The organism is Acetobacter sp. KSO5, assembly GCF_044094635.1.
Taxonomy (GTDB): domain Bacteria; phylum Pseudomonadota; class Alphaproteobacteria; order Acetobacterales; family Acetobacteraceae; genus Acetobacter; species Acetobacter cerevisiae.
The window spans coordinates 2,997,438-3,111,910 of record NZ_CP172014.1; the positions used below are offsets into that span (position 1 = coordinate 2,997,438).

Annotated in this window: 107 protein-coding genes and 3 tRNA genes (1 of these 110 only partly in view); 64 read left to right on the forward strand and 46 right to left on the reverse strand. The window is 57.4% G+C overall.

The window, feature by feature from the left end; all coding sequences use genetic code 11:
• Positions 1 to 144: 144 nt before the first annotated feature.
• The 8 genes from ACHQGU_RS13540 to ACHQGU_RS13575 form a co-directional block, all read right to left on the reverse strand.
• On the reverse strand, positions 145 to 3,081 hold the full coding sequence (locus ACHQGU_RS13540) for a glycosyltransferase (protein WP_395495357.1): 2,937 nt from the start codon (positions 3,079 to 3,081) through the stop codon (positions 145 to 147).
• A 183-nt stretch (positions 3,082 to 3,264) separates the two neighbouring features.
• Positions 3,265 to 3,753, reverse strand: coding sequence for a disulfide bond formation protein B (locus tag ACHQGU_RS13545; RefSeq protein WP_395495358.1), 489 nt, complete (start codon positions 3,751 to 3,753; stop codon positions 3,265 to 3,267).
• A gap of 23 nt (positions 3,754 to 3,776) precedes the next feature.
• Complete coding sequence (locus tag ACHQGU_RS13550; RefSeq protein ID WP_062144274.1) at positions 3,777 to 5,123, reverse strand: trehalose-6-phosphate synthase; 1,347 nt, start codon at positions 5,121 to 5,123, stop codon at positions 3,777 to 3,779.
• A gap of 3 nt (positions 5,124 to 5,126) precedes the next feature.
• Positions 5,127 to 5,870 (reverse strand): trehalose-phosphatase, encoded by a 744-nt coding sequence (gene otsB / locus ACHQGU_RS13555; RefSeq protein ID WP_062273541.1) that lies wholly within the window; start codon positions 5,868 to 5,870, stop codon positions 5,127 to 5,129.
• A 155-nt stretch (positions 5,871 to 6,025) separates the two neighbouring features.
• The gene (locus tag ACHQGU_RS13560; RefSeq protein ID WP_395495359.1) at positions 6,026 to 6,649 is read right to left on the reverse strand and encodes a DUF2155 domain-containing protein; all 624 of its coding nucleotides are present in this window, start codon (positions 6,647 to 6,649) and stop codon (positions 6,026 to 6,028) included.
• Positions 6,646 to 6,864, reverse strand: coding sequence for a hypothetical protein (locus ACHQGU_RS13565; RefSeq protein ID WP_395495360.1), 219 nt, complete (start codon positions 6,862 to 6,864; stop codon positions 6,646 to 6,648). Before ACHQGU_RS13565 ends, ACHQGU_RS13560 begins: the two co-directional genes overlap by 4 nt.
• 44 nt (positions 6,865 to 6,908) lie before the next feature.
• A complete protein-coding gene (gene mlaD, locus ACHQGU_RS13570) occupies positions 6,909 to 7,457 on the reverse strand; it encodes an outer membrane lipid asymmetry maintenance protein MlaD (protein WP_253557819.1) in 549 nt (182 codons plus the stop codon).
• Positions 7,458 to 7,512: 55 nt separating this feature from the next.
• On the reverse strand, positions 7,513 to 7,881 hold the full coding sequence (locus ACHQGU_RS13575) for an NADH-ubiquinone oxidoreductase subunit NDUFA12 family protein (protein WP_062248897.1): 369 nt from the start codon (positions 7,879 to 7,881) through the stop codon (positions 7,513 to 7,515).
• 211 nt (positions 7,882 to 8,092) lie between these two features.
• Between ACHQGU_RS13575 and ACHQGU_RS13580 the strand changes: the two genes are divergently transcribed.
• The 5 genes from ACHQGU_RS13580 (at position 8,093) to ACHQGU_RS13600 (ending at position 13,180) form a co-directional block, all read left to right on the forward strand.
• Positions 8,093 to 9,658: a vitamin B12-dependent ribonucleotide reductase gene (locus ACHQGU_RS13580; protein WP_062273620.1), complete on the forward strand. Its 1,566-nt coding sequence runs from the start codon at positions 8,093 to 8,095 to the stop codon at positions 9,656 to 9,658.
• A 42-nt stretch (positions 9,659 to 9,700) separates the two neighbouring features.
• Positions 9,701 to 10,165, forward strand: coding sequence for a RidA family protein (locus ACHQGU_RS13585; RefSeq protein WP_062248913.1), 465 nt, complete (start codon positions 9,701 to 9,703; stop codon positions 10,163 to 10,165).
• Between the two features lie 16 nt (positions 10,166 to 10,181).
• Complete coding sequence (locus tag ACHQGU_RS13590) at positions 10,182 to 11,339, forward strand: GNAT family N-acetyltransferase (RefSeq protein ID WP_395495361.1); 1,158 nt, start codon at positions 10,182 to 10,184, stop codon at positions 11,337 to 11,339.
• A gap of 183 nt (positions 11,340 to 11,522) precedes the next feature.
• Positions 11,523 to 12,431, forward strand: coding sequence for a bifunctional methylenetetrahydrofolate dehydrogenase/methenyltetrahydrofolate cyclohydrolase (locus ACHQGU_RS13595; RefSeq protein ID WP_156102551.1), 909 nt, complete (start codon positions 11,523 to 11,525; stop codon positions 12,429 to 12,431).
• On the forward strand, positions 12,428 to 13,180 hold the full coding sequence (locus ACHQGU_RS13600; RefSeq protein ID WP_395495362.1) for a methylenetetrahydrofolate reductase: 753 nt from the start codon (positions 12,428 to 12,430) through the stop codon (positions 13,178 to 13,180). Before ACHQGU_RS13595 ends, ACHQGU_RS13600 begins: the two co-directional genes overlap by 4 nt.
• 139 nt (positions 13,181 to 13,319) lie before the next feature.
• Here ACHQGU_RS13600 and ACHQGU_RS13605 read toward each other — a convergent pair whose 3' ends face one another.
• The gene (locus ACHQGU_RS13605) at positions 13,320 to 13,814 is read right to left on the reverse strand and encodes a kinase inhibitor (protein ID WP_395495363.1); all 495 of its coding nucleotides are present in this window, start codon (positions 13,812 to 13,814) and stop codon (positions 13,320 to 13,322) included.
• Positions 13,815 to 13,827: 13 nt separating this feature from the next.
• Positions 13,828 to 14,046 carry a hypothetical protein gene (locus ACHQGU_RS13610; protein ID WP_043551339.1) on the reverse strand — a complete coding sequence of 73 codons (219 nt, stop codon included), beginning with the start codon at positions 14,044 to 14,046 and terminating at the stop codon, positions 13,828 to 13,830.
• Positions 14,047 to 14,287: 241 nt separating this feature from the next.
• Here ACHQGU_RS13610 and queA point away from each other — a divergent pair, with 241 nt between their 5' ends.
• Genes queA through ACHQGU_RS13630 form a run of 4 tightly spaced genes read left to right on the forward strand, consistent with a single transcriptional unit; the run spans position 14,288 to position 17,944 of the window.
• Complete coding sequence (gene queA / locus ACHQGU_RS13615; protein WP_395495364.1) at positions 14,288 to 15,367, forward strand: tRNA preQ1(34) S-adenosylmethionine ribosyltransferase-isomerase QueA; 1,080 nt, start codon at positions 14,288 to 14,290, stop codon at positions 15,365 to 15,367.
• Positions 15,364 to 16,524 (forward strand): tRNA guanosine(34) transglycosylase Tgt, encoded by a 1,161-nt coding sequence (gene tgt / locus ACHQGU_RS13620; protein WP_215754627.1) that lies wholly within the window; start codon positions 15,364 to 15,366, stop codon positions 16,522 to 16,524. The genes queA and tgt overlap by 4 nt, the downstream gene beginning before the upstream one ends.
• A gap of 11 nt (positions 16,525 to 16,535) precedes the next feature.
• Positions 16,536 to 17,699: a tRNA epoxyqueuosine(34) reductase QueG gene (queG, locus tag ACHQGU_RS13625; protein ID WP_395495365.1), complete on the forward strand. Its 1,164-nt coding sequence runs from the start codon at positions 16,536 to 16,538 to the stop codon at positions 17,697 to 17,699.
• A complete protein-coding gene (locus ACHQGU_RS13630) occupies positions 17,696 to 17,944 on the forward strand; it encodes a ribbon-helix-helix domain-containing protein (RefSeq protein WP_395495366.1) in 249 nt (82 codons plus the stop codon). The genes queG and ACHQGU_RS13630 overlap by 4 nt, the downstream gene beginning before the upstream one ends.
• Here ACHQGU_RS13630 and ACHQGU_RS13635 read toward each other — a convergent pair.
• Positions 17,920 to 18,054 carry a hypothetical protein gene (locus ACHQGU_RS13635; protein ID WP_256441401.1) on the reverse strand — a complete coding sequence of 45 codons (135 nt, stop codon included), beginning with the start codon at positions 18,052 to 18,054 and terminating at the stop codon, positions 17,920 to 17,922. The two genes, ACHQGU_RS13630 and ACHQGU_RS13635, sit on opposite strands and share 25 nt — an antisense overlap.
• Positions 18,055 to 18,148: 94 nt before the next feature.
• Between ACHQGU_RS13635 and ACHQGU_RS13640 the strand changes: the two genes are divergently transcribed.
• From ACHQGU_RS13640 to ACHQGU_RS13650, 3 genes are all read left to right on the forward strand, one after another.
• Positions 18,149 to 18,976 (forward strand): TerB family tellurite resistance protein, encoded by an 828-nt coding sequence (locus ACHQGU_RS13640; protein ID WP_395495367.1) that lies wholly within the window; start codon positions 18,149 to 18,151, stop codon positions 18,974 to 18,976.
• Positions 18,977 to 19,193: 217 nt separating this feature from the next.
• Positions 19,194 to 20,042: a VacJ family lipoprotein gene (locus ACHQGU_RS13645; RefSeq protein WP_395495368.1), complete on the forward strand. Its 849-nt coding sequence runs from the start codon at positions 19,194 to 19,196 to the stop codon at positions 20,040 to 20,042.
• A gap of 23 nt (positions 20,043 to 20,065) precedes the next feature.
• Positions 20,066 to 20,692, forward strand: coding sequence for a phospholipid-binding protein MlaC (locus ACHQGU_RS13650; protein ID WP_395495369.1), 627 nt, complete (start codon positions 20,066 to 20,068; stop codon positions 20,690 to 20,692).
• Between the two features lie 95 nt (positions 20,693 to 20,787).
• On the opposite strand, the gene ACHQGU_RS13655 is transcribed toward ACHQGU_RS13650, so the two are convergent.
• From ACHQGU_RS13655 to ACHQGU_RS13665, 3 genes are all read right to left on the reverse strand, one after another.
• Positions 20,788 to 21,285, reverse strand: a complete 498-nt coding sequence (locus tag ACHQGU_RS13655; protein ID WP_062142032.1) for a GNAT family N-acetyltransferase — start codon at positions 21,283 to 21,285, stop codon at positions 20,788 to 20,790.
• 124 nt (positions 21,286 to 21,409) lie between these two features.
• Complete coding sequence (ettA, locus tag ACHQGU_RS13660; protein WP_062142004.1) at positions 21,410 to 23,089, reverse strand: energy-dependent translational throttle protein EttA; 1,680 nt, start codon at positions 23,087 to 23,089, stop codon at positions 21,410 to 21,412.
• 67 nt (positions 23,090 to 23,156) lie between these two features.
• Positions 23,157 to 23,230 (reverse strand) — tRNA-Ile (locus ACHQGU_RS13665).
• Between the two features lie 155 nt (positions 23,231 to 23,385).
• Here ACHQGU_RS13665 and ppa point away from each other — a divergent pair.
• From ppa to ACHQGU_RS13685, 4 genes are all read left to right on the forward strand, one after another.
• Positions 23,386 to 23,910, forward strand: coding sequence for an inorganic diphosphatase (gene ppa / locus ACHQGU_RS13670; protein WP_395495370.1), 525 nt, complete (start codon positions 23,386 to 23,388; stop codon positions 23,908 to 23,910).
• Positions 23,911 to 24,133: 223 nt separating this feature from the next.
• Positions 24,134 to 24,964, forward strand: coding sequence for a DODA-type extradiol aromatic ring-opening family dioxygenase (locus tag ACHQGU_RS13675; protein ID WP_395495371.1), 831 nt, complete (start codon positions 24,134 to 24,136; stop codon positions 24,962 to 24,964).
• An 86-nt stretch (positions 24,965 to 25,050) separates the two neighbouring features.
• Positions 25,051 to 25,659, forward strand: coding sequence for a YceI family protein (locus ACHQGU_RS13680; protein ID WP_395495372.1), 609 nt, complete (start codon positions 25,051 to 25,053; stop codon positions 25,657 to 25,659).
• 257 nt (positions 25,660 to 25,916) lie between these two features.
• Positions 25,917 to 25,993, forward strand: a tRNA-Asp gene (locus tag ACHQGU_RS13685).
• Between the two features lie 160 nt (positions 25,994 to 26,153).
• Here the strand turns inward: ACHQGU_RS13685 and ACHQGU_RS13690 are convergent.
• Positions 26,154 to 26,681, reverse strand: a complete 528-nt coding sequence (locus ACHQGU_RS13690; RefSeq protein WP_395495373.1) for a carboxymuconolactone decarboxylase family protein — start codon at positions 26,679 to 26,681, stop codon at positions 26,154 to 26,156.
• 114 nt (positions 26,682 to 26,795) lie between these two features.
• Entirely contained in the window at positions 26,796 to 27,338 is a 543-nt protein-coding gene (locus ACHQGU_RS13695; RefSeq protein WP_062142008.1) for a peroxiredoxin, read from the reverse strand.
• Between the two features lie 208 nt (positions 27,339 to 27,546).
• Between ACHQGU_RS13695 and ACHQGU_RS13700 the strand changes: the two genes are divergently transcribed.
• From ACHQGU_RS13700 to ACHQGU_RS13710, 3 genes are all read left to right on the forward strand, one after another.
• Positions 27,547 to 28,500: a hydrogen peroxide-inducible genes activator gene (locus tag ACHQGU_RS13700; protein WP_395495374.1), complete on the forward strand. Its 954-nt coding sequence runs from the start codon at positions 27,547 to 27,549 to the stop codon at positions 28,498 to 28,500.
• Positions 28,501 to 28,647: 147 nt separating this feature from the next.
• Positions 28,648 to 28,773, forward strand: coding sequence for a type B 50S ribosomal protein L36 (gene ykgO / locus ACHQGU_RS13705; RefSeq protein ID WP_003625637.1), 126 nt, complete (start codon positions 28,648 to 28,650; stop codon positions 28,771 to 28,773).
• Between the two features lie 3 nt (positions 28,774 to 28,776).
• Entirely contained in the window at positions 28,777 to 29,667 is an 891-nt protein-coding gene (locus tag ACHQGU_RS13710) for a tetratricopeptide repeat protein (RefSeq protein ID WP_395495375.1), read from the forward strand.
• Positions 29,668 to 29,677: 10 nt separating this feature from the next.
• Here the strand turns inward: ACHQGU_RS13710 and ACHQGU_RS13715 are convergent, their stop codons facing one another.
• Complete coding sequence (locus tag ACHQGU_RS13715) at positions 29,678 to 30,583, reverse strand: prephenate/arogenate dehydrogenase family protein (protein WP_062273622.1); 906 nt, start codon at positions 30,581 to 30,583, stop codon at positions 29,678 to 29,680.
• Between the two features lie 44 nt (positions 30,584 to 30,627).
• Positions 30,628 to 31,683, reverse strand: coding sequence for a lysylphosphatidylglycerol synthase domain-containing protein (locus ACHQGU_RS13720; RefSeq protein WP_062142011.1), 1,056 nt, complete (start codon positions 31,681 to 31,683; stop codon positions 30,628 to 30,630).
• A 213-nt stretch (positions 31,684 to 31,896) separates the two neighbouring features.
• On the opposite strand from ACHQGU_RS13720, the gene hpnA reads away from it, so the two are divergent.
• The 7 genes from hpnA (at position 31,897) to ACHQGU_RS13755 (ending at position 40,121) form a co-directional block, all read left to right on the forward strand.
• The gene (hpnA, locus tag ACHQGU_RS13725) at positions 31,897 to 32,892 is read left to right on the forward strand and encodes a hopanoid-associated sugar epimerase (RefSeq protein WP_061501495.1); all 996 of its coding nucleotides are present in this window, start codon (positions 31,897 to 31,899) and stop codon (positions 32,890 to 32,892) included.
• An 11-nt stretch (positions 32,893 to 32,903) separates the two neighbouring features.
• On the forward strand, positions 32,904 to 34,142 hold the full coding sequence (locus tag ACHQGU_RS13730) for a glycosyltransferase (RefSeq protein ID WP_395496444.1): 1,239 nt from the start codon (positions 32,904 to 32,906) through the stop codon (positions 34,140 to 34,142).
• A 123-nt stretch (positions 34,143 to 34,265) separates the two neighbouring features.
• The gene (gene hpnC, locus ACHQGU_RS13735; protein ID WP_062142013.1) at positions 34,266 to 35,126 is read left to right on the forward strand and encodes a squalene synthase HpnC; all 861 of its coding nucleotides are present in this window, start codon (positions 34,266 to 34,268) and stop codon (positions 35,124 to 35,126) included.
• Between the two features lie 73 nt (positions 35,127 to 35,199).
• On the forward strand, positions 35,200 to 36,093 hold the full coding sequence (hpnD, locus tag ACHQGU_RS13740; protein ID WP_062142014.1) for a presqualene diphosphate synthase HpnD: 894 nt from the start codon (positions 35,200 to 35,202) through the stop codon (positions 36,091 to 36,093).
• A gap of 20 nt (positions 36,094 to 36,113) precedes the next feature.
• The gene (gene hpnE, locus ACHQGU_RS13745; protein WP_395495376.1) at positions 36,114 to 37,409 is read left to right on the forward strand and encodes a hydroxysqualene dehydroxylase HpnE; all 1,296 of its coding nucleotides are present in this window, start codon (positions 36,114 to 36,116) and stop codon (positions 37,407 to 37,409) included.
• 33 nt (positions 37,410 to 37,442) lie between these two features.
• The gene (gene shc, locus ACHQGU_RS13750; RefSeq protein WP_395495377.1) at positions 37,443 to 39,413 is read left to right on the forward strand and encodes a squalene--hopene cyclase; all 1,971 of its coding nucleotides are present in this window, start codon (positions 37,443 to 37,445) and stop codon (positions 39,411 to 39,413) included.
• A gap of 3 nt (positions 39,414 to 39,416) precedes the next feature.
• Positions 39,417 to 40,121, forward strand: a complete 705-nt coding sequence (locus tag ACHQGU_RS13755; protein WP_395495378.1) for a hypothetical protein — start codon at positions 39,417 to 39,419, stop codon at positions 40,119 to 40,121.
• 43 nt (positions 40,122 to 40,164) lie between these two features.
• Here the strand turns inward: ACHQGU_RS13755 and ACHQGU_RS13760 are convergent, their stop codons facing one another.
• The 3 genes from ACHQGU_RS13760 to ACHQGU_RS13770 form a co-directional block, all read right to left on the reverse strand.
• Positions 40,165 to 40,584: a c-type cytochrome gene (locus ACHQGU_RS13760; protein ID WP_395496445.1), complete on the reverse strand. Its 420-nt coding sequence runs from the start codon at positions 40,582 to 40,584 to the stop codon at positions 40,165 to 40,167.
• A complete protein-coding gene (locus ACHQGU_RS13765) occupies positions 40,584 to 42,188 on the reverse strand; it encodes an FAD-dependent oxidoreductase (RefSeq protein WP_395495379.1) in 1,605 nt (534 codons plus the stop codon). The genes ACHQGU_RS13760 and ACHQGU_RS13765 overlap by 1 nt, the downstream gene beginning before the upstream one ends.
• A gap of 67 nt (positions 42,189 to 42,255) precedes the next feature.
• Positions 42,256 to 44,898, reverse strand: a complete 2,643-nt coding sequence (locus ACHQGU_RS13770; protein ID WP_395495380.1) for a TonB-dependent receptor plug domain-containing protein — start codon at positions 44,896 to 44,898, stop codon at positions 42,256 to 42,258.
• A gap of 348 nt (positions 44,899 to 45,246) precedes the next feature.
• Between ACHQGU_RS13770 and ACHQGU_RS13775 the strand changes: the two genes are divergently transcribed.
• The 5 genes from ACHQGU_RS13775 to ACHQGU_RS13795 all read left to right on the forward strand — a co-directional run bounded on the left by ACHQGU_RS13775 (position 45,247) and on the right by ACHQGU_RS13795 (position 51,339).
• Positions 45,247 to 47,625 (forward strand): phosphoketolase, encoded by a 2,379-nt coding sequence (locus ACHQGU_RS13775; RefSeq protein ID WP_395495381.1) that lies wholly within the window; start codon positions 45,247 to 45,249, stop codon positions 47,623 to 47,625.
• Between the two features lie 174 nt (positions 47,626 to 47,799).
• Complete coding sequence (locus tag ACHQGU_RS13780) at positions 47,800 to 49,401, forward strand: flavin monoamine oxidase family protein (protein ID WP_395495382.1); 1,602 nt, start codon at positions 47,800 to 47,802, stop codon at positions 49,399 to 49,401.
• A complete protein-coding gene (locus tag ACHQGU_RS13785) occupies positions 49,401 to 49,835 on the forward strand; it encodes a c-type cytochrome (protein WP_395495383.1) in 435 nt (144 codons plus the stop codon). The genes ACHQGU_RS13780 and ACHQGU_RS13785 overlap by 1 nt, the downstream gene beginning before the upstream one ends.
• 1 nt (position 49,836) lies before the next feature.
• The gene (locus ACHQGU_RS13790; RefSeq protein WP_082779549.1) at positions 49,837 to 50,346 is read left to right on the forward strand and encodes a RidA family protein; all 510 of its coding nucleotides are present in this window, start codon (positions 49,837 to 49,839) and stop codon (positions 50,344 to 50,346) included.
• 183 nt (positions 50,347 to 50,529) lie between these two features.
• Positions 50,530 to 51,339, forward strand: coding sequence for an alpha/beta fold hydrolase (locus ACHQGU_RS13795; RefSeq protein ID WP_395495384.1), 810 nt, complete (start codon positions 50,530 to 50,532; stop codon positions 51,337 to 51,339).
• Between the two features lie 48 nt (positions 51,340 to 51,387).
• Here ACHQGU_RS13795 and ACHQGU_RS13800 read toward each other — a convergent pair whose 3' ends face one another.
• The 7 genes from ACHQGU_RS13800 to ACHQGU_RS13830 all read right to left on the reverse strand — a co-directional run bounded on the left by ACHQGU_RS13800 (position 51,388) and on the right by ACHQGU_RS13830 (position 55,776).
• The gene (locus ACHQGU_RS13800) at positions 51,388 to 51,672 is read right to left on the reverse strand and encodes a hypothetical protein (RefSeq protein ID WP_043551373.1); all 285 of its coding nucleotides are present in this window, start codon (positions 51,670 to 51,672) and stop codon (positions 51,388 to 51,390) included.
• A gap of 16 nt (positions 51,673 to 51,688) precedes the next feature.
• On the reverse strand, positions 51,689 to 53,203 hold the full coding sequence (locus tag ACHQGU_RS13805; protein WP_062249131.1) for an efflux transporter outer membrane subunit: 1,515 nt from the start codon (positions 53,201 to 53,203) through the stop codon (positions 51,689 to 51,691).
• Between the two features lie 19 nt (positions 53,204 to 53,222).
• Positions 53,223 to 54,134: an HlyD family secretion protein gene (locus tag ACHQGU_RS13810; RefSeq protein ID WP_025826370.1), complete on the reverse strand. Its 912-nt coding sequence runs from the start codon at positions 54,132 to 54,134 to the stop codon at positions 53,223 to 53,225.
• A 28-nt stretch (positions 54,135 to 54,162) separates the two neighbouring features.
• Positions 54,163 to 54,357 carry a DUF1656 domain-containing protein gene (locus ACHQGU_RS13815; RefSeq protein ID WP_025826372.1) on the reverse strand — a complete coding sequence of 65 codons (195 nt, stop codon included), beginning with the start codon at positions 54,355 to 54,357 and terminating at the stop codon, positions 54,163 to 54,165.
• 22 nt (positions 54,358 to 54,379) lie between these two features.
• The gene (locus ACHQGU_RS13820) at positions 54,380 to 54,874 is read right to left on the reverse strand and encodes a MarR family winged helix-turn-helix transcriptional regulator (RefSeq protein WP_061507925.1); all 495 of its coding nucleotides are present in this window, start codon (positions 54,872 to 54,874) and stop codon (positions 54,380 to 54,382) included.
• Between the two features lie 135 nt (positions 54,875 to 55,009).
• Complete coding sequence (locus tag ACHQGU_RS13825) at positions 55,010 to 55,435, reverse strand: phage holin family protein (RefSeq protein WP_395495385.1); 426 nt, start codon at positions 55,433 to 55,435, stop codon at positions 55,010 to 55,012.
• Positions 55,436 to 55,473: 38 nt separating this feature from the next.
• Entirely contained in the window at positions 55,474 to 55,776 is a 303-nt protein-coding gene (locus tag ACHQGU_RS13830; RefSeq protein WP_043551376.1) for a hypothetical protein, read from the reverse strand.
• Positions 55,777 to 55,843: 67 nt separating this feature from the next.
• Here ACHQGU_RS13830 and ACHQGU_RS13835 point away from each other — a divergent pair, with 67 nt between their 5' ends.
• From ACHQGU_RS13835 to bfr, 12 genes are all read left to right on the forward strand, one after another.
• Complete coding sequence (locus ACHQGU_RS13835; RefSeq protein WP_395495386.1) at positions 55,844 to 56,965, forward strand: ABC transporter ATP-binding protein; 1,122 nt, start codon at positions 55,844 to 55,846, stop codon at positions 56,963 to 56,965.
• Between the two features lie 160 nt (positions 56,966 to 57,125).
• Positions 57,126 to 58,106 (forward strand): extracellular solute-binding protein, encoded by a 981-nt coding sequence (locus ACHQGU_RS13840; RefSeq protein ID WP_062249086.1) that lies wholly within the window; start codon positions 57,126 to 57,128, stop codon positions 58,104 to 58,106.
• Positions 58,103 to 58,561: a hypothetical protein gene (locus ACHQGU_RS13845; RefSeq protein ID WP_395495387.1), complete on the forward strand. Its 459-nt coding sequence runs from the start codon at positions 58,103 to 58,105 to the stop codon at positions 58,559 to 58,561. Before ACHQGU_RS13840 ends, ACHQGU_RS13845 begins: the two co-directional genes overlap by 4 nt.
• A 28-nt stretch (positions 58,562 to 58,589) precedes the next feature.
• Positions 58,590 to 59,114 (forward strand): YcgN family cysteine cluster protein, encoded by a 525-nt coding sequence (locus tag ACHQGU_RS13850; protein WP_395495388.1) that lies wholly within the window; start codon positions 58,590 to 58,592, stop codon positions 59,112 to 59,114.
• A gap of 82 nt (positions 59,115 to 59,196) precedes the next feature.
• Positions 59,197 to 59,877: a M48 family metallopeptidase gene (locus tag ACHQGU_RS13855; RefSeq protein ID WP_281702037.1), complete on the forward strand. Its 681-nt coding sequence runs from the start codon at positions 59,197 to 59,199 to the stop codon at positions 59,875 to 59,877.
• Between the two features lie 107 nt (positions 59,878 to 59,984).
• A tRNA-Leu gene (locus ACHQGU_RS13860) sits at positions 59,985 to 60,070 on the forward strand.
• Between the two features lie 192 nt (positions 60,071 to 60,262).
• Complete coding sequence (locus ACHQGU_RS13865) at positions 60,263 to 61,738, forward strand: DUF3375 domain-containing protein (protein WP_395495389.1); 1,476 nt, start codon at positions 60,263 to 60,265, stop codon at positions 61,736 to 61,738.
• On the forward strand, positions 61,735 to 62,493 hold the full coding sequence (locus ACHQGU_RS13870) for a DUF4194 domain-containing protein (RefSeq protein ID WP_395495390.1): 759 nt from the start codon (positions 61,735 to 61,737) through the stop codon (positions 62,491 to 62,493). Before ACHQGU_RS13865 ends, ACHQGU_RS13870 begins: the two co-directional genes overlap by 4 nt.
• Positions 62,486 to 65,893 carry an ATP-binding protein gene (locus tag ACHQGU_RS13875; RefSeq protein WP_395495391.1) on the forward strand — a complete coding sequence of 1,136 codons (3,408 nt, stop codon included), beginning with the start codon at positions 62,486 to 62,488 and terminating at the stop codon, positions 65,891 to 65,893. The genes ACHQGU_RS13870 and ACHQGU_RS13875 overlap by 8 nt, the downstream gene beginning before the upstream one ends.
• On the forward strand, positions 65,890 to 67,071 hold the full coding sequence (locus ACHQGU_RS13880; protein ID WP_395495392.1) for a Wadjet anti-phage system protein JetD domain-containing protein: 1,182 nt from the start codon (positions 65,890 to 65,892) through the stop codon (positions 67,069 to 67,071). Before ACHQGU_RS13875 ends, ACHQGU_RS13880 begins: the two co-directional genes overlap by 4 nt.
• A 109-nt stretch (positions 67,072 to 67,180) precedes the next feature.
• Complete coding sequence (locus ACHQGU_RS13885; protein ID WP_395495393.1) at positions 67,181 to 67,963, forward strand: tetratricopeptide repeat protein; 783 nt, start codon at positions 67,181 to 67,183, stop codon at positions 67,961 to 67,963.
• Positions 67,964 to 68,192: 229 nt separating this feature from the next.
• The gene (gene bfr, locus ACHQGU_RS13890) at positions 68,193 to 68,678 is read left to right on the forward strand and encodes a bacterioferritin (protein WP_179193820.1); all 486 of its coding nucleotides are present in this window, start codon (positions 68,193 to 68,195) and stop codon (positions 68,676 to 68,678) included.
• Positions 68,679 to 68,728: 50 nt separating this feature from the next.
• On the opposite strand, the gene ACHQGU_RS13895 is transcribed toward bfr, so the two are convergent.
• Positions 68,729 to 69,085, reverse strand: a complete 357-nt coding sequence (locus tag ACHQGU_RS13895; protein WP_395495394.1) for an ArsC family reductase — start codon at positions 69,083 to 69,085, stop codon at positions 68,729 to 68,731.
• 61 nt (positions 69,086 to 69,146) lie between these two features.
• Between ACHQGU_RS13895 and ACHQGU_RS13900 the strand changes: the two genes are divergently transcribed.
• From ACHQGU_RS13900 to ACHQGU_RS13925, 6 genes are all read left to right on the forward strand, one after another.
• Positions 69,147 to 69,446, forward strand: coding sequence for a YtcA family lipoprotein (locus ACHQGU_RS13900; protein ID WP_252354015.1), 300 nt, complete (start codon positions 69,147 to 69,149; stop codon positions 69,444 to 69,446).
• 6 nt (positions 69,447 to 69,452) lie between these two features.
• A complete protein-coding gene (mdtN, locus tag ACHQGU_RS13905; RefSeq protein ID WP_062142955.1) occupies positions 69,453 to 70,502 on the forward strand; it encodes a multidrug transporter subunit MdtN in 1,050 nt (349 codons plus the stop codon).
• Positions 70,483 to 72,300: an FUSC family protein gene (locus ACHQGU_RS13910; protein WP_395495395.1), complete on the forward strand. Its 1,818-nt coding sequence runs from the start codon at positions 70,483 to 70,485 to the stop codon at positions 72,298 to 72,300. The genes mdtN and ACHQGU_RS13910 overlap by 20 nt, the downstream gene beginning before the upstream one ends.
• Positions 72,297 to 73,907, forward strand: coding sequence for a TolC family protein (locus tag ACHQGU_RS13915; protein WP_395495396.1), 1,611 nt, complete (start codon positions 72,297 to 72,299; stop codon positions 73,905 to 73,907). The genes ACHQGU_RS13910 and ACHQGU_RS13915 overlap by 4 nt, the downstream gene beginning before the upstream one ends.
• 150 nt (positions 73,908 to 74,057) lie before the next feature.
• Positions 74,058 to 75,668, forward strand: a complete 1,611-nt coding sequence (locus ACHQGU_RS13920; RefSeq protein WP_395495397.1) for a carbohydrate porin — start codon at positions 74,058 to 74,060, stop codon at positions 75,666 to 75,668.
• Between the two features lie 376 nt (positions 75,669 to 76,044).
• Complete coding sequence (locus ACHQGU_RS13925) at positions 76,045 to 78,084, forward strand: FUSC family protein (protein WP_395495398.1); 2,040 nt, start codon at positions 76,045 to 76,047, stop codon at positions 78,082 to 78,084.
• Between the two features lie 13 nt (positions 78,085 to 78,097).
• On the opposite strand, the gene ACHQGU_RS13930 is transcribed toward ACHQGU_RS13925, so the two are convergent.
• From ACHQGU_RS13930 to ACHQGU_RS13945, 4 genes are all read right to left on the reverse strand, one after another.
• Positions 78,098 to 78,304, reverse strand: a complete 207-nt coding sequence (locus ACHQGU_RS13930) for a hypothetical protein (RefSeq protein WP_062249110.1) — start codon at positions 78,302 to 78,304, stop codon at positions 78,098 to 78,100.
• Between the two features lie 459 nt (positions 78,305 to 78,763).
• On the reverse strand, positions 78,764 to 79,351 hold the full coding sequence (locus ACHQGU_RS13935) for a DNA-3-methyladenine glycosylase I (RefSeq protein ID WP_395495399.1): 588 nt from the start codon (positions 79,349 to 79,351) through the stop codon (positions 78,764 to 78,766).
• A 39-nt stretch (positions 79,352 to 79,390) separates the two neighbouring features.
• On the reverse strand, positions 79,391 to 79,825 hold the full coding sequence (locus tag ACHQGU_RS13940) for a cupin domain-containing protein (RefSeq protein WP_395495400.1): 435 nt from the start codon (positions 79,823 to 79,825) through the stop codon (positions 79,391 to 79,393).
• Positions 79,826 to 79,878: 53 nt separating this feature from the next.
• Positions 79,879 to 80,898, reverse strand: coding sequence for a zinc-binding alcohol dehydrogenase family protein (locus ACHQGU_RS13945; RefSeq protein ID WP_395495401.1), 1,020 nt, complete (start codon positions 80,896 to 80,898; stop codon positions 79,879 to 79,881).
• 100 nt (positions 80,899 to 80,998) lie between these two features.
• Between ACHQGU_RS13945 and ACHQGU_RS13950 the strand changes: the two genes are divergently transcribed.
• The 9 genes from ACHQGU_RS13950 (at position 80,999) to ACHQGU_RS13990 (ending at position 91,776) form a co-directional block, all read left to right on the forward strand.
• On the forward strand, positions 80,999 to 81,352 hold the full coding sequence (locus tag ACHQGU_RS13950; RefSeq protein WP_395496446.1) for a winged helix-turn-helix transcriptional regulator: 354 nt from the start codon (positions 80,999 to 81,001) through the stop codon (positions 81,350 to 81,352).
• Between the two features lie 93 nt (positions 81,353 to 81,445).
• Positions 81,446 to 83,479 carry a lipase family alpha/beta hydrolase gene (locus ACHQGU_RS13955; RefSeq protein WP_395495402.1) on the forward strand — a complete coding sequence of 678 codons (2,034 nt, stop codon included), beginning with the start codon at positions 81,446 to 81,448 and terminating at the stop codon, positions 83,477 to 83,479.
• On the forward strand, positions 83,479 to 84,501 hold the full coding sequence (locus ACHQGU_RS13960) for a DUF4105 domain-containing protein (RefSeq protein WP_395495403.1): 1,023 nt from the start codon (positions 83,479 to 83,481) through the stop codon (positions 84,499 to 84,501). The genes ACHQGU_RS13955 and ACHQGU_RS13960 overlap by 1 nt, the downstream gene beginning before the upstream one ends.
• A gap of 159 nt (positions 84,502 to 84,660) precedes the next feature.
• The gene (locus tag ACHQGU_RS13965; protein ID WP_395495404.1) at positions 84,661 to 85,902 is read left to right on the forward strand and encodes a cytochrome bc complex cytochrome b subunit; all 1,242 of its coding nucleotides are present in this window, start codon (positions 84,661 to 84,663) and stop codon (positions 85,900 to 85,902) included.
• Positions 85,902 to 86,714, forward strand: a complete 813-nt coding sequence (locus ACHQGU_RS13970) for a cytochrome c1 (protein ID WP_395495405.1) — start codon at positions 85,902 to 85,904, stop codon at positions 86,712 to 86,714. The genes ACHQGU_RS13965 and ACHQGU_RS13970 overlap by 1 nt, the downstream gene beginning before the upstream one ends.
• Positions 86,714 to 87,361 carry a ubiquinol-cytochrome c reductase iron-sulfur subunit gene (petA, locus tag ACHQGU_RS13975; protein ID WP_395495406.1) on the forward strand — a complete coding sequence of 216 codons (648 nt, stop codon included), beginning with the start codon at positions 86,714 to 86,716 and terminating at the stop codon, positions 87,359 to 87,361. The genes ACHQGU_RS13970 and petA overlap by 1 nt, the downstream gene beginning before the upstream one ends.
• Positions 87,362 to 87,441: 80 nt before the next feature.
• Positions 87,442 to 87,654 carry a heavy-metal-associated domain-containing protein gene (locus tag ACHQGU_RS13980; protein ID WP_062142991.1) on the forward strand — a complete coding sequence of 71 codons (213 nt, stop codon included), beginning with the start codon at positions 87,442 to 87,444 and terminating at the stop codon, positions 87,652 to 87,654.
• A gap of 332 nt (positions 87,655 to 87,986) precedes the next feature.
• Positions 87,987 to 90,035, forward strand: a complete 2,049-nt coding sequence (locus ACHQGU_RS13985; protein WP_395495407.1) for a TonB-dependent siderophore receptor — start codon at positions 87,987 to 87,989, stop codon at positions 90,033 to 90,035.
• Positions 89,953 to 91,776, forward strand: coding sequence for an ABC transporter ATP-binding protein/permease (locus ACHQGU_RS13990; protein ID WP_395495408.1), 1,824 nt, complete (start codon positions 89,953 to 89,955; stop codon positions 91,774 to 91,776). Before ACHQGU_RS13985 ends, ACHQGU_RS13990 begins: the two co-directional genes overlap by 83 nt.
• Here the strand turns inward: ACHQGU_RS13990 and ACHQGU_RS13995 are convergent.
• The gene (locus ACHQGU_RS13995; protein ID WP_395495409.1) at positions 91,727 to 94,099 is read right to left on the reverse strand and encodes a heavy metal translocating P-type ATPase; all 2,373 of its coding nucleotides are present in this window, start codon (positions 94,097 to 94,099) and stop codon (positions 91,727 to 91,729) included. The two genes, ACHQGU_RS13990 and ACHQGU_RS13995, sit on opposite strands and share 50 nt — an antisense overlap.
• Before the next feature lie 262 nt (positions 94,100 to 94,361).
• Here ACHQGU_RS13995 and ACHQGU_RS14000 point away from each other — a divergent pair, with 262 nt between their 5' ends.
• Both ACHQGU_RS14000 and ACHQGU_RS14005 read left to right on the forward strand, forming a co-directional pair.
• Entirely contained in the window at positions 94,362 to 97,049 is a 2,688-nt protein-coding gene (locus tag ACHQGU_RS14000; RefSeq protein ID WP_395495410.1) for a hypothetical protein, read from the forward strand.
• A gap of 97 nt (positions 97,050 to 97,146) precedes the next feature.
• Positions 97,147 to 97,491 (forward strand): metal-sensitive transcriptional regulator, encoded by a 345-nt coding sequence (locus ACHQGU_RS14005; protein WP_062142657.1) that lies wholly within the window; start codon positions 97,147 to 97,149, stop codon positions 97,489 to 97,491.
• Between the two features lie 22 nt (positions 97,492 to 97,513).
• On the opposite strand, the gene ACHQGU_RS14010 is transcribed toward ACHQGU_RS14005, so the two are convergent.
• The 11 genes from ACHQGU_RS14010 to pxpB all read right to left on the reverse strand — a co-directional run bounded on the left by ACHQGU_RS14010 (position 97,514) and on the right by pxpB (position 110,245).
• A complete protein-coding gene (locus ACHQGU_RS14010) occupies positions 97,514 to 97,825 on the reverse strand; it encodes a hypothetical protein (protein ID WP_395495411.1) in 312 nt (103 codons plus the stop codon).
• A gap of 31 nt (positions 97,826 to 97,856) precedes the next feature.
• Positions 97,857 to 98,672 carry a copper resistance protein B gene (locus tag ACHQGU_RS14015; protein ID WP_395495412.1) on the reverse strand — a complete coding sequence of 272 codons (816 nt, stop codon included), beginning with the start codon at positions 98,670 to 98,672 and terminating at the stop codon, positions 97,857 to 97,859.
• Positions 98,669 to 100,492 carry a copper resistance system multicopper oxidase gene (locus ACHQGU_RS14020; RefSeq protein WP_395495413.1) on the reverse strand — a complete coding sequence of 608 codons (1,824 nt, stop codon included), beginning with the start codon at positions 100,490 to 100,492 and terminating at the stop codon, positions 98,669 to 98,671. Before ACHQGU_RS14020 ends, ACHQGU_RS14015 begins: the two co-directional genes overlap by 4 nt.
• Positions 100,493 to 100,567: 75 nt before the next feature.
• On the reverse strand, positions 100,568 to 100,960 hold the full coding sequence (locus ACHQGU_RS14025; RefSeq protein WP_062273226.1) for a DUF2946 family protein: 393 nt from the start codon (positions 100,958 to 100,960) through the stop codon (positions 100,568 to 100,570).
• 153 nt (positions 100,961 to 101,113) lie between these two features.
• Positions 101,114 to 102,574: an aspartate ammonia-lyase gene (locus ACHQGU_RS14030; protein WP_395495414.1), complete on the reverse strand. Its 1,461-nt coding sequence runs from the start codon at positions 102,572 to 102,574 to the stop codon at positions 101,114 to 101,116.
• Positions 102,575 to 102,714: 140 nt separating this feature from the next.
• Positions 102,715 to 105,189 carry a TonB-dependent receptor plug domain-containing protein gene (locus ACHQGU_RS14035; protein WP_395495415.1) on the reverse strand — a complete coding sequence of 825 codons (2,475 nt, stop codon included), beginning with the start codon at positions 105,187 to 105,189 and terminating at the stop codon, positions 102,715 to 102,717.
• A 303-nt stretch (positions 105,190 to 105,492) separates the two neighbouring features.
• Positions 105,493 to 106,713 carry an MFS transporter gene (locus ACHQGU_RS14040; RefSeq protein ID WP_395495416.1) on the reverse strand — a complete coding sequence of 407 codons (1,221 nt, stop codon included), beginning with the start codon at positions 106,711 to 106,713 and terminating at the stop codon, positions 105,493 to 105,495.
• 125 nt (positions 106,714 to 106,838) lie between these two features.
• The gene (locus ACHQGU_RS14045; protein ID WP_395495417.1) at positions 106,839 to 107,753 is read right to left on the reverse strand and encodes a DMT family transporter; all 915 of its coding nucleotides are present in this window, start codon (positions 107,751 to 107,753) and stop codon (positions 106,839 to 106,841) included.
• 43 nt (positions 107,754 to 107,796) lie between these two features.
• Entirely contained in the window at positions 107,797 to 108,555 is a 759-nt protein-coding gene (locus ACHQGU_RS14050; protein ID WP_395495418.1) for a LamB/YcsF family protein, read from the reverse strand.
• Positions 108,552 to 109,559 carry a biotin-dependent carboxyltransferase family protein gene (locus ACHQGU_RS14055; protein ID WP_395495419.1) on the reverse strand — a complete coding sequence of 336 codons (1,008 nt, stop codon included), beginning with the start codon at positions 109,557 to 109,559 and terminating at the stop codon, positions 108,552 to 108,554. Before ACHQGU_RS14055 ends, ACHQGU_RS14050 begins: the two co-directional genes overlap by 4 nt.
• Positions 109,556 to 110,245: a 5-oxoprolinase subunit PxpB gene (gene pxpB / locus ACHQGU_RS14060; protein ID WP_395495420.1), complete on the reverse strand. Its 690-nt coding sequence runs from the start codon at positions 110,243 to 110,245 to the stop codon at positions 109,556 to 109,558. Before pxpB ends, ACHQGU_RS14055 begins: the two co-directional genes overlap by 4 nt.
• A 310-nt stretch (positions 110,246 to 110,555) precedes the next feature.
• Here pxpB and ACHQGU_RS14065 point away from each other — a divergent pair, with 310 nt between their 5' ends.
• The 4 genes from ACHQGU_RS14065 to ACHQGU_RS14080 are packed head-to-tail and all read left to right on the forward strand — an operon-like array spanning position 110,556 to position 113,612.
• Positions 110,556 to 111,308 carry an SDR family oxidoreductase gene (locus ACHQGU_RS14065; protein ID WP_395495421.1) on the forward strand — a complete coding sequence of 251 codons (753 nt, stop codon included), beginning with the start codon at positions 110,556 to 110,558 and terminating at the stop codon, positions 111,306 to 111,308.
• Positions 111,309 to 111,313: 5 nt separating this feature from the next.
• The gene (gene accB, locus ACHQGU_RS14070) at positions 111,314 to 111,781 is read left to right on the forward strand and encodes an acetyl-CoA carboxylase biotin carboxyl carrier protein (RefSeq protein WP_395495422.1); all 468 of its coding nucleotides are present in this window, start codon (positions 111,314 to 111,316) and stop codon (positions 111,779 to 111,781) included.
• Positions 111,778 to 113,145 carry an acetyl-CoA carboxylase biotin carboxylase subunit gene (gene accC / locus ACHQGU_RS14075; RefSeq protein ID WP_395495423.1) on the forward strand — a complete coding sequence of 456 codons (1,368 nt, stop codon included), beginning with the start codon at positions 111,778 to 111,780 and terminating at the stop codon, positions 113,143 to 113,145. Before accB ends, accC begins: the two co-directional genes overlap by 4 nt.
• Entirely contained in the window at positions 113,145 to 113,612 is a 468-nt protein-coding gene (locus ACHQGU_RS14080; protein WP_395495424.1) for an acetyl-CoA carboxylase biotin carboxyl carrier protein, read from the forward strand. The genes accC and ACHQGU_RS14080 overlap by 1 nt, the downstream gene beginning before the upstream one ends.
• Before the next feature lie 108 nt (positions 113,613 to 113,720).
• On the opposite strand, the gene ACHQGU_RS14085 is transcribed toward ACHQGU_RS14080, so the two are convergent.
• A protein-coding gene (locus ACHQGU_RS14085) for a pyridoxal phosphate-dependent aminotransferase (RefSeq protein ID WP_395495425.1) crosses the window boundary here: on the reverse strand, positions 113,721 to 114,473 show its 3' portion. It continues 450 nt past the right edge of the window; only the last 753 of its 1,203 coding nucleotides appear in the window; its start codon lies beyond the right edge, outside the window — the gene reads right to left on this strand; the stop codon is at positions 113,721 to 113,723.

Here is a 114,473-nt window from a genome sequence, read left to right on the forward strand (position 1 = left end):
TATAGAAATAATAAAGATTTTTTCTTCTGAGAAATCTGAGAAAAAAACTCTAACCAGAGCAGATGCGGGTTTTGTGGGATGCCATACCAAGACACCCCACAAACCCTCGCCTGTTTTTAGTCTCGCAACACAAACAGGATTTTATCAAAAACTGAGAAGAGCCTTGAGCTGTTCCAGATATTTCTGATGCGAATGATCATCCCGCACGCGGGCAAGTTCATGCTCACGAATGCTTTCCCAGAGCGCCTTATCTTCATAAAGCCGCACAATGGCATCCGCAAACGCCTGCGGGTCTGTTGTGCTCACACTCAGCATATCCTCACCCGGCGTCCAGCCAACCTGCTCACACAGAATGGACGACGCTACAATGGGAAGACCATGTGCTGCGGCTTCATGAATTTTATACGGAATACCAGCCGCAAAGCGCGTGGGTGCCACAAAAATCCGGTGCCTGCCATAAATAGGGCCAACATCAGGCACGCGCCCCAGAAGATTGACACGGGGATTTTTCGTCAGCGGCTTAAGATCAACCTTTGGATTGATGTAACCACAGACCGTGAATTTTACATCATCCGGCAGACGTCCATCCAGAAGCGGCAGAACCTGACTACTAAACCATGCCAGAGAGTCGACATTGGGAGAATCAATGTCATGCATCGCGCCAAGGAATAGGATATCACGTCGCGCATCCCATCCCGGAGAATGCGGAAGCGCCTTTTGCATATGCCCCAGAACACCGACGTTCGGGAAGCCATTCTCTTTGAGGATTTCCGCGTCCTTTTTGTTCACGGCAACAATTTTCTCAGCCATGAACAGGTGACGGAATTCATGCGTGAGCATCTCTTCAACAGATTGCTCAAGATCCCCCTCGCCACGCAGAACACGCTTCTGATGCTCACGCGGGGCCGCCACGGCCTCGGTGTCAATAATCACCGCACGGGACGAAATGGCGTCCGCACACTGCATCAGCACCGGAGCCAGACGGTCCGCATTATGGGTGCGGGCAATCCAGACAAGATCGTAATAGCCAGCACGGGATTTGATGAAGTCTTCCAGTTCCGGCAATTCCCGATCCCAGATGACTTCCGCACGATCCGGGAAGGAGCTGCAAATCTCTTCCATTGGTTCAGTCGGCCGATAAACGGGATACACCGTGACATGATATCCCAGATCAATCATGCTCCGGATGACATCATTGGACCGCGTAAACCCTGACCCAAGGAAGCGATACGGCAGGCGATCTTCAATGAACAGAATCCGCTTCTGCCGCGTGGCGGACGAGCGCGCCCGCACCAGCAGACGCTCATGGAACAGGTTTTTCTGCCGCAGATACGCCCCGTGCTTTTTGCGAAAGATTTCCTGATTACGCGCAATCATGGACGCACCGCTGATAAAACCGGAGGTGCCATATTCATAGTGAATGACCACAATGGAGGGGTCATACACCACATCAAATCCGGCTTCATGAATCCGGATACACAGATCCGTTTCCTCAAAGTATGCCGGGGCATAATCCGTATCGAACCCTCCCAGCTTTTTCAGCAGATCGGAGCGGACCAGCAGGAACGCACCGGAGCAGAAATCAACCGAGCGCACAAAATTGGCTTCGGGCACATCCGGGCGCTTGTCACGCAGATAGCCGCACACGGAGCCATCCCGCCACACAATACTTCCGGCTTCCTGCAACATGCCGTTGGTCCGCACCAGCTTGGCCCCGACCGCTCCCGTTTTGGGCTCACTCCGCAGGCGCGCCAGTGCGTTGCCCATGGCGCCGGGCATCAGCTCGAGATCATTATTCAGATACAGCGTGAAAGGACCGCGGACTTTCTCAAGCGCTGCATTACAGCCAAGCAGGAACCCGATATTCCCCGGAAAGCGGATAACTTCCAGCCCACGCACATGCTGCTCAATAGTACGCATCCCGTCTGTTGAGCCGGAATCCACCACAATAACCTGCATCGGGCCATTATAATTGGCCCGCAGAGACGCCAAGGCGCTCAGCGTCATGGCAAAATGGTTATGCGCAATAATAATAACGGTAAAATCAGGATATTCGTACGTAAAGTCCAGCTCCTGATTTAGCAGCAGCGGCATCCGGATCCGGCACATTTCGTGATAGATTTTCTTGGAGACGTGCTCGCTTTCCTTCTGGAAAGCAGCGTCATCCTCGACCTTCCCACCATGCGCGATGTAATGAGCAAAGGCATCCGGATAATCTCCCCGGCTGACTTCCTGCTGCACGGCCGGGTTCCGGAAATAGCCTTCCAGATCTACCGTGGAGAGCGGCTTACGCAGTTCATGCACGCCATATTTCAGGAAATGCTCGAAGAAATTGCGAAAATGTTTGCTTTCGACCGCACCGGACACATCGTTATTCACACTGCCGTAAAATTCTTCTGAAAAATACGGATCAGGATTGAACAATGTTGGTGTTTTATTAGCCAGATAATGATGCAGGGCGGATGTCCACTCTTTGGCATCCAGCTCCTTACGCACTTCCGGATAAGTTTCCAGATACCATTCCGGGTCAAAATACCAGGACAGTCTATGGCCATAACCAGCAACAGGTACCGTCGCCCGCACACACTGAGAATACGGTCCCAATTCGGTTGTGGTCGCCTGACCGCCTTTCAGATAGGCATTGGGGTCAAAGAACCATGATCCGCTGCTATACTGGAAATCCCCAATATTCAGGTAATGGTCATACCCGTTTCTAAACCCCTGCTCGGCAAGACTGACATCAGAAATATCGGGGTGACGCTTGAGATAAAACTCTTCGTCAAACAGCCAGTGGGGATTATGAGACGCAAAGCCTTTCTGGCAATAATGCTCAAACCCAGACCGAAACTCCCCCCGGCTGATCTGCTCAGCAACGGCGGGATATTTGCTCAGATACCAGTCTTCATCAAAATAGGGATTGGGGGAGTGCTTAAGGCTGGCACCATCATTTTTATAAAATTCCTGAACAGCCTCATCAGTCTCAATCTGTAAGAAGCTCAGGACATCTTTGTATTTCTCTTTATACCAGACACAATCAAATACACTCCAGTCTAGCTTCTTATTCTTATCGTATGCCGTCATTGAAATTTCCCAGGGCTGCCTATTTGAGTGTGGCTATATATCTAGACGAAACGGGCCAACAAACCCGCATTGCTTACGGAAATATTAGCACAGGATGACGACAGGGAACAGAATACCCTGCACGGTACGTGCCGAAAGCCGCCTGCATGTTATGTACAGGCGGCTTCCAGCTTTTTTTCTCTTTTAGTAAAATATTCTACGGGCAGTCCGGCTAAGCCGATAGCGCCAGACACCAAACACGCCCAGCACAGCCGCCGCATACAGCCCACCCATGACAGACATGGACAAGGGCAGATCCGGAATCAGATAAGTCGGGGCGTCACATGGTTTGGAAGGCAGCAGCGGCATGGAAGCCAGCCGCTCCGCCATGGTGGTGCCGGTAATATGGGGAGCATGGCACCCCGGCAATGGGCTGGGCCACCACCCCCACTCCACCCCGGCATGACAGAACGCCAGACCAATAGAAGCCAGCAGAGTCGGCACACAGAGCCACAGCACAGGTCCCCCTGCGGCACCCGGCAGCAGAACATCAATCACGCCAATAACGATCAGAATGCGCCAGGGCCAGCGCTCAACCAGACACAACTCACAGGGCATGATGTGCAGAACATGTTCCACCCACCACACAACACCCAGCGCCAAAGCGCCAGCCAGCGCCAGAAAGAGACCCATTTTTCTGGTAGAAAATGCTGATCTCACGCTAAACGCGCCTTCCCAAGAGCCTGAATGAAATCACGTGCCCACGTCACCGCCGTAACGCGCCAGACGTCCGGCTCCAGATGATCCCACCGCGCACGCCGCTCCCCATCAGGCATGGTCAGAGCTTTGTGCAGGGCATCCGCAATATCATCTGCATCATGCGGATTAACCATCAGAGCTGCCTCCATGTCCGGCGCGGCCCCTGCAAAATGCGAGAGAATCAACACACCGGGGTTCGCCTTATCCTGTGCCGCCACATATTCCTTGGCGACCAGATTCATACCATCCCGCAAAGGGGTAACAAGCGCTGCATCTGCCAGTCGGTAGAAACTGGCCAGCAGGGCACGTGGCACAGGATGCGTCAGATACCGGATGGGCGTCCAGTCAAAGTCACCATAGGTGCCATTAATACGTCCGGCAGCTTCATCCAGCTCCCGCCGCAGGGCGCGATACTCCGGCACATTCCCGCGGGAGACGGGTGTTACCTGAAGATAGACGACCTTCCCCCTATGCTCAGGGTAACGCTCCAGAAAGATTTCATACCCTTTGAAGCGCTCCGGCAGGCCTTTGGAATAATCCAGCCGGTCCACCCCAATAATGAATGGTTTACCGTGCAGACTTTCCTTCAGGCGCTGTACGTCCGGATTGCTCAACCCGTCTTCAGCCTGTTTGGCAAAACTGTCCGGATCAATCCCGATGGGGAAGACCTCAGCCTTGGCCTTAACGCCGACGATGGAGAACCCGTCATTCATGTTCCGGGCATCGTCCTCCGTCTGCAGACCGATCACATCGTACGCCTGCATGGCGCGCAGCAGAGCATCAGCTTCCGGTAAAGCCCGCATCAGGCTCCATGGCGGGAACGGAATATGCAGGAAGAACCCGATGGGGGCTGTCACACCCAGATCACGCAGCGCCTGCCCCAGCGGGAACAGATGATAGTCATGAATCCAGATCTGATCACCCGGCTGCAAAAGCGGCAGCAATTTGCGGGCAAACAGCTCATTGACGTTCTGGTAAATAACCTGATCTTTCCGGTCATAATCCATAAGGCCAGCGCGGTAATGGCAGAGCGGCCATAAGATGCCGTTGGAATATTTCTGGTAAAACCCGTCATATTCCGAATGTGTCAGGTCGATCGTAGCGTAGGTGACGTTCTCCACCTTATCGAGACTGACTTCCGGGTCATGTCCCTCTTTTTCAGAAACCTGCTGGCCGGACCAGCCGAACCACAGGCAACTGCCTTCTTTTAACGCCGCACGCAGGGCAACGGCCAACCCGCCAGCGGGCTGCAATCGGTCCCGCGGCGCAGGAACACGATTGGAAACAACAACCAGACGCCCCATAGCTTAATCCTTCCCTTCAACCAGAGAAGCAAGCCACGCACGAAATGCCGTCGGGTTTGGAAAATCAATGGGAATACGCAGACCAACACCGCCAAGACGCTTTGCTGCGGCCATGCCGTCTTCATCCGTCACATCGTCGCCCACAAAAACTGGCTTCCGGCCAGCAAAGGGGAGAGATTTCATCAGCATGCTGACGGCATAGCCTTTATCGACACCTGCAGGCCGGACTTCCCACGCCATTTTTGCCGTCTGGACTTCAAAGGTGCCATTGGTGCCCTTCACCCAGTTTTCAGCCGCCTCACGCAGGGCTGCTCCGGCTTCCGGCACAGCACGATAATGCAGAACGAACCCACCCGGCTTATGCTCCAGCCGTGCACCGGGCCAGGCGGCAATAAGATCCCGCGCTTCGGCAAACCATGATTGCGGAACTGACGGAAGTGCTGCCCGCTCAATCGGGCCTCCGGGGCGATGCCTTACGGCAATGCCATGCTCACCGGCCACGGCAAACGGGATATCCCCCAGAAAATGATCAATCTGATCAATCGACCGGCCAGACACAATGGCCAGCGCATCCCCACAGGCCGCACGCAGGCGGCGCAGAGTTTCCGGCAGCCCTTCCGGCACCACCACAGCGTCTGGCGTGGGGGCGATATCAACCAGAGTGCCGTCAAAATCTAGGAGGAACGCCGCCTGATCCAGAGAGGGAACCTGAAAGCGAAATTCCTGACTGGAAGAAGAACCGATCACGTACACCTCGTCTTGTTTTGCCACAGATCGGATCAGCCAGCCCCTGTGCTGACGCCCGATTGCTTCATGAAACGATGCCTGAGCCTGTCCGGCCCGACAACTCCCCTGAAAAGCAAGACAGACCGCACCGTTATGAACGGTCAGGCCCGTCCGGCTTAATATTCCCCGCCGAATTCAGGAGATGCGGGAGGAGCATCTCCCGCAGGTGGCGTGCCAGAACCAGACGGTGCATGGCTCCCGCCGTTGCCAGCCCCATCACCCGTGGGTGCAGACTGGTCCCCCGCAGACGGCGTGAGCACGGGCACAGCGGGCGTTGGAAGCGGAGGCGTCATGGGGGCAACATCCGCCCCCTCACACCGCACCATCCGCACGTCATACACAGCGCTTTCAAACACACCCAGACCCGGCTCTGCGGCCAGCATCCAGCCCTTGAAGGTTGCCCCATCAGGATGCGTGTCATGCAACTCCAGCCACCCGGCCGCATCGGGGGAGAGTGTCTTAGGCCGTTCCAGACACCGGCCCGCGCTAATATCCAAACTCTTGTAGTGCGCTGTGGTTCCCGTCGGGACCGAAATCATCTCTACATGCGCGTCCAGCCGGTCGAGCACCCGCACCACCGCGGTTCCCTTGCCCTGCCATACACCCTGCCCATAGACGGCGGGGGGAGCCAGAGGTGTGCCCACGGCCTGCGCATGAGGCGTTGCAACGCCCCAGGCGCCACCCGCTGCAACCATCATGCCGCCCAGAAGGGCCAGACGGGAAAAATGCTTCATGCTCATGCTTTGTTTCCCTGATGCGGAGACTGAAGAGAGGCGACAAGGTCGGTCAGATGCGCACGCATCCCCTGCTCACTCACACCCATCAACACGGCATCCTCAAACGCATCCTGTAGAATCTCCTGCACTTCATGCCAGTTTTCATCCAGCACACGCAATTTTTCCTGACAGGAGAGAGGCTGCCCATCATCCTGCAGCCAGAGTTTGGGGCTTTCCATGCGGGGTCGTCCTCTTCAGGCAGTCAGCGTCAGATCAGAACGGCTCATGGAAGATCGGCCTTGCCTGCATCCCCGGCGGCGGGCGCTTTACTCCCGGCGGCATCTTTGTTCGCGCGGGTCAGCGTATCAGTCACCGAGAAGATGAATTTGCTGAGGAGCTGTTCCAGACTGATAGCGCCCTGCGTCTCGCTGATGGTCGCATCAGCCGCCATCATGTGGTCGTCACCACCGGGAGAAAGGGCGATGTATTTGCCGCCCAGAAGACTATCACTGGTAATAATGGCAGCACTGTCCGTCGGCAGCTTGATGTCTGGCCGTACGGTAAAGGTGACTTCTGCCTTGAAGGTCTGCGGGTTCACACGCGCGGAAACCACCTGCCCTACGGTCACACCGGCGAGCCGCACGTCCGAGCCAACACCCAGTCCGTCAATATGGGAAAAACCGGCATGCAGCCGGTATCCGGTGGTGTCGGTCTTGCGCCCTTCCCCCACCACAGCGGCAACGAGCATCAGCCCGAGCAGGCCGAGAACCAGAACGCCGGTCAGCAATTCCATAGAAGTGCGCCGGGGTTTTACTGCCGTTACTGAAGCCATGCGTCCTGTCTACTCCCTGTCTGGACACGCACCTTAGCAGGGAATGCGTTTCAGATCACGCCTCAGGAGACCAGGACTCGTAATCTCCTGTCGCGGGAGGATGCTGGCCGGTTTTATAGGGGCTGCCCGCTGGCCGGTAGGCCTGCGCGGTGCCGGTCATGTTGGGCTGATGCGGCAACTGCCAGGGCTTGCGCTCCTCCTGCGGGATGGGCGCATCCAGAGTGTGATGCAGCCAGCCCCACCATTCCGGCGGCACGGCGGAAGGGTCTTCCCCCTTCAGATAAATCACCCAGCGTTCGGGCCGGTCCACGCCGCCGCCACGCCGGGCGGCCCCTGTGGATTCGTAATAGCATCGACCGTCACCATCCTTGCCAATCAGGCGACCTTTGCGACGGGTATGCAGCCATGTTCCGAAGTTTGCCATGGGTCTGAGGATAAGACTCCACAGCCCCGCTGGTCCATGTTTTTTGGGGGATAAGCGATCAACTCCACTCGATCAGATCTGCCGGAGTGCCAGCAAAACCGGGCGTGTGAAAAGTTATCCCCCATATCCTCGTTATACCGGGCATTGTATACCGCAAATGGCGCTTGGCACGGGTTCCACCGGGGTTTGGGACACGCGTAAACTCTCTCCCATGACAAGAGCCAGACGCCATTGGAACGGCGTGCTTATGAGCACGCTACAGGCCGCAGCTGACCCGGATGCGCCCCTTCGCTCCGTGACACTGCCCGCTGAGTGGGATGCAGACGCAGCTTCCGCTCTGGCCCAGCTTGTGCCCGGCACACATGCCGTGGACCTTGCTACCGTCGCCTCCCGCTGGGTGGATGCACTGACGCAGGATGATGCAACGGCCCGCTCTCTGGTGTGGCTGCTGCTGTTGCGGCAGGCTGCCCCCACGGAACCCGTCTGGTCCTGCGAGTTTGATCGCCCCCCCGGCTTTCTGGTGAATCTGGCCGCCTTTATCTCTCCCGGCGAGGGCTTTGCGGCTGAGACCTTTGTGGCCGCCATCCGCCTGCTCTCCTCCGTTCTGCGCAGTGCGGCCCGTACCACGGCTGACCAGCGGAATGGTGAACTGCCACTGCCCGACTTGTTTGCCCCGGCACCGGAAGCGGAAGCCCCGGCCAAACCGGCTGCAAAAGACAGTGACGAACAGCCCGCCCCGCTCGTCATCGCCGGTGACATTATGCTCACCAACCTCGATGCCTGCCTGGCCGGAGTCGGTCTGGATTATGACAGTGAAGATGGCCGCGCCGCCGCCTGCGCCATTGCCACACTGGCGACCCTGACCGCCCATTCCGGCACAGGCCCCGAGTCCCTGCCGCTGCCGCCCGTACGCACTGTACTGCCTGGCCTGAGCGAGACACTGCGGGCCGTGTGGCGGGAAGCCGCCGTGGCAACCGAGACGCCTCTGGCTACGGTGGAAACCGGCTTTTCTACATGCAGCGCGGTAGATGGACTTCTGGGTGTGGAAGCCTGCGGGATGGCCCCGGTCTTCTCCCTGCTCCGACCCGATGGCCGACTGTCCCCCAGCACGCGCAACCGACTGGACGCCCGCGGCTTTACGACAGAAACAGCACTCGCCGGCGCACTGGCTGGAGAACCTGTGCTGCCTCTCCCCGGCCCGAATGCCCATATGGCCATGTATCGCGCTCTGACCGGCTTTATTGACCGGATGCCCGCCCGGCCTGACCCGACTGCGCAGACGCTGGTCCGCAAGCTGGAGCGTGGCATGCGCCGCGCCCTGCCTCCGCGGCACGGCGGCTTTACCCAGAAAACCAGCATTGGCGGCCACAGGCTGTTCCTGCGCACAGGTGAGTATGAAGACGGCACATTGGGTGAACTGGCGCTGAACCCCACGCGGGAAAGCTCCATGGTCAAAGGCCTGATGGAAAGCTTTGGGGAAGCTGTCAGTATCGGTCTGCAATATGGCGCGCCGCTGGAAGCGTATGTCAGCAGCTTTGCCTATTCCTGCTTCGGCCCGTCCGGCACGGTGGAGGGAGACCCTGTGGCCTCTTACGCCACCTCCATGCTGGACTACACATTCCGCGCCTTGTCTGATGCGTATCTGGATAAAAAGCTGCCCGATGGCCCGCATCAGGACAGCCAGATGGACCCGGACCCGCTTCTGCCGCTTGATTTCCCCGCGCAGGAGAGCGACCCTGCTCCCCGCAAACGTGGCAGCCTGCGGCTGGTCAGCTAGCCCGGGCCTGCCAGAACCCTTTGAATTAAGGACTCGCATCTCATGAGCACCACGCCTGAAGCCCGCCTGAAAGACCTCGGCATCACCCTGCCCACACCGGCAGCCCCTGTAGCCAACTACGTGGCCTGCGTGCAGACCGGCAATCTGCTTGTTGTTTCCGGTCAGCTTCCGCTGGCTGATGGCAAGCTGTTTGCAACTGGCAAGCTCGGTGGCGCTGTTGCTGTGGATACTGCCGTGGAAGCAGCGCGCTACAGCATGATCAACGTGATCGCACAGGTAAAAGCCGCTGTAGGTGACCTCAGCCGCGTGAAGCGCGTCGTGCGTCTGGGTGGCTTTATTGCCTGCACGCCGGACTTCACGGCACACGCTTCCGTCATGAACGGCGCGTCCGATCTGGCGGTTGACGTGTTTGGTGATGCCGGTCGCCATGCCCGCTCCACCGTGGGCGTGCCCTCCCTGCCGCTGGATGCCCCGGTTGAAGTTGAAGGCCTGTTTGAAATCGGGTGAATGAAGAGGCATCGTCATGTCTGACTGGTCTGTCTCTCTGCATGACGGCCTTCATGCCATAGATGCCGCCGCGTGGGATTCCTGCGCGGGGGCTGACAATCCGTTTGTCAGCCACGCCTTTCTCTCTGCGCTGGAGGACAGCGGGTCTGTCTGCCAGCGCACAGGGTGGCTGCCCCGGCATGTCACCCTGCACGCTCCGGACGGCACTCTGGCCGCCGTCTGCCCGGCCTATCTGAAAGGCCATTCCTGGGGCGAATATGTGTTCGACCAGGGCTGGGCCCGTGCTTTTGAGGCCGCAGGTGGCCAGTATTACCCAAAATTGCAGGTGGCTGTCCCCTTCACACCAGCCCCCGGCCCGCGCCTGCTGTGCGCTCCTTCTGCTCCGCCAGAAACAGCCGCCGTTTTAGCGGATGCCCTGCGCCAGATTTGCGGAGAAACCGGTCTTTCCTCCGCGCATGTTACCTTTTGTCAGGAACAGGAAAGCGACCTGCTCAGCCAGCGCGGCTGGTTACCCCGCCTTGGGGTGCAGTATCACTGGCATAATCACGGCTACAGCAGCTTTGACGATTTTCTGGCCACCCTCGCCTCCCGCAAACGCAAGGTGCTGAAGCGCGAACGGCGCGACGCCAACGCTGCCGGACTGACCTTCCATACCCTCCGGGGCGATGAGATTACCCCGGCAGACTGGCAGGCCTTCTATACGTTCTATCGCAACACGGTGGACCGCAAATGGGGCAGCGCCTACCTCACACCAGCCTTCTTCCCCCTGCTCTCCGAACGGCTGGGCGACAAGATTGTGCTGATGATGGCCCGGCACGGCGACACACCCGTCGCAGCCGCTCTTAATCTGCTCGGGGGCGATACGCTCTATGGCCGTAACTGGGGCTGTACCGGAGACTGGCCGTTCCTGCATTTTGAGCTGTGCTATTACCGGGCGATTGATTTTGCCATTGCTCACGGGCTGAAGCGCGTAGAAGCCGGAGCACAGGGTGAGCATAAAATTCAGCGGGGCTATGTGCCCAGCCTGACGCATTCTGCCCACTGGCTGGAAAACACGTCGCTCCGTTCCGCCGTTTCCGCTTTTCTGGCGGAAGAACGCCCAGCCATACGGGCAGAAGCAGAAGCCCTGAGCACTTTCTCGCCTTACAAGAAGGATGAGCCGGGGCAGCCCTGAGGCTCGGCCCTATACGTTAGTTCTCTCCCGGCCTCTCCGTCATTCACCCTGTTCATATTCGGCAGCTTTCCGCCTCTTCCGCACGCCCTCCATGCAGGCCCTGCCATTGTCGGCGCCCGTTTTTTTGCGTATGGCAGACAGGTCTTCCAACCGCCTTTTTCCGGATTGACCGCAGCAGTGACGATGAGCACATCCCCCTCCCTTCCGTCTGACCATCAGGCGTCCCTCATCGACGGCAAAGGCTTTGCCGCCACCCTCCGGCAGCAGATCCGCGAAGATGTGCGCACGTTTCATGACGAGCATGGCGTCACCCCCGGTCTGGCCGTCATTCTGGTAGGCAATGACCCGGCGAGTGAAGTCTATGTACGCAACAAAGCCATTCAGACGCACCACGCCGGTATGCGCTCCTTCATGCACATGCTGCCGGAAACAACGTCGGAAGAAGAACTGCTCGCGCTGATTGAGCGGCTTAACCATGACCCGGAAATTCACGGTATTCTGGTGCAGCTCCCCCTGCCGAACGGGCTGGACGCGCGCCGGGTGACCAATGCCATTCAGCCGGAAAAGGATGTGGATGGTCTGGGGGAAATCAATGCCGGACGTCTGGCCATTGGCCTGCCGAGCCTGATCCCCTGCACACCGCTGGGCTGCCTGCTGCTGCTGCGGGACCAGCTGGGCGATATGCGCGGCAAGCACGCGGTGGTGATTGGCTGCTCCAATCTGGTGGGCAAACCGCTTGCTCTGCTGCTGCTGGCAGAAGGCTGCACGGTCTCTATTGCACATATCCACACGCGGGACACGGCGGCTCTGGCCCGTCAGGGTGATATTCTGGTTGTCGCCACCGGCTGCCGGGAGCTGGTGCATGGTGACTGGATCAAACCCGGTGCCACCGTGATTGACGTGGGCATTACGCGCGTCACCACCGAGACCGGCAAGACCCGTCTGGTCGGCGATGTAGTGTTTGATGAAGCCGTGAAAGTCGCTGGTCGCATCACACCTGTTCCGGGCGGTGTTGGTCCCATGACCATTGCCTGCCTGCTGAAAAACACCCTGATGGCCGCCCGCCTGCTGGTAACGGGGAAATCCGAATGAGTCTGTCCCGCCTTTCCGTTGAACTGATCCCGCGCAGCGAGGACGCGCTTGCGCAGGACGTCACCAGTGTCAAAACACTGTTCCCGGCAGCAGACACGCTGAATATCCCGGATCTGATGCGTTTCCCGCTGCGGAGCTGGGACGCTGCGGCTCTGACCATGCCGCAGTTTGGCACAGTTGTTCCGCACGTGCGGGCCATTGATATCGCCCCCGGCGCTCCCCTCCCCGGCAGCACCCTGCCGGGGCTGAAGGAAGTGCTGGTGGTGCATGGTGACCCTCCGGCTGACCTTGCCCACCGCACTTATCCCAACAGCACGGAAAGCATTATCCGTCGCTACCGGAAGGAAGCGCCGCATCTGCGCATTTACGCAGCCTTCGACCCGTATCGCCGCGCCCCCTGGCGGGAACTGGAAGATATTGCCCGCAAGAAAGACGCTGGCGCAGAAGGGTTTTTCACCCAGCCGGTGTTTGACCTGAAGCTGTTCGACCTCTGCCGCGAATGGTTGCAGGATGAGCAGGTTTTCTGGGGGCTTTCCCCCGTTATCGGTCCGCGCTCCCGCTCATACTGGGAAACCACCAACCATGTGGTCTTCCCCAAGGATTTTGAGCCAACACTGGACGCCAACATCCAGTTTGCCCAGTCCGTGCTGCGCCAGCTCTCGCAGGATCAGGGATGTGCTTACCTCATGCCGCTACGGGTCAAACTGGACCAGTATCTGCCGCCGCTCATGGAGGCCTTAACGGCCTGACAGCCTTTAAGAATCCGACATGTTATTTGGCTGCTGGCCATAAGTTTCCATCAAACAAAAAACCGGCTGTGCCTCTGCAAAAGCAGGCACAGCCGGTTTTTTATGCCGTAACAGAACGCTAAGCCATCACGCGCAGGCGTCAGGGTTTCTTGCCGCTGTAAAGAGCCGTCAGGCTGGCTGAGGCCAGTTTATGGTGGTACACCATAAAGCCCACCATGGCCGGGCTGGCATCAGGAGCAATATCCAGTTTGGGCACGTCCAGCGCATAGACACTGAAAATATAGCGATGCGCCGGACCCGGAGGAGGTGCAGCCCCGCCATAGCCGGGAGCGCCAAAATCGGTGCGCACCTGCACGGCTCCTTCCGGCAAGCCGCCTTTCCCAGACCCGGCCCCTTCGGGCAGCGCCGTCACACTGGCGGGAATATTGGTCACAACCCAATGCCACCAGCCGGACCCGGTGGGGGCATCAGGGTCATACGTCGTCACCACAAAGCTTTTGGTGCCCTCAGGAGCATTTTTCCACTCCAGAGCCGGAGACAAATTCTGCCCCCTCTGCCCCATGCCGTTATAAACCTGAGCCTGCGGCAGAGTGGCCCCGTCTGTAAACGCGGGACTTGTCAAAACAAAAGCCATGGGTGCGCCTTTCTTACCAGTTGCGGCTGATCAGCCAGAATTCTTCAGATGTCAGCGTGACAGCCTTGCCTGCGTCAGAATCCGCAGCCGCAGCAGCCAGCGCTTCAATCCGTTCAATCATGATCACTTTACGCTGGTGGGCTTCCGTAGTTTCCGGGTTTGTCTTCAGAACATCCAGAGAAACCTTGGCCGCTTTGGCAACACGGGCAGCATCCAGCAGGGCATAAGACATAATGGGTCTCCATATGGGTTTGTTTGCAAAGCGAAATCTGGCCCCGCAGAGCGCCTTCTTCAACCCCGCGAGAGAACGCAGCACCCATGTCTGGCCGTTTCGGAGGACAGTAAGCGTCCGGCCAGACACCGCCCCCAAGCCTTCTTATCCTGAAAAAACGTGCGTTATCCGGCCTTCCGCCCCCTCCAGACGCCACTCCCCTCTGGCGTCGCTGCACCCTATTGCGTAAACCCGTTTCAACATGAGCGACCGCACCGAAGATTTTGATTTCCACCTGCCCGAAACCCTGATCGCGCAGGAGCCAGCCCGACCGCGTGAAGCCGCGCGTCTGCTGGATGTCCCCCCACACGGCCCCTTTATGGACCGCCATGTGAGCGATCTGCCCAGCCTGCTGAAAGCGGGCGATCTGCTGGTAGCGAACGATACCGCCGTCATCCGCGCCCAGCTGCATGGCCTGCGCGGTGAAGCGCATATCGGGATTACGCTGGACCGGATTCTGCCCGATACCTCATGGCATGTGCTGGTGCGCAATGCCCGCCGCCTGAAGGTGGGGGATACCCTGACCTTTACCGGCAGCGCCCACACCGCCACCGTTCTGGCACGGGAAGAAGGCGGCGGCGCAGTGCTGCGTTTTTCCGCCGAAGGCTCTGCGTTTGATACGTTCCTGCAGGATGTCGGCGCACTGGCGTTGCCCCCGTATATCCATCGCCCGCACGGCCCCACCGCGCAGGACGCGAAGGATTACGCGACCATTTTTGCCGAGCATAAAGGGGCTGTCGCGGCTCCCACCGCAGGACTGCACTTCACCCCCACGTTGCTGGAAGCCGTAGACGCCACCGGCGCGGAACGCTGCACCCTGACGCTGCATGTCGGCGCAGGCACCTTCCTGCCTGTGCGTGAAAATGATATTTCCAAACACCATATGCATGCCGAACGCGGTATCATCACGCCGGAAACAGCGGATCGCATCAATGCCGTGCGCAAGGCCGGAGGCCGCATTATTGCTGTCGGCACCACCAGCCTGCGCCTGCTGGAAAGTGCTGCGGATGAAAACGGCATTGTGCATCCGTTTGATGATGTCACCTCCATTTTCATCCGGCCCGGCTACCGCTTCCGCGCTGTCGATATGCTGATGACCAACTTCCACCTGCCGCGCTCGACCCTGTTCATGCTGGTCTGCGCCTTTGCGGGGGAAGAGCGGATGCGTGCGGCCTACGCCCATGCCATCCAGACGGGTTACCGCTTTTATTCCTACGGGGACGCCTGCCTGCTGCGCTGCGCCAACCCTATTGAGGCCCACCGCACCGGAGAGTCCGCATGAGCCGTTTCCACTGGACCTGTGAAAGCACGGACGGCGCTGCCCGCGCAGGGACGCTGCATACCGCCCACGGCCCCGTCGCCACCCCCACCTTCATGCCGGTGGGCACCGTCGGCACCGTCAAGGCCATGACGATGGATGCCGTGCGATCCACCGGAGCCGGCATTGTGCTGGGCAACACTTACCACCTCATGCTGCGGCCGGGTGCGGAACGTATCCGTGCGCTGGGTGGCCTCCATCGTTTTATGGACTGGTCCGGCCCGATCCTGACTGATTCCGGCGGGTTTCAGGTGATGTCCCTCGGCGCACTGCGCAAGCTGGATCAGGATGGCGTCACCTTCCGTTCCCACATTGATGGCTCTTACCATCGGCTGACACCGGAAATCTCGACCGACATTCAGCACGCGCTGGATGCCACTATCACCATGTGTTTTGACGAATGCCCGGCTCTCCCCGCACCGCCGGAAACCATTGCCGCCTCCATGCGGATGTCCATGCGCTGGGCCGCCCGCTCCCGCGAGGCCTTTGTGCAGCGCACCGGCTATGGCCAGTTTGGGATTGTGCAGGGTGGCACAGAGCAGGACCTGCGGGCGGAAAGCGTTAAAGCCCTGACGGATATCGGGTTTGAAGGCTACGCCATTGGCGGTCTGGCGGTGGGCGAAGGGCAGGAACTGATGTTCGCCACGCTGGACACCACGGTGCCCGTCATGCCGCAAAATGCCCCGCGCTATCTGATGGGCGTTGGCACGCCGGATGACCTGCTGGGCAGCGTGCAGCGCGGCGTGGACATGTTTGACTGCGTGATGCCCACCCGCGCCGGACGCACCGCCCGCGCCTATACGGAGCGCGGCACGCTCAACCTACGCAACGCCCGCCACGCAACAGATGCCCGCCCTATTTCTCCTGACTGCGACTGTCTGGCCTGTTCCCGGCACAGCCGCGCCTATCTGCACCACCTGTTCCGTGCCAATGAAATTCTCGGCCCGATGCTGCTGACATGGCATAACATTGCCTACTACCAGCGCCTGATGCGCCAGATCCGCGAGGCGATTGTGGAAGGCCGTCTGGACGAACTCGCCACTACGCTACGCGCCAACTGGGCCGCGGAAGACTGGACGGAAGATGAAATGCCCCAGCCCGCCATTCCTCCGGTCCCCTGAAAGCAGTCCCTATGTCCTCCCTGAGCGGAGCAGAAAAACTGTCGGCCCGGATCAGGGAAAAAGCTCTGGCTCTGGGGTTTGACGCCATCGGCTTCTGCCCCGCCCATCTTGGCCCGGAAGTGCGCGAACGGCTGACGGACTTTCTGGCCAATGGCTATCATGGCGAGATGGGCTGGCTGGCCGACAGAGCCGACCAGCGCACCCAACCCACCACACTCTGGCCGGAAGCCCGCACCGTGATTGCCCTAGGCCTGTCCTACGCGCCGGAGGGCGATCCGCTCGCCACTCTCAGCCAGCCTGACCGGGGCAATATTTCCGTTTACGCGCGCCACCGCGATTATCATGACCTGATCAAAGGCATGCTGAAGCATCTGGCGCAGTTTGTTGTCCGGGAGGGCACTCTGGAGGCCGAGCGGGCGTTTACCGCTGCACAACGCCAGAATAGCAAGAGCAGCCAGCATAACCCACCCGACCAGCACCGCGCCGAAGAACTGCGTCCCCAGCCTCCCGGCGTTAAAGTCTTTGTGGATACCGCCCCGGTTGCGGAAAAGCCGCTGGCTGCGCAGGCCGGACTCGGCTGGCAGGGCAAGCACACCAATCTGGTGTCCCGCAGTCATGGAAGCTGGCTGTTTTTAGGGGAAATCTACACCACACTGGCTCTGCCCACCTCGCCCCCTTCGGGCGGAGGGTGCGGCAGTTGCACGCGTTGCCTGACGGCCTGCCCCACACAGGCCTTCCCGGCTCCCTACAGCATGGATGCCCGGCGCTGTATTTCCTATCTGACCATTGAATATGCCGGCCCCATTCCTCTGGACCTGCGCCCTGCCATTGGTACACATATTTATGGGTGTGATGATTGTCTGGCTGTCTGCCCATGGAATCGCTTTGCGCAGGCATCGCGCCAAATCAAACTGCAACCGCGGCCTGACCTGATAGCCCCGGATCTGGCCAGCCTGAGCCAGCTGGATGATGCCGCCTTCCGTCAGAAATTTTCCGGCTCTCCCATCAAGCGCATCGGGCGCAACCGCTTTGTGCGAAATGTACTGATCGCCATGGGTAATTCCGGACTCGCAGAATTACGCCCGCACGCCCATCGTTTGACACAGGACCCGGACAGCGTGGTGGCCGAGGCCGCCCGCTGGGCCGTCGCCCGTCTGGAAGGCATTCCCGCATGAGCGCTCATCTGCGCAAACGCAGCCTGATTCTCTCCGGTCATGATACCAGCGTGGCACTGGAACCGGAGTTCTGGCAGGTGCTGGAAGACATGGCCCGCGCCCATAACCAGCCTCTCCCCGTGCTGGTCACGCAACTGGATACGGAACGCCGCCCCGTTCAGTCTCTGGCCTCTTTCCTGCGGGTGCAGGCGTTGCTGTGGTTGCAAAAACAGAGCGCCGCTCAGGGCTCGGACGCCGCAACCTGAGAGTTTTGCAGATTGATCTGGCACCAGGATTTACGCCAGCCTGCCTTGGTGTTCCCCGCGTCTGTTTCCGCCTCTTCAAAGGCCTCACGGCTGAATTGCCCAGCCTTCATCTTCTCGCATCCTGTCCCCGCCTGCTATGCTGACCAGACGGAGCACAGGCGGGTCCAATTTGGGCCGCAGCCCAGACAATGCTAAGCAGGCAACATGGCGATATGGGGTAAGATTTTTGGTGGTGTCGCGGGTTTTGCCATGGGCGGACCTGTTGGCGCAGCTTTGGGCACAGCACTGGGGCATGCCGCAGATAAAGGCACGCTGCTTCAGCCTCCCACAGGGGGATGGAGTGACCGCTGGGCCGCCCGTGCAAATCCCGATCCAAATGGCGCGGCGACGTTCATGGCCGCCAAGCTGGCTGCAGCTCTGGGTAAGAAAGAGCAGCTCTACGGCCTGACAAGCATCATTCTTTGCGCCAAGCTCGCTAAGTGCGATGCGCCGGTGAACCGTCGGGAAATCGACGCCTTCAAAATGCGCTTCCGGGTGCCGGATGAAAACATGAGCGAAGTTGGCCGCCTGTTTGACCTCGCCCGCCAGAGAACGGACGACTACGAATCCTTCGCCCGGGAACTCGGCACGGCCTACGCGCAGGATAAGCAGCCGCTGGAAGACCTCATGGGCGTGCTCTTCGGCATTGCCCGCGCGGATCTGGCTGCTGATGAACCTCTCACCAAAGAAGAAACCCAGTTCCTGCAGCGCGTGCATGCACTTTTCGGCCTCAGCCGGGGCGCGTGGGAACGGGCAGAGCAGGGCCGGTCCCGCCCCGCCATGGCGGAAGAAGACGCCTACGTGGTGATGGGCGTGGATGCCTCCCTCTCCAACGAGGAACTGCGCGCCCGCTGGAGGGTGCTGGTGCGGCAATATCACCCGGATGTGATGGCGTCTCGCAAGGCCTCGCCGGCTGAAATTGCCGAAGCATCGGCCAAAATTTCCCGCATCAACGCCGCATGGGATATGATCAAACGGGATCGTGGCCTGTAAGGGCCAGCGGTGCGGCATTCGCGCAACAATATTGGAAAAATTGACACATCCGTTAAACCAAAAGGCCTAAGCAGCGCTTCTTTTCTGCTCCCCTGCCTCTCATGCAGGGATGACCTGCATTGCGCAGAACGTTTCTCGTGGTAGAGAGGGCAGCAGAAGACTCCTGCCTTTAGGTCAGGTTTTACTGGTGCGTCACAGGGTGAAGGTAAACGCGGCAATGAATTCAGGACGGAACGGTGCACGGCTCCGCCCTCGCGGTCAGACACAAGCGGGTCAGACTCGGGAAGGCTCTTCGGCCCAGCGCCGTTTTTCCTCACGCAGCTCTTTACTGGTCGCAACTCTTGTCGCCCTGACGGGGTGCAGCGCCATCAAGGCCCCCGTCCCCAAAGACCCGGACGCCCTTGAGGAATACAAACAGGCAAACGACCCCTACGAGCCGTTGAACCGCAAGGTCTATAACCTGACCATGACGTTCGACCACTGGGCGCTGCGCCCGGTCGCCAAAGCCTATGTGTGGGCCGTGCCGCGCCCTGTCCGGAATTCTCTGGGCAACATGATCACCACCATGAATGAACCCTCCGTGTTCTTTAACGACGTGGGCGCAGGTAAGCCCCGCCGTGCGGGTGATTCCTTCGTACGCTGGTGCATCAACATGTCTGTGGGTATTGGCGGGCTGATCGATGTCGCCAAAATGGCCGGGTATCCGCATCATGATAATGATGCCGGCATGACACTGGCCAACTGGGGCATTCCCTCCGGCCCGTATCTGTTCCTGCCTATGGGCCCCTCCTCCATCCGTGATGGGATCGGCTACGGGATTGATCAGGGCCTCTCCCCCTGGAACTACGTCCCGCGTGGCTATGGGCTTATCAGCTTCAACTGGGCCTATAACATGATGGGCGTTGTGCATGGTCGCTCCACGCATCTGGATGAGCTGGATGCCCTGCAGCGTGATGCACTGGACCCTTACGCAACAATCCGCAGCGCCTATCAGCAGCAGCGGAAGGCACAGGCTGAGGCGATCAAGAATGATAACCGCGCCACCGTGCCGGCCTGGTACCACTAAAAAGCAACAAGGATAGCGCCGACATGAAATTTCTTTCCAGCCGTCGCCTTGTGACAGGCGCCCTTGCGCTCCTTTGTGCTGGCAGTCTTTCTGTTCTGCCTGCCCGTGCCGCTGAAGGCACCCGTCAGTTTATCGAATCCTTCGGCTCCAAGCTGGTTGCGATCGTGAACAGCCAGGTTTCCCTGTCGGAAAAAAAGGCCCGTGTTCTGCCGCTGATCCAGCAGGATGTGGATATTGATGCCATTGGCCGCTACTGCCTGGGCCGTTACTGGAAGCTGGCGACGCCGGAACAGCAGAAGCAGTATCTCGGCCTGTTCCATGAGGTTCTGGTCAACGCCATTACCGACAAGCTGGGCGATTATCGCGGTGTGAGCTTCACCATTGGCACCATCACCAAATCTGGTGACGATGACTCTGTGGAAGCCACGCTGATCCGCCCGCAGCAGCCCCCGGCTTCCATGCAGTGGATTGTCGGCCATGCCGGCGGCAGCCCGAAGGTGGTGGATGTGGTTGGGGAAGGTGCCAGCCTGCGTCTGACGCAGCGGCAGGATTACTCCTCCTACATCGCCCGCAACGGCGGCAACATTGATGCCCTGCTGAGCGCCCTGAAGCGCCAGATTGAGCATCATTCCGCGCCTGCTGCCAACTAAGCAGCAGGAACAGGAATGACTAAAAAGGGCACCTCTCGGGGTGCCCTTTTTTATGGCTCACAGCCTGTCATCAACTTCCTGCACAGTCCGCGCCTTTAGCCGCGCACGCTCTCATAAACCAGCATGGTCTGGCCATCCCGCGGGAAGGTCTCATACACATGCATGCCAATCCCGCCGAGAATAGTGCGGGAGGCCAGATTGCTTTCCTTGGCAACAGCAATCACCCGTTTTACCCCGGCATCATGCGTAAAGTTCAGGGCCGCATTGGCCGCTTCTCGCGCAATGCCACGTCCGCTGGCCCACGGATACAGAGCAAAGCGCAGCCCGAAGCCACGCCCGTCTGGCCGATCATGAATGCCGGTCATGCCGACAAACCGATCCTTTTCCCGAATGGTGAAAATCCCAACCCTGTGGCAGGCCCAGAAGGCGATATCATCGGCCATTTCCCGCTCGGCCTGCTGGCGGGTGCATACCCCCCCCAGCATCTGGCCAAACGCCCCGCCATCAGCTTTCAGAGACGCCATGTCATCCATATCGCGCCATGTGACAGGTTGCAGCATGAGCCGCCCTGTTCTGACTGAGCGCGCCGTCAGCATGACGAGACCTTCGCCAGAACGCAGAAACGCCACCGGATTACTCTCCGGCAGCGTGGCCTGTTTTTCTGTTTTGAAAGCGCTTCAGATGATGGATGCCGCATCAGACATCCACCCAGCCTGATCAGCGCGAGATTGGCCGGTAACGAATGCGGCCAGGTTCCGTGGCATCCGGGCCAAGACGACGGCGCTTGTCTTCCTCATAAGCCTGGAAGTTCCCTTCAAACCACTCGACGTGAGAATCCCCTTCAAACGCCAGAATATGGGTTGCCAGACGGTCAAGGAACCAGCGGTCATGGGTAATGACCACGGCGCAGCCCGGGAATTCGCCCAGAGCCTCTTCCAGCGCACGCAGGGTATCGACGTCCAGATCGTTGGTCGGTTCATCCAGCAGCAGCACGTTGCTCTCCTGCCGCAGCATTTTAGCCAGATGCACGCGGTTACGCTCACCGCCGGAGAGGATGCCGACTTTTTTCTGCTGGTCAGACCCTTTGAAGTTGAACGCCCCGACATAAGCGCGGGACGGCACGGCACGCTTGCCCAGATAGATGACATCCGTGCCGCCGGAAATTTCTTCCCACACGGTCTTGTTGGGGTCCAGATCATCACGGGACTGGTCAACATAGCCGAGCTTCACGGTATCACCGATTTTCAACTCACCGGCATCCGGCTTTTCCTGCCCGACAATCATCTTGAACAGGGTGGATTTACCCGCGCCGTTCGGACCGATAACGCCCACAATGCCACCCGGCGGCAGCTTGAAGCTCAGATCATCAATCAGCAGGCGATCACCAAAGCCTTTGCTGAGGTGATCGGCCTCAATCACCGTGCCACCCAGACGCGGGCCGGGGGCAATAACAATGTCCGCCACGCCGTTCTGCTTTTCAGCACTCTGGGCCAGCATTTCTTCATACCGTGCAATACGGGATTTGCTTTTGGCCTGACGCGCCTTCGGGCTGGAGCCAATCCACTCCTGCTCGGCAGCCAGCGCACGCTGGCGGGCACTTTCTTCCTTTTCTTCCTGAGCCAGACGCTTGCGCTTCTGTTCCAGCCAGGAGGAATAGTTGCCTTCAAACGGAATGCCGCGGCCGCGCTCGATTTCCAGAATCCAGTTGGTCACGTTATCCAGGAAGTAACGGTCATGGGTAATGACCATCACGGTGCCCTGATAATCGTGCAGCGTCTTTTCCAGCCATGCCACGCTTTCCGCGTCCAGATGGTTGGTCGGTTCATCCAGCAGCAGGATTTCAGGCTTTTCAATCAGCAGGCGGCACAGGGCCACACGACGGCGTTCACCACCCGAGAGCTTGTCCACCGGGCTGTCAGCAGGCGGGCAGCGCAGGGCGTCCAGCGCGATTTCCAGCTTGCGGTCCAGTTCCCAGCCATCGCCCGCATCAATTTTTTCCTGCAGTTCGGCCTGTTCGGCCAGCAGGGTGTTCATTTCCTCATCGGTCATGGGCTCGGCAAAGCGCATGGAAATCTCGTTGAAACGATCCACGGCTTTTTTGAGGTCACCAAAACCCAGAGCCACGTTCTCGCCAACCGTCAGCTTGGGGTCCAGCTGGGGCTCCTGCTCCAGGTAACCAACGCGCACACCTTCAGCGGCCCAGGCTTCCCCGCCATATTCCTTGTCGATCCCGGCCATGATCTTGAGCAGCGTGGATTTACCCGCGCCGTTCACACCGAGCACGCCGATTTTCACACCCGGCAGGAAGGACAGCGTAATGCCTTTGAAGACTTCACGCCCACCCGGATAGGACTTGGTAAGGTCCTTCATCACATAGACGTATTGATAAGATGCCATGAGATGACCTCCGTGAAGTGAAATGGATAGGAACCGTCGGATGGACGCGACTGAGGCGAAAAGCGCCTGCGCCCGGCAGGACTTGAACCCGCAACCAAGCCGTTATGAGCGGCCCGCTCTAACCAATTGAGCTACGGGCGCGCAGGCGGCTTCCTGATTACGCAATCAGACACATTTGGCAAGGGTACAGAGCCCGAAAAACCACCCGAACAGTCCTTATCCTGTTACGACTTGGCAAGTTGCAGTGTGACAGATAGGGTCTGCCCATCCATATTTTTAGTGCTGGAGCAACCCTTATGGACGTCTCAAAACTTTCCCCCGGCAAAGACGTGCCGTTCGACATCAACGTTGTGATTGAAATTCCGCAGGGATCTTCCGTTAAATACGAGATCGACAAAGAAAGCGGTGCCCTGTTTGTGGACCGTTTCCTGTTCACGCCCATGGCGTACCCCACGGCATACGGCTTCATTCCCGGCACGCTGGCTGCGGATGGTGACCCGACCGACGCTCTGGTGCTGACACCGAGCAATGTGGTCCCCGGCTCCGTGATCCGCGCCCGTCCCATCGGTGTGCTGAAAATGGAAGATGAGTCCGGTCAGGACGAAAAGATCATCTGCGTCCCGCATGACAAGATTCACCCGCAGTATAGCAAGGTGCAGACGGTGGAAGACCTGCCGGAAATCACCGTGAAGGCCATTGAGCACTTCTTCACCCGCTACAAGGATCTGGAACCCGGCAAATGGGTGAAGGTGACAGGCTGGGGCACGAAGGAAGAAGCTGGCGATTTCATTCGCAGCGCTCTGATATCTGGCAGCAAATAATCCGGCTTCTCCCTGAACGGGCCCCACGGCCCGATGCAGAAGAACACAGGATGTTTCAGGCCGGAGGCAGCAGAAATGCGGCCTCCGGTTTTTTTATGCGTATCGCGTAAGCCGGATTTCATACTCAGAGTATGAAATCTCTTCCCAAAATACGGGCTTATCAAACCGCGATTATGAAGCGACTCTTCAGGCAACCTACCCCTGAAGAGACACGGTTCACAGCATGGTTTCCCTCCCGCCACAGACATCACACACGTCCCTGCCCCGGCAGCCTGTGCTGTTTCTGCCGCATGGCGGTGGCCCGTGCTTTTTCATGGACTGGCCAGACACGTGGGACCGTATGGCGGCCTTCCTGCGCGGTGTCAGTCAGACGTTGCCGCAAAAGCCTGATGCTATTCTGGTTGTCTCCGGCCATTGGGAAACTGCCATCCCCACCGTGACAGCCTCAGCACAGCCGCCACTGATTTATGATTATTACGGCTTCCCGCCACACACCTATCACCTGCGCTATCCGGTTCCGGGTTCTCCGGCACTGGCCGGACAGGTGCAGGCCTTGCTGAGCAAAGCTGGCATCCCCAACGCCGCAGACCCGGAACGAGGCCTGGACCACGGTGTTTTCATCCCCTTCATGCTGGCGTTTGAAGAGGCTGGGATTCCGGTCGTGGAACTCTCACTCCAGCAGGATCTGAACCCCGCAGCGCATCTGCGCATCGGGCAGGCACTGGCCCCGCTGCGGGACCAGAATGTGCTGATTGTGGGCACAGGCCTGACCTACCACAATCTCCGGCACTTCATGGGCGAAAACCCGGCCTCCAATGCCATCTCCCATGACTTTGACGTCTGGCTTACGGCCGCCACGTGTGCGCCCGAAGCCGAGCGAAATGCGGCTCTGCAACACTGGGACACAGCCCCCGGTGCGCGCATCTGCCACCCCAGAGAAGAGCATCTGCTGCCCCTTATGGTCGCCGCCGGAGCCGCAGGGGCAGATCAGGGCGAGCAGATCTATCAGGATACGGTGATGGGTAAGGCACTCTCCGGCTTTCGGTTCGGCTAGCCGGACAGCCTTCAGGGCACCGCCATCCCCTCACCCGCGTTTGCTTTCAGAGTTTTTCTTCCCTTTCAAAAACAGGACTATCCCTCATGACCTCTCTGTCTTTCACACCCGCTCTTGCGGCACTCGGCCTTGTGGCCACACTCTCCACCGCGCAGGCTGCCACAGCACCGCAGGATGTGCAGACTGGCACCTATCAGGTGGAAACCACCCACACGCAGGTTACTTTTTCTCTGCTTCACTTCGGCTTTACCGAATATTCCGGCCTCTTTTCCGGCGCGACAGGCTCTCTGACCTATGACGCAGCCCACCCGGCGGCCTCAAAACTGAGCGTCTCCATTCCGGTTGCAAGCGTACAGACCACCAGCGCGAAACTGACGGATGAACTGCACGGTGCGGACTGGTTTGACGCAACCCGCTACCCGACAGCTACCTTCGTCTCCACCAAAGTCGTCCCGACCGGCGCTGGCACGGCCAATGTCACCGGGAATTTCACGCTGCATGGCATCACAAAGCCTCTCACGTTGCAGGTGCGTTACGTGGGCGCTGGCATCAATCCGATGGATAAAGCCTACACACTTGGATTTCAGGCCACCGGCACCCTCAAACGGAGCGATTTTGGCGTAAAAACCTACGTGCCGATGGTGGGGGATGACGTCACCCTCTCTATTGCCGGAGCTTTCGAAAAGCAGAACTAAGCGCCACTCTCCGGCATGTCTGCTCCCGCATCATAAGGAGGCTGCCCGGAAGGGCGCCTCCGTCCAGCGTGGCTCTATAAAGTGCAGAGCCTCCAATGCGTTAAGAGGTGACCGACCCTTTCTCATCAGGCCCAAGCGGACGCTACGAAAAAAATTTCATAATGCGTTATTTTTTTCGCGAACCCCGGTTGTCAAAGCTGAAAACATCGCTATAAGACGCGACATACCGACGCACACCACTGGTGAGCGTCTGGACTGCGGGTGTAGCTCAGTTGGTTAGAGCGCCGGCCTGTCACGCCGGAGGTCGCGGGTTCGAGCCCCGTCACTCGCGCCACTTTTCTTCAAAAAATATCAATTGCAAGAAAGTGGCGCGTGTTGCCCTCGGGGCCACTAGCGATTTTCCTCCCATAAAAAAAGCCCGGACCCTGCTGATGTGCAGACGCCGGACCTGAAGCGCCGCATTCAAGGCATGCGGCCAGCCTGATCTGTCAGCGTCAGTCGCCCAGAGCCGCAGCGGCTTCCAGCGTGACGGCGACAGCATGCACTGTGGACGCAATCCGCACAGCAGTCTGCACAGCTTCTGCTCCCAGCTCTTCCCGCACAATCTTCTCATGGCTGGTCACACACAGACCACAGCCATTGATTGCGGAAACAGCCAGAGACCAGAGCTCGAAATCCGTTTTTTCTACACTAGGGCGGCCAATAACGCTCATGCGCAGCTGCGCAGGCATCTTGCCATAATCCCCACCCGCCATATGCACAAAGCGGTAGTAGATGTTGTTCATGCCCATAATGGCCGCAGCAGATTTGGCGGCATTCAGGGCTTCAGGCGTCAGCTTGTCGGCAAATTCGGCCACAACAGCCTTCGTCACCACATCATTGCGGGACGCAATGGCAGACGCCACAAACGTTCCGGCGAGTTGCTGGGGTGTGAGGGTCACATCATTGGCGAGAGACCCGAGATTCAGCCTCAGATCCTTCGCATAGTCGGGAATACGATCCTTCAGAGCTTCGATCGACATCAGATAATCCGTATGAAAAGGGGAGGAATGGCGCAGTTGAGCGCCGCAGACGGGCTGAACCCGGTCTGGTAGAAAACCGTCTGACCCCGCAGGGTCAGACGGGAAGCGTCAGGCTCAGACTTTGATAAAGTCGTCGCCCTTTTTCCAGTTACAGGGGCACAGCTCATCGCTCTGCAGCCCGTCCAGAATACGCACGATTTCCTGCGGATTACGGCCAACGGACAGGTCGTTGACAGAGACGTGACGAATCACGCCGTGCGGGTCGACAACGAAGGTGGCGCGCAGAGCAACACCAGCCTCTTTGTGCATAACGCCCGTGCCTTCGGTCAGCTCGCGCTTGATGTCAGCCAGCATTGCAATCGGCAGATCTTTCAGATCGGCATTATGCAGACGCCAGTTGAGGTGCACGAATTCGCTGTCGATGGACACGCCGTAAACTACGGCATCACGGTCAGCAAAGTCTTTGGACAGCTTGCCGAAAGCCACGATTTCGGTCGGGCAGACAAACGTGAAGTCTTTCGGCCAGAAGAAGACAACCTTCCACTTACCAGCGTCGGATTTGTCGGAAATCTGGACGAAATCGCCCTTCAGGCCTTCCGGACCACCGGGAACGGCGGTCAGATCAAAGCTCGGAAACTTATCGCCAACGGTCAGCATAAGCTTGCTCCTTCTTGGGTTACTTAAAAGCTCCGACGGCACACAATACCGTCGTCGGGCATTATCTATGGCGCGGTGTGTCCATTCATGCCAATGAATATTTTATATCAAAATCATCGAAATGATCGATTAACCACACAAAGACGTTTCAAAAATCAGAGCGTCCCAGATATGCGTTTTCAGCCCTTGAAAAGACCGAGGTCCGACCGTGCTTCCCCTGCCTTCTGCCCAGCAGTTACGTTACCTGATCGCCCTTTCTGAACTGCGCCATTTCGGGCGGGCGGCGGCAGCCTGTTCGGTCACGCAATCCACCCTTTCCGCAGGCATCATGGCGCTGGAACGCCAGCTCGATTCTCAGTTGCTGGACCGCACGGTGGGCAAAAAGGTGGTGTTCACCCCCTTAGGGCATGAAATTGCGCTGAAAGGCCGGCAGGCGCTGGAGGCGCTGGAAGCCGTGCCGCAGCTTGCCGTCGCGGCCCGCACACCGCTGACAGGCCCCTTGCGGCTGGGCGTTATTCCCACCATTGGCCCCTTTCTGATTGAGCCGCTCGTCAAAACCATCCGCACCCGCTTTCCGCAACTCACCCTGTCCATTGCGGAAGACACAACGGAACATCTGCTGGAAAAGCTCGGCATCGGGCGGCTGGACATACTTGTTCTGGCCATGCCCTGCCTGTGTGACACGGCGGAAACCCTGCCCCTCTGGCGGGACCCGTTTCACGTCATCATGCCCGAAGACCATCCGCTGGCCCGGCTGAGCCATGTGCCGGTAGAACGGCTGGCCGACCAGCGCATGATTATGATGGAAGATGGCCACTGCCTGCGGGAACAAACACTGGCGGTCTGCCGGCAGGGCCGGGAATGGCACGGAACCGAGGGCGAGAGCGACTCCACCTTCTCCGCCACGTCCCTGCACACCATGGCGGAAATGGTCGGGCTGGGACTGGGCATTGGCGTCGTGCCGCTGCTGGCGCTGGAGGGCGGCATTCTACGCGGACACCCCGTTATCAGCCGCCCCCTCTCCGGCGGCCCTGTATGGCGCACCATCGGGCTGGGCTGGCGCCCCCGCTCCCCCCGCTCGGAAGATTTCAAAACCCTGGCCACGGCCTTTTCCAGCCTGGCGCCTCACCCGACACAGCCCCTCAATCAGGACTTTGTTTGAAGAGGCGCACAAATGCGCGGTAAAAATACACACGAATAAACAATTTATGGCCCTTTTCCGTGGAAAACATTGACTCGTACTGGCGGGGCCGGTATGTGCCGACACACCTTATTTCAATTCTTGAGCATCGGCGGAGAAAAGCGGGCCATGAAAATCAGAAACAGCCTGAAATCGGCCAAGGTGCGCGATAAAGATTGCCGTGTCGTACGGCGTCGCGGCCGGGTTTATGTCATCAACAAGAAGAACCCCCGCATGAAAGCTCGTCAGGGCTGATTTATGCAGGGTCCGGCCTTTCCCGGCTGGCTTCTGGCGCATGACATGCGTGCAACCCGCTTTTCTGGTTTCCGGAGAAGCGGGTTTTTGCGTTCTGGCGCTCTGATGGCCCCGTGCCTTCTGGCCAGCCTGAGTGTTGCCGGACTCGCTGCTGCGCAAACAGCACAGCCCCCTGCCGGGCAAACTCAGTCACCGACCTCCCGCCATACGACCCACACAGCCCCACCGCCCACGCACAGCGGCACGGTGCCCCATACGGCGGCTCCTTCCGCTTTAGGCAAGACTCCGTCTGCTGCCGGCTCCTCCGCCACACAGCCCGCAGCCCCAGCGGAGTCTCCTCCACCCGGTGCAACATCCTCAGGCCCCTCCGCCGGAAAAGCTCCTGCTGCAGCCCCACATAAAAAACTGACTCGCCCACAGCAGATTGCCGCCCTTGCGGACCAGCTTGCACAGGCCAAAACGCCTGAAGATGCCCAGATGCTGGAAGCACGTCTGGAGGCTTTACGCGCCGCAGGTCTTTCCCCCACCACGCAGCTTCTGCTGCGGCGGGCACAAAAGGATAGTCAGGCCGAAAAGCCGGATGATGCTGTGGAAGATCTCAGCGACGCGCTGGCTCTTCAGCCAGACAACGCCATCCTGTGGCGCAGCCGCGCCCAGCTGCGCCTTGCCGCAGGCGATTTTAACGCCGCCATTACCGATCTGGGTGAAGCCCTGCAACGGGATGGCCGGGACGCCAAAAGCTGGGGTTTGCTGTCTACGGTGGAAGATCAGCGCAAAGACGGCCCTGCTGCCTTCAAAGCCTGGCAGAAAGTGCTGGAGCTGAACCCCATGGCAGACAAAAACCACAAGCATCTGGATGGCCTGCACATCAAGGCATTTGGCCAACCGACTTAAACCGGTCCTCTTAAGCCTGCCGGTTTTCAATCAGGCTTTTGCGAATGGCACGGCCGCGCTGGATACGGTCCACAATATAGTCTTCGTCGCCCCAGCGAATGGCACGCGCCATAGCCTGCGCGTCTTCCATAAAGCGGGCCAGCATTTCCAGCAGAGCCTCACGGTTGGACAGGAACACATCCCGCCACATGACGGGGTCTGATGCCGCAATACGGGTGAAATCCCGGAACCCGGACGCCGCAAAATCCAGCACTTCTGACCGGGTTTCATCCGCCAGATCATCCGCTGTCCCGCAGATGGTAAAGGCCAGCAGATGCGGCAGATGGCTCACGATGGCGCAAACGCGGTCATGATGCGCAGGGGTCATCTCCCGCAGGCGTGCACCGCAACGCTCCCACAATGTGCGGATTGCGTTCAGGGCTTCCGGCGGGGTCCCGTCCAGCGGGGTCAACAGGCACCAGCGGTCTTCAAACAGTGTCGCAAACCCGGCATCCGGGCCGGAATACTCCGTGCCTGCCATGGGGTGCGCAGGCACATAGGCCACATCCGGCCGTAAAAACGGGCTGATAGCCTCAATAACTGAGACTTTGGTCGAGCCAACTTCGGTCAGAATAGAGCCGGGCCGCATGACGGGCAGCACCTTCTCTGCCACCGGCCCCATGGCTCCCACCGGCACGCACAGCATGACGCAATCCGCCAGCGCTGCGGCCTCGGCGGCGTCAGCCATCACCCTGTCCGCAATCCCCAGCTCTTCCACCCGCGCCCGCGCTTCCGGCGAGACATCAACCGCAATCAGCTGGCGGGCCAGCGTGCCTTTCTGCTGCGCACGGCGCAGCACGGAAGAGCCGATCAGGCCGGGGCCAACAACGACAAGTGTATCAAATACGGGCGTTGCAGCCTCACGAGCCGATGCCATCTCGGCATCCGGACCAGAGGCGTCAGAAACAGTTGAAGACACTCTCAGGAATCCTTCACCACAGTCGGAGCGGGGCCGTAGCTGACATCGGCCGTTTTCTTGGTCACAGGCTGGCGCAGCCCACGCATTTCCATCACCTGCCACAGCAGCAGGACCGGAATGCCAATGGCCAGTTCACGCCCGCGACGCAGCAGGGACAGGCCCAGAGACACAGAAGAATCAATCCCGAACGCATGGCCGAGCGCCATATACGCCCCTTCCTGCACACCCAGACTGCCGGGCACCAGAAAGCCGAGCGACATGACGGCACAGGTCACACCTTCAATCGCGACGGCGTTCGGCAGCGTCAGGGCCGCACCCAGCATGTTGGCGGTCATCCACAGCATGCCCGCGCTGCCCAGCCAGCCAAGCAGATGATACGCGGCAGAGAGACAGATCCGGCCCGGGCGGCTCCAGATGGCTTCCATCCGCTCCTGCAGGGTGTCCGCCCCGCTCAGCATGCTGTCATGCCACTGGGACGCCAGACTGCGGGTGAACATGCCGCCAAACCTGCGGAAAATGCTGCCCCCGTGCCGCTGCGTCCAGATAAACCCGGCAGTGCCAAGCATCAGGAAGACCGCACCAATAATAACGGGCACGACAAACGGGCTGGAACGCTGATGGGCAACCAGAAAGGCCACACCCAGCAGCACAAACGCCACCTGCCCCATCACTTCTGTTGTGATATCGACCAGATTGGCACTGGCTGCTTCCGGCCAGTCAATCTGGCGCGCTTCCCGCCCATGCAGGCCATGGCCCGAACAGGTGGCGCGAATACCAATCACAATGCCGCCAAGCTGCGAGAACGGCAGGCAGGTCGCCGCTGCATCGCGCACCATGCGCGCCCCCAGAAGGCGCAGATACCCGATTTCAGGCAGAGCCGCATGCCAGGCGAGGCCCAGCACACCGTTTACGGCAAGCTGGCAGCATACCATGAGAAGGAAGCCGCCCAGACCAATACGCATGACAGCGTGCACCACGGAGCCAACGCCACTCCACGCAACTGCCGCCGTAATGGCAACCAGACCCAGCAAAGTCAGAAAAATCGTAAGCTTCTTCAAGGCCTAAGCTCTACCTACCCGAGATGCCCCCCTGGGCCTCCCTGCTCCCTGGCGTAGAACACCTGACCAGAGGGGCTGAATTCATGAGTGATCCGACCACTTACACCAGCCCGGGGTCTGGCGCCACCTTGGGGGGCAGGATAAAGAAACAAACCAGCCGTTCGGGTTTCACACCCTTCCATTTCTCATCCCCATTATGGGAGCGCACTTTATATGACCGCCCATACGCTCGTCACCGGCGCGACAGGTTTTGTCGGGTCTGCCGTTGCCCGCACGCTGCTTGAACGCGGACACACGCTGAGACTCATGGTGCGCGAGGGCAGTGACCGGCGCAATATCGCGGATATTCCTGCAGAACTGGTGGAAGGGGACCTCTCCCGCCCGGATACCTTTGCCCGCGCTGTGGAAGGCTGCCGTTACGTCTTTCATGTTGCAGCGGACTATCGGCTGTGGGTGCCAGACCCCGCCCCGATGATGACCGCAAACGTGGAAGGCACCCGGCTGCTGATGCTGGCGGCCCAGAAGGCCGGTGTGGAACGCATTGTTTATTGCTCATCCGTCGCAGCGCTCGGCCTGATTGGGGATGGCACGGAGTCTGATGAAGCGACTCCGGTGCACGAACATGGTGTGATCGGCATCTACAAACGCTCCAAATACCGCGCCGAGCAGGAAGTGCTTGATCTGGTGAAGACGCAGGGCCTCCCCGCCGTGATCGTCAACCCCTCCACCCCGGTTGGCCCGCGGGACATCAAACCCACCCCCACCGGGCAGATGATTCTGGACTGCGCCGCTGGCCGCATGCCCGCCTATGTGGATACGGGCGTGAACATTGTGCATGTGGATGATGTCGCGGAAGGCCACGCGCTGGCACTGGAACGCGGCACCATTGGCGAGAAATACATTCTGGGCGGCGAAAACTATCTCCTGCGCGACCTGTTCGCCATGGTGTCTGAAATTGCCCATGTGCCCCCACCCCGCATCAGCCTGCCGCAGGAAATCATCTGGCCGGTTGCCGTGGCCTCGGAGTGGCTTTCCCGCTCCTTTGGCTTCTCACCGCGTGTCACGCGGGAGATGCTGGCCATGTCCCGCAAGAAGATGTTCTTCTCCTCGGACAAAGCCATTCGGGAACTGGGCTACAGCCCCCGCCCCGCCCGGCAGGCCGTTGAGGACGCCATCACATGGTTCCGTAACAATGGCATGCTGAAGTAAGGGGCGGGATGATGCTGTTTGGTCTGGCTGTTCTCTCAGCACTCATCTGGTTCGGTCTTATTTTTTTCCACGGGTGGTTCTGGCAGGCCGGTCCCATCCTCCGCCCTGCCAGCCCCGGCAAGGCACCGGCAGACATCATGCCGAATGTCACGGTCGTCATCCCCGCACGGGATGAGGCCGAGTCCATTGAGGTCGCCCTCTCCTCCCTGCTGACGCAGGATTATGCCGGTCGCCTCTCCCTCATTCTGGTGAATGACCGGAGTGAGGATGGCACCGGCGCTCTGGCCCGCGCTCTGCCAGACCCCAAAGGACGCCTGACCGTGCTGGACGGCGCAGACCCGGAACCGGGCTGGAGCGGTAAGCTCTGGGCCGTGGCACAGGGCGTGGCCGAAGCCCGCCGCCAGCAGGAGGCCAACAGCGGCTACATCCTGCTGACAGACGCGGACATTGTGCACGCCCCCCAACATATTTCCACACTGGTCGCCAAAGCGCAGACAGACACCCTGCATATGGTGTCCGAAATGGTGGAGCTCCAGTGTGAAAGTCTGGCGGAACGCGCTCTGGTGCCAGCTTTTGTATTCTTCTTTGCGCTGCTCTACCCCTTCGCACAGGTCAACAATCCCAAAAGCCGCACCGCCGGGGCCGCTGGCGGTACGATCCTGATCCGGCGGGACATGCTGGCCGAAATCGGCTGGATTGAAGCGCTTAAGGGCGCGCTGATTGATGACTGCACGCTGGCCACCTGCGTCAAGCAGGCCGGGGGGCGCCTCTATCTGGGCCACTCCTGTCTGGCCCGTTCCATCCGCCCCTACCCCTATGCCATTGACGTCTGGCGGATGATTGCCCGCACAGCATTTGTACAGCTGCGCTATTCCCCGCTCTTTCTGGTGCTGACGGTGCTGGCCATGGGTGTGGTCTGGATCGCACCGGGGCTGATCGCCCTGTTCGGCCACGGCCTGACGCAGTGGATCGGGCTGGTGACCTGGCTGGTCTCCATCGGCTCCTTTGTGCCCACCCTGCGCCGCTTCCGTATCTCGCCGCTCTGGGCGTTAACGCTGCCGTTTGTAGCGATTTTCTACACGGCCGCGACCATCGGATCTGCCGTCAACCACTATCGCGGGCGGGGTGTTGTCTGGAAAAACCGAGCCTATACGGACGCCATCCCCAATGATGGCCGCACCACACCGACTGCTCCTTCTCCCGCGCCGGAAGAGGCCAAAGCAGCGCAGATGCCCGGAGGGCGTGCGTGAAAACCCGGCCTTCCGCCAACCCTGTGTGCCAGACCCTCTCTGCCCATGAGGGGAGTAGGCACACCGGGAGAGAGCGTGTAAAGCTCCGGCTATGCTTCCTTCTTTCTCATCGCAGAGCCTGACATGACTGATACCGCCTCCGTCTGGGGAAGAGACGATGTCTCTTCCGGCAAAGGTGCGTCTGACGAGAATTTCCCCGTCGGCTCCCTTCTGCTCAGCAAGGCCCTGCGCCCGCATGTGCATGCGTATTACGATTATGCGCGCGTCATTGACGACATCGCAGACTGCGAAACGCTGAGCGCGGATGAGAAGATTGCCCGTCTGGACGCGATGGAAGACGTGCTTCTGGGCAAGCGCGACCCCATTCCCCGCGCGGACGCCATGAGTGCCGCCAAACTGCGCGCCTCTTTCCTGAAAACAGGTGTGCCGTTTGAAACCGCGACGGACCTGCTGATTGCCTTCCGGGACGATTCCCGTGGCACGCCCTGCACCTCGTGGGACGATCTCCTGCACTATTGCCGGTACTCCGCAAACCCGGTCGGGCGGTTTCTGCTGCATCTGCATGGGGAAGTACCGCACACCTTTGCGGCCGCGGATGCGCTCTGCACATCACTCCAGATTCTCAACCACTTGCAGGACTGTCAGGGTGACCTGCAGCGCCTGCACCGGTGCTATATGCCAACGGACCTGATGGCTCAGGCTGGCGCCACGCAGGATGACCTGCTGGCTGGCCGCGCCACACCCAACCTCCGCCGGGTGTTCAATACTCTGCTGGACGGTGTGGATGCCCTGAATCGGGAGGCCTCCGCCCTGCCCGGTCTGGTGCGGGACCGACGCTTCCGTATGGAATGCGCCGCCATTGTCAGCCTCGCACACCGGCTGACGCAGCGCCTGCGGCGGGAAGATCCGCTGGCCGGGCGCGTTGCCCTGAAACGCACAGATATCATGTATGCAGCAGGTGCGGCCCTGCGGGCATGGTCCTGAGCTTTCAGAATGTCCGCAGGTCTGTAAAAAGAGCCGGATATGACGATTTAATGAACAAACAGGTGAAAAGCGCGTGACAGCTCAAAACATCCAGACGCATGACGAGCCGACCCCCCTCGGGTGTGACCCCGCGGATCTGGCATGGGTGGAAAGCACGGTAAAGCAGGCCGCCACGTCCTTTGCCGCTGGCATGCGCATCCTCCCCCCCATGCGCCGCTACGCCATGTATGCCATTTACGCCTTCTGCCGCGTGGTGGATGATATTGCCGACGGGTATGAACCCATGGAGCAGCGCAAGGCTGCTCTGGATGCCTGGCACCAGCGCATTGCGGCCCTGTATGACCACGGGACCACGCAGGACCCGCTGGACCGCGTGCTGCTGGCCTGCATCCATTTCTTCGCGCTGCGGCAGGATGATTTCCACGCCATTATCGACGGCATGATGATGGATGCGGAAAACACCATCGTCGCCCCGGATGAGAAAACGCTGGACCTGTATTGTGACCGCGTGGCTTCTGCCGTAGGCCGCCTGTCCGTCCGGATTTTTGGGGACAGCACAGAAGACGCTGACAAGGTCGCCTACCATCTGGGCCGCGCCCTGCAGCTGACCAACATCCTGCGCGACATTGCGGAAGATGCTGCCCGTGGCCGCCTCTACCTGCCGGGTGACCTGCTGGACCGCTTCCATGTCCCGCATGACCCCATCAAGGCGCTCTCCGCTCCCGGTCTGCAGGGTGTGGCCAACATCCTCTCCGTGCGGGCCCTGGACCATTTCCGGAAAGCCTTCATCACCATGCAGTCCTGCCGCCCCAAAGCCATGCTCCCCGCACGGATCATGGGGGCGAGCTACGAGGCCGTTCTGGTCGCCCTGCGCAAGCGCGGCTGGTCTGCCGATGCCCTGCATGAGCGCCCGGAAACCTCAGCTCTGAACAAGGTGTTCTGGCTGACCCGCTCCTACCGCCCCTGATCCAGAAAGAGAGCAACAGCATGGCATCCTGTGTGCACATTATTGGCGGCGGCGTGGCTGGTCTGGCCGCCGCGGTGGAAGTAGCTGGCTCAGGCCGCCGCGTTATTGTGCATGAAGCAGGCCGCGCCTGCGGGGGCCGTGCCCGGTCTTATGAAGACAAGCAGCTAGGCTGCCGGATTGATAACGGCAACCACCTGCTGTTGTCCGCCAACAAGACGGTCTTCCGTTATCTGGCCATGACGGGCGGCACGGATACGCTGACCGGCCCCGGCATCCCCATTTTCCCGTTTGTTGATCTGGCGGAAGACGCGCGCTGGACGCTGGACCTCTCCCGCGGGCGGATGCCCTGGTGGGTGTTCCAGCCGCATCGACGCGTGCCAGACATGCGGGTGGTGGAACTGCGCAGCCTGCAAAAGCTGATGCAGGCAGGCGAAGATGAGCATGTTTCCGACTGCCTGTTACCGGGCGCTCTCAGCCGCCGCCTGCTGGAACCCTTCGCTATTTCCGCTCTCAATACCTCCTGTGAGACGGGCAGCGCCGCCCTGCTTGGCGCGGTGGTGAAGGAATCGCTCTCCCTTGGCGGCAAGGCCTGCGTGCCGTGGTTCCCCAGGGAAGGGCTTTCTGAAACGCTGGTAGACCCGGCGCTGGCGCACCTGGCCATCCTGCAGGCAGAGGTCCGCACCCAAAGCCGCATCAGCGCGCTGGATGTCAGTCGGGGCCGCGTGACCGCCCTGCATGGCCCGGACGGCGTTATCCCGCTGACGGAAGACGACACCGTTATTCTGGCAGTCCCTGCCCCTGTGGCGGAAACCCTGCTCACGCCGCATGTACCCGGCTTTCAGACCCCCAATGCGTTTGAAAGCATTCTGAACCTGCATTTCCGTCTGGACGCCGCCCCGCAGGCGCTGGGCTCTTTTGCCCGTGCGCGATTTATGGGACTGGTCGGCAGCATTGCAGAGTGGGTGTTCCTGCGCGGCGATATCCTCTCCGTCACCGTTAGCGCCGCGAACCGCTTTGCAGAGCAGGACCCGGATGATCTGGCCCGCGCCATCTGGCATGACGTGCGCCGCGCGTGTGACCCGGTTCTGAAAGAGCCGCTGCCCGCCACCCCGCCGCATCAGCGCGTAGTGTGGGAAAAGCGCGCGACCTTTGCCGCAACGCCGGAACAGAACCGCCTGCGCCCCGGTGCAGCAACGCAACTGGTCAACCTCGCTCTGGCCGGGGACTGGACGGCAACCGGACTCCCCGCCACACTTGAAGGCGCAATGAGATCAGGCGTGAAGGCCGTGTACACTCTCGGCCTGCGTCGTCCTTAATAAAAACAAGACGCCAGTAACAAGGAACACCCCATGGCCGCTGATGGCAGCGCACATCCTAAGACCCCGCTTTCCGGTGAGGATCTGGATCGTGTGGTTCAAAATGCTCATGCCGCTCTGGGGCAACGCCAGCAGGCGGACGGACACTGGGTGTATGAGCTGGAAGCCGACGCCAGCATCCCGGCGGAATACATCCTGCTGGAACATTATCTGAACCGGATTGATGATGCGCTTGAGCAGAAGATTGCGGTCTATCTGCGCCGGACGCAAAGCGAGGAGCATGGTGGCTGGGCGCTGTATCATAACGGCGGATTTAACCTGTCCTCCTCCGTTAAAGCCTATTTTGCCCTGAAAGCGACGGGGGAAGATATCAACGCCCCCCATATGCGGCGTGCGCGGGAAGCCATTCTGGACCACGGCGGGGCCGAGCGCACCAATGTGTTTACCCGCATTCAGCTGGCCCTGTTTGGGGATGTACCCTGGCGGGCAACGCCGGTTATGCCGGTGGAGCTGATGCTTCTGCCACGCAAGGCCTTCTTCTCCATCTGGAACATGTCCTACTGGTCCCGCACGGTCATTGCTCCCATGCTGGTGCTGGCGGCCCTGCGGCCTATCGCCATCAACCCGCGCCAGATCCATATTCGTGAGCTGTTCGTCACGCCCCCAGAGCGCGTGACGGACTGGATTCGTGGTCCTTACCGCTCCGTGTGGGGCCGCGTGTTCAAAAGGCTGGATAGCGTGCTGCGGCCTACCCTTGGCCTCATTCCGTCCAAAACGCATGAGAAAGCCCTCAAGGCGGCCATTGATTTCATTGAACCGCGCCTGAACGGCAAGGATGGTCTGGGGGCCATTTATCCGGCCATGGCCAATGTGGTCATGATGTATCGCGCCCTTGGCGTGCCGGATACAGACCCACGCGCCGTCACCGCATGGGAAGCCGTGCAGGGTTTGCTGGTCCATAAGGAAGATGAAGTCTATTGCCAGCCCTGCGTCTCTCCCATCTGGGACACCGGGCTGTCCGGCCACGCCATGCTCGAGGCTGCCTCCGGCCCCAAAGGCATTGCCCCGGAAGAAACGCTGACAGAGCTGCGCAAGGCCAGCAAATGGCTGCGGGACAAGCAGATTCTGGACGTTAAAGGCGACTGGGCCGTCAACAACCCGAACGTTGCGCCCGGTGGCTGGGCCTTCCAGTACGGAAACGACTATTACCCGGACGTGGATGATACCGCCGTGGTCGGCATGCTGCTGCACCGTGAAGGTGACCTGGCCAACGCCGAGTCCATCGAACGCGCCCGCCAGTGGATACTCGGCATGCAAAGCCGCGATGGCGGTTGGGGTGCCTTTGATATTGATAACAACAAAGAACTACTGAACCATATCCCCTTCTCAGACCACGGCGCTCTGCTGGACCCGCCGACGGCGGATGTGACGGCCCGCTGCATCTCCTTCCTTGCCCAGTTGGGCCATGGGGAAGACCGCCCGGTGCTGGAACGCGCCCTGACCTACCTGCGCAAAGAGCAGGAAGAAGACGGGTCATGGTTTGGCCGCTGGGGCACAAACTATATCTACGGCACATGGTCCGCGCTGTGCGCGTTCAATGCCGCCGGTGTCTCGCATGATGACCCGGCTGTGGTGAAAGCTGTGGAATGGCTGCGCTCCGTCCAGCGCCCGGACGGCGGCTGGGGCGAAGGCTGCGAGTCCTATGAAGGAGGCAGCCATGGCACCTACGGGGAAAGCCTGCCTTCTCAAACAGCATGGGCTGTTCTGGGCCTGATGGCCGCTGGCCGACGGGATGACCCGGCTGTCACACGCGGTATCAGCTGGCTGGCGGCTCAGCAGGATGAAAACGGGGAATGGCACGAGGACCCGTATAACGCTGTTGGTTTCCCCAAAGTGTTTTACCTCCGCTACCACGGTTACAAGCAGTTTTTCCCGCTGATGGCTGTAGCGCGCTACCGCAATCTGGAAAGCAGCAACACGCGCCGCGTCGCCTTTGGGTTCTGAAACATGACGAACACCACACAGCCTTCCCCCAGCCGCCCCGGTATTCTTGTTGGCCTGAAAGCCGAAGCGAAGCTGATCCGGCACGTGTTCCCGCATGCCGCGATTGCCGCCAGCGGAGCCACCCGCACCGGCGCGCAGCGGGAAGCGGCTCGACTGGCTTCCTGTGGAGCAGACTGCCTCCTCTCCTTCGGTCTGGCCGCCGGGCTGGACCCGGCATTGCCTCCCGGCACGCTCATCCTGCCAGAACGCGTGATGGCATGGGGCGCGTCTTATGCGTGTGACCCAACACTGCGCCACATTCTGGGGGCAGCCCAGCCGGGTGTGCTGGGCAACGCCTTGCTGCATAGCGACACCGTTGTGCTGGATGCTGCGGAAAAAGCGCATCTGTTTGCAACAAGCCAGTGTGCCGCTCTGGATATGGAAAGCGGCTTTCTGGCCCGCGCGGCGGAAGAAGCCGGATTACCGTTTGCCGTGCTGCGCGTGGTGTGTGACCCCGCCAGCCGCTCTCTACCGCCAGTTGCAGGCACCGTTCTCTCCCCGGATGGCGGCCTGAACATCAAGGCGCTGCTCGGCTCCCTCCTGCGCCACCCCGGCCAGATTTCCGGCCTGATCGGCCTTGGTAAAGACGCCGGCCGCGCCCGCACGGCCATGCTGACCTTTCTGGAACAGCAGCGAACCCGCCCGGCTTTTGCGCGGTTTGCGGGCTGAATATATTTAAGAACGTCGATCAGGCTATCAGAAGGGCCGTGTTTTATTCTTCGAGTTTGACTGTAGGCCTTAATTCTTCAACAGTCTGAGGGGAGACTGTGTCTGTCCAATGGTTTCCAAAATGGCTCCGGACATAATTCACAACATCGGCAACCTGTTTATCGGTTAGAATACCAGAAAACCAGGGCATCCCCCCACGCCCATTGAGAATCATATAGACAGGATAACCTGAATCCTGAAGTCTTGCATTATTGGCAAGTGCCGGAAAACCTGTGCCAGCCGTATTTCGTGCCCCCTTACCATCCGGCATGTGACACGACTGGCAAACATGGTGATAGACAGCCTCACCTGTTTGCATAACCTGCACCTTACCCGTTTCTCCACTCGCCGTATCGGCATGTGCTGCGTGCGACATGAGGGGAAAAGTGAGCAACATTCCCGCCAACAAAAGAACAAAACGCATCATGCCGCTCCTGTTGCCCGCTTATGTAATTGAATAACGGCAGAAAGCGACGAAAGGATTGCCCCTTCCTGCCAGCATCCCACATAAGACGCGTGCTCACCTGCCAGCACAATGCGGTTATCCATCGAAACCAGTGTTTTATAATGGGTTTTGCGTGCCTGTTCAGACCACATACTGCAACACCCCAACGTCCAGGGCATGCGGCTCCATGCAACACCTATCCCATTGAGAAATTCACGGCGATAGGATTTGGGATGAAAGACCGAGCCCTGCCTCAGCCCTTCTGCAACCCTTTGGTCTGGGGTCATGCCCGCAAAATCATAGGCTGCCGGCCCAAACATATAACCGGCCAGCAAAACTGCTGGGCCTTTTGAAAGGGCTCCATGGCTTGGATAGGATATCTGACTGATAGGCTGATCTGTAAAACTGATCCCACCGTAAATCTGTTCATCCTCTTCCCAAAACCGGCGCTTGAACTCAAAGGCAAGTTTGACAGATGACGCATAAGGCACCGCCGCAATAGCCGCTTTTAGCGGACCACTGACCTGAATATCGAGTTGTGACAGGACAGGAAGCGGAATAGTACAGACACAATACTCCGCAGTTACTTCCCGCAAGACATTCCCATTCTGGCAATCTTTATAAGCTACTTTCACCATGTGTTCGTCCTGATGAATGGCTGTCACGGCACACCCAAGAGTAATCAGGTCCCCTACTCTGCTAGCAAAGCCTTTTCCAATCTGGTCCATTCCTCCCACGGGCTGGAACATGGTCGTCTGCATATCAAGAGCCTCGGGGAAAGCCATCCAACGCCAGAGGCCGGATTTCATCACCTCGGCTCGCGGCAAAGGGTTTGAATAGGTCGGAGCGCCCTCTACACCTGCTGATGGCATTTTATCGTAACCACGGCGCAATGAGGACCGTGCCCCTGCCTCCCATGTGTTTTTATCACTCAACCCAGACCAGCCGCGCATGGTTGCAAGAACATGCTGCTGCTCTTCATGCGTGATAACATCATCAAGTTTATGTTGATCGATGGCCTTAGAAAGCAATTCCCCCGTATAGCCATTCAGGTCAGACGCAAACTCACGGTATCGGACAGGTTTACCGTCAAATGCTGAAGAAGAATGAAGCCATGCATTGTGATTGAGCTGCACAAATGGCTCTAATGCAATCCCAAATTCGCGGCAATAGTGGAGAAGGCCCTGATGGTGATACGGGATACGCCACGGACCCGGATTAATATAATTCCCTTTTGCAAAGCCAACTTTCTGTGTTGCTCCACCCAGTTCCGTTAGGGTATCTCCGCCGCGCAGTGTCATATTGCGGCCACCTGCACGGTTCTGAAATTCAAGAACCCTTACAGAATAACCAGCTTTCCGCAGCTCATAGGCCGCAAGCATACCAGCCAGTCCAGCCCCCAATACAAGAACTGTCGTTCCTGCCTTAGCACCGGAAAGCTTGGGTGGCCCTTTAAAATCACTTTGCATGGCATGACCCAGGCTGGTCATGGCCTGATAAAGACCAGCACTTCCGGCCAGAACACCAACCCTGGTGAGAAACTGCCGACGTGTAGGAGGCAATCTTCCGGAACTCATAGCCATGCAAAACCCTTACATCAGAAGAAAATAACCAAAAAATCAGTATTTTTATTTTTTATATAATCTGTTTTCAGAATGTGACATTCAATCGCCCGTAATAGTATCCTCCAGTAATCGGCACCTGGAGCGAGAACTGGTCATAAACCTGGCTGCCATAAGCCTGATTCACATGAGGAATTCTGCGTGGACGTACGTTGAAAATATTGTTTGCACCAACAGCCAGATGGAAATTTTTGTTGAATCGGTAACCAACTTCCAGATCAGTCAGCCAACGTGGTGAATTTTTGAATTGAGCAAAGCAGGTATTGGAATAGCGCAGAGCCTGTCCATCTGCAGGACATGTCAGGGCGCCATTTGTCCAGTCCTGATATTCCAGCATATTTGTTGTTTCGCCATAACGTGTCTGACGAATATTAATATCCCACTTATCCACCGTATAAAATGCATTGAGAATGATTTTGCTACGAGGATAGGCTGTTGTGATATAGCCAATATTTTGTGCGTTCAGAACTTCATTCCCATTGGAATCCAGACCGTTGTGATGGAGGCGCGTCCGGTTCAGATCAAGCGCCATTGACAAATTCAGCGTCCCATAACGCTCCATGTGAAAAGCATAGTCCGCTTTGATATCCAGCCCCTGAGTCCGGGTACTCGCACCATTGGTGAGATAATAGGCGCTATCCTGAGAGGGGTCAGACAAAGCTGGTCCGGCAAGCGTATACCCCATTGCTTCAATAGCATTGACTGCAGCCTGACCATTGACCGTCCCGCCGCCTACGATACGGTCACGCAGATTGATCTGATAGACATCGGCTTCAATATGAAAACCTTTTATTGGCTCAATAACAATACCACCACTCTCACTGACAGATTGCTCCGGCTTTAACTTTGAAGCCCCCAAAGCACGTGCTGCCGCCGATGACGCGGCAAGCATACCAGACGCACTGGTCGGACCAACATTCATTGCGCTGTAATGCTGCTCTGCAAGGGTGGGTGCGCGAAACCCGGTACTGATTGTTGCGCGAAAGGCCAGCCATTTTGTCGCATCATAGCGGGTTGAAATTTTCCCTGTCTGGGTATTGCCCACATCCGTATAATGTTCAAAGCGGCCAGCAAAATCCAAATCCCAGTTTTTCAAAGGATGGAAATCACCATCAATATAAGCCGCAAAAATATCACGGTGCCAGTTCCCCGCACTCTGCGGCCCCAGACCGGCATACCCCTGCGTGCCGCCCAGTTCATAGGAATTCGGGTTACCCGCTATAATTTGATAAGTTTCAAGTCGATGCTCTCCACCTATGGCCAGTGTCATCGGTACAGTGTGGGCAATATTAAAGCGATGACGGAAATCCAGATTATTGGTCCATTGGGCCATCCGGTAAGTTTCAGCCCGGGTAGATGTGGGAGACCAACCGCAACCATCTGTCGAATAATATGCGCTGGAAGGATTAGTAGAACATGTTGAGGCAAGCATCCCTGTATTGACGGTATTCTTGTTACCAATCTTGGTGCCGTCAGCACCATAAGTTGAACTTGCGTCCCAATCCCAATCTCCAAAAAGCCTGTTCCCTTTCAGGCCCATTGTGACAGCGTAGTCGTTTTCTTCATTAGTTTCTAATGGAGAATAACCCCAGGGATACATACTGGGTGCACTACTAGGAATCCGATAGTTTTCGTAAGCCTCCCCATGCCGATGCATGTAGGTCAGGTTGCCGTAAAACTGCAGGCGATCATCCACTATATCCTTACCCCAATCCATGCCAAAATTCTCACGCGTTTCTTCAGGACGGCCAAGAATCTTATTTGAATCAAGAGGAACTTTTACAGATCCCGTATAGTAGCCATTTGTAGAGGCACCTTCTGGCCAATACCCCAGAAGGCGGTGGTCCTTCGCCCCTACGGTCATATGATCAGTATGATACATCTGGCCGCTAAGATGGAGAAAACCATTATTCCCCCATTTCAAACCGCCATCGGCATTTAACTGGTATTGCCACCCGTCACCATTATACGCATTAGCGCCTGTTTGTGCGCTCATGCTCACGCCATGGTCTCTTTTCTTGGTGATAATATTAACAACCCCGGCAATGGCGTCCGAGCCATACATGGCCGCGGCTCCATCCTCCAGCACTTCAATATGATCAATCATATTGGCGGGGATGCTATTAATATCAGCCCCTGTAGAACCAAACTGCGGGCCAGAATCTGCAACAATGTTTGCAGTATTATGCCGCCGTTTGCCATCAACCAGAACAAGAACTTCATTCGGCCCCAACCCACGCATCTGAATGGATGAGGTCAAGGCCGCAGAATCCGCTCCCATTGCGACAACGTTAATGGAAGCATAAGTGCGTGTCAGCGCATCTGCGAGATTCATTTGTCCTGATCGGGCCAAAGTGGCAGCCGAGACAACCGTTACAGGAGATGTGCTTTGACGCGCCTTGCGGTTGGTCGAATGTGTTCCTGTTGTTACGTTAATTGTTTCTGCCTCTCCCGCCATCATGGGGCCCGTATCTTTATGACGTACAGGCGGAACATGAGATGAAGACGATTTTGCAGAACTTATTTTATTTTTTTGGGAATGTGCCTGATCAACAGGATGTTTTTGCGCTGCAGGACGATATTTTTCAGATGTTGCAGCCACTGCGGTAATAGAAGGCGTTACGACACACAGGGTGGTCGTCATCAAGAAAATTTTGTTTCTTATCATCATGCCTCACCCGATACTTTCTGCAAAAGTACTTTAGGACACCACGACCCAAGTTATTTCCGCAGTATGAGGAGGCACTCAGGAAACTGCCATCACTATGAATCGATTCCGGAATGTTTTTGAGGGGTAGTTGCCATATAGCAACATTATGCAGGCACCCAGCTGATGATGACGCTCTTTAGGTTTAAGAGACACCGCCCCATTCCCACGCAGGGACCTAATGAAGATGGTCGCCTGAGCAGCCCCATTTTATGTCGCTACTCGACCTCAGCCATACCCGAACCGTACTCCAGTCCGAACGTTTCTGGTTTATGCTCCCTCGTCTCTGCCCCTTTCCCCGGAAGGACCACCATGACCAGCACCGCCCCAAACCCCGGCCCGCTTTCAGCCGAAGAGCTGGATCTGTTCAATAAATGGTGGCATGCCGCCAATTACCTTTCCATTGGCCAGATCTACCTGTTGCGTAATGCTCTGCTGCGGGAACCGCTCAAGCTGGAGCACATCAAAAAGCGTCTTCTGGGCCATTGGGGCACCACACCCGGACTGAACTTCATCTGGTTGCACCTCAACCGTATTATTCGGGCACAGGGGCAGGATATCCTGTTTGTCGCCGGGCCCGGCCACGGGGCACCGGGGCTGATTGCTTCCACATGGATGGAAGGCACCTATACGGAATACTTCCCGGACGTGACGCAGGATGAAGAGGGCATGACGCGCCTCTTCCGTCAGTTCTCCTTCCCCGGTGGCATTCCCAGCCACGCAGCCGCCACCACGCCCGGCTCTATCCATGAAGGCGGTGAACTGGGCTACTCCCTCTCCCACGCCTATGGCGCGGTGTTTGACCATCCGGACCTTGTGGTCGCCTGTGTGGTGGGGGATGGCGAGGCAGAAACCGGGCCACTCGCCACCTCATGGCATTCCAACAAGTTTCTCGACCCCAAAACAGACGGGGCCGTGCTCCCCATCCTGCATCTGAATGGCTACAAAATTGCCAACCCCACCGTTCTGGCCCGCATCCCCAAGCATGAGCTGCGTGATTTCCTGAAAGGCTGTGGCTACGAGCCAATTTTTGTGGAGGGGCATGACCCGGCCCCCATGCATCAAGCTATGGCAAAAGCCATGGACGAGGCTTTTGCCCGCATTACCGCCATTCAGACTGCCGCTCGTAGCGGTAAGGACGCCCCACAGCGCCCTACATGGCCAATGATAGTTCTCCGCAGCCCCAAGGGCTGGACCTGCCCCAAAACGGTAGATGGCCTGCGCACGGAAGGGTTCTGGCGGGCGCATCAGGTGCCGGTAGACCATATGGAAAAACCCGGCCACCTCGCCATTCTTGAAGAATGGATGAAGTCCTACAAGCCAGAAGAACTGTTTGATGAAAATGGCAGCCTGAAAGACGAGATTGCCGCCCTTACCCCACCGCCCGGCAAGCGGATGAGCGCCAGCCCTTACGCCAATGGCGGCGCGCTGCTCCGCCCCCTTCGCCTGCCGGATTTCCGCGCCCATGCCGTCGCCATAACAGCTCCCGGTAAGACCGTGGCAGAATCCACCCGCGTTCTGGGTGAATGGCTGAAAGATGTCATGGCGGCCAATCTGGACAAACGGAATTTCCGTGTACTGGCCCCGGATGAAAACAATTCCAACCGCCTGAACGCCGTTCTGGATGTCACCAACCGCGCCTGGAACGCGGAAACTGAACCGTATGATGATCATCTGGCCAAAGACGGCCACGTGATGGAAATCCTCAGCGAACACACCTGTCAGGGCTGGCTGGAAGGCTATTTGCTAACAGGCCGCCACGGCTTTCTGTCCTGCTATGAGGCCTTCATCCACATTATCGATTCCATGGTGAACCAGCACGCCAAATGGCTGAAAACCTCGCGGGAAACCAGCTGGCGGCGGCCTATCGCCTCACTGAACTATCTGCTTACATCCCATGTCTGGCGGCAGGACCATAATGGGTTCAGCCATCAGGACCCCGGCTTTCTGAATCATATGGTGAACAAGAAAGCAGAGACCGTGCGCATCTATCTGCCGCCGGATGCCAATACGCTGCTGTGCGTGGCCGACCACTGCCTGCGCAGCCGGGACCGCATCAATGTCATTGTGGCTGGCAAACAACCGGAATTGCAGTGGCTCAGCATGGATGATGCCCTCACCCACTGCCAGCAAGGCATTGGCATGTGGGAATGGGCGAGTAATGACAAAGGGAGCGCGCCGGACGTTGTCATCGCAAGTGCGGGGGATGTGCCGACACTGGAAGCTCTCGCCGCTGTCAGCCTGCTGAATGAATACCTTCCGGATGTAAAAATCCGTTTTGTAAACGTGGTCGATCTGATGACGCTGCAAACACCGGAGCAGCACCCGCACGGCCTGCCGGATGAGACGTTCGATGCGCTGTTTACGTCAGACAAACCCGTGATCTTTGCTTTCCATGGCTATCCGGCACTGATGCATCAACTCATCTACAAACGGAAAAACGCCGCCAATTTCCATGTGCATGGTTTCCGGGAGGAAGGCACCACCACCACCCCGTTTGACATGACCGTGCGCAACCATCTGGACCGTTTCCACCTGGTTGCCAACGTCATCCGGCGGGTGCCCCGGCTGGCCAGTCAGGCGGCCTATACGCATCAGGCCGTGCGCGACAAACTGGCGGAACATGAACGCTATGTGTGTGAGCATGGCGAGGACATGCCCGAAATCCGGAACTGGACCTGGCCTCAGTAAAAATCCCTGCGCACTATTTTGCACGATTTGGCGTATCTGAGATGTTGTCATGCCGTAACAGATGTCTTAGCATTACGATACACAAACGATCTGATTCCGTCATGATCGGTTGTGAGGAAATGCCGGTCATTCCACGCGGCCTGACTATTCTTGACATCATCTCGGGATTACCTGATGCCACACGCTCATCCGCCCACCGCACCGACGCGCCGGCAGCTTCTGACCCGCATCGGCACTCTGGCTGGCAGCGCCGCGCTGTATCAGGCCATGACCACTCTGGGCCACGCCATGGGCACAGATTTCCGTGGCCCACCCCAGCTTTCAGGCGCTAAGCCCGGCACCCGTGTGCTGGTGCTGGGTGCGGGTCTGGCCGGGATGCTCTCGGCCTATGAACTGCGGAAAGCGGGTTACAAAGTCCAGATTCTGGAATTCCAAAGCCGCAGCGGCGGCCGCAATATCAGCCTGCGCGGGGGTGACACCGTCAAGGAACTGGGCGGTGCCACCCAGAAAGTTGGTTTTGCACCGGGCAATTATATCAACCCCGGCCCATGGCGTATCCCGTACCACCATCAGGGTTTGCTACATTATTGCCGCGAGTTTGGCGTGCAGCTCGAACCCTTTATCGAGCTGAACCACAATAGCTGGCTGCACTCCACCGGCGCCTTTGGCGGCAAGGCCGTACGGTATCGGGAACTGGCGTCTGACTTCAACGGCTTTACGGCAGAACTGCTGGCCAAAGCCATTGACCAGCACAAGCTGGATGAGTTGGTCCCGGAAGAGGAACGCGCCCATATCCGGGACGCCATGAAATCCTGGGGTGCTCTGAATAAGGACATGGCCTACGCCAAAGGCAACACCAGTTCCCTGCGCCGAGGGTTTGAAAAACCGCAGGGCGGTGGGATTGATGGCGCGCCCGTCCCCTCCGATCCGTTTGCCCGTAAGGATGTCATGCAGTCCGGCCTGTGGAACTGGATGGCCTTTCACGAACGGCTGGACATGCAGACCACCATGTTCCAGCCCGTCGGCGGGATGGACCAGATCGGCAAAGGCTTCACCCGCCAGGTCAAAGACCTCATCACGCTGAACTGCAAGGTCTCCTCCATCCATCAGGATGACCGTGGCGTGACCGTTACCTACACTGACACCGCCCATGGCGATGCTGTGCGACAGGCGCAGGCCGATTATTGTGTCTGCACCATTCCGCTTTCTGTGCTGTCTCAGCTTGATGTGCAGGTTAATGCGGGGATGAAAGCCGCTATTGCCGCCGTGCCCTATGCGTCCTCCGTCAAAATGGGGATGGAGTTCAAGCGCCGCTTCTGGGAGGAAGATGATCAGATTTACGGTGGTATCAGCTTTACCGACCAGCAGATCAGCCAGATTTCCTACCCCAGCAACGGCATTTTCTCAAAAGGTCCCGGTGTGCTGCTGGGAGGCTACATGTTCGGGCCCGCCGCCTACGATTTTGCAGGCATGACGCCGGAAGAACGTATTCAGCGCGCTCTGGATCAGGGGATGGCCATTCATCCTCAGTATCGCAAAGAGTTTTCAAACGGCGTCAGTTTTGCATGGAGCCGCGTGCCCTGGACTCTGGGCTGCTGCTCCATGTGGACGGAAGAAGCCCGCAAAACCCATTACAAAACGCTGTGCGCCGTGGACAATCGCCTCGTTCTGGCAGGTGAGCATGCCTCTTACGTCGGGTGCTGGCAGGAGGGAGCCATTCTCTCAGCACTGGATGCCGTGACCCGTCTGCACAAACGCGCGCTGGGAGCCGCCTGATGCGTAAATTTCTGCTTGTAACGTCTCTCTGCCTTACCGCAGGCCTTGCCTCCCTTGCCCTTGCCCCGGTTGCAGCCCATGCGGATAGTGCGAGTGCCGTGGCCGGTAAAATGCAGGTCCTGCCGGATGGTGAGGCTATTTATCATCACGTCTGCCAGAGCTGCCATATGCCAGACGGCAAAGGCGCTGTGGGAGCCGGGGCCCAGTTCCCGGCTCTGGCTGGCAACCCCAAACTGAAAAGTGCCGAGTATCCTGCTTATGTGGTGCTGAACGGCTTTGGCGGCATGCCCTGGTTTGCCGGGCTGCTGAATGACCAGCAGGTGGCCAATGTCGTCAATTACGTTCGCACACATTTCGGGAACCATTATACTGATGCGCTGAAACCAGAAGACGTTTCTGAAATGCGTCCCCATCTGTCAGTAGAGGAAGAATAACGTGCGCCTTTTTAAAAGCCTGATCCCCGCCGCAGCCCTGACGGCTCTGGCTGCCTTCCCTGCTCTGGCGCATGCTGAGGGCGGTGTGATCCGTCATGGTGAAGGGAAATTCCCCATCTCCACCGCTGTGGAAGTCCCCGCCGGGGCCACCACCATTTATCTCAGCGGCATGGGGGCTCCGGTGCAGGACAAAACCGCACCGCCCAAAAGCCTTGAGGCCTATGGCGACACCCGCGCCCAGACGCTCGCCTCCCTCCAGCGCATTGAAGGCGAACTGAAAAAGCTGAACCTGACCATGGGTGATGTTGTGCAGATGCATATCTATATGGTGGCGGACCCACGCACAAAGCAGTTGGACTTTGATGGCATGATGAAGGCCTACACCCAGTATTTCGGCACGGAAAAGCAGCCCAACCTGCCGGTGCGCTCCGCCTTTGCCGTGGCCCAGCTCGCCAACCCCGGCTGGCTGATTGAAATTGAAGTGACGGCCGTTCGGACGCCTAAGAAATAAGGCCTGTTGTCTGGCAACGAATTCCCCAGTCCATCGCTTTTCAAACAAAAAGACAAGCGGGGGATCTGGGGAAACAGCATCCCGCCCCACACATTTGCAAGTCTCGTCATACACAGCCATCTAAAAGCGTAGGGCACCTTGTTATAACAAGATGCCCTACGCTTTTTTACGAGGCCTGACGATATGACTGAGCATTTAACAAAACGCTGGCAGACTCTTCCTGCCACTCCCGCCCCTCTGGCGTCCTTTAAAGGACAGCACGCCCCCATTAACGGATGCTCGCTCTATTATACGGAAGGCGGCGCAGGGGACGATGTCATCATCATGCTGCATGGCGGCATGGCGAACTCTGATTACTGGGGGATACAGGCTGCGTATCTTGCCAAAACGCACCGTGTCATCCTCGTGGATAGCCGCGGGCATGGCCGCAGCACGTTAGGGGATAAACCCCTCAGCTACGCGCAGATGGCCGACGATATCATTCACCTGATGAACCATCTGGAAATCCCGAATGCCAGTCTCGTCGGGTGGAGCGATGGCGGTGTGCAAAGCATCATTCTGGCCTCTGAACACCCGGACCGCATCAAACGCATCTTTGCTTATGGGGCGCATATGTCCGCCTCCGGCCTTAATCTGGCCTGTAGCGGGGATAAGGTGGTCAACGCTTTTGTAAAACGCGCAACAGAAGACTACCGCAAGCTTTCCCCGACCCCGGATGAATTTGATGTCTTTTCAAAAACCGTCTGGGGCCTGTGGAAATGGGAGCATGATGCCGAATTTACGGAAGACCGCCTGAACGCCATCCGCTGTCCTGCGTGGATTGTAGACGGGGACCGGGACGAGATGATTCATCGCCCCCATCTGGAATATCTGGTGGCGCATATTCCGGACAGTTCTTACATGATCCTGCCGGAGACCAGCCATTTTGCCTTCCTGCAAGCCCCGCTTCTGTTTAACGAAGCTCTGGCTGATTTCCTGTCCGTCAAAGCCTGACGGTCAGGACGAGAAGGGTTCAGCTCTGATAACAGGCTGAACCTCTTCTTATTTTCCGTCTGTTCTCTCAAGTTCGCCGTCAGCATCATCCGGCAGAAAGAAATCTTCCGGGTCTTCAGGCACGGGCAGAGACAGCAGGAAAAACCCCGCCGCTACCGTGATCGCACCCGTCGCAACGGGCAGCCAGCGCAGGGCTGTCACCATTGCGGAGTCCTGCGTGCTGCCATTGACGACAAGCGCCCAGCCACTCACGCACAGCAACGCAAAACCACCCACAAAACAGGCCACAATCCAGAGCAGCCGACGCACATAAGGAGACGAAGACTTGCTCATGATGTGACCTTTCAGATCATTGCTTGAAGGCCCGCGCTAGCACGTTTTGTGTTTCGAGGGAAACTGGCAGGGTGGAATTGGTCAGCGCCACACCTTTCCAGCCTGCGCCCAATGCCGTGTAAAGGTTCACTGCATCACGCAGACGTTCCAGACGGGCCAGTGCTTCCATGTTCTGCGCATTCAGGGTGGTGCGCTCGGTTGTCAGCACTTCCAGGAAGCCGACCAGACCAGCACCATACAACCGCCGTGCCCGCTCACTGGCCGTGGCACTGTCTTCTGCCGCTTTATGCAGCTGCTCGGCATATTCAATATCATCGTGCCAAGCCGCCATGGCGTCTTCAACTTCCTTGAAGCCGTTCAGCACGGACTGGCGATAGGTCAGACGCGCTGCTTCCGCCGAGGCCTGAGCCGCCCGGACTTCGGACGTCATCTTGCCACCGTGCATCAGCGGCAGGCTCGCCATCATCAGGAACTGCCAGCTCATCGCATTGACCTGAAACAGCTGATACATGGCCGATGCGTTCGGGTTGAAGGTCAGCGGAATGACAAAGTGCGGATACAGGTTGGCCACAGCCACGCCAATCTGCGCCGTCGCCAGTGCGTACTGGCGTTCCGCCATACGGATATCCGGGCGGTTGGCAATCACGACAGACGGCAGGGTCGCGGGAAATTCCGGCACGGTCGGCAGGGGCCGGGGCACCTTCAGTTCATCTTCCAGAGAACCCGGCATCTGCCCCAGCAGCACGGCAATAGCGTGCGTTACCTGAGAGACACGGGTTTTCAGCGGTTCACGCGCTGCAATCTGCGTATCCAGCTCGGCCTGAGCCTGCGCAATCTGCAGGGTGTTCCCCACGCCTTCCAGATACAGCTTGTTGGTCAGATCCACCGCATTTTTGGCAACGCGGATATTGTCCGTGGCAATTTTGATCTGCAACTGCGTGACGCGCAGCAGCATATAGTCAGATGCCAGTTCGGACAGCATCGTCATCAGGAGCGCACGGCGGCCTTCAATGGAGGCTTCCACGGCGCGCTCATGCGCTTCCACATCACGGCGGATACGCCCGAATACGTCCACTTCCCACGTCGCCATTGCGCCATAGGTCAGCATGGAGGCTTCCGGCCGGTTCTGCGGGTTACCGGGGCGGATCGGCCAGTTATCAATATTCAGGGAATACCGCACATCCCCGCCCCCAATATTGGCATCCATCTGCGGATACCACTGCGAGGCAGACCGGTCACGGATGGCGCGCTCGGCCAGAATCCGCTGCCCGGCAATCTGGAGATCATAGTTCCCCTTGATCGCCTGCTCGACCAGACCGGTCAGCACCGGGTCCTTGAACGCCGCCCACCACTCGGTCATTTCCTTGTTGGTGCGGTCAATTTCTTCCTGGGTTGCAGGGTGCTCTTCCGCTGCTTCCTTGAACTGGGCCGGCACCTTCATGCGCTCTGCCTGATAGTTCGGCCCGACAGTACAGGCCGAAAGCATCAGGGAAGACGCCATGAAAAGGCCGAGGCGACGATGAACCTTCATCTTATGTTCCATGCCGCTCTCAGAGATGATCTTGCAGCCAGGTGGTCATCTTGCCTCGTCGGCCACGTGGCTCCGGCCCGACGCTGACAGTCGCTGTCATGCCGGCGGCCAGTGTCACGCTGTCCGGCACGTGGTCAAGATGGATACGTACCGGGATACGCTGGGCCAGACGCACCCAGGTAAAGATGGGGTTCACATCCTGCAGGCCCAGCTTATCGGGGGTGCCGTTGGTATCGTTAATACCGCGGGCAATGCTCACCACATGGCCGGTCAGGATGGGCTTGTAGCCCATCAGCTTGACGCGGGCTTCATCACCCACATGCACGCCCCACATCTTGGTTTCTTCAAAGTAGCCGTAAACCCAGTAGGAGTCGGCATCAATCACAGCCAGACGGGCCTGCCCGGAGGATGCGTAATCACCCACCCGCAGGTTGAGGTTGGTCACGTAACCATTAACCGGGGAATACAGCACGGAACGCTGAAGGTTCAGCTTGGCCACGTCCAGCGCGGCGCGGGCTGCATCCACCGCGGCAATCTGCGTTGCCACATTGGAGTTAAAGACTTCCTGTTCTTCCGCCGAGACAATGCCACCCAGCCCCATACGGCGGCGGGCATCATTGCGCTTGAGCTTCAAATCTTCCAATGCACCATCCAGTCGGGCCTGTGCCTCACGGATCGCCAAACGGAAGCGTACGGGGTCCAGCACAAACAGCGGGTCCCCCTTATGCACAAACTGGTTATCCACCACCGGGATCTGCACCACAGTGCCCGAGACTTCAGGAGCCACGTCTACAACATACACACGCACACGACCATCACGGGTCCATGGAGCGATCATGTAGACGTTCCAGAGGGTCACCCCCAGCACAATGGCCAGAGAGACAACCGCCAGGGTCAGAATAACTCGTATCAGGGTGCGCAGAAGGGGCATTGCGGAGACTCAAAAGCCTTTTCAGGGGTCAGACGTACAAAATGAGCAGGCAGAGGATACAAACGTAGAGCGAAACTTCGAACAGAGCGATGTGCCAGAACCAGCCCAGCAGGCCGCTCCACCACAGCACGAAACGAACACACATGGTAAGGGGCAGCGCCGCCAGTGCGTAGACGACGATTGGTGCCATGAAGACACCAAAGAGATTGAATTCCGTCAGCATGACGCCATTCTCGTAGCAACTCTCATCGTGCGTGTGCCCGCTCTGACCCGGCCAGATCTTTCTGCCCGGACGCGGCCTGTTCAACCCGGTCAAGAATCCCACAGCACTGCTCCAGTTCCTGCGGGGTTACATGTTCGGTCAGGCGCGTTGCCACATCGTCTGCCGCATGGCTGACAAGTGCGGCAACTTTCCGGCCTTCTTCCGTAATGCTGACAAGCTTGGAACGACGGTCTTCCTCATCAATTTCCCGGACAATAAAGCCGCGCTTTTCCAGCACATCCAGCAGCCGCACGAGAGACGGCGCCTCTAGTGAGAGAGAACGGGCCAGGTCTGTCTGCCTGACAGGCTGTTCAGAAAAATTGAGATAATAGATGGGCCGCCAGGTTGCGTCCGTCAGGCTGAACCGGCGCAAATCCGCATCAATCTCGCGCCGCCAGATGGCCGCAAGGCGAGCCAGCCGGTGCCCGAAGGACCGGCGGGTTTCGATGCTATTATCAGGATAACGCGGAGGTTCCATTATGTGCCCATACTAGCAAGCATACAAACTGTTCGCACGCTCACAAAATCGTAGGGCAATCATTCCCAGAAAAAATCCGCCCCCGCCAATGCAAAATTGGAATGGAACCTATGGGCAAAGGCGGATGGAAAGAAATCAGTTCTTCTTGCGGCGCACTGCGTCCCACACCTTGCGGGTGCCGCTGCGGCCAAGAGACCCTGCCACCGTGGCCGTAACTGCGGCCAGTGTGACGGATTCCCGCATCTGTGTTGCACAGCGGTTACGGGCAATGCGGGCTTCCACTTCTGCGGTCGTCAGGTAAGAGCGACGGCCAAACAGGACACAGATCAGAGCAAAAATCACATCCAGCGCAAACACGCCGAATGCGGCCGTCACCGGGCCCCAATGGAAGGTAAACAGGAACAGGGCCCACAGGAGTCCATGCCCGGATATCAGGGCGAAAAACCCGAACACCGCGGCGGCAACAAGAAATGCTGCCTGTTTTCCTAACCGGACCGCCATCTGCTGCATGAGATGGGACTGTGCATGCAGGGCGGACCTGCCAAGTTCAAAAATACGCATGGACTCAGGGACTACCTTCGTTCAGATCACGTGAGGCTTCAGCGTGACATCCGACCGAGGATAAAGCCCACAACGCCGGAAATGGCGATGGACACCCATGACGACTGCGCACGCGTCTGCTTGGAAATATCGCTGCGCGCATGATTGGCCAGTTCACGCGCATTGGCAACTGCTTCTTCAGTCAAATCACTGGCTTTACCGCCAGCATTCGTCAGCGCGGGCACCACATGCTTGGTGATCAGCCGTTCCAGATGCGCCTTTACGGCTTCAATTTCATCACGGGCTGTCTCAGCAGCAGACTCACCAGCAGCCTTTACATCCTTGAGTTTATCAGAAGACATGGAACACCCTATTCGCGTTAGATTTATTGACAACACTCTTTTAACTGATCGCTAAGGATAAGGTTGCATGCATACGGCGCATAGCTCGCCCCCGCCGCTAGCCCTTCACAATCTCGCTTTCCTCCCTCCGCTCCCCGGCCTCAGCCTGCGGGTGGAAAAAGGCCAGTGCGTGGCCCTGCTGGGAATCGGCACCGAGCATGAGGACCTGTCCCGCCTGACAGACGTGCTGGCCGGACATGCCCCCAGTTATGGCGGGCAGATCCTGGTTGGCGGGGAAGATGTCACCCATCGCCCGACCGGCTTGCGTGGTCTGGCCACCATCGGGGCCCATGCGCCGCTTTTCCCGCACCTGACACTGGCGGACAACATTCTGTTCCCCCTCCGGGCTTCCGGGCAGGTCTCCGCTGCGGAAAGCGAGCGCCGCACAACGGAAACACTCTCTCTGGTAGGGCTGGATGGCCGGCGCGCGCTTAAACCCGCGAGCCTCACACCAGAGCAAAATCTGCGTGGCCTGCTGGCGCGCGCCCTCGTCATGCGGCCTGAAGTGCTCGTCCTGAACCGCCCGTTCAGCGCTCTGGACCATACAGCCACGATGCGCGTGATGGCTTTGCTCGAAAAGCTGCAACGCGCGATTAGCCTCAGTACCCTTCTCCTCACGCGGGACCGCACAGAAGCCCTGATGGCGGGAGACACCATCGGCATTCTGGAAAACGGCATCCTGCTCCAGCTTGCCACACCGCCCGACTTGCTTAACCGGCCCGCGCATGAGCAGGTCGCCATTACATTTGGTGAAGCCAATGTCCTGACCGGCAAGGTGCTGTATGCAGAAGACGACATGGCCGAACTCCGCCTCCCCACGGGCGAGACGGTGGAGGCCATGGCCGCACCGGGGCTGGAGGAACAGGACCTCGCCAATATCTGCATCGCGCCGGACCGCCTCTCTGTCATGTTCCCGCGCCAGCTCAGCGGACCGCCTGAAGAAAACGACATGGTGCTCTGCACTCTGGTCTCCGCCCGGCATGTAGGCACGGCCATTCACATGCGCTTTCGCATGCAGGATGGCGGGGAAATTATTGCCCATCGCCCCCCTGTTCACACCATGCGAGACCTGGAACCGGGGCGCGTCGCGCTGCTTGCCTGGCAAACAGCAAACGCCACCGCCTTTCCGATGGACCACAAATCAGGCTAGAATTACCTTTGACTTAAGCAGCAACCGCGTGAGGCTACCCCTGTCCCTTCTTTCGTTTCGCGACGCATCCTTCAAAACGCCCCTTCGCCCCCGTGCGCAGAGGCCCTCTGCCCTGTCAGCCTTCTTTCGGCACGGGCTGACGGCGCTCGTTCTGGGAAGCATGGTGCTGCCTGCTTTTTCGCAGGCTGATGCGCGCTCGATACGCCGGATTCATCGGACCGTGGTGCAGCCGGTACGCATTCTGACATTTGGGGGGGCTATTACGGCCACCCAGCAGAAAGTGCTGTTCACGCCCTATGCACAGCTTATCAAGCATCCTCTTGCGCCCTCCTCATGGGATGGAGAGATCGACTCTCTTCGCAAGCAGGAAACCGAGTCTCCCCACCGCTGGGCCGCCGTGATGATGGAAACCAGCTCTCTGCAAATCAGTTGCTCTCTCGGCCTGCTGGTGCGTGACCCGGCTGACCCCTCCCCCAACGGATGTGGCCAGTCTTCCGCGTCTATTGATTTTGCCATGGCGTGGGACCGCTCCCGCTTTGATACGCCGCCCGACTGGTCGGACTTCTGGGATGTTGCGCGTCACCCGGGCCGCCGGAGCCTGCGCCGCGACCCCCGCACCACACTGGAAATTGCCCTGCTGGCCGATGGCGTCTCTCCTGACGCTCTCTACCGTGTCCTGAACACGCAGGACGGCGTGGAACGTGCCTTCCGTAAGCTCGACCAGTTGCGCCCCTACATTGTCTGGTGGTCCACGCCAGAGGAAGCCGCGCGTATTCTTAAAAGTGGTGGTGCGCTGATGGGCAGCGTGCCCACCGGAGAAATTCTCAGCGCCCCACAGGCTGACCGGGATCGTTTTGGCCTCTACTGGCCGCAGCGCCTGCAGGTTAATTACGCATGGGGCGTGCCAAAAACCTCTGCAGAAGAAAATACGGCGCTGGCTCTGACAGCATGGCTGGAACACCCCACCCAGAAGCAGGCCTTCGCCAATGCTTGGCCGTCTCTGCCATCTCTGGCGGAAATCAATGCAGGCTCTCCAGACAGCCGCCACATACTGCCCCCCATCGCAGTGAATGACACGTTCTGGAGTTCGCATCTCTCAACCCTGTCGGCACGCTTTGAACGTTGGGCCGAAGACCGGTGAGCCTTCCCGCGTCCGGCCTTCTGCCTTTTCTCATCACCCACACACTGTTCATGGCTCTGACGGGTATCTGTCTGGCAGCGCTGGTGCTCAGTGTGGCCCTTTCAACGCGGCAGGGCGGTCGACTTTACACATTGCTCCTGTTGGTTCTGCTGCCCGCCACCGCAGCCGCCCTTACGCTGCCGTTCCTGCTGCCGCTTGACCGCTCTTCTCTGCTTCTTCCCTTTCTTCAGGGTGTGCTGATCGGACCGGCCATTTCGCTCGCACCGCTTCACCGCCTCAAAGACGCACCATCAACTTGGGGGCGCACGGCGCAGGAACTGGGAGCAACGTCCCTCACCCGTATCCGTTTGCTCTGGCTCCCCCTTCTGGGCCGTCCGCTGGCTGGCAGCATCGGTCTGGCTCTGGCACTCAGCCTGCTCGGGGCTCTGGGAATCAGCAAAGCCCCTCTTTCCTGAGGCCTCCTGCCGGTTTATCCTGCGCGGCATGACTTCCCCTTCATCCACCGCTCCGTTCTGGGAAACCACCCTGCTCCAAGAGATGACCACCGCTGAGTGGGAATCCCTGTGTGATGGCTGTGGCCGTTGCTGCCTGCATAAGCTGCGTGACGAAGACACGGACGAAATTCACTATACGTCCGTCGCCTGCCGCCTGCTGGATGTCTCCGACTGTCGCTGCACGGACTACCCGCACCGCCACAGAAAAGTGCAGGACTGCATCACCCTGACACCGGCAATGGTGTCCGAACTGGACTGGCTTCCGCCCGACTGCGCCTACCGCCGCCTCTCCGAAGGGCGTTCCCTGCCCACATGGCATCCGCTTATTACCGGCAATCCGGAAAGCGTGATTGAAGCCGGGGCCTCTGCCGCAGGCCGCTGCATTAGTGAACGACAGGCCGGCGCACTGGAAGACTATCTCGTCGCATGGCCCGGCCAGCCTGCTAAAAAACCTAAAAAACCCAGCGCGCACAAGCGGCCTTCGGTCCGCCACATCCGTGCCGATACGCCCTGAAAAGCCAGCTCCACGTTCTGAGCGGGGTGCTGCCATAGCCCCCCGCGCCAACCTCACGCCTTCTACGCAGACGCCGGATCTCATTCAACTCGCTCCGGACTGCCACGTGCCCGTCATCTGGAAACCCTCCAGCCGGGCGCGACGGCTCTCCCTCCGGATTGACCCGCGCAGACAGGCCGTGTCGGTCACACTCCCCTCCGGGCTTTCTACTGCACAGGCTGTGCAGTTTCTCAAAATCCAGAAACACTGGATCACAAAACGCCTGACGGCTCTGCAACAGGCCCCCGCCTTCCTGCCGGGCCGCACCATCCCCATTGAGGGAAAGCCGCATACCATTGTGCATCATCCCACTGCGCGTGGCGGCGTCTGGATAGAGGCGGACCAGATTTGTGTGAGCGGTGCGGAAGAGTTTATCAGCAGGCGGATTACAGATTTTTTGAAAAAGCATGCTCGGCAGATATTAGGTCAGGAACTCCGTGCGCAGGCTCAGATGTCCGGCTTGCGACCCACACGGCTTGATATCCGCGATACCTCCAGCCGATGGGGTAGCTGCTCGTCCTCTGGCCGCATCATGCTGTCCTGGCGTCTGGTCATGGCTCCTACTGCCGTCAGACATTATCTGATTGCACATGAACTGGCCCACTTACGCCACATGAACCATGCTCCAGCATTCTGGACTCTGGTAGACCAGCTCACCCCCCACCGACACCATGCCGAAGCATGGTTGAAACACCACGGCTCAGCCCTGTTAGGCGCACACTAAACACACACACCCGCTACAGAAACGCTTGCCGCCACGGCCCAACATGCTAAAACCCGCCATAACACAGTAAAACGCCCTGTATGGCTGACAAAAACAGTCCACCTTATGCGAACTTGGCGGAATGGTAGACGCAGGAGACTTAAAATCTCCAGCCCGTAAGGGCGTGCGGGTTCGAGTCCCGCAGTTCGCACCACTAACCACTTGAAATGTAAGAGTAAAATGAGAATTTGACGGGTCTGCGGGATTTTTCCGTTTGTCTTCCCATCATGGGAACTCGTCATGCGCCGCCTTAGAGGCCCGCACTCTTACTTCCCTCGCCTCACCTGCTCTCATCCTGTAACAAGGCCTTTTTGGCATCCGGGGCGGAGCACTAGAGGCGGCGCAGATGAAGCTTGATTTCACAACTCTCAACAGCATGCGCCAGCATAATCCGGCCTGGCGCCTGTTATGCTCGGACCATGCCCCCCTTATTCTCAGCTTTTTGCATCAGGCCTTCGTACGCCCCAACGTGCGCAGTCTGGAAGCCGAGAGCATGGCGGAAGCGCTGGAAGACACGCTCTATGCTTTGCGCCAGCAGCTGGATGAAAACGCATTCCCCAGAACCGCCCGGGAGTATCTGGAAGACTGGGCGTCTCCCGACAAAGGCTGGCTAAGAAAATTCTATCAGCTGGGGACAGACAACGCCGTGTTCGACATGACCCCGGCTACCGAAAAAGCGCTTTCATGGCTGGAACAGTTGGCAGAGCGCAGCTTTGTCGGCACAGAATCCCGTCTGCGGACCCTGTTCGACCTGCTGCGCCAGATGAATGAAGGCACCCAAAGCGACCCTGACCAGCGCCTTGCAGACCTGCATCAGCGCCGGGATGAGATTGATGCCGAAATTGCCCGCATCCAGAGCGGGGATCTTAGCCTGATGGATGATACCGGCATCAAGGAACGCTTCTCGCAGTTCACCCGCATGGCGCGCGATCTTCTCGCCGACTTCCGTGAAGTGGAACATAATTTTCGCCGTCTGGATCGCGCTGTGCGGGAACGCGTTGCTTTGTGGGATGGCACCAAAGGCGCTTTGCTGGATGAAATTCTGGCCCAGCATGATCTGATTAATGAGTCCGATCAGGGCCGCAGCTTTCAGGCCTTCTGGAACTTCCTCATGTCCAGCCGCAGGCAGGAAGAACTTTCGCAACAGCTGGAACATATTCTCTCCCTGCCCGTCATTGCGGCGCAGAACCCGGACCCTCGCCTGCGCCGTATTCATTATGACTGGCTGGAAGCGGGCGACCACACACAGCGCACCGTCGCACAGCTCTCCCACCGCCTGCGTCAGTTTCTGGATGACCAGAGCCGGCAGGAAACCCGGCGCATTATGGAAATCCTGCATAATATCGAGGCCCACGCCATCGCCGCACGCCCGTACTTGTCCGACTGCCCGCCCGATGAGGCGCTGACGGATCTGGACGCCATGGCCGCCTCTCCAGACCTTATTATGGAACGGCCTCTTTATTCGCCCCCGCTCCCCACGATCCTGACGGTTGACCCGCTGCCGGAAGACACGTGGGACGATGTGGACCCCATAGCCCTTTATGAACAGGTCGTGGTGGACCGCGTGCGCCTGACCGAAAACATTCAGCAGGCTCTGGCGGAAGCCCCGCAAATCAGCCTTGCCGCACTACTGCATCGCTACCCGCTGGAACAGGGCCTGTCTGAACTCGTGGCCTATCTTCAGCTCAGCAGTGAGCGCTTCGAGAGCCTCATTGATGAAAAGACAAACGATCATGTAAACTGGGACATCATGACAACGGATGGGTCCATCATAACGCGCCACGCCACCCTGCAACGCGTAATTTTTGTGAGGTCGGCATGAGCCAGACGGTCAATACCTCAGAGGACACACAGGCTTCGGCTCACGGGCCAGCCTCTCTCTCCACGCTCGCCATTACGCTCTTAAAAAGCGTGATCTACCGGGAGGAAGATGAAGGCCTGTGGGGACATCTGCTCCGCCTGCAAAATCAGGTGCGGGATTATGTTGCTGTCCTAGGGCTGGTTCTGATTATCGACCCCGCCGAGGGCTATGCGTATCTGCGCAGCGCACCGCAGCCGGAAGAGGAAGAAGGCGCATCCCGCATGCTCCGCATGATTGCGCGGCGTCCGCTCTCTTTCCACGTCAGTCTTCTTCTGGCCCTGCTCCGCCAGCAACTGGTGCGGTTTGACGCCATGGGGGGCGAGACCCGCCTTATCCTCAGCCGCGATGATATCGCCTCCATGCTTCAGACCTTTCTGCCAGAAAGTAGCAATGAAGTCCGGCAACTCGCGCAGATTGAAACCTATATCCGCCGCGTGGCCGAACTTGGCTTTCTGCGCCCCCTCCCCCCCACCAGTGCAGATGCCCCCAACGCGCCGCCTCGCTACGAGGTGCGGCGCATCCTGAAGGCCTATATTGATGCGGAATGGCTGGCGACGCTGGATGAACGGCTGGAAGCCTATCTGGCGCATGCCCGTAGCCTTGAGCAGACGGACCTGCCCCTTACAGGCGCACCCGCCACGCCAGAACAGAACACCACAGCTGAATCGCAGCTTTTTCCTGACCATGCCGATACAGGACTAACCGACCGTGACTGACACCCAGCAAGCCCCGCTCGACTTTGCCGTGGATGATCGTCTGGCCGGGTTCCGTCTGCATCGTCTGGAAGTGCTGAACTGGGGCACGTTTGACAAGCGGATCTGGCGCTTTGACCTCAACGGTCGGAACGCGCTGCTGACCGGTAATATTGGCTCGGGCAAATCCACACTGGTGGATGCCATCACCACCCTGCTCGTTCCCGCACAGCGCATTGTTTATAACAAAGCTGCTGGGGCTGATACGCGTGAGCGCTCCCTGCGCTCCTACGTGACCGGCCATTATAAATCCGAACGCAACGACGCAACCGGTTCCACTAAATCCGTTAGCCTGCGTGACACACAAAGCTACACGGTTATTCTGGGTGTTTTCAAAAACGAAGGCTATCTGCAAACTGTTACTCTGGCGCAGGTGTTCTGGATAAAAAAACAGCAGGTGCAGCCTGCACGCTTCTTTGTGTGCGCGGAAAAAGAACTGTCCATTCAGGAGCATTTTACCGGGTTCGGGACGGATATCCTGCAACTGCGTAAAAACCTGCGTGCGCAGGGTGCGGAAGTAGAAGACAGCTTTAACCGCTATGCCGCATGGTTCCGTCGCCGCTTCGGGATTGAAAACGAGCAGGCTCTAGACCTGTTTCTCCAAACTGTCTCCATGAAATCTGTTGATAATATCACGGACTTTGTGCGGGAAAACATGCTGGCGCGATTTGACGCGACTGACCGCATCCATGCCCTGATTTCTCATTTTGAAGATCTGGATGACTCGCATCAGGCCGTTCTGAAAGCACAGAAGCAGATCAGTCTGCTCACGCCTTTAACAGAAGACCTCACCGCCCACACGGAAAGTAAAAACCGGCATGACACGCTCAAAGCCTGCCGTCAGGCTTTGCCGGGTTATTTTGCCAGCCAGAAAGCCACCCTGCTTGAGCAGAAGATTGCCAAAGAGCAGGATGTTGCCGCAACCAATCAGCAGCAGCTGACTGAACAGGATGCCGCACGCACCACCAGCAAGCAGCAGCTGGACGAGATCAAGCAAGCTATTTATGCCAACGGGGGCGACAGGCTTGAGCAACTAGCCATCGCCATCCAGCAAGCCAAAAAGACCAGTGAAGACCGGCGCAAAAATGCCGCGCATTACGCAACACTTGTTGAAAAACTAAATGAAAAACCTGCTAACTCTGCTGAAGGCTTTCTGGATCTTACGCAGCATCTCAGGAAGCAGAAAGGTGAGTGGAAAAAGCAGGATACCTGGCTTGCAAAGGATCTGACCGAGCAGAGCATTCTGTTCCACGAAGAAAAAAACCAGCACGCCGAGATTATCACCGAACTGGACAGCTTGCGGAAACGCCAGAGTAATATTGACGAACGGCAGATCCGCATGCGCGCCATGCTGTGTGATGCGCTGGATGTGTCTGCGGAGGATCTGCCGTTTGCCGGGGAACTTATCCGGGTGCGCGATGACGCGCGGGAATGGGAAGGCGCTGCGGAACGTCTGCTGCATAATTTTGCATTATCACTGCTTGTGCCGGACCATCTCTATGCACAGGTGTTGGACTGGGTTGACCGCACACAGCTAAAAGGGCGTCTGGTTTACTACCACATTCAGCAACACCGCTCAGGTTCCCATGCCGGTCGCCATCCCAATACACTGGCCCAGAAACTGGAAGTCCATCCGGACTCCCCCATGCGGCTCTGGGTGGAAAATGAACTGGCACACCGCTTCAGCTTTACCTGCTGCGAAACTCAGGACGATTTCCGCCGCTCCAGCAAAGCCGTTACCCGGTCTGGTCAGGTCAAGGAACCGGGCGGTCGGCATGAAAAAGATGACCGCCACAGGATTGATGACCGGAGCCGCTATGTTCTGGGCTGGAACAACGCCATCAAGATTGCAGCTCTTGAAGAGCGGCAGCGGGAGCAGGAAGCGCTGATCCAGAAACATGCTGGTGAAATTGCGCAGGCCGAAAACACCCGTAAAATGCTGCAGGAACGCTTTGAAACGCTAACCCGGCTGGAGCGCTACCCCGATTACACCCAGTTGGACTGGCAGAGTGCCGCACAAACAGCAGCTCAACTGACAGCCGAACGGGAGGCGCTGACAGCAACCTCCGATGTTCTGCGTGAACTCAAACAGCAGAAAGAGCATGCGGAACAGGCACTGCGGCAGGCTGAAGCGGAGTATATGATCCTGTTTAAAAAGCAGGCACTTCTGGATCAGTCTGTTGAAACTCTTCAGGCCCGCCTGCAACATTGCCAGACGGTTCTGAACGACTATACGCTCACACCGCAGCAGGAGCAGGAACTCACCGAGCTTCAAATACAGCTGAATGGCGCAGAGCTATCCAGCCTTGAGGCCTGTGAGGGCGCGGAAACGCAACTGCGCGACCAGCTGGACACACAGATTGACCAGCAACAGCGCACACTGGACTGCCTGCGTGACAGCATTCTGAAAGACATGCGGGACTTCCGGACAACATATCCGGTCGAAGCGCAGGACATGGACGATCATCTGGAGGCTGGCCCAGAGTATTGCGCGTTGCTGGCGCAACTCAAAAAAGATGACCTTCCGCGCTTTGTCAGCCGCTTCAAAAACCTACTGACAGTCAATACGATTAACGAAATCGCTAATTTCAATGCGCATCTGGCGCAGGAGCGGGAAATCATCAAGGAACGAATTGCCGTCATCAATACGTCCCTCACCCAGATTGACTATAACCCGGACCGCTACATCCGGCTTGAAGCCCACCAGACGCTGGACCCGGAAATCCGCGATTTTCAGGCCTCCCTTCGCGCCTGTACCGAAAATGCTGTTTCCGGGGATGATGCCGAACAGTATTCCGAGCAGCGCTTTTATCTGGTGAAAACCATGATCGAACGCTTCCGGGGTCGTGAAGGTCTTACGGAGCAGGACCGTCGCTGGACCAATAAAGTCACTGATGTTCGCAACTGGTTTTCCTTCGCGGCCAGTGAGCGCTGGCGTGCGGATGAGACCGAGTTTGACCATTATACAGATTCCGGAGGCAAATCTGGCGGCCAGAAGGAAAAGCTGGCCTATACCATTCTGGCTGCCAGCCTGGCGTATCAGTTCGGACTGGAATGGGGCGAAGTGCGCTCGCGCTCCTTCCGCTTTGTGGTGATTGATGAAGCCTTTGGCCGTGGGTCTGATGACTCCACTCAATACGGTCTGCGGCTGTTCCAGCAACTCAACATGCAGCTTCTTATTATTACACCCTTGCAAAAAATCCACATTATTGAACCTTTTGTTTCAAGTGTGGGCTTTGTGGACAATAAGGATGGAAATTACTCGCGCCTGCGTGTTCTGAGTATTGAAGAGCATTTTGCCAACAAGGCATCCCTCCATGATGCGACACCAGCCCTACTCAGGCATGAAGAGCAGTCTGTGTGACCTGGACTACGCCGGCTGACCTCAAAAAACAGCTTGAGCATTTATGGAAAAAGGGCACACTCCCCAATGCCCTGATCACCAAAACCTGCTTGTTTCCGTTAACCCTCCCCCTGCGCACACCAGGTGCCTCTGATATTACGCAGCGTCTGCATGCCGTTAGAGCCTGGACGGAAACATTCAACGCGATGCGGCATATCAGGCTCATCCGGCACACAGTGAAAAATCGCGTGCAGGGCACGCAGACCCTCCCGCATAAAGTTGTTATTGAAACGCTGGAAGATGCTCTTGCCTTACTGGGCAAACACGACACCGCTCGTCAGATCTTAGCTCTCCATGACATGACAGCAGAAAAAGCACCTTTTCTGCTACCTTGGCTTGCTCAAAATGCTCTCACAGCCTCCCGCCACGCGCCAGAATGGGAACGACTTTTAACCCTTACTGTCTGGATGAGGGAAAACCCTGCACCTGGCATCTATCTGAGACAGGTCGATCTACCGGGCATTCATACCAAATTCATTGAGTGCAACAAGACTATTCTCTCTAAGCTTTTTCAGCATGCTCTGCCAAAGCACGCTGTTAACGAGACCTGTTCAGGTATAGATCAGTTTGAGCCACGCTACGGATTTCGCACCAAACCTTTACGCATTCGTTTTCGGATTCTGGATAGAGCACTCTCTCCCTTCCCCACCTGCGCGCATCCTGACATCACGCTGGACTCCGAAAGTTTCGCAGCGTTGCCCCTGATGGGATGTCGCATTTTCATTGTGGAAAATGAAAGTTGCTTTCTTGCTTTCCCTTATCTTGAAAATGCACTGGTTATTTTTGGGGCGGGCTACTGCTGGGACGTTCTGAAACCCGCTCTCTGGCTGCAAAAATGCTCTATTTATTACTGGGGAGACATTGATACGCACGGGTTCAGAATTCTTGATCATCTCCGGGCCATTTTACCCCGAACTCATTCTTTCCTGATGGATGAGCCAACCTTGCTCGCTTATAGCGCGTTCTGGGATAAGGAACCTTCCCCCGTGCAGCATCCGCTTTCCCGCCTGATACCCTCCGAGCAGAGTGTTTTTACGGCTCTTCAAACCGATCTGTTTGGCCAGAACCTCCGGCTTGAACAGGAACGCATTCATTTTTCCCACCTGCGCAAGATACTGGACTCTCTGGTTCAGCCATAGTCCCTTGGCATCATAACCAGAACCTGCATAGCCACCCCTCGCTCCCCGCAATTGCCACCCGCCCCCTACTTTGATAATGATAATCCTTCTCAAGTAAGGAGCGGAGATCATGTCAGGGCCGGGCGTATGGCAGCAGTTGTTTTCACGGCCACATAAAAACAAAAAGCCTGCCCAGCCCCCTTTGCCGGAACAGATAGACGCCATTCGTCAACGCGCGGAACGGGGCCATCATCTGGATCAGGTTTTATGGGGGAAAGTGCTGCTGAATAGTGCCTATGTCACGCCTGATCACTCTAAGGCCCTGGTCTGGTTCACTATGGCCGCCAATGCCGGATACGGCCCTGCGCACAATATGATAGGCCGGTGCCACCATTTTGGGTGGGGGTGCAAGAAGGACCTGCAACAGGCCGCTCACCATTATGAAACCGCTGCCAGCCTCGGCGATGAATGGGGCCGTTATAATCTTGGCATTCTGACCATGCGTGGCCTTGGCATTCCGCGTGACATGAAAAAGGCGCTCGGGCTTTTTACAACAGCGGCACACAACGGGCACGCCAAGTCCATGAACCTTCTGGCACGCTTTTTGGAAGAAGGCTGGGAGACACCTCAGGATAAAGGGACGGCTTTAGTCTGGTATCGCAAATCCGCTGAAGGCGGCGATTATCGCGGCTGCCATAACTACGCCACAGCTCTGGCCGACGCCGGGCATGTGGATGATGCCCTACACTGGTGGCGGCAGGCCCTCCCAGATGCCACGTCAGATATTCTTCTCGCCATGGATCGGGCTTTGACCAGTCTGGGCGAGGCAGGAGATCCCACGCTTTACACAGCCTTGCAGGAACGCCTGCAAACCCTCCCGCCACACACCCAATCAACTTCCGTCACACTCTGACAAGTCTGCCCTCCTCAGGCAGCGCTGCGAGCACTCCTGAGACCACTCACATCTCCGTGACCTGGAAAACATCACTTTTGCAGAAGTATCTGATAAGAAATACCTCTTGTTGATAGTGAGACTTAATTCCTATATTCTATTGATATAAAAGCGTTTTTTATTTGCCTTCTATAAAAGGTTGCGTTACATGCTGGCCCTAAGTTCTCAACTTGAACAGAAAGTCCGCATCATGGTTAAAGACGCAAAAGTTATCGAACATCTGAACACCCAGCTCACAAACGAGCTGACGGCCATCAACCAGTATTTCCTGCATGCCCGCACACTGCGCCACTGGGGCGTGACCCTGCTGGGCAAGAAGGAATATGAAGAATCCATCGAAGAAATGCGCCACGCCGACTGGCTGATTGAACGCATCCTCTTCCTGGGTGGCCTGCCGAACGTCCAGCGCCTGAACACCATCCTGATTGGTCAGGACGTGAAGGAAATTCTGGAATGCGACCTGAAGCTTGAAGAAAAGGCAATTGGCGACCTGCGTGAAGGCATTGCCTATTGCGAAAGCGTGCGGGATTACGTCTCTCGTGACCTTCTGCTGAAAATCCTGACGAACGAAGAAGAGCATGAAGACTTCCTCGATCGCCAGTTCGACCTGATCAAGCAGGTTGGCATTGAACGCTACATCCACCTGAACTCTGCTGCAGCTCCTGATCAGGACTAATCCTGTTCTCCCCTGCCCCCGGCTTTTCTGGCCGGGGGCAGTCGGCGCTCCTAGCGCGCCGCAAATGTCTGAGCGTAAAGTTCCGGCTTAAATCCCACCACAACAGAACCAGCCTCCAGAACGGGCCGTTTGATCATCGATGGCTGAGCCAGCATCAACGCCAGAGCTTTGGTCGCATCCAGATTGCTTTTCTGGTCTTCCGGTAGTTTGCGGAAGGTTGTTCCCGCACGGTTGAGCAGCGTTTCCCACCCCACCACATCCATCCATTTTTTCAGATGCGCGGCGTCAATGCCCTGACTTTTATAGTCATGGAACTGATAGGCCACACCGTGCTCGTCCAGCCACGTCCGGGCCTTACGCATGGTGTCACAACTCTTGATCCCGTAAATCACGACTGGTGTTGCCATCTACCGTCCTCCCATCCTTTCACTATAAGCTTCTTGCCTCTGGCTGAACTGATTGACAGACTTGTCAAAATTATACCACTTTGCAGCCATGCTTCGTTTGTCCATCCGCCCATTTGGCATCAGTTCTGCTCTTCTGCTTGGCGGATGCACAGTACAGGGCGCCCCTTCTTTTTCACTGGTCGGTGCGTATTTTCCAGACTGGATGCTGTGCGGCATGATCGGCATTGCCGCTGCTGTCAGCCTGCGCGTGGTTTTTGTGCTGACTGGCGTTGATGCCATACTGAGCCTACGCCTGTTTACCTACCTGTCCCTCGGGGTTATCACCGCCTTGCTGACATGGCTCATCTGGTTTGGACCGTAGAGTATTATGAAGAAAGTCTCTCTTTCCACAACCAGCCCAATCGGGCTCGCCATTGCTGCGGTCTGCATTCTCGGTGCCATTGGTCTGGGTGTGTACGTCTCGCGTCAGGACAGCGCCTACCCCTCATCCGATAGCGGCTCCATTGATGCCGAAGTGGTGCATATGGCTTCCACGGTCGGCGGCCGCCTGATTGCATTACCTGTGCACGTGAATCAGGCCGTTAAAAAGGGAGCCCTCCTCTACCGTCTTGACCCGGAACCATACGAACTAGCCGTGCATCAGGCAGAAGCCAATCTGACCTTGGCAGCCGCGGAAGTGGAAAACCAGAAACGCCTGCTGGCTGTCAAAACTGCCAATGCGGCTGTTGCGCAGGATCAGGCGACCCGTGCGCAGACCAATCATGATCTGGCAGCCCGCACAGTGGAACGCCTTAAACCTTTGGCCGGCCACGCCTATATCCCCTGGCAGCAATATGATCAGGCCCGTGTGGCGTTGAATGATGCCGCCATTTCCCTTTCCCAAAGCCATCAGCAGGCCGATGCCGCACAAATTGCCATTGGCGATCTGAAAAGCTCTCTTGCCGCCCAGCAGGCTGCACAGGCCATGCTGGATCAGGCCCGTTACGCCCTGCGCCAGACAACCGTCGTTGCCCCGACCGATGGCTACGTCACCAGTCTGCGCGTCAAGGAAGGGGAAATTCTGGCTCCCTCTCAGGTTCTTTTCACACTGATTGCCAATGATGCCTGGTACGCCAGCGCCAATATTCGGGAAATCACCCTGCCGGCCATCACGCCGGGAGACTGTGCAACAGTCTATTCCATGATTGACCGCCGCACGCCCTTGCGCGGCCATGTGGAAAGCATTGGCTGGGGTGTCGCTTCATTAGAGTCCGCCGGTCTCGCCCGTGGACTGCCATTGGTCCCGCGAGAGATGGACTGGGTGCATGTGGCGCAGCGCTTCCCCGTGCGCATCCGGCTGGACCCGGCGGACCCACGCCTGCTGCGGCTTGGTGCCACAGCCACAGTCGAGATCCGGCATGGCGAAGCCTGCCACTAACAAACCACCTCTGACGGCGGCCCGCCTCTGGCAGCTTGTCACGGAGCGCGCGCCCGGCAGGGGCGGCAACGCTCTGCGGGTTGCGGCGGCCTGCACCACAACTGTGCTGGTGGGGGAGATCTGGCAAGTGCCGGACATTGCCGTGCCCGCCCTTGTCACCATGGCCCTGTGGCAAAAAGACCGTGTGACCAATGTGCTGGCCGGGCTGGCCGTTAACATCCTGTTTGGCGTCATCATCCTCATGATGTTCGGGCTGATGCACCTGACGCTAGACCACCCGATGGGCCTTGTCATCGCCACCGCCGTTTTATCTTTCGGGTTCTTTTTCCTCGGCTCCGCCAGCAAGCTGAAGCCTGTAGCCTACATGCTGGGGCTGGTCGTAGTGTATGCCATGATCGCCATCGGGAATGTGCCCTTTGGAGAACTGGCAACCCGCGCCCTGCTCTATGCCGATCTGTTTATTCTGGTGCCGGGTGCTGTCATGGTGTGCCTCGCGCCCTTCATCTGCCCGTCTCCCAAAACCATTCTGACCCGCACCATTGCCCACCATCTGCGCCTGAGTGCTGCCCTGCTGCGCAACCCTGAAGATGAGCAGACGTGTGATCAGGCCGAAGCCCTGCTACGCGACGGGACAAAGGGCATGATGATGTCCCTGAAAATGGCAGGACTGGAAAAGCTTTGGCGCAAGCAGGATCTTGCCAGCCTGCAACAAGCCATTCCACGCAGTATCGGTGTTCTGGCCCTCGCCCATGCTGCTGCGTGTGAGGCAACAGACGCATCTGACACGTACCCTGACGCTCCAGAATCCCTGATTGAAACCCTGCTTGAAATGGCAGATATTTTTCAGAGCGGAGGCTATCCAACCGATATCGGGCAACCTCCTGTGCCGTACACCTCCCCGGCTCTTGCACAGATCGCTGCGTTGCTGCCAGATTTTACGAAACCGATAGAAGACGAGTCCTCGGAAAAAGCCAAAAGCAAACCCTCTTCCTCCGGTTTTTTCGCACTGGATGCCTGGACCAACCCGGAGCATGTGCGCTTTGCCGTGAAAGGCACCGCAGCTGTGATGCTCAGCTATTTTATCTTCAAAATTCTGAACTGGGACGGCATCCACACCTGCATCATCACCTGTTTTATTGTCGCACTCCCCACCATGGGAGAAATGATTTCCAAGCTGACCCTGCGTATCAGCGGAGCTCTGGTTGGGGGCGCGCTGGGCATCCTCTCCATCATTTTCGTGATGCCGCATCTGACCAATATCGCCGCCTTTCTGGCGCTCATTTTTGCAGGCTCTCTCCTGGCTGCATGGGTTAAGTCCGGGGATGAACGGATTGCCTATGCAGGCTTCCAGATTGGTCTGGCCTTTTTCCTGTCAGACCTGAAGGGCTATGGCCCGACATCGGACATGACAACAGCGCAAGACCGCATTATCGGCATTCTCCTTGGAAACTTCATTACCTATGCCGTTTTTACCAGCTTCTGGCCATCCAGTGCTTATGACAAAATCCGGGATAAAGTTTCCGCCGCTCTGAAGGCGTTGCAGGCGCAGTTCAATGCTTCCTCTGTGCAGGATGAACTGCAACAGGCCGCCGCCGTGCAAAGCGCGCTGGCACAGGCCGAACGTATGATTGAATTTGCCAGCGTTGAGCCCATCCATCTGCGCGCCAATATGGATGAACTCGCCAGCTATCAGGCCATCACCAGCCAGATCTCCTGCCTGACAGAAGACGGTCTGATCCCCGCCCGACGCCCCGCTGCGTCTGCCCAACTCGCCTCTCTGGACAAGGTGGTGTCATGACCCGCTTCTCCCTTCGCTCAGTTCGCCTGACCACAAGCCTGCTTTTTCTGCTGGGAGGTTGCGCAACGGAAGCTCTGAACAGCGCACCGGACCGGCCAGATGCACCATGGCAGCCCAATGTGTCCGACAAAGGCGAACTGCTGCCGGGCAAAAACAAACACGCGCTTGCTCTGCCTGCGGGTTACACACTGCCTGCCAACGAAACCATTGCCCCGCGCCCGGCAGATGCGGATGTCAGCACAACGCACACTTATTCCCTGCCGGAACTGATTGACCTTGCGCAGTCGGCCAACCCCACTACCCGGCAAGCGTGGAACACTGCGCGCGATGCCGCTCTGGCTGTGGGCATTACCCGCACAGCCTATCTGCCGCATTTAAGTGCGACTGTGGTGGGCGGTTATACACACCAACACAACAACGGCAACAATCCCAGCCTGAGCAATGCCGGGCATATCGGAAACGTTATCAATAACGGGATTAATCAGGCGGAATCCCTTGGAGACGGCGTCCGCAATCGCAATTCCGGACATGGCGAAGTGCAGACGCTCAGCATGCAGTGGCTGCTGTTTGACTTTGGCAAGCGGGAGGCCGTGGTCAACGCCGCCAAACAGACGCAGCTCGCCACCAATATTCTGTTTACGGCGGCGCATCAGAAAGTCATCTACGCGGTGGCACTGGCTTTTTATACCCATGCCGCGGCAGCCGCCCGCGTTACGCTGGTGCAGCAGGCTTTGGACAATGCCCGAAAGGTGCAGGCGGCGGCTGAAATGCGCCTTAAGCAAGGGCAAGGCACCATTGTGGATGTGACGCAGGCTCAGCAGATGACGGCACAGGCAGAGCTCCGGCTTGTGCAGGCCCAGAATACCGCAGAAAATACCTATCTGGACCTGATGACCGCCATGGGGATTTCCCCTAATACACGCCTGCAAACACAGGATATTTCAAACCGCCCGCTGACAATGGCCGACATGCGCCTGACAGATGATATGGTCCGGCAGGCCGTCGCGCAGCGCCCAGATGTTCTGGCAGCCTATGCTGCGACAAAAGCCTCACAAAGCAATATTGCCGCTGCAAAAGCCGAGTTTCTTCCAAAGGTTTTCCTATCCGGCAACGTTGCCTACACCACCGGCCATCTGGCGCTGTCTTCCGTGCCCGGCATTGGTGCAGATTCCAACCCAACTCTGAACCTGTCGACCAACAATTTCAGCAGCCTTATTCTGGGTGGCATTACCGTGCCGGTGTTTGATGGTGGCATGCGGGCTGCGATGTTGCGGCAGGCCAAAAATCAGGCGGATAGTGCTCAGACCCTTCTGCGTAAAACTGTTGATGAGTCCGTGAAACAGATTGTCATGGCAGAAAACAGCCTGCATGGCAGCCTGAGCGCCTACACAGCGGCAGGCCACCTGCAAACCGCAGCGCAAACCAGCTTTAACGCCGCCTTTGCCGCTTATCGGAACGGGGTCGGGTCCATCACGCAGACCACGCTGGCACAAACAGGTCTGCTGGATGCGCAGCTTGGCCATTCAGACACCTATTATGCCGCCCTGATTGCAGCTGCCAGTCTGGCCTTTGCAACCGGCGCTCTGGGCGATGCACCGCAGAACTAACACCCTCCTCCTCCTCACACACAACCCGCCCATGGTCCGGCAGAACCGCAAGAGACTTTGACCTCAGAGGACAGGGCAGTAGAATGGCAAAAACTGTCATCGCAAACAGGAGTGTTGTTTAGAACGCCTCCCACAGGAAACCAGTGCATTATGCGGGCCGCCTTTCTGACCAGCCTCCCGGGGCATACAGAGCAGCGTTTCAGGCGGCCTCGCCTTGCATCCCGCACTCTTCTGTCCCTTCTGGCCTGCCTGCTCCCGGCAACCGGACTGGCACAAAGCCCGGTGGATGATCAGGCCGAGCGGGACCAGCAAAGTCTGGGAAACTCGGCCCCATTCATGAATCAGTCCGCCATGGGCATCGGCATCAATGCTTTGCATCTGCCGCGCGCCAGCAAAACCGGCAATGATGATCTGGACACCAGTGACAACCTGCTGGGCACGATGGGCGGCCTGCGGACGTGGTTGTATAAATACGGCATCACGTTTGAGATGGAAGATGTGGAAGAACTGTGGGGCAACACCTCCGGCGGGGCCCCCAGCACCATGGATGCGCGGAGCGGGAAAGGCTCCGGACCGGCCTATGATGCCATCACGGCCCCGACCCTGACCGTTGATCTGGAAAAACTGATTGGCCTGAAAGGTGGCATCTTTACCATAAGCGCCCTGCAGACCCGCGGACGTTCCATCACGCAGGATCATCTGGCCAACTTTAACCCCGTCAGCAGTTATGAAGCCGACCGCTCCACGCGCCTGTTTGAACTCTGGTACCGGCAGCTGTTCTTTAACGGCAAACTTGGCGTCAGGATCGGGCAGCAGAATCTGGAATCGGAATTCATGCTGACTGAATATGGCGGGCTGTTTCTAAATTCCAATTTCGGCTGGCCCATGGCGCCTTCTGTCAATTTGTATAGTGGCGGACCCTCATGGCCTCTGTCATCACCGGCTCTGCGTGTCCGTTATCACCTGACCCATGCCTGGACCCTTCTGGCGGCCGTTGCGGATGATAACCCTCCGGGCAGCCGCTATAACGCCTTCAACATCCAGAATGGCGGCAACGCAGCGGACCCCACCAATCAGGTCACGCATGATGGCAGCGGCACGCGCTTTAATACCGGCACCGGCGCGTTGCTGATCGGGGAATTGCATTACACGCTCAACCGCCAGCCAGAAGACCTCTCGGACGCGACCAAAGATCCCGGCCTGCCCGGCATTTATAAACTGGGCGGTTTTTACGACACCGCGAATTTTCCGGATTATCGTTACAATACGCACGACCAGTTGATGGGGAAAAACGGCGGTTCCCCACGCTGGGACCGGGGAAACTGGATGGTCTATGGCGTTATTGACCAGATGGTCTGGCGGCCTTCCTATAAATCCGATCGCTCTCTGGGTCTGTTTGCCCGCGCCACGGGAAATAGCGGGGACCGCAATCTGGTGAGTTTTGCAGCGGATGCCGGGCTGAACCTTAAAGCGCCTTTCCTGAGCCGCCCGAACGATACATTTGGCGTTGGCTGGGGCATTGGCCGCTCCAGCTCTGGCTGGCGTCAATATAACCGGAACGCAGGCAGCCTTATCCCCGGCAATGAAAACCATCTGGAAGTGACGTATCAGGCGGAAGTTCAACCCTGGCTGGTTATCCAGCCGGATTTTCAGGAAATCTGGAACCCAATGGGCGGCAAAGCGGACCCCCGTTATCCCTCTACCGGGCGCCGCATTGGCAATGAGACGGTTTTCGGCCTGCATACAAGCGTGACGTTCTAAGCGTCTCGCTGTCCCTGTTGAAGTGCAGGCCAGAATATGAGATGAGTATGTTATAACGTATAATTTCAGAGGATCAGTGTGCCCGAACATCTTTTGGCCTGATACGCCGTTTCGTGGCGACACCCCGGACTCACCACCCGCCTGCCCTGCGTGCGGTGTCCTCTCGCATCAAGGGCTTTTCTCTTCCAGCATTTCCTATCCCGCAAAATGACCACATCCCGGTGTGGTCTGCTTTTTTGCTTGCAGAAAACGTCCCTCTCTCCGGCATGATGGCGGACGGCTTTCTGCCTCTGCCATCTTCCGTCCTTCCACCCTTCAGCCTTAACTGTCCATGAAAACAAACCTGCCTCTTTCTCTGCCCGGAAAACAGACTTTCATGCGTGCGCTCTCTCGCACCCTGATGCCCTCCGCCATTGCACACTGGCTGGGTGTGCGGGCCATTGCCATCGCACCGGAACAGGTGGCCGTGCGGGAAGGGCTGCGCGCGGGGGTAGCTGTTGGCACCGTCATGCTGCTGGCGCTGTACCTGCACATGCCCCTTATGGCGTGGTCCGCCTTTGCTGCGTTCTGGACCTGCCTCGTGGACCCCGGCGGCCTGCTGCGCTCCCGGCTGGAAACCATGCTTAAATTTGCAGCACTTGGCACAGTCATCAGCGGGTCCGTCTCCGCAGCCGCAGGGTTTGGGATGCTCCCCGCCTTTGTGGCACTCGGCGTGAGCGTTCTGGGCTGTGCGCTCCTCCGCCTGCGCGGGGCAACAGCCACGCAAATTGGTGTTCTGGCAGCCATCGTCGCAGTGGTAGCGGTCTGTTATCCCTTTCCGCCAGAAGTAGCCGTGCGGCTGTCCGGCCTGTTTGCACTGGGGGCCATCTGGGCCACTTTGATCTGCGTTCTGGCATGGCCGGTAGACCCGTATATGCCTTTGCGGCTGGCCTGTTCCGCCGTGCTGCGGGAAGAAGAACGCATGACGCGCCGTCTGCTGGACTTCATGAAACCCGGCGGCCCGGATATGGAGCAGGAAAGTGCGTCCATCGGGGCGTTCCGGCGGGAAATCCGCAGCCGGATTGAACGGACACGTGGCCGCATTGAGATTTTGTCCGCTGACGCCATCAGCAGCAGAACCCGCGCCACCCTTCTCCCGGCTATTGAAGCCTGTGACCGGATTTTTATCGCGCTGATCGCCTTTGAACATGCCGTCTTATCGGGCGAGACCTCCCACGCAGCCCGCCGCACGGTGCGCGTTGTCACCACAACATTGCACCGCATGGCGCGAGAGGCCCAGCGCCCGGAACCTCGGCCCGAGCGCCTGCATCGCCAGCAGCGTCTTCTGGCCCGCATTGCGGAACAGGATGCAGATCTGTTTGGCAAAGGGGCACATGTCTGTGCACGAGCCGTGCAGGAACTGATCACCGCCTGGCAGACCCTCTCCACCTCGCACGCTCAGCCTGCCGGGCAGACAAAAACTGGCGCACCACGCTCTGTTGCCTTACCACGGGCGCAAGGCGTGCGACACGCTGCGCGGCTCTCTTTTTCGGTGCTGATAGCGTATGCCATTTCTCTCAAGCTTGACCTGCCTTACGCCTACTGGGCGATGATGGCCGTCGTTGTTGTCACGCAGCCCAGCGTAACAACTACCCTCCCCCGTACCATTGAGCGCGTTATTGGCAGTATTGCAGGCGGCCTGCTGGCGGCGGTGATGGGCGTGCTCCTGCCGGTCTGGAGCATCCTGCTGCTAATCTTCCCGCTGGCAGCGGCAACTATTGCGCTGCGGAGCGTCAATTACACCTTGTGCGTGATGTTCATGACCCAGCTTTTCGTGCTGGTGACGGATCTGGTCAGCCCCGGTCTGGGGTGGGATGTGGCGCTGGCGCGCGCCATCAACAACATTATCGGCAGTCTGGTGGGGCTTGCAGGCTGCTTCCTGCTTTGGCCAGAACGCCGCGGTGCCCCTCTGGCCGCACAGGTGGCCGATGCGTTCCGGGCCAATATCCGTTACGCAGCACTTGCCACAGGTCCGGAAATCCTGAGCTGGCACCAGATTGAAAGCGCACGCCGCAAGGCTGGCACCACCAGCACCGTTGCGGAAATTCAGTGCCAGACTGCACGGCTGGAAGGGCTCCGCCGCTCCGACCAGATCGGCAAAGCACGAGAAATCCTCTTTTTGTTACGGAAGCTGGCGGGCGCTGCCAGTGTCTGGTGGATGGAAAAAACACCAGAGCCTACCCAAGCAGTCCGGCAGCGGGCAGACTTGTATAGCCGTCTGGCGGAACGCTTTGACCCGACAGATCAGTCCTCGTCTAATGCTGCACCACTGGCGGACGCCAGGCTGGATGATCTGCTCACATTGTTACGGAAACTGGATCTGGCGGATCTGGACGACGAACACATTAAGGCTGTCAGTCAGGGGCACCCCCTCTGACTGACAGCCCTGTTTACGCGGCGTAAGAAACAGCCTGATTTTGGCGGAACGTCTGCGCGACCTGACGAGCCAGCATCGCCACATCAGGCTTAATGGCGTTGTGCAGCGCACGCACACTCTCATGAGCCGCATAAAAGCGCTGCCCCTGGTCACCACTGAGCTGAATAGCTGTTCCCAGAAAAACGCCGTCTATTTCGATAATTTTTGAAGTACGTATCATGACTGACCTCGAAAACAAAAACCCCTTGAGGGGTGTCTCCGCCGGCAGTTTCACTCCCGGCGGATTATAGAGTGTGCCTGTTCTGCACACCATGACCTTTGATCTGCTGCATTCGCACGCAACATCGCGGGTCCCTGCACATTCGCAGCGTCATCAAAACCGCTCCCTGATTTCATTACTGCCTCACGGTGGTGAGGTGAGCCCGACCCTATGAGCAAAAATGCGGCTCGTCAATAAAAACACGATTATAATAGTTGTTATGTTTCTATTTTATTAAATTTAGACGATTGATATTTGTGGATATTTATTTCTTGTTTTTCAATAAATTAAGACTTTATGCGCCAACAAAAATCCAAAATTCCTATTGAGAATGCGACCCATCCATCCACTTCAGAGACTTCACATTTTTGCGAGACTCGGAGTTCAACTGCCTTTGATCGTATTTAACACCAAGCCGATTTAACTCTCGGCATCATACCGGAAACAGGCGGGGTCATGATCCACCACCATGCCCACCGCCTGCATCCATGCGTAAACAATCACAGGACCAACAAACTTGAAGCCTCGCTGCTTCAAAGCCTTAGAGAGAGCCTGAGACGCAGGCGACTGGGCCAGTACCTGCCCTGTTGTATTGACCACCGGCGCACGGGGAACCATTCCCCAGCAGAACGCAGAAAAATCCTCGCCCTGCTCCTGCATGGCCAGATAGGCCCGCGCATTCCCGATTGTCGCCTGAATTTTGGCCCGCGCCCGAATAATGCCGGGGTCCTGCATCAGACGCTCGACATCGGCTTCATCAAAGCGCGCCACCTGCTCAGGATCAAACGCAGCAAAAGCTTTCCGAAAACCCTCGCGCCGCCGCAGAACCGTCAGCCAGGATAAGCCCGCCTGAAACCCCTCCAGCATCAGCATTTCCCACAGCATGCGGCTATCATGCACCGGGACGCCCCATTCTTCGTCATGATAGGTGCGCAAAAGCGGGTTTGTCTCCGCCCAGCGGCAGCGTGTGACAGGAGCGGTGGAGGAGGACGGACTCTGACTTTTCATATTGTCTTTCTATACGGTCCTGCTGCCAGCGTCATGCCTTCAGAGACTTTTGATAAAACCCACAGGCGTGCCATCCGCAGGATTGATAAAAACCACATCATCCGGTGCCCGACGGGGTGTATCAATGGCCAGAAAAATGACCGGATCACGCAGAATACGCGGCAGGGCATGCACAGCCCGCCGCGGGAACACCAGCAGGTGCCCCGGAGCAAAGGGGGCCTCATCCGCCGGATCATCAATCCAGAATGTCCCCTCCCCGGAGAGGACATGGAGGACTTCATCACACTGGGTGTGATAATGAGGCGGAATATCCCGATAAATCCGAAACACTCTGATACTGGCTTCGGATTTATCCGTCAGATAGGTATCCAGAAGCATGGTCTCAGCGGTTTCCGGGAAAGCCGCTGCAATTTTAGTGAGGTCAAACCGTCCGCCACTGCGGTTTAAGGTCATTATATGCTCTTCTTCAATCACGAACGTTTTTCTCCAACTCTGAGCAGTTTCTGCAAAACGGTTTTATCCGGACCTCAGGCCGGAAAGCCTTCAAGCACAATCTTCCCTTTTGCCTGACCGCTCTCAATCACTGCATGCGCCTCGCGCAAATTGGCCGCTGTGATTTTGCCGAAATTTTTACCAAGTGTCGTGCAAAGACGCCCTTCATCCACAAGACGGGCTACGTCGTTCAGCAGTTTTCCCTGTTTGCCAATATCTGCTGTTCCAAACAGTGAGCGGGTAAACATGAGTTCCCAGTGCAGGGAGAGGCTTTTCTTTTTGAAGGGCACGGCATCAAGGGTAGCCGGGTCATCAATCAGACCGAAGTGGCCTTGAGGCGCAAGCAAGTCCACAATATCTGCCACATGCTGATCCGTCTGGGTCGTGGAGAAAACAAAACCGGGGCTACCTGTTGGCAGTGCAGCAACCTGCGCAGCCAGAGGCTTGCTGTGATCAACCACAAAATGTGCCCCAAGGGATTTCACCCATTCCTGCGTTTCAGGGCGAGACGCTGTGGCAATAATCGTAATATCCGTCAGGACTCTCGCCAGTTGTATGGCCATAGAACTAACCCCGCCTCCGCCACCAATGAGAAGAAGAGACGGCTTCACACCGGGAACGGACCGCCGGATATCAAGGCGATCAAAAAGCATTTCCCAGGCTGTAATGGCTGTCAGCGGCAGGGCCGCCGCTTCAGCCCAGTTCAAAGAACGAGGTTTACGACCGACAATCCGCTCATCAACGAGATGGAACTCCGCATTGGTCCCCGGTCGATCGAGAGCACCTGCGTAAAAAACCTCATCTCCAATAGAGAAATCCGTAACATCAGGCCCGGTCGCAACAACAATCCCGGCAGCATCCCAGCCCAGAACCCGCCATTGACCCTCCTCCGGCGTTGCGCTGCGACGGACTTTTGTATCGACGGGATTGACCGAAACAGCCTTGATTTCCACCAGAAGGTTTCGTCCGGCAGGAACAGGCTTTGGCAGATTGATGTCCTGCAAAGAAGCCGGATTTTCGATGGGAAGAGGTGTCTGATAACCGATGGCGCGCATGAGTTCTGCTCCTCTGTTGAGTCAGGAACACCGTGAGCGCTATGCTCTTGCCACACAAGAACGCACTTTTAACGCCCATAGTATCGGAAATGATACCGTCATGACCCGTATTCGTCATAAATCACTTGCGTGCAGCCCCGGCTGTGCTGTTGAGGCGACGCTTCAATATATCGACGGAAAATGGAAAGGGGTGATCCTGTATCACCTGCTTCAGGGAACCCTGCGCTTCAACGAAATCCGCAAGCGCCTGCCCAATATCACCCAGCGGATGCTGACAACGCAGCTGCGCGAACTGGAGCATGACGGATTTGTTCTACGAACGGTTTATCCAGAAGTTCCCCCGAAGGTGGAATACAGCCTGACCGAACGGGGGCTTACGCTGGAGCCAGTGATCGTGGCGCTCAAAAAATGGGGAGATGAAAATACCGAGTTCGGACAGAGCACGCCGCCATAACCGGGGCTGAAACGACCAGACAATCATTTCAGCATGGCACAAAACCCTGTAGGGTCCGCGCAGAGAGCGACGAAAAACAATTTGCGACAGGTTATGAACAGGTTTTTTTCCAGAATCACCACCAGACAACTGGTGTTCAGCGCAGCCTTTCTGTTTGTGTCCGGATGCGCTTCTCCTGTTTCCGTCGCTCCGCTTTCCCTCCGGCAGGCCTATCAGGAACACAGCCAAAGTGCACTCAGTGGCAGCAGGCTCAGCAATACCACTCATACGGTTCTCCAACTGCAAAACCTGCTGAGTGCATGGGAAAACCACCCTAAAGAGACCATCGCCACCCTCCGCAGTCTGACACAGGCCCATTTTTATGCGCAGGGTCTGGCTGACCAGCTTTTTGCCCTCGCTGAACTCAGCTACATGCACGCCCACCGGCATGCAGACCGGGCCGAATTCATGGCAGCCGCCCTGTATGCTTACGCGTATCTCAACCCCAATGGCGCGGAAAACGAACGGCCAAAAGCGTACGACCTGCATGTCCGGCAGGCCTGTGACCTCTATATGCTGGCGCTGACAGAAGCCTTTGGCAGCCCCGTCAGCCTCACACCCCAACGCTGGACGTTACCGTTCGGCACGCTGGATCTGAGTACGACGCCCAGCCAGTTGGTGTGGCATGACCATGTGTTGCAGGATATTCGCCCCATGGCCCGGCTTTCCGTCCGGGGGCTGGAAAATGTTTACAGCCATACCGGACTTGGCGAACCCGCCGGTGCACTCCCTCACATGGACCACCCGGAAAGCCGCTCTTTCCAGATTACGGAAAAGCTGAGGGTACCGCTTAACCTTCTCCTGTCACTCAATCATCCACGCCAGCAGGTGTTGACCAGCACCCTGCGCGGCAGGCTGGATCTGACAGCTATTGATGAAGACCTGAGCGAACATACAACACCCACCACTCCGGCAGCGCCACAACCGGTCCCCTTACAATATGATCAGACAGCGGCTCGCGCGCTCAGCCTGAGTGACGCAATGGACTGGTCCTCGGAATATAAAGGGTTTCTGGACGGGCGTTTTTTTGACAATGGCCGCACACCACAACTGGCCACCATAGAACCGCATCAGGTCGGGCGGATGCCAGTCGTACTCATCCACGGCACCGCTTCAAGCCCGGCCCGCTGGGCCAATATGGTGAATGACCTGCTGGAAGACCGGGACATTCGCAAACATTACGAATTCTGGTTTTTCTCCTACGCCACCGGAAACCCAATCCCTTATTCCGCTCTGCAACTCCGCCACGCCATTGCGCAGGCGGTAGCGGACCTTGGCGGCGTCAAGGCGGACCCTGCGCTGGGGAACATCACGCTCATTGGGCACAGTCAGGGCGGGTTACTGGCCAAGATGCTGGTCATTAACAGCGGAGATGCGTTGTGGAACGGCCTGATCCCCCGCCCGCTGTCATCCCTGAAGCTGACGCCGGATGCCAGGACGTTGCTGCAGGACGCTCTGTTTCCCACACCTCTGCCGGAAGCAAAGGAGGTTGTGTTTATCTCCACCCCGCAGCACGGCAGTTACATGGCCAATTTCTCTCTGGCGCGTCTTGTCGGGCGGATGGTGAGCTTTCCGCTCACTGTGCGTGAAGTCACCAAACAGGTTCTGGTCAGTGACCCGAATGTCGCTCGGCTCAACATGAATCCCTGGCGGGTGGGAAGTGTGTACGGCATGTCTCCCCATAGTCTCTTCATCCAGTCTCTGGCCTCCATTCCAGTGGTGCCGGATGTGCGCACCCATTCCATCATTCCTGTTCTGGGCAATAAAAGTCTGAAAAATTCTGATGATGGCGTTGTGAAGTATGAAAGCGCGCATGTGCCGGATGTGGATTCTGAACTGGTCGTCCGCCACTCCGGCCACTCCACACAGTCCAACCCGATTACCATTGCTGAAATCCGCCGTATCCTCCGCAACCATCTGGCCCGCACGCAGGGCGGCACTCTGGAAGGCGGATTGATAAGCCAGAGTGATATTACCGCCATTGGCGGCCAGTTTGTCCCCACACGCGGCAACGGCCCCGGCACAGCCGAAACGCCCGATGGCATCCTGCCTTCTATTCCGCCAGTGCCCGCACAGGTGAGCCACTAATGCCGCAGACGTCCAACAAACCCGCACACGGCAGACGCTGGGCCCACTGGTTTGCGGGGTGTGCCACCTTCCTGCTGGGAGCGTTTGGCACACCGGCTCTCTATTATTCCACGTTGGAGCCGGATGCGCTGCGACTGGGGCTGACCTGCCTGTTTCCGCTGGTTCTGGGCACAGCGTTCTTTCTGCGCACGCACCAGACGGCCCGGCTGGCGCTGGCTGGCGTGAGTGCCGCGTTTGCCGTCTGGTATGTGACGGACCCACCGAAAAACAACCGGGACTGGGCCGGAGAATATGCGGTGCCCGCCAGTGTTTCACTGGAGGGGCGAACGGTACATCTGCACCACGTCCGCAATTTTATCTACAAAACACCCAGCGACTATACAGCCCGTTATTATGATGCGGATTATGCGCTGGATGACCTCTCTTCCGTCGATCTGGTTACGTCCTACTGGGCGGGGGAAAGCATTGCGCATGTCTTCCTCAGCTTCGGCTTCAGGGACGGGCGGCATGTAGCAATGTCCATTGAAACGCGCCGCCAGAAGAAGTTTCCCTATTCCGCCATTGCCGGCTTCTTTCACCATTATGAACTGTTTTACGTTGTGGCCGATGAGCGGGATCTGATTGGTGTGCGCACGGACGTGCGCAAGGAGCGCGTCTATCTGTATCGGCTCCTTCTCTCACCAGAAGCCAGAGAACGCCTGTTCAACAGCTATCTGCAGGAAGTCGATCACCTGTCCCACACGCCGGAGTGGTATAATACGCTCACATCAAACTGTACCACGGGCATTTTGACGCGCGCGCAGGCCAGCTTCCGTTACCGACTGGACTGGCGGATTCTGCTCAGCGGCTATACGGCCTCTCTCGCCTACAAGCTGGGCCTGCTGGATACCCATCTGGACTTTCGCACGCTGCATGACCGCAGCCGGATTCAGCGGCCAGAGGGTGCCACGCCCGGCCCGGACTATTCCACTCAAATCCGGCAGACTCTGCCTCTGGAAACAGATCCGTCTTCCAACAGATAAAGCCGGGAGCCGGATTTCCGGAAAAACGATACCTTTCCGAAACAGGCTATCTTTGAGTGCTGCATCATTCATGCCACAATAGCGTCCACCTCATAAGAGTGCTGGCTTCACTTCTGCTGACAGGGCCAGACGTTAAAAGACTGAAGTTGGATGGTGTGCATGAATCAGCCTGAGTCACGGGACGAAGCCTCTCCAAGTGCCGCCTCTTCGGGCGGTCCTGCTGGCTGGATAGAGCATCGGCTGCCGGTTTTTTCCGCATTCCGTAAGGAATATTTGGTCTTCCCCATGCCCCGGAACCTGAACTGGCTGTGGAATTTTGGCGCCATTCTGGTGGTTGTGCTGCTGCTGATGCTGGCAACCGGCACCTTTCTGGCCATGAACTACACCCCGACGAGTGCCGAGGCTTTCTTTTCAGTTGAAGCCATAGACCGTCAGCTTTCTGGCGGCTGGCTGCTGCGTGGCATGCATATGACCGGCGCCAACCTGTTTCTGGCCGCGCTCTATATTCATCTGTTCCGTGGACTTTATTACGGCTCCTACAAAGCTCCGCGAGAAATGCTCTGGCTCAGTGGCCTTGTGCTGCTGGTCATGGTGATGGCGACGGCCTTTGCAGGCTATATCCTGCCGTGGGGCCAGATGTCCTACTGGGGGGCTGACGTCATTACCAAAGCCGTTGGAGCCGTGCCTGTTATTGGTGGTACGCTGGAACATGTGCTGACCGGCAGTGACCATCTGGGCGACATCTTCCTGCACCGCTTTTTTGTGCTGCATTTCCTGATGGCGTTTCTGGTCGTCGCTGTTGTGGGGCTGCATGTGGCCTGCGTGCATGTGACCAAATCCAACAATCCGGCGGGAGTGGAGCCAAAAACCCCAAAAGACACACTCCCCTTCCATCCTTATTACACCAGCAAGGATCTGATCGGGCTGATTGTCTTCGCCATGGTCTTTTGTGCGCTGCTGTTTTTCTGGCCAGGCCTGCTGACAGAGCCGGACAATTATGCCCCGGCGGACCCACTCCACACGCCCGCCAATATTGAGCCGGAATGGTATTTCCTGCCGTTCTACGGGTTGCTTCAGTCTGTACCGTCCAAGTTTGGTGGCCTTCTGGCGGCGGCAGGCTCCCTGCTTGTGCTGTTTGCCTTGCCCTGGTTGGACCGTTCCCCCGTGCGCTCCGCCCGCTTCCGCCCAATCTGCCGCCCCGCTCTGCTGGGGCTGGTGATCTCCTTTGTGCTGCTGGCGCTGGTGGGCAAGCATCACGCCACCGGGGCATGGATGCTTATCGGGCGGCTGTCTGCGCTTTACTATTTTGGGTATTTTCTGGTGATCCTGCCGCTGGCCGCACGGTTTGAAAAACCGAGACCGCTCCCCACCTCCCTTGCTTCTGCCAAAGGAGATGTCTGATGGTCCGGCTTTCCCCTGCACGCACAGCAGCATTTGGCGCAGCACTGCTGGCCAGCCTGCCGCTTGTCGCCCATGCGGCCCCTGCCGCGCCCACCCCACCCGTGCCGCCGCATCAGAAATGGAGCTTTGACGGGCCTTTGGGCCAGTTCGACCAGAAGAGCCTGCAACGCGGCTTTGTCGTGTTCAATGAAATCTGTTCGTCCTGCCACGGCATGCGCAGCGTGACGTATAATGACCTCAGCGGGATCGGACTTTCCCAGCAAGCCATCAGGGATCTGGCGCATACCAAACAGGTTCCCGGGCCGCTGGACGCCGCAGGCCACCCCACCATGCGCCCCGGCCTGCCTGATGACCATCTGCGCTCCCCCTTCCCCAGTGAGGCCGCAGCCGCTGCTATGATGGGCGGCGTTGCCCCGCCGGACCAGTCCCGGCTGGCGGCCATCCAGCCCCATGGCGCAGACTGGCTGTACGCATTTCTGACCGGCTACCATATGCCACCGCCACCCGGTGCCCCGGTGGTGCCGGGCAAATTCTATAATGACTGGGCAGACGGGCATCTGGTGGGCATGCCACCCCCGCTGATGGACGACGCGGTCGAATTTCCAGATGGCACGCCTGCCACCGCCACCCAACAGGCACGGGATGTGACGACCTTTCTGGTTTGGGCCTCTGATCCGCACCGGAATGACAGACATCGCACAGGCCTGTATGTTTTTGCCTATCTGAGTGGCCTGCTAGTACTGGCCATTGCCTGGAAGAGAAAAATCTGGAAACGCGGCACCACCCGGAACGCACAGGACGCAGACGACTGATGACACACCCCGCAGACAACACCCCACCCAACGGGCAGGATCAGGACAACGGCGCTGGACGCCGTGATTTTCTTGGTATGGTCACCACGGCTGGCACGGTCACAGGACTGGCAGCCTGCGCCATCCCGTTTGTCGCCAGCCTGAAACCGCAGGACAGCGCCGCAGCCCATCAGCCGGTGGAAATTGACCTGTCCAAACTGGCACCGGGTCAGCAGATGACGGCGGTGTGGCAGGGCAAGCCCATTTTCATTCTGCGCCGCACGCCGGAAGACCTCGCCAGGCTACAAAGCCCGACCCTGGTGAACGAACTGCGGGACGCACAGTCTGACGCGCTGCAACAACCCACCTACGCCCGCAACTGGCACCGCTCTCTTGTGCCGGAATATGGTGTGTATGTTGGCATCTGCACGCATCTGGGCTGTGTACCGGCCTACACGGCCCCGGCCGCAGCGCCTGACCAGACAGGCCGTTACGCCTGCCCCTGCCATGGCTCGCAGTTTGACCTGGCCGGCCGCGTGTTTAAAGGCGCGCCTGCCCCTTATAATCTGCCGGTTCCCCCCCATGTCATGCCCACCCCCACAACTCTGCGACTGGGTGAAAACCCCAAGGGGGAAAGCTTCGACTTTTCCACCATTGAGCAGATCTGAAAAACACGGCGTGTTGCCTGATGGCGGCGTTTGGCGGATAAGTCCCTCTCACGCGGCTGGCCATAAAAGGAGCGAAGGCTATGACAAAGACAGAAACATTCATTGTTGAAGGCATGTCCTGCAACGGCTGCTCCAGCAAACTGAAAAAAGCGCTTGAAGCCCTGAAGGGTGTGTCCGAAGCAGACGTGGTTCTGGAAGGTGGCACAGTAACCGTGCAGTATGACCCTGCCCTGGTAACGCCTGCCCAGTTTTCTGAAGTGGTGGACGATCTGGGGTTTGATCTGGCCTCCTGAGTGCCTGCTGACAAAACTGTGTCTTTTGCCCTCCTGCCGGGGTGCCCATCATGAAACAGTCTGGCCGTCGCGCGCGTCATTTTGCCAGTGTTTCACAATGCGCTCTGATTTTAAGCGGGATTCTGACTTGCCTCTGGGCTCCTGTTTCTGCCGCAGCAGAAGGCCAGAGGCGTTTGAGTCCTCTGCCCTCATCCCATAAAACCAAACGCATGATGTGCATCCGGCCCTTGTGCCATCCTATGGTGCACAAAAAAGCACAAACGCCCCCACCCCATACTGTAGCACCACCCATGTGCGCTCCTGCGCCTGCCTCGCCCGGTCAGGTAGAATGCATGACAGAAGAAAAGATCGAGGTTGTTGGGAGTGGTCATTCCTATACAACACCGACGGCAGAAGCATGGGGAAAAACGCCTGTTGCGCTGAAGGATATCCCGCAATCCGTTTCTGTTCTCACACAGCAGCGCATGCAGGATTCCAACATGCTGACCATGACGGACGCCATGCGCCAGATTAACGGCATCCGCGTTCTGCCCGGCTCGACCGCAAATTCCAATTTCTATTCTCGCGGTTATCAAATGACAACCTCGATTGACAACACGCCGGGAGCCGCTGGCACTTTGAATAATGCCAGCTTTGATCTTTCAATGTACGATCGGATTGAAGTCTTGCGCGGTTCTTCTGGCCTGCTGCAGGGCGGTGGCTCGCCGGGGGGCGTGGTTAATCAGGTGACCAAAAAACCCGGTATGGATTTTTCCGTCAATGGTGCGGCGACCGTTGGCAGTTTCAACAATTACCGCGCGGATATTGACCTTTCCACCCCCCTGAATGCCTCCAAGACCCTGCGTTTCCGCACGGCAGATCTGTTTCAGGATAATGATTATTTCTATAAATACGCCCATTCGCGCAAGTGGCAGGCTTATGGTGCTCTGGAATGGGATATTACACCCTCCACTACCTTTATTGTCTCACACGCCGCCCAGCAGCAGGATATTACGGCCCCTTATTACGGGCTGCCTGTCACGACAGAAAAGACCCTCTGGTACGGAGGCCGCAGCGCCAATCCATCACAGAAATGGGGATACAGCAATTACATGACGCAGCAGACCATCGCCTCTCTGTCTCAAAAACTTTGGGGCGACTGGAAACTGACGGCCCGCGGCACCTTTTATGACCAGAGCTACAATACGCTTTATAATGAACCCTGGACGCAGATTGATGCGCAGACCGGCACCATGCAGTATCAGGATGCAGGTATTGTCGCTATGCGTGGCACCAACAGCGCACGCTCAGCCGATATTTACGCCAATGGCAGCTTTCGTTTTCTGAACCGTACCCATTACGCCCTGTTCGGCTTCAATTACAATTCCTACAATCAGGTGACGCGTTACGGCAATATTCTGAGCGATAACATTTATAATGGTGTGAACATCAACAACACCAATAGTGTGCCACGCCCTCCCGCAGGCAGTATCAGTTATCAGGAAGACCCGGACGGATATGGCACACGGGATAATGCGACCCAGTGGGGCTTTTATGGACAACTTCGTCTTGAAATCATCAAGCATCTCTCTCTGATTCTTGGTGGGCGCGTCTCACGCTTTTCCGAACGGATGCGATATATCTCGCCCGGCCCGACCAGCAGCTGGCAGCCGGAAGCCAATATTCATGGAGAGCTCACGCCTTATCTGGGCACAGTGTATCAGATCACACCCAACATCTCCTGGTACGCCAGCTATTCCAGCATTTTCACCCCTTCTGTGGGGGATATGTCTTACCACGGCGGAGGTCTGAAGCCGCAGCACGGCAATCAGGTGGAAACGGGATTCAAAGCCGAATATTTCAATGGACGTCTGAATCTTTCAACTGCACTGTTCAGAATGGAAAACGTCAATCAACCGGTGCAGGACCCGGACCATTCCCAGTTTTATATAACAACCGGCCCCATCCGCCGTCAGGGCTGGGAAGCGCAGATTGACGGTAACATTCTGCCCGATCTCAATGTTTCTCTGGGTTATACCTATCTGGATACAAAAGTTTCCAATCCGAGCACCCCGGATTTTGGTGGCGTCTTTTCTCCGCGTCACATGTTCAAATCCTGGGTGCACTATACTGTGCCCCGCGGGCGGCTGCGCACTTTGAGCTTTGGGGTTGGACTGGACGCCAACAGCACTCTGCGCGGCAGCTACCCGACAACAGTGCAGGGCGGATACATGACGCTGGACAGCATGATCGGTTATCATGTGACACCGCATCTGAAGATCCAGCTGAATGCCAGCAACCTGACAAACCGCTATTATTATGAACGGGCAAGCGGTGTCTGGCAGTTCAATTTCCCCGCAGCCCCTCGCAGCTTTATGGCCACACTTCGTGCAAACTACTGAGAAAACGCCCCCTCATTCCCTTTCCGACTGGAAGGTCATTCTCCCCTACTGGCTTTCAGAAGAAAAATGGCGCGCCTTTGCCATGCTGGGAGGGATTATTGGTCTGTCATTTCTCTATGTCCGCACGGCAGTGTGGTTTGGAAAATGGAACCAGTCTTTTTTTGATGCCATGTTTGCGTTTCGCGCGCAGGACTGTCTTTCCCTGCTACCATCTTATCTTCTCATGGCGGCTCTTTCTTCTGCCATTTATGTTTTTCAGGTTTATCTGACACAGGTTTTATCCATGCGCTGGCGGCTGTGGAATACCCGCGTCTATCTGCGCCAGTATCTTTCAAACGAGACCTATTACCGGCTGGAGCATGGCCAGGAACAGGCAGACAACCCGGACCAGCGTATTGCGGACGATCTGTCTCAAATGACGATCTGGACGCTCAAGCTGGGACTGGACGCCATTCAGGCTGTCACCACCCTAATCTCTTTTTCCATCGTGCTGTGGGACATTGGCGGCACACTGTCCTTCAGCTGGCATGGCCATGCCATCCATATCCCCGGCTATCTGTTTCTCGGCACTGTTCTGGCAACCCTGTTTACGTCTTTGGTGCTGGAACGGTTTGGTGGCCCGCTGGTGGGCGCCAACTACCGCCAGCAACATTATGACGCGGACCTGCGTGCAGGTCTGATGGATGTACGCCGCAACTCTGAACAGATTGCCTTTTATGGGGGAGAGGAAGCTGAAAACCTACGTTTTTCACGCTATCTTGCGCATATTGCCACCAACTGGCGCAGCGTTGTGACCTACACATGGCGCGCTAATTTCATCACCAATTTTTTTCATGAAACAGCGTCCTGCCTGCTCTGGGTTATGCTCATCCCCAAACTTCTGGCTCATACGCTGACAGTCGGCCTGTATTCCCGCACCAATGCCGCCTTCATGCAGGCCCGCAATAGCCTGCAATGGTTTATTGATAATTATACAGACCTCGCCACGCTGCGCTCCATCCTGCAACGTCTGAACGAGTTTGAACGCGTTGTGGCACATCCTTTTGAAAAAGGGATTACCCGCCACACGCTCTCTTCCGGGGATGTGCAGATTGAAAACCTTATTCTCAAACGCCCGGACGGTTCTGTTCTGACCACCCTGCCCAATCTGACTCTGCACGCTGGCGAACGCTGGATGATCAGCGGCCCGTCTGGTGTTGGTAAAAGCACGCTCCTGCGTGCGCTGGCGGGTTTGTGGGGCTATGGCAGTGGCACGCTCTCATTTGACACACAGCATGCCATGTTTGTCCCGCAGCGGCCTTATGTGCCTGATGGTACGTCTCTCCGGCAGGTTCTCAGCTACCCGACCACACCGGATCATTATGACACGCAGGCTTATGAGAGCGTTCTGAAAAGCGTCAATTTGGCATGCTATATTTCTCGCCTTGATGACGTTGCAGACTGGAGCCAGATTTTCTCCCCCGGTGAGGAACAGCGCCTTGCCATCGCCCGCGTGCTGCTCTTCCGTCCACGTGTGGTGTTCCTGGATGAAGCAACATCGGCGCTGGATGAAGAGAATGAAACCCTGCTTTATAGTGTGCTGACAACACACCTTCCGCAGGCCACACTTGTCAGTGTGGCGCACCACGCCAACCTGCGCCGCTTCCATCAGCACGAAATTCTGCTGTCCCCAAAAGGCGCACTCATTCAGCCTATCCGCGAGACTGCGGTCGCCAGCGGTTCAGCAACAGCGAGTTACTGACAACCGAGACGGAACTCATCGCCATAGCTGCTCCAGCCACAATCGGGTTCAGCAAACCGCAGGCTGCCAGCGGCAGACCAAGGATGTTGTAGATAAAAGCGAAGAATAGATTTTGCCGGATCTTCGCCAGTGTTGCGCGGGAGAGTGAAATCGCATCCAGCACGCTGGTCAGATCACTTTTCATCAGCACAACGTCTGCCGTATCCAGCGCAATGGCAGACCCGGCCCCAATAGCAAAACCAACATCGGCGGCGGCCAGTGCCGGGGCGTCATTAATTCCATCCCCCACCATGCCAACAAGACCGCCAGCCGCACGATATTTTTCAACAGCGTCCGCTTTATGGCCGGGGAGAACACCGGCCATATACTCATCCACGCCAACCTGCGCCGCCACAACAGAGGCCGTGCGCTGGTTATCACCCGTCAGCATCACGACCTTGATGCCGGATTTTTTCAAAGCGCTAACTGTTGCAATTGCATCGGGCCGCAGGCGGTCAGACAGGGCGATATAACCCAGAAGCTGATCGCCAAGTGTCACACCAATAACTGTTTTGCCTTCGCTCTCAAGAAGCTCAATCGCAGCATGATCCAGCGTCACACCTGCATCCGTCAGAAAACGCGGGGACCCCAGACGGGCCAGCGCCTCACCCATCTGCGCCGTAACGCCCATGCCCGGAACAGCCTGGAATGCGCTGGCTACAGGAGCCTGCACACTGTGGGCCATGGCGTAGTCTACAACGGCGCGAGCCAGTGGATGCTCGGAATCCTTTTCCAGCGCATAAGCAACTGCCAGCAGCTGCGCAGTCTCAACCTCCGGGGCTGGCTGCACATCACTGACAGTCGGCTTGCCTTCTGTCAGGGTGCCGGTCTTATCGACAATGATGGTGGTCAGTTTTTCCGCCTGTTCCAGTGCATCGGCATTGCGGAACAGAATACCGCAGCGCGCCCCCAGCCCGGTGCCCACCATGATGGCTGTCGGCGTTGCAAGCCCCAGAGAACAGGGGCAGGCAATAACCAGCACGGAGACCGCAGAAACGAGGCTCCATGAGGCATTGCCCGTTATCAGCCAGCTGACCAGAAACGTCACCAGTGCGAAACTGACAACGGCAGGCACAAAGATACTGGAAACCTTGTCCGCCAGCCGCTGCACATTGGCTTTAGAGCCCTGTGCCTGTTCAACCATTTTCACAATACGGGACAGCGCGGTATCTGCCCCCACGCCGGTGGCTTTTACGCGCAGGACGCCATTGGCGTTCATGGTGCCACCAAACACCTGAGCGTTCGCCTGCTTGAGCACGGGCAAACTCTCACCCGTCAGCATAGCTTCATTCACCTCAGAGGTGCCGTCCACCACCACGCCGTCCACAGGCACGCTCTCGCCGGGGCGCACCACCAGCATATCCCCGACATGCACCTCCGCCACGGGGCGATCCAGCACGTCTGCACCGCTTTCCACATGGGCAATCTGAGGCTGAAGCTGGAGAAGGCCTTCAATCCCGGCGCTGGTCTTGTTCTTCGCGCGGGTTTCCATCAGCTTGCCAAGGGAAATCAGCGTGATGATGGACACGCTCGCTTCAAAATAAACAGGCTGATGCAAATGGAACAGCACCACGGCAGCACTGAAAAAATATGCAATGCTTGTACCCAGCACCACGAGCACATCCATGTTGGCTGAGCCACCCCGCACCGCATTCCATGCACGCTGGTACAAATGGCGCGCGCAGAAAAACTGAACCGGCGTGGCCAGCAGGAGCTGCATCCAGTCGGGCATCATGTGCATTGAGCCGAAGACCATGCCGATCATCTGCACAAAGAACGGCAGAGATAGGAGTGCTGTCAGAAGAAAGCGATTACGTTCCGTCTGCCAGATAGCGATACGCCGGGCATTGGGATCTTCCCGAACCCCATCATCCAGCCGCTTCGCGCCAAAACCGGCTTTTTCAATACGGGCAATAAAGGTTTCCGGTTCCACAACACCGGGCACATAAACAATATGCGCCCGCTCCGCTGCAAAATTTACGCTGGCCTGCGTCATGGGTAGTTTGTTAAGATTTTTTTCAATCCGGGCAGCGCAGGCGGCACAGGTCATGCCCGAGAGGGAGAGATCGATGCTTCTCTCATCCACCGTAAAGCCCGCTTTGCGGACTGCACCCACAACAGTCTCGATAGAAGTTTCTGGCCCCTCCATCTGCACCTGAGCACGTTCCGAGGCAAAATTGACCGTTGCCTGCACCCCCTCCTGACGGTTCAGAACTTTTTCAATACGCGCCGCACAGGCTGCACAGGTCATGCCACCAACGGGGAAACTGACGGTCTGTGACACAGAGGACTCCTTAGGGGATTTCATTGTATTTTATACCCCATACCGGTATAAAAAAGAAAGAAAACCTGCATGCAAAGCGCGTGCTCTGTCAGGGAACAGCCTTATATGACCAGTACGGCCTTCCCCCTCAACCCCGGCAGAACTCCCGGTCATGCCGTCGCGGCTTCCTGCGGAACAGCATCCTTTCTTGAGACCATACCCTCGTCGGGGTATCAGGTTGCTCCGGCCCTGCTTTTCTGCGCCCCCTCATTTGTCTGAGCTCATGCCTGTTCTTCTGCTTCGTATCCTGCCCGGCAGACCGTTTGCATCGTCACGATCCGTGCGCCTCATCGCACCAACGGTTCTGGCTGGTGGCCTTGGTCTGGTCAGTGCGACAGAGCCTGCGCTGGCGCAATCAGCAACCAGCACCAGCACCAGCACCAGCACCAGCACCAGCACCAGCACCAGCACCAGCACCGCATCCGAAAATTCCCAGACAACGTCCACCCAAAAGACTGAAAATATTGATGTCGTTGGCCACAAAGCCCGTGGCGAAGCACTGGGGCATCTGAAACCGATCATGCAGATTAAGGCCGATGAAATCCGGGCCTATGGTGTGGATTCCGCCTCTGATCTGCTGACAGCTATCTCTCCGGAAACACGCTCCGGGCGCGGAGCAGGAGGAAACGGGCCTGTCACCCTGCTAAATGGCAAACGTGTTTCGGGCATGCAGGAACTTCAGGATCTGCCCTTTGAATCCATAGATCATGTGGAAATCTTTACCGAAGAGGAAGCTCTGAAATACGGCTATTCCGCCACACAGCGCGTGGTGAATATTATTACCGTTAAGCATTTCCATGCCGTCCGCACACGTTTGAGTGGCACCACATCCACAGATGGGGGAGGAGAAGTCGGCGCGCCATCCCTCAGCTATACAAAACTGGATGGGGAACGACGGATCAATCTGAGTGCACGCTATTCCAATCAGGCCGAACTGAAAGACAGCCAGCGCGGCGTGGTGCCAGCGCGGGCCAGCGGGTTATATGCCAATGCAGGGAATGTCACCGCAGCAGACGGCGGCAGTCTGGACCCCACACTGGATGCTCTGGCAGGTACGCCCGTTACCGTCGCGGGAGCCCCCTCACTGGCTAGCACGCAAGTGCCGACACTTCAGGATTTTCTGCCTTACGCGAACCTGCCACACAGTAACGGGGACGCCTCGGCCTACACTCTTCAGCCCAGTGTGCAAAAACTGACGCTGAATGGTGTGATTGCCGGGCAGATTTTCAAAACAGTCACGTCTTCCCTCAACCTGACCTACACCCGCCAGGATCAGCACAGCCTGCAAGGCCCGGCACGCGGCATTCTGCCCCTTCCGGCCAGCAACCCGTTTTCTCCTTTTTCAGAAGACACATTGCTGTACAGAAATTTTACAGAAACCTCTCCCCTCCGCCAAAAAGTGCATACCGAAACAGCCCATGCCGGCCTGAAGTTTGATGGTGATGTGGGAAGCTGGAAGTGGAACAGCACAGGCAGCTATGACCGGTCAGAAATAACAACCAGCAGCCAGACCGGCCTGAACCTGCAAACTGTCCAGACGGATCTGACAGACGGTAGCACGGCTCTCAATCCGTTTTCTGTTTTTCCAGCCAATGCGCTGTCTCAACGCACCCTGAACACCGGCCACACCACCAGCAATAACGGGCAGGTCAGCGGGCTGATGTCAGGGAATGTCTTCTCCCTTCCCGCGGGCGATGTGGCGACCAGTCTCTCTCTCACCGGTGCTCTGACGAACCAGAATGCCGTTTCCTCCATCAAATCCGAACGGTCTTACAGCCATATCCGGCGGGAGGTGGGCACATTCCAGTTCAATGCGGATATCCCCATTGCCAACAGAAACAAGCATGTTCTGCCCTTTCTGGGAAAGCTGGATGGCAATGTAAACGCGGCAGTCAATCAGGTGTCACAATTTGGCACACTGGGCACCATTGGCGGAGGCGTGACATGGGCACCCATCTCATGGGTGCAGTTTCCACTCTCCATCACCAACAGTCAGGAAGCACCCACTGCGTCCCAGCTTGTCGCCCCCACCATCCAGACCCCCAATGTCACAACCTACGATTATGTCACCGGGCAATCCGTGCAGATCACCAGCCTGTCGGGCGGCAACCCAAACCTGAAAGCCACCAGTCGGCATGAAATCAGTCTGGGAACGTTAATCACCCTGCCCTACATCACCGGCGCACGGCTGCATGTGAACTACGTGCATGACACAACCCACAACACCATTCTCTCCCTGCCCACAGCAACCGCCGCGATCGAAAACGCCTTTCCTGACCGCTTCCAACGCAATACGGACGGCATTCTGGAAAGTGTTGATATCCGCCCGGTCAATGCAGACAGTGAAAGCCGGAGCGAGTGGAACGCCACCCTCTCCTTCTCCCAGCCGTTACAGGGCAGCGGGACGGACAGGCATGGCAAATCGAAAAAAGCGCATGGCCGGATTTATCTGGTCGCCACACAGGTCTGGCGGTTGCAGGATACCGTCACGCTGCGATCCGGCCTGCCCGCTATTAATCTGCTCCGGGGTGGCACCATCAGTGGTCTGGGTGGGCAGCCCCGGCATGAAATGGAACTTCAGGGCGGGATCTATGATAAAGGCATCGGTGTCCGCCTCGTCGGAAAATGGCAGGCTGGCACATCGACTCTGGCATCTTCCCCCGGCGATAGTCTGTATTTTAGTGCGCTGGGAACCCTTGATGCCACCGTGTTTGCAGATCTGGGTGAACTGCCACATTGGGAAGACCGGAAATGGGCAAAAAACTTCCGTCTGTTTTTATCTGTGGACAATGTTTTTAATGAACGTATCCATGTTCATAATGGAAAGGGCGCGACACCTGCGGGCTACCAGCCTGCCTTTATGGATCCACTGGGCCGCACTATTACATTTTCCATCCGTAAAACAGTGTAAATCACTCTTTTGCACAATGGCACCCCATATTTGCCTACGGATAGCGGGATAAGAGATGACCTGCTAGGAAAGGCGCCATAGAGAGAAAGGGGACACCATGGCAACGCAACCCCGGGCCACAACCGCCCCGGCAAAATGTAACACATGTGAGAGCGAGGGGACGTCCGAGAAACGCGTCCAGCAACCCCACAAAAAAGCTCTCACCAATCGGCTGCGCCGTATTGAAGGTCAGGTTGGTGGGGTGCTGAACATGGTGGAGCAGGACCGCTATTGTGTGGACATCCTCATGCAGATTTCTGCCGTGAAGTCCGCGCTGGATGGTGTTGCGACCGAAATTCTCTCAACCCACGCCAATGGCTGCGTACGCAAGGCTGTGCAGGAGGATGGCGGGGAAGAAGCCATTGAGGAACTGCTGCGCGTTGTACGCAGAATGATCCGGTAAGCCCCTTCCCCATTCTGCCGGTTTAGCGTTCCAGCGTGGCATCCGGCGCGGTCTGCGCAGGCGCGCTCATATTGCCATTCATTTTATCGCAGACGGCTTTCTGCTCCTTCATGGCCGCAGTCAGCGCCTTGCCCTGCTTTTGCAGTGTTTCAATCCTGCTGCACATAGCCATCTGCTGTTCCATACTCATGCTTTCCATGCCGTGCGGAGCCGTCTGTTTGGGGACTTCTCTCTTCATATCCCCCATGTTCTGCCCCGGTGCCATCTGCATGGGCTCAGCCTGTGCAACACCAGTAAAAAGAAGAGCTGCAAGAGCAATAAAAGAAGACCGCATTGAGTATATCCTTTTTTAGAATAAGAAAAATTCAGAACCAGCTCCGAATCCCCATTGTAAAACGCACAGTTCCGGTCTCGCCGCCCTGGTCATGCACAATCCGACGCGCCTGCGTGAGATATCCGGAATAGGTGACGGCCACGTAGGGCGCGAACTTCCGCCATAGTTCGTAGCGCAGGCGCAACCCGGCATCGACATCCGACAAGCCTGCCCCTACCTGCCGCCCCGCGTCGGATTTGGTGTAGAGATTGAACTCGGCCTGCGGCTGAAGAATCAGGCGGTTGGTCAGCAGGAAATCGTATGAGCCTTCCAGCCGGGCGGCAAAACGCCCGCGATCACTGACATAAGCCGTCGCCTGCACTTCAAACTGATACAACGCCAGCCCCTGCACGCCGAACGCCCCCCATGTGCGTGTTGGACCATCATCAAGATCCGCGCGCACGCCACCCTGAAGATTGAAATAGGGTGAGATGGAGCGGCTATAGAGCAGTTCGTGATCCCCATCATGCAGGTGACCTCGCTCCAGTGTGCCTTCGGTTTTCAGCCAGACCTTGTTGTAGTCAGATCCATACCAGGCCTCACCATCCCAGCGAAAATCCGTCCCGCCGGGTGCATAACGCCCTTCCAGCTCATTCATGATGCCGTGAAAATAGCTCTCCTGATCCATGACCGGATTGATATGGCCCAGATACACCACTGGGGTGGCAGAAGGGGCATCTGCCGCGTGGTAGCGCGTGGCAGTAACACTGGACGCAGGAGCAAAAGACGCGTTGTCCCCCGCCTGTGCTATGGGCAGGGGCAGGGCCTGTGCGACCAGACACGCCCCCATCAAAACACGATACTTCATTCCACAATCACCGTGCGGAACATGCCCAGATCCATATGGAGCATCAGGTGGCAATGATACGCCCACATCCCAGGCACATCCGCCGTGACCAGATAGCTCATCCGCGACCCCGGTTGAGAAATAAGCGTGTGTTTATAAGGCCGAAAGTCGCCTTGTCCGTTTTCCAGTTCACTCCATAATCCATGCAGATGAATGGGGTGTTCCATCATGGTGTCGTTAATCAGCGTAAAGCGGACCCGCTCCCCTTTTTTCAGGCGGATCGGTCCGGATTCTGAAAATTTCCGTCCGTTAAACCCCCAGATATACCGCTCCATATTGCCCGTCAGATGCAGGATGATTTCTCGGGACGGAGGGCGCGGGTCTGCTCCCGGTCGGGTAGCCCGCAACTGTTTGTAGTTCAGCACCCGACGACCATTGTGCTCCAGCCCGTCACCGGGGCTGCCCAGCCGGTCAACCGGCATCATGGCCACGTTCTGGTTTTCCACATTGATGGGCGGTGGCCCGGGGTCATCCACCTCAATTGGCGGCATGGTGTGGTGCATATGGCTCATATCCATACCGTGCATGTCCATACCCGCCATACTGCCACCGGACATATCCATGCTGCCCTTATCCGTCCCGGCCATACTTCCGCCCGGCATCTCCATATCCTGCATGCTCTCGCCGGGCTTCATGTCCCCCATCCCCATGTCGATCATGGTGCGGACAGGCCGCGGGTCCATTGGTGGCACCGGGCCAGCCATACCCGCGCGGGGGGCCAGTGTGCCGCGAGCAAAGCCGGTTCTGTCCTCACTCTGGGCAAAAATGGTGTAGGCACGGTCATCCTTTGGCTGCACAATCACATCGTAGGTTTCCGCCACACCAATACGGAATTCATCGACGGGCACGGGTTCCACATCATTCCCGTCCGCCTGCACCACCAGCATTTCCAGACCGGGAATACGGATATCAAAAAAGGTCATGGAGGACCCGTTGATAAACCGTAGACGCACCCGCTCACCGGCGCGGAACAGGCCATTCCAGTTCATATCCGGGGCATGACCGTTCAGCAGATAGGTATAGATAATCCCGGTCACATCCGAGATATCCGTGGCAGCCATCCGCATGCGGGACCAGGCCAGCCGGTCCTTCAGGGCAGCCGCAGCACTCCCTCCCTCGCGCGCCTCCCTCGGAAAAGAAGCAGCCGTCCTCTGGCGGAAAACGTAATAATCATCCTGCATCTTGAGGTTGTTAATCATGTCCATGGGGGACACATCCGTCCATTCGGACAGTAGAATCACATAATCCCGGTCACACACATTGGGGTCCGGGTGGATGGGGTCAATCACCACCGCCCCGTAAAGCCCCTGCGCTTCCTGCATGCCGGAATGGCTATGGTACCAATATGTGCCGCTTTGATGCAGCCGGAAGCGATAAGTAAATGTCTCACCGGGTTTGATGCCGGTAAAACTCAGGCCCGGCACTCCATCCATATCCGATGGCAGACGAATACCGTGCCAGTGAATGGACGTATCCTCATGCCTGAGCGTGTTGGTGACGTTCACCGCCACGGTATCCCCCTGCCGCCAGCGCAGCACAGGGCCGGGCACCGTGCCGCCGATACAGGGGGCGTTCAGAGCCTTGTGGTCAATTTCAATATGGGTACGGCCAACTCGCAGATCCCACGTCGCCGAAGGCTCTGCCGGAATAAGCCCGGCAGGCAATACGGCACTCGCAGAACGTGCAGGATGTGGGAGAGCCGCCATCAGGCCGCCAGCTCCCATCCCCGTCACAAACCGACGACGTGTCAGGCCGCCCCGCAAACGGGACGAAGAAAACATTCTGAAAAATCCAAACAGTCACACGCAACACCCCGTTTCCCAGCAGGGAACGGGACGGAGGACGCCTGTCAGCGCCTAGCTGTTCAGAATTCTGGGGGGACGCAGGGGCGGCAGCCAGTCAGCCCCGGCAAACCCTGTTTGTGCGGACATGCTGAAAGACTGCGCTTTCCCGACAGGCCGCAAAACCGGATGCAACGCGTCCGCCGGCGCCGGAATGTCTGTCGCAGCAACATGCACATGGCAGCATTTGTCACCATCCGGCATGGTATGGGAGTCAGGATGCGTCATCATGCACCGCCCATCCATCGCGTCTGCCTCGGAGCAGGACGTTGCCATGTGATGCATCATGGCATGATGCGCCTGCGCTTCTCGCTGGGCCTGTGCGGGTGAAATACCCGCCAACAGCCCCACCTGCATCAGCAGGCAGGCCAGCAGACCAATCCATATCCGGGCCTGTGTCCTGACCATTCAGGGCTCCTGTCCTCAGACGCGAGAATGCAAACGTAGTACTATTTTATACCCATGGGGGGAATAAACGAAAAGCCTTTTCTCCAGATGACAGGCAACCGGTTATCAGCCTGACGGCCTCTGGACGCTTTCTCCCTGGGCATCATTTTAAAATCAACTGACCTGCGTGCCTTTCTGTTTACGCACCGGAGCGGTCATGGCTTCCGGCTTCAGAAGATCCGCCAGCAGTTCGGGAGACATCGGCACACGCTCCTTCAGCACATCCGCAACCAGCCGGTTTTCCGCCAGCGCCTGTTTGGCGATGGACGCGCACAGTTCATACCCCAGCACCGGTACAAAGGCGGTAATAATGCCAATGCTGTTCTGCACCTGCTCCAGACAACGTTCCTTGTTGGCGTGAATACCGCGCACGCATTTTTCCGCCAGAACCTCGAAGGCGTTCTGCATCATCTGGATGGAGTCCAGAATGCAGTAACCCATGGCGGGTTCAAACGCATTCAACTGGAGCTGTCCGCCTTCCGCACAGAATGAGACGGTTGCATCATGCCCGATGACCATAAAAGCCACCTGATTGACCATTTCCGGAATAACCGGATTAATCTTACCCGGCATGATAGAAGAGCCTGCCTGCGCAGCAGGCAGAACAATTTCCCCCAACCCGGCCCGCGGGCCGCTGGACAGCAGGCGCAGATCATTCGCAATCTTGGAAATCTTGATAGCCAGCCGCTTGAGAACACTTGAGCAGGTCACAAACGCCCCAACATCCGACGTCGCTTCAATCAGGTTCTCAGCCTGTTTCAGCGGGAAACCACACAAATCAGACAGATGGGCCGTCACCAGTGCGCCATATCGTGGGTCACAGTTAATCCCTGTGCCAATAGCCGTCCCACCCAGATTGATTTCAGAAAGCTGCGGCACCACAGCTTCCACCGCGGCAATCTCTTTACGCAATGTGCCAGCATAGGCTTGAAACTCCTGCCCCAGTGTCATCGGGACGGCATCCTGCAACTGGGTGCGGCCTATTTTCAGGACAGATTTGAATTCTTCGGCTTTTTCCTCAAACGCATTCACCAGTCGTTTCAGAGAGGGCAAAAAAGACTGCAAAGCAAAACAAACGGAAATTTTAACGGCAGTCGGATACACGTCATTAGTAGACTGAGACATGTTCACATCGTCATTCGGATGCAGGCTATCGTAATGCCCTGCCTCAAATCCAGACGCAATAAGCCCGACATTGGCCACCACCTCATTGGCGTTCATGTTGGTCGAGGTTCCGGCCCCGCCCTGCAGCACATCAACCTTAAAATCTGGCAAATATTCCGGAAGATTCTGAGTGATTTCCTGACAGGCCTTCTCAATCATCGCAGCCTTTTCCGGAGACAGATAACCCAGTTGATGATTAGCTGAAGCCGCTGCCTGCTTAACCAAAACAAGTGCTTTAATGAGATCCGGAAATTTTCCTATTGGCGTTCCGGTAACCGGAAAATTATCTATGGCGCGTGCCGTATGCACCCCCCACCGCGCATGACGCGGCAGTACATAGGCTCCCAGACTATCCCGTTCAGTCCGCTGCACTTTGTCACTCTTCGGATCGACACTGTTTTGATAAGACATCAGGACAACCTTTCCGCCTGGAATTTCTCACAAAAAAAGCTGCCGCAGATCTGTCACCCTACTCCGGTGAACTGATCTGCGGCAGCGCGCTTATACCCTTAAATCTACTGTGTGTACCATCACGGGACACTTAGCCGACGTTAAAAATCCAGAGACGTTTTGACGTAATACATGCCACCACTAAACCCGTAAGGAGAGTAAGACGCATATTTAGCCAAACCCTGCTGCGTGTTGGCAATGGAGTGCGGCACACGCGTCGGGTGCTTGTTCCCAACGTTATTAGCACCCACGCCAACAGTCCAGCGCGGAAAAATTTTATAATCAACTTCCAGATTGGTGATGAACCCCGGATTCTGCTGGAACGGCACAGCCCCGGCCCCGGTGGGTGCTGCCATATAGACAATGGACCCATAACGCAGTTCCTGCACGGAGGCAGACCACTTCCCACGCGTCCAGTTCATGCTGATCTGTTCACGATTTTTCGGAGCGGAATGCAGAACCATCATTTTGGTGTATTCGTTCACCAGATCAGACTTTGCAGACCGGATTTCGTTATCCGAGAAATTGATCCCCATCGCAAAACGGAACTGACCAAGCTTTGCCGTGTGCAGCGTATAGTCGGCGCTAAAGTCCCCACCAAATGTCTGCGTGTTATACAGGTTGGCATAATAGGAAAGCGATGTGGCACTTTCCAGATTTGCATTTTTTAGAAGTGCCAGAAGTTCAGAGTCATTCTGGTTAACCGAATAGGTTTTGGTGCTGCCCATTCTGCCGTTAATGGCAATATAATACAGGTTCCCCGTTACGTGGAAATCATCAACCGGGGTTGCATCAAAACCGATTGAATAGCTGCGGGAGTATTCACCCTTCATGTTGCCTGCGCCAAGATATTTGGCAATGGCGCTGCTGGCGGGAATCTGATCGACCGTATAACCGGGATACGGTGCTGAATAGAAATAGGACAGCGCACCCAGCGTAGGCGGACGATAACCCGTGTTGATATTGGCGCGAATAGCCCAGCGTTTGTTGAAGTTGTAGCGGGTTCCAACAGAGCCGGTTTCAACTGTAGCAATATTATTATAGCTGCCTACGCGACCACCCAGCGTCCATTCCCACTTCTTGGTGACATAGAAGTCGAGATTAACGTTGCCTTCATACACGTCACGATTCTGGTAAGTTGCTGCCATCGGGACGTTACCCGGATGGTCAGTCGCCCCCATACCGCTCCAGGACGACGCCTCACCTTCAACCATCTGGAAGGTATCATGGCGATATTCACCACCAAACCGCAGGTTGATCGGCTTGGGTGCCCAGTCCGGGCGGAATGAACGGGACCCACGCAAACCAGCCGTCAGCTGCGTGGCAATAGATGCACCATCATAGAAGGAGGTTTGCGTGCTGCCGGGAATAGAAACGTTTTCAGAATTCGTGGTGCTGTAATTCTGTTTATCACGCGCGTAGGTTACGTAAGCATCCCAAGCAAACCCAAACTTGCGTGCCTTGATGCCGTTATCGGTCTCAAAATCCAGCTGATCCATGGCGATGTAAGGCTGGTTACCATCAGGATACAGATCGGGATTGATCCACTCATCCGAGCTGGTGTTCGCACGGTAGGTTTCCGGCACGTTCGCACGACGATGAGAGAAGGTGGACGTGCTGTAGAAATTAAAGCCACGTGCCATGGGAACAGACATGTTCTCGCTGATGGTTTCCAGCGTGGATTTGGGAATTCCTAAGCCGCGCTGAACATTACGGTTGGCCGTCTGATTTCGGGAATCATCAAACAGGGTCCCGTAAAAATCCCCGCCACGCGTTGTGGGAAGCTGATGGGAGACCTGAGCAGCAAGGTCGAGGTAGCCGCCATTCCGACCCAGAGCCATGCCGTAATTGGCAGAGCCATCCAGAGCCTGACCATCCCCTGCGTAATAACCACTGTTTTTAAAATTGATGCTGCCACCATGCGTATCATGCTTGAGCACAATATTGACGGCACCCGCAATGGCATCCTGCCCATACAGAGCAGAAGCCCCTTCTGTCACAACTTCAATATGATCAATGGCTGAAACCGGAATAAGGGAAATATCGGCCGGTTCACTGCCCCAGTTAGTGCCAGAGTTTGAATTGAAATTTGCACCAATATGGCGACGATGGCCGTTAACCAGAATCAGTGTGTCATCCGGGGACTGACCACGCAGCTGCATGGTCTGCACAAAGGAGCTTGCACCACCGCCCGGAAGAGCCGCCGTCGTAATAGCCGGATTAGCCTGTGCCAGAGCAGACAGAACGTTTGTCTGGCCAGTTTTCAAAAGTTCAGCACCTGTCACGACAGTCACCTGCGTCGTGCTGTGCTTAGGCGTTGTAGGCGAAAATACGGAACTGCCAGAATGGCCACCGACCTCGATGGATTCTTCACCACCCTTCATAGGGGTGGGTTTTGCACGCGCACGTGTGGGGGCTGCTTTTACAGAAGTCGCTTTTGTTTTTTTCACAAAAACTTTCTGCGGCTTTCCTGTCGACGATTCTGCACTTGCTGCAAACCCATTTCCTGCCGGAACAAGAGCACCGAACGCCACACTCGCGACGAGTGACAATTCAAATTTCGATATTCTGGCCATCGCATCACCCTGAAATCCGGTCGGATTAAGAAACTTATCTGGTATCCTTATGATACGTTTCCGTTATGTTTTGGCGTCATACTGAATATTGATATGTTGCTTCCTGAAGGAATTTTCTGGCTGGTTTAAAAATATAACCACTTCTTTGCGACATAAAAAATCCCCCGCACAACCAGTCATGGTTCTGCGGGGGGCTTCATTTCCAAAAACTCAATCAAAACGTAGCCATGACAGACAACGTGTCAGATCAAACTGTTTCTATCGTCTTTTTTGCCAGTGATTACGGAAAAATAGCTTACAAAATCATTCCATAACAATCGGCTTACGCACGGTCATGAGGGAAATCAGGCCAGCAACAATCAGAGCAACAGCGCAGAGGTACCACGCCATGTTGAAATTCCCGGTCCAGGAAACGATATAGCCCGTCAGAATCGGAGCTGTCAGACCAAGAGCATTACTGAATGTCAGCGTTACACCTGTGACTGATCCGATTTTCTGCCCATCCTGCAACATATCTGCAAGCATGGCGGTGTTCGCCCCATTAGCCGCAATCAGGCAACAAAGTGAGAGGGACAAAACAGCCAGAATTGGCATTTCTTTATGAAAGAACGGGAGAAAGCCAATCATCGCGCTCCCGATAATACAAAACGCGACAATAAAGCGCCGATGGCTTGGGTCAGCATTCTTGCGGAAAACAAAATGCTCCGCCACACGCCCCAGAAACACCGCGCCAATAGCACCCACCACATAACACCCTGCTGTGCCACTTCCGGAACCCAGAACATTCAGGTGCAATTCATGAATCAAATAGAATGGCACCCAGGACATCAGAAGAAAGTTCAGAAAATTCTGTGTGCATTGCACAACCAGAATGCCGCAAAATGTGGAAGAGCGAAACAGAGACAGCACTTCTGAAATGCGAATGGGACGAACACGCGCCTGCGTGGCTGATTTTTCCGGATTTCTGTAAAGCAGCCACCAGGCGAGCGCCCAGATCAGCCCCACAACACCCAGCGCCATAAATTCAAACCGCCAGCCCACTTTTGCAATCAAATAGGCTCCTGCAATCGTGCCGCCGGCAAGCCCGATCTGCATACCCGTCAGCAGCACCGTCATGACGGTGCCCCGCTCCTGCGGTTTGGCCCAGTTGCGAACAATGGTTGCACCCACACCAAATGTTGGTGCTTCCCCGACGCCGAGCAGCATGCGTGTTAAAATAAACTGTGTCACATTGCGGGTCATGCCGCCCAGAATCATCGCGCAGGACCAGACGGAAACCGCCAGACTCCCCACAAGGCGCGCGCCCACGCTATCCAGCAGGATGGTCGATGGCAGATTCAGTACAAAATAAGACCAGAGAAAACTGGAGGACACCCAGCCCATCTGAACAGACGAAAGGGAAAATTCACGACCCAGATCAGGCAGAGAAATGGAAAGAGCCGCACGGTCCCCGTAACTGATGACATACATCAGGAAAATCATGCCGAAAAACACATAGCGTGATGAGTCTGCGTTCTTGTTCATCGCTTGATTACCCTTCAAACCTTCTGCCTTGAAAGGCGCACTGGCCTCACACAACCCATCAGTCTTTTTTACGATAACGGAACATTACGATTACACCATACCTTCGGTGCTTTTTTACGGATTTTTTAAGGTATTCCGGAGGAAGATTCTGATTCTAAAATTGTTTTTTGCTTTGCCGGTCTTTCATGCCGCAGCATCCAGAGACCAGAGCCGATAATCAGCAATCCACCCACGAACATGGCCACACCGGGAACTTCGCCAAAGCCCAGCCAGCCAATCAGTGCCGCCCAGACCAGACCACAATAAGCAAACGGGCCAATGGCGGAAACCTGCGCAGAAGCAAAGGCTTCTGTCTGTAAAACCTGTGCAATCCCGGCAAAAGCACCAACTGCAATAAGACAAAGAAGGTCCGCACGCGTTGGCATATGCCAGACAAACGGCAAGGCCGCGGCGGTCGCTGCCGTCATCAAAATAGCCTGCCACATGGCAATGGTTGTGCTTTTTTCCGTCGCAGAAAGCTGGCGGATCTGCATGGTCGTCAAAGCACCCACCGCACCTTGCGCCAGCGCAACTGCATAAGCCCATGTTGGAACGGTGCCATGACTACCACCAAGAAGCCCCTTCCCCGTTGCCACAACAACAACACCCACAAACCCGACGGCTACCGCAACCCAGCGCTGGACAGACGGACGCTCATGCATGAGCGGGATTGATAGAAGAATGAGAAAAAGCGGCTGCGTGTAAGATAAAACCTGCTGCTCTGCCAACGGGAGATGTGTGACAGCAACAACCGTCATGATCATGCTGATCAACCCGACAACGGAGCGGATGACATGGCCGCCAAAATGGTTAGTCTTCAGCACAAGGCCGCCACGCAGTGCAATCACCACGACAAAGGGGAGAGAAAACAAGTTTCTGAAAAAGACGATTTCAACAACAGAAAGCGTTGAACCGGTAATTTTCTGCAGGGCATTGAGAAGGGCTGTAAAAAGTGTGGCCAGAGCCAGCAGATACGCACCACGCGCAAGATTATGTTGCATGGACATTATCGTTCTTTTTCTGCCGTGTTCTTCTCAAAGCCTTTTATCCTTCAGCCGCCGCAATCTCACCGCCCATTGCAGCAATCTGCGAGGCAATGGCCTGCGCCAGCTTATCGGAACCCGGCGTGTCGCTATGCACAAGGATAGAGCGGGAGTGAATGGGCAGCGATTTACCATCAATAGTGGTCACATTTCCGCTCTCAAGAAACTGCTTTACACGTGCCTTAACTTTATCCAGATCATGAATTACTGCACCCTCCAGCCCACGGGGCACAAGCGCCCCATTGGCCTGATAGGCCCGATCGGCCAGAAAAAGAGAACGCACCCGCAAACCGGCTTTTCTGGCAGCCAGGTCAATTGGCTGCCCTTCCATGGCCAGCATCACCAGATCAGGATCAATCTGCGCAATGACGCGCGCCAGGCGATCCGCCAGATCCTGATCCGCATTGGCCATTGTGCCAAATGCTGCATGATAGCTAACATGGCCTACCCGTAGGCCATGACGTGCGGCAATCCCTTTAAGGGCACCAATCTGGTAGGCCAGCATGGCTTCCATTTCTTCAGCGCTGACAACCATGGTTCGACGCCCAAACCCCATCCGGTCAGGCAGACCCGGATGCGCCCCAATGCTCACGCCACGCTCTTTAGCAGCCCGCACAACGCGGTCCATAATCAGATGGTCACCCGCATGAAAGCCACAGGCAATATTGGCCGATGAAATCACGTCCATCAGCGCAGCATCATCCGCAATCGTCCAGCGACCAAAACCCTCGCCAATATCGGCATTCAAATCAATCTTCATGATTTTTTACCGGCCTGACCGGCCTCCCTGCGCATAAAAGATTTTCTGTAAAGGGCTGTATTATCCTGAAGGTCCTGCAGATACGCCTCTTCATTCCGCATGGCCTGCAAACCTTCTGCATGGTCACAGCATTGCAGTTGCACAAAACTGCCAATGCGCGCCTGTGCCAGACGCCATAAATCCGCTTCGATCACCGTGGCAATGCGCGGATAACCACCGGCTGTATTCGCGTCCGCCATCTGAACAATTGGCTCACCTGCCGGGGGGACCTGAATAATTCCGGGAATAACCCCGTAAGAACGCAACTCTACAGGATGCGTCAGCTTCAGAGCCCCACCTTTCAGACGGTAACCGAGCCGGTTGCTTTGCGCTGTGATCTGCCAGGAGGCGGACCAGAAATGGGCGCGTGCTTCTTCCGTAAACAGGAAATAGTCTGTTGCCGGAATAGCCCGCAGGGTCACGATCTTTTCTTTTTCTTCGGCACAAGCGGCGGGGAGTGCGCGCAGAGGAGGAACCGCCCCAAAGCCGTCCGGCACGCAACTACCTATCCCCGTAAACTGATCGTCCGCCTGCAGCGGTCGTCCGAGATAGCCTCCAAAGCCCCCTCGCAACTGCGTGCTGCGAGAGCCGAGCACAACCGGCACATCAATCCCGCCACAAACGCACAGATACATCCGCGCCCCGACAGAAGGACGGTCGAGCGTCAGAACGTCCCCCGCCAGCGCCGTGACGACTGACCATGGTTGAAGCGCCCGCTCCCCAAGTTTGATCGTCCCTTCCCCGCCGGTGACAACAAAGCTGACAGCCTTGTCGAACCGTATTTTGAAAGGAAAAGTCTGCACTTCAATACAGGCGGCATCCGGCGCATTACCCAGCAAAATATTCCCGCAACGCAGCGCCAGAGGGTCCATCACGCCGGACGTGCTCACACCCAGATGGCGATACCCAAAACGGCCCGCATCCTGCACACTGTTCAGCACGCCGGTTTCAAGAACTGTAATCACACTTCAATACTTTCGGCATAAAAGCGAATCTGGTCACCCACATCAAACAAGGCGGGCGGCTCGCGTTCCGGGTCGAACATCACAAGGTCGCTAAAACCGATGGAGTTCCAGCCATTCGGCCCAGTCAGCGCAGAAATCCCCGCCTGCGGTCCACCAATCGTGACTGTGCCTGCCAGCATTTTTAAGGAGGGGACGGATTTACGCGGGGTTTCCAGACGCGGATCCAGACCGTGCAGATAGCCAAACCCCGGCACGCTACCAAGCGCACACACTGTATAAAGGGGTGCCTGATGCAGCGTAATGACGTCCTGAGGAGACAGGCCGCAATGCTCGGCAACGCGTGGCAGGTCAGACCCAAGCTCACCGCCATAACGGACCGCCACTTCAAACAGGCGCCCTTTGATGTGCTTCTCGGGCAGCGTCTCCCATGCCTTACGCAGCCAGCACGCCACCGTCTCCGGGTTTTCCGGCGGGATGGAAAAAATCAGCATCAGATTGGTGACGCCCGGCATGACTTCCGCAATATCCGGGCGTTCGGAACAGGCATCCATGAGCGCCCAGATCCGCCGCTGGCAGGCCAGCGTAAACGCGCCGGGCGCTTCAAACAGCATGGCCCGCGTGCCGATCATGCTGATGGTGGGCTCATCTGCTGAACCAGCAAACTGATCTGTCTTCAGCGCAGTCATGGTTTCAGTCATGCGCGCAGGAACAATTGTGTAAGATGGCAGCCACCAAATAATGTCCTGTAAGGTGTTCTATATTGCGTCCGTAACGATACGGTCAGAGAGCGAAACGCCGCCAACATTATCTGCCTGTGATGACATACAATAATCTTATGACCACCACGCCACGCGGAGACATTGGATAATCTTATGACGCAAGACGGAAGTGATCTTGGTCAATGGAATATTCCGTCTCTAAAGTGAAATGACTTATTGAAGTCTGGCCTGTGTAGCAGGGCAGTTCCGATCCATAGACATCAGGATATTTCATATCATGACGACACAGCCTTACAGCACAGCACTTGTTACCGGCGCCTCCTCTGGCATTGGTGCCGCGACCGTCCGTCGCCTGCGGGAACTGGGGCTGGAAGTGCATGCCGTGGCCCGTGACAAGGAACGCCTGGACAAACTGGCCGCAGAAACCGGCTGCATTGTGCACGCCGCCAGCGTGGCAGATCTGGACGCCATGGGCGCGATTTTCAAAGAGCATGAGATTGATATTCTCATCAACAATGCCGGCCAGTCCCGCACAGGTAACATCACCAACACGACGGAAGAAGATATTGACGGGCTGGTGGACATCAACCTGCGCGCCGTCCTGCAACTGACCCGCCTAGCTCTGCCGGGCATGATTGCACGGGATCGCGGCCACATCGTCAACATCACGTCCATTGCCGGCCATTACGCGTTTGCCGGTGGCAACACGGTTTATCACGCCACCAAGGCTGGCGTGCATTCCCTCTCTCAGCAGTTGCGGTGTGACCTGTTCGGCAAGAACATCCGCGTGACGGAAGTCTCCCCGGCCCGCGTGCAGACGGAAGTCTTTGGTCGCCTGATTGGCAACATGGAAGAAGCTCAGCGTCGATTCTTTGATGAATATGACTCTCTGCTTCCGGAAGACCTTGCAAATTCAATCGCTTTTGCCATTTCTGCACCACATCGGATGAATGTCAGCTTCATGGAAGTGCTGCCCACCAGGCAGGTTGTTGGTGGTCTGAATTTTGCAAAGAAACCGGCTAAATCCTGACAGCTATGGACACTCAAGCTCTCAAAGCGCTGATAGACCTGTTTGGCCGTGCTCCGCTCCGTGAGCTTGAGATTTCGGAAGGCGGCCAGACTCTTAAAATCACGCGTTCAGAACAGGGTGCCGCACCGGCGGCCCTTGTTCCAAGCCGCCCTTCCGCACCTGTAGCCCCGGCAGAACCGTCTTGCGGGCCAGCAGCCCCATCGACGTCCGCTTCAACGCCTGCGGCCCAGCCTCAGGCAGAGCGTGTTGTGACCGCCCCCATGTATGGCACCCTCCACCTGTCTCCCTCCCCGGATGCTCCGCCTTTTGTGGCGGTGGGAGACACTCTGAGCGTCGGACAGCAGATAGGTCTGATAGAAGCCATGAAAGTTTTCACACCGGTCAAAACCGAGGTTGCAGGCCGCGTTGAGGCCATTCTGGTGACGGATGCCAGTGAGGTTGAGACCGATCAGCCTCTGATGCGTCTGTCATGAGCGCGGCCCCCTCTTTCGGGCGCGTCCTGATTGCCAACCGGGGCGAGATCGCCCTGCGCATTCAACGCGCCTGCCGCCAGCTTGGACTGGAAACGGTTGCTGTCTATTCCGAAGCGGATGCCCAGAGCCGCCACGTTCTGGAAGCAGATGTCGCTCTGTGCATTGGGCCTGCTTCTGCCGCCCGCAGTTATCTGGATGCCGATGCCATTATTCTGGCCGCCAAGGTGACAGGGGCGACGGCCATTCATCCCGGTTATGGCTTTTTGTCGGAAAATGCCGACTTTGCGGAAGCTGTTGAAAAAGCCGGAATCACTTTCATCGGTCCGACGCCTGCATCCATCCGCCTGATGGGCGACAAGATTACCGCCAAGCAGACCATGCAGGCGTCCGGCGTGCCGTGTGTTCCCGGCTCAGATGGCCCGCTGCCAGAGAACGAGCAGGCTATTCTGGATCTGGCCAATGGGGTTGGCTTCCCGGTCATTGTCAAAGCCTCCGGTGGCGGTGGTGGCCGTGGGATGCGGGTGGTCTGGTCAGCCGACGAACTGATCAAGGCTGTTGCGTTGACCCGCAAGGAAGCCCAGCAGGCCTTCGGGAATCCGACCCTGTATCTGGAACGCTTCATGCAGAAGCCGAGACATATTGAAATTCAGGTGTTGTGCGATACCCATGGCAAGGCTCTCTGGCTGGGCGCGCGTGACTGCTCATTGCAGCGGCGGCACCAGAAAGTGCTGGAAGAAGCACCACCGCCCGGCATCCCGCCCGAACTGATTGCAGAAATCGGGGCCAGTTGCGCTCAGGCCTGCCGCAATATTGGCTATCGCGGCGCAGGCACGTTTGAGTTCCTGTATGAAGACGGTATTTTTGCCTTCATTGAAATGAACACGCGCTTGCAGGTTGAGCATCCGATTACAGAAGAAACCACTGGTATTGATATTGTCTGTGCACAGATTGAAATTGCGCAGGGCAAACCGCTGGATCTCGAGCAAAGCGCTATTCACACCACGGGTCATGCCATTGAATGCCGGATTAACGCGGAGGACCCGTTTTCCTTCGCACCCTCTCCGGGCCGCGTCAGCCGCTGGGATGTGCCCGGCGGGGCAGGCATCCGTCTGGATACGCATATTGTCGCAGGGAGCGTTGTGCAGCCGTATTATGACTCCCTGATTGCCAAGGTCATTGCACGGGGAGCAACGCGCGACGAAGCTATTCGCCGCCTTAAAGTGGCACTTACCGAACTGCAGGTTGAAACCATCCTGACCAACATTCCACTCCATCAGGCACTCTTGTCTGATCCCGGATTTGTGGAAGGTGGCGTGGACATTCACCATCTGGAGCATTGGCTGGAAAAAAGGGAACAGTCCTGATGAACATGCCTTTATCTGTCCCGAATTTTGAAACTCTTCCGAATTCAGAAGAGGTTGTGCTGATCAGTCAATGGCTTAAGGATGCTGGCCTGAGCAGCCTTGAGCTGTCTAATGCCCACGGCACCCGTCTGCGTATCAGCGTTGGTGACTATGAGCCCTCTGCGGCTCCTACCTCTGCGCTTGTTTCTCCCTCTGCACAAACGCATCCGGAAAAAGCACCCTCCACTGATATTCCAGTGAAGGCTCCGTATTTTGGGAATGTGCTGCTGTGCAATCCCGTTACAAAGAAAGAGTTTGCACCAGAAGGCAGCTCAGTGCGGGCGGAAGATACCGTTGCTATGTTGCAAATTGGGGAACTGACAGTTCCTATTACAGCGCCACAAAACGGCACAGTAGCGCAGTTTATCGCGAAAGAGGGTGATCTGGTGGGCTATGGCCAGACGGTTCTGACGCTTCAACCTGCCTGACTACAGAACGCTTTTCACAAAGCAGCGATAAGAAAACCCCGCCTGTTCAGAGCGGGGTTTTTCATTATCCGGCAACCCTTCAAAGATTTGCCGGATCGTATGTTTCTTTTACTTCAGACCAGCCACAAATCTGGCAATCCGCTCACATCCTTCGCGCAGGGTTTCAACATCTGTCGCATAAGACACACGGAAGAACGGGCTCATGCCGTAGGCTGTTCCCTGGACGGTAGCGACTTGCTGCTCTTCCAGAAGACCCATTACAAAGTCTGTGTCTGTTGCAATGGTTTTCCCACCTGCGGAAACCTTATTCATGCAGGCACTGATATCTGCATAAACATAAAAGGCACCCTGTGGCTTGTGGCAACGAATACCCGGAATGGCGTTCAGCAGACCAACCACCAGATCACGCCGGATCTGATATTCCCGCGCACGGTCTTTCAGGAAATCCTGCGGTCCTTCCAGAGCGGCAACTGCGGCGGCCTGAGCCAGCGTATTAATCCCGCTGGTGGACTGCCCCTGCATGTTGTTCATGGCGGCAATCAGCTTTTTAGGCCCACCACCGTACCCAACGCGCCAGCCTGTCATGGCGTAGGCTTTGGAGACACCATTAACCGTGAGAACACGATCTTTAAGGCGCGGCTCAACCTGCGCTATCGTGCAGAACTCAAAGCCGTCATAAACAAGATGTTCATAGATATCATCTGTCATAATCCAAACGTTTGGATGCTTGAGCAGAACGGCCGCAATGGCTTCCATATCCGCACGCGGGCAGCAGGTGCCGGATGGATTGTTCGGGAAGTTCAGAATGACCCATTTGGTGCGCTCTGTAATGGCCGCATCCAGATCTTCCGCCATAAGGCG

Bases quoted from the DNA above. Each gene is read 5' to 3' on its own strand.
- ACHQGU_RS13540 (WP_395495357.1), bottom strand. From the start codon at position 3,081: ATGACGGCATACGATAAGAATAAGAAGCTAGACTGGAGTGTATTTGAT.
- ACHQGU_RS13545 (WP_395495358.1), bottom strand. From the start codon at position 3,753: ATGGGTCTCTTTCTGGCGCTGGCTGGCGCTTTGGCGCTGGGTGTTGTG.
- ACHQGU_RS13550 (WP_062144274.1), bottom strand. From the start codon at position 5,123: ATGGGGCGTCTGGTTGTTGTTTCCAATCGTGTTCCTGCGCCGCGGGAC.
- ACHQGU_RS13560 (WP_395495359.1), bottom strand. From the start codon at position 6,649: ATGAGCATGAAGCATTTTTCCCGTCTGGCCCTTCTGGGCGGCATGATG.
- ACHQGU_RS13565 (WP_395495360.1), bottom strand. From the start codon at position 6,864: ATGGAAAGCCCCAAACTCTGGCTGCAGGATGATGGGCAGCCTCTCTCC.
- mlaD (WP_253557819.1), bottom strand. From the start codon at position 7,457: ATGGCTTCAGTAACGGCAGTAAAACCCCGGCGCACTTCTATGGAATTG.
- ACHQGU_RS13575 (WP_062248897.1), bottom strand. From the start codon at position 7,881: ATGGCAAACTTCGGAACATGGCTGCATACCCGTCGCAAAGGTCGCCTG.
- ACHQGU_RS13580 (WP_062273620.1), top strand. From the start codon at position 8,093: ATGACAAGAGCCAGACGCCATTGGAACGGCGTGCTTATGAGCACGCTA.
- ACHQGU_RS13585 (WP_062248913.1), top strand. From the start codon at position 9,701: ATGAGCACCACGCCTGAAGCCCGCCTGAAAGACCTCGGCATCACCCTG.
- ACHQGU_RS13590 (WP_395495361.1), top strand. From the start codon at position 10,182: ATGTCTGACTGGTCTGTCTCTCTGCATGACGGCCTTCATGCCATAGAT.
- ACHQGU_RS13595 (WP_156102551.1), top strand. From the start codon at position 11,523: ATGAGCACATCCCCCTCCCTTCCGTCTGACCATCAGGCGTCCCTCATC.
- ACHQGU_RS13600 (WP_395495362.1), top strand. From the start codon at position 12,428: ATGAGTCTGTCCCGCCTTTCCGTTGAACTGATCCCGCGCAGCGAGGAC.
- ACHQGU_RS13605 (WP_395495363.1), bottom strand. From the start codon at position 13,814: ATGGCTTTTGTTTTGACAAGTCCCGCGTTTACAGACGGGGCCACTCTG.
- ACHQGU_RS13610 (WP_043551339.1), bottom strand. From the start codon at position 14,046: ATGTCTTATGCCCTGCTGGATGCTGCCCGTGTTGCCAAAGCGGCCAAG.
- queA (WP_395495364.1), top strand. From the start codon at position 14,288: ATGAGCGACCGCACCGAAGATTTTGATTTCCACCTGCCCGAAACCCTG.
- tgt (WP_215754627.1), top strand. From the start codon at position 15,364: ATGAGCCGTTTCCACTGGACCTGTGAAAGCACGGACGGCGCTGCCCGC.
- queG (WP_395495365.1), top strand. From the start codon at position 16,536: ATGTCCTCCCTGAGCGGAGCAGAAAAACTGTCGGCCCGGATCAGGGAA.
- ACHQGU_RS13630 (WP_395495366.1), top strand. From the start codon at position 17,696: ATGAGCGCTCATCTGCGCAAACGCAGCCTGATTCTCTCCGGTCATGAT.
- ACHQGU_RS13635 (WP_256441401.1), bottom strand. From the start codon at position 18,054: ATGAAGGCTGGGCAATTCAGCCGTGAGGCCTTTGAAGAGGCGGAAACA.
- ACHQGU_RS13640 (WP_395495367.1), top strand. From the start codon at position 18,149: ATGGCGATATGGGGTAAGATTTTTGGTGGTGTCGCGGGTTTTGCCATG.
- ACHQGU_RS13645 (WP_395495368.1), top strand. From the start codon at position 19,194: ATGAATTCAGGACGGAACGGTGCACGGCTCCGCCCTCGCGGTCAGACA.
- ACHQGU_RS13650 (WP_395495369.1), top strand. From the start codon at position 20,066: ATGAAATTTCTTTCCAGCCGTCGCCTTGTGACAGGCGCCCTTGCGCTC.
- ettA (WP_062142004.1), bottom strand. From the start codon at position 23,089: ATGGCATCTTATCAATACGTCTATGTGATGAAGGACCTTACCAAGTCC.
- ppa (WP_395495370.1), top strand. From the start codon at position 23,386: ATGGACGTCTCAAAACTTTCCCCCGGCAAAGACGTGCCGTTCGACATC.
- ACHQGU_RS13675 (WP_395495371.1), top strand. From the start codon at position 24,134: ATGGTTTCCCTCCCGCCACAGACATCACACACGTCCCTGCCCCGGCAG.
- ACHQGU_RS13680 (WP_395495372.1), top strand. From the start codon at position 25,051: ATGACCTCTCTGTCTTTCACACCCGCTCTTGCGGCACTCGGCCTTGTG.
- ACHQGU_RS13690 (WP_395495373.1), bottom strand. From the start codon at position 26,681: ATGTCGATCGAAGCTCTGAAGGATCGTATTCCCGACTATGCGAAGGAT.
- ACHQGU_RS13695 (WP_062142008.1), bottom strand. From the start codon at position 27,338: ATGCTGACCGTTGGCGATAAGTTTCCGAGCTTTGATCTGACCGCCGTT.
- ykgO (WP_003625637.1), top strand. From the start codon at position 28,648: ATGAAAATCAGAAACAGCCTGAAATCGGCCAAGGTGCGCGATAAAGAT.
- ACHQGU_RS13710 (WP_395495375.1), top strand. From the start codon at position 28,777: ATGCAGGGTCCGGCCTTTCCCGGCTGGCTTCTGGCGCATGACATGCGT.
- ACHQGU_RS13715 (WP_062273622.1), bottom strand. From the start codon at position 30,583: ATGGCATCGGCTCGTGAGGCTGCAACGCCCGTATTTGATACACTTGTC.
- hpnA (WP_061501495.1), top strand. From the start codon at position 31,897: ATGACCGCCCATACGCTCGTCACCGGCGCGACAGGTTTTGTCGGGTCT.
- ACHQGU_RS13730 (WP_395496444.1), top strand. From the start codon at position 32,904: ATGCTGTTTGGTCTGGCTGTTCTCTCAGCACTCATCTGGTTCGGTCTT.
- hpnC (WP_062142013.1), top strand. From the start codon at position 34,266: ATGACTGATACCGCCTCCGTCTGGGGAAGAGACGATGTCTCTTCCGGC.
- hpnE (WP_395495376.1), top strand. From the start codon at position 36,114: ATGGCATCCTGTGTGCACATTATTGGCGGCGGCGTGGCTGGTCTGGCC.
- shc (WP_395495377.1), top strand. From the start codon at position 37,443: ATGGCCGCTGATGGCAGCGCACATCCTAAGACCCCGCTTTCCGGTGAG.
- ACHQGU_RS13755 (WP_395495378.1), top strand. From the start codon at position 39,417: ATGACGAACACCACACAGCCTTCCCCCAGCCGCCCCGGTATTCTTGTT.
- ACHQGU_RS13760 (WP_395496445.1), bottom strand. From the start codon at position 40,584: ATGCGTTTTGTTCTTTTGTTGGCGGGAATGTTGCTCACTTTTCCCCTC.
- ACHQGU_RS13765 (WP_395495379.1), bottom strand. From the start codon at position 42,188: ATGGCTATGAGTTCCGGAAGATTGCCTCCTACACGTCGGCAGTTTCTC.
- ACHQGU_RS13770 (WP_395495380.1), bottom strand. From the start codon at position 44,898: ATGATGATAAGAAACAAAATTTTCTTGATGACGACCACCCTGTGTGTC.
- ACHQGU_RS13775 (WP_395495381.1), top strand. From the start codon at position 45,247: ATGACCAGCACCGCCCCAAACCCCGGCCCGCTTTCAGCCGAAGAGCTG.
- ACHQGU_RS13780 (WP_395495382.1), top strand. From the start codon at position 47,800: ATGCCACACGCTCATCCGCCCACCGCACCGACGCGCCGGCAGCTTCTG.
- ACHQGU_RS13785 (WP_395495383.1), top strand. From the start codon at position 49,401: ATGCGTAAATTTCTGCTTGTAACGTCTCTCTGCCTTACCGCAGGCCTT.
- ACHQGU_RS13795 (WP_395495384.1), top strand. From the start codon at position 50,530: ATGACTGAGCATTTAACAAAACGCTGGCAGACTCTTCCTGCCACTCCC.
- ACHQGU_RS13800 (WP_043551373.1), bottom strand. From the start codon at position 51,672: ATGAGCAAGTCTTCGTCTCCTTATGTGCGTCGGCTGCTCTGGATTGTG.
- ACHQGU_RS13805 (WP_062249131.1), bottom strand. From the start codon at position 53,203: ATGAAGGTTCATCGTCGCCTCGGCCTTTTCATGGCGTCTTCCCTGATG.
- ACHQGU_RS13810 (WP_025826370.1), bottom strand. From the start codon at position 54,134: ATGCCCCTTCTGCGCACCCTGATACGAGTTATTCTGACCCTGGCGGTT.
- ACHQGU_RS13815 (WP_025826372.1), bottom strand. From the start codon at position 54,357: ATGCTGACGGAATTCAATCTCTTTGGTGTCTTCATGGCACCAATCGTC.
- ACHQGU_RS13820 (WP_061507925.1), bottom strand. From the start codon at position 54,874: ATGGAACCTCCGCGTTATCCTGATAATAGCATCGAAACCCGCCGGTCC.
- ACHQGU_RS13825 (WP_395495385.1), bottom strand. From the start codon at position 55,435: ATGCGTATTTTTGAACTTGGCAGGTCCGCCCTGCATGCACAGTCCCAT.
- ACHQGU_RS13830 (WP_043551376.1), bottom strand. From the start codon at position 55,776: ATGTCTTCTGATAAACTCAAGGATGTAAAGGCTGCTGGTGAGTCTGCT.
- ACHQGU_RS13835 (WP_395495386.1), top strand. From the start codon at position 55,844: ATGCATACGGCGCATAGCTCGCCCCCGCCGCTAGCCCTTCACAATCTC.
- ACHQGU_RS13840 (WP_062249086.1), top strand. From the start codon at position 57,126: ATGGTGCTGCCTGCTTTTTCGCAGGCTGATGCGCGCTCGATACGCCGG.
- ACHQGU_RS13850 (WP_395495388.1), top strand. From the start codon at position 58,590: ATGACTTCCCCTTCATCCACCGCTCCGTTCTGGGAAACCACCCTGCTC.
- ACHQGU_RS13865 (WP_395495389.1), top strand. From the start codon at position 60,263: ATGAAGCTTGATTTCACAACTCTCAACAGCATGCGCCAGCATAATCCG.
- ACHQGU_RS13870 (WP_395495390.1), top strand. From the start codon at position 61,735: ATGAGCCAGACGGTCAATACCTCAGAGGACACACAGGCTTCGGCTCAC.
- ACHQGU_RS13885 (WP_395495393.1), top strand. From the start codon at position 67,181: ATGTCAGGGCCGGGCGTATGGCAGCAGTTGTTTTCACGGCCACATAAA.
- bfr (WP_179193820.1), top strand. From the start codon at position 68,193: ATGGTTAAAGACGCAAAAGTTATCGAACATCTGAACACCCAGCTCACA.
- ACHQGU_RS13895 (WP_395495394.1), bottom strand. From the start codon at position 69,085: ATGGCAACACCAGTCGTGATTTACGGGATCAAGAGTTGTGACACCATG.
- mdtN (WP_062142955.1), top strand. From the start codon at position 69,453: ATGAAGAAAGTCTCTCTTTCCACAACCAGCCCAATCGGGCTCGCCATT.
- ACHQGU_RS13910 (WP_395495395.1), top strand. From the start codon at position 70,483: ATGGCGAAGCCTGCCACTAACAAACCACCTCTGACGGCGGCCCGCCTC.
- ACHQGU_RS13915 (WP_395495396.1), top strand. From the start codon at position 72,297: ATGACCCGCTTCTCCCTTCGCTCAGTTCGCCTGACCACAAGCCTGCTT.
- ACHQGU_RS13920 (WP_395495397.1), top strand. From the start codon at position 74,058: ATGCGGGCCGCCTTTCTGACCAGCCTCCCGGGGCATACAGAGCAGCGT.
- ACHQGU_RS13925 (WP_395495398.1), top strand. From the start codon at position 76,045: ATGCGTGCGCTCTCTCGCACCCTGATGCCCTCCGCCATTGCACACTGG.
- ACHQGU_RS13930 (WP_062249110.1), bottom strand. From the start codon at position 78,304: ATGATACGTACTTCAAAAATTATCGAAATAGACGGCGTTTTTCTGGGA.
- ACHQGU_RS13935 (WP_395495399.1), bottom strand. From the start codon at position 79,351: ATGAAAAGTCAGAGTCCGTCCTCCTCCACCGCTCCTGTCACACGCTGC.
- ACHQGU_RS13945 (WP_395495401.1), bottom strand. From the start codon at position 80,898: ATGCGCGCCATCGGTTATCAGACACCTCTTCCCATCGAAAATCCGGCT.
- ACHQGU_RS13950 (WP_395496446.1), top strand. From the start codon at position 80,999: ATGACCCGTATTCGTCATAAATCACTTGCGTGCAGCCCCGGCTGTGCT.
- ACHQGU_RS13955 (WP_395495402.1), top strand. From the start codon at position 81,446: ATGAACAGGTTTTTTTCCAGAATCACCACCAGACAACTGGTGTTCAGC.
- ACHQGU_RS13960 (WP_395495403.1), top strand. From the start codon at position 83,479: ATGCCGCAGACGTCCAACAAACCCGCACACGGCAGACGCTGGGCCCAC.
- ACHQGU_RS13965 (WP_395495404.1), top strand. From the start codon at position 84,661: ATGAATCAGCCTGAGTCACGGGACGAAGCCTCTCCAAGTGCCGCCTCT.
- ACHQGU_RS13970 (WP_395495405.1), top strand. From the start codon at position 85,902: ATGGTCCGGCTTTCCCCTGCACGCACAGCAGCATTTGGCGCAGCACTG.
- petA (WP_395495406.1), top strand. From the start codon at position 86,714: ATGACACACCCCGCAGACAACACCCCACCCAACGGGCAGGATCAGGAC.
- ACHQGU_RS13980 (WP_062142991.1), top strand. From the start codon at position 87,442: ATGACAAAGACAGAAACATTCATTGTTGAAGGCATGTCCTGCAACGGC.
- ACHQGU_RS13985 (WP_395495407.1), top strand. From the start codon at position 87,987: ATGACAGAAGAAAAGATCGAGGTTGTTGGGAGTGGTCATTCCTATACA.
- ACHQGU_RS13990 (WP_395495408.1), top strand. From the start codon at position 89,953: ATGAACGGGCAAGCGGTGTCTGGCAGTTCAATTTCCCCGCAGCCCCTC.
- ACHQGU_RS14000 (WP_395495410.1), top strand. From the start codon at position 94,362: ATGCCTGTTCTTCTGCTTCGTATCCTGCCCGGCAGACCGTTTGCATCG.
- ACHQGU_RS14005 (WP_062142657.1), top strand. From the start codon at position 97,147: ATGGCAACGCAACCCCGGGCCACAACCGCCCCGGCAAAATGTAACACA.
- ACHQGU_RS14010 (WP_395495411.1), bottom strand. From the start codon at position 97,825: ATGCGGTCTTCTTTTATTGCTCTTGCAGCTCTTCTTTTTACTGGTGTT.
- ACHQGU_RS14015 (WP_395495412.1), bottom strand. From the start codon at position 98,672: ATGAAGTATCGTGTTTTGATGGGGGCGTGTCTGGTCGCACAGGCCCTG.
- ACHQGU_RS14020 (WP_395495413.1), bottom strand. From the start codon at position 100,492: ATGTTTTCTTCGTCCCGTTTGCGGGGCGGCCTGACACGTCGTCGGTTT.
- ACHQGU_RS14025 (WP_062273226.1), bottom strand. From the start codon at position 100,960: ATGGTCAGGACACAGGCCCGGATATGGATTGGTCTGCTGGCCTGCCTG.
- ACHQGU_RS14030 (WP_395495414.1), bottom strand. From the start codon at position 102,574: ATGTCTTATCAAAACAGTGTCGATCCGAAGAGTGACAAAGTGCAGCGG.
- ACHQGU_RS14035 (WP_395495415.1), bottom strand. From the start codon at position 105,189: ATGGCCAGAATATCGAAATTTGAATTGTCACTCGTCGCGAGTGTGGCG.
- ACHQGU_RS14040 (WP_395495416.1), bottom strand. From the start codon at position 106,713: ATGAACAAGAACGCAGACTCATCACGCTATGTGTTTTTCGGCATGATT.
- ACHQGU_RS14045 (WP_395495417.1), bottom strand. From the start codon at position 107,753: ATGCAACATAATCTTGCGCGTGGTGCGTATCTGCTGGCTCTGGCCACA.
- ACHQGU_RS14050 (WP_395495418.1), bottom strand. From the start codon at position 108,555: ATGAAGATTGATTTGAATGCCGATATTGGCGAGGGTTTTGGTCGCTGG.
- pxpB (WP_395495420.1), bottom strand. From the start codon at position 110,245: ATGACTGCGCTGAAGACAGATCAGTTTGCTGGTTCAGCAGATGAGCCC.
- ACHQGU_RS14065 (WP_395495421.1), top strand. From the start codon at position 110,556: ATGACGACACAGCCTTACAGCACAGCACTTGTTACCGGCGCCTCCTCT.
- accB (WP_395495422.1), top strand. From the start codon at position 111,314: ATGGACACTCAAGCTCTCAAAGCGCTGATAGACCTGTTTGGCCGTGCT.
- accC (WP_395495423.1), top strand. From the start codon at position 111,778: ATGAGCGCGGCCCCCTCTTTCGGGCGCGTCCTGATTGCCAACCGGGGC.
- ACHQGU_RS14080 (WP_395495424.1), top strand. From the start codon at position 113,145: ATGAACATGCCTTTATCTGTCCCGAATTTTGAAACTCTTCCGAATTCA.